At 61.9% G+C, this 111,712-nt stretch carries 113 protein-coding genes (1 of these 113 running past the window's edge); 56 read left to right on the forward strand and 57 right to left on the reverse strand.

The annotated features are described in order from the left end of the window. Nucleotides 1-42: 42 nt before the first annotated feature. Nucleotides 43-321, forward strand: a complete 279-nt coding sequence (gene catC, locus P9250_RS15810) for a muconolactone Delta-isomerase (protein WP_250467599.1) — start codon at nucleotides 43-45, stop codon at nucleotides 319-321. Between the two features lie 15 nt (nucleotides 322-336). Here the strand turns inward: catC and P9250_RS15815 are convergent, their stop codons facing one another. After that, nucleotides 337-558 (reverse strand): hypothetical protein, encoded by a 222-nt coding sequence (locus P9250_RS15815; RefSeq protein ID WP_250467598.1) that lies wholly within the window; start codon nucleotides 556-558, stop codon nucleotides 337-339. Nucleotides 559-853: 295 nt separating this feature from the next. Between P9250_RS15815 and P9250_RS15820 the strand changes: the two genes are divergently transcribed. Further along, nucleotides 854-1,138, forward strand: a complete 285-nt coding sequence (locus P9250_RS15820) for a hypothetical protein (RefSeq protein ID WP_244828888.1) — start codon at nucleotides 854-856, stop codon at nucleotides 1,136-1,138. 72 nt (nucleotides 1,139-1,210) lie between these two features. Here P9250_RS15820 and P9250_RS15825 read toward each other — a convergent pair whose 3' ends face one another. From P9250_RS15825 to P9250_RS15845, 5 genes are all read right to left on the reverse strand, one after another. After that, nucleotides 1,211-1,639: a PaaI family thioesterase gene (locus P9250_RS15825; protein ID WP_250467597.1), complete on the reverse strand. Its 429-nt coding sequence runs from the start codon at nucleotides 1,637-1,639 to the stop codon at nucleotides 1,211-1,213. Nucleotides 1,640-1,700: 61 nt separating this feature from the next. Further along, nucleotides 1,701-2,366, reverse strand: a complete 666-nt coding sequence (locus P9250_RS15830; RefSeq protein ID WP_310393968.1) for a DUF4286 family protein — start codon at nucleotides 2,364-2,366, stop codon at nucleotides 1,701-1,703. 54 nt (nucleotides 2,367-2,420) lie between these two features. After that, nucleotides 2,421-3,785 carry an MFS transporter gene (locus tag P9250_RS15835; RefSeq protein WP_244828885.1) on the reverse strand — a complete coding sequence of 455 codons (1,365 nt, stop codon included), beginning with the start codon at nucleotides 3,783-3,785 and terminating at the stop codon, nucleotides 2,421-2,423. Nucleotides 3,786-3,884: 99 nt separating this feature from the next. After that, entirely contained in the window at nucleotides 3,885-4,700 is an 816-nt protein-coding gene (locus P9250_RS15840; protein WP_250510452.1) for an IclR family transcriptional regulator, read from the reverse strand. Nucleotides 4,701-4,824: 124 nt separating this feature from the next. Then, nucleotides 4,825-5,772: a LysR family transcriptional regulator gene (locus P9250_RS15845; RefSeq protein WP_310393971.1), complete on the reverse strand. Its 948-nt coding sequence runs from the start codon at nucleotides 5,770-5,772 to the stop codon at nucleotides 4,825-4,827. A 100-nt stretch (nucleotides 5,773-5,872) separates the two neighbouring features. Between P9250_RS15845 and P9250_RS15850 the strand changes: the two genes are divergently transcribed. Next, complete coding sequence (locus tag P9250_RS15850) at nucleotides 5,873-6,532, forward strand: NAD(P)H-binding protein (protein ID WP_310393973.1); 660 nt, start codon at nucleotides 5,873-5,875, stop codon at nucleotides 6,530-6,532. Nucleotides 6,533-6,611: 79 nt separating this feature from the next. After that, entirely contained in the window at nucleotides 6,612-7,034 is a 423-nt protein-coding gene (locus tag P9250_RS15855) for an H-NS histone family protein (RefSeq protein WP_310393975.1), read from the forward strand. A gap of 70 nt (nucleotides 7,035-7,104) precedes the next feature. On the opposite strand, the gene P9250_RS15860 is transcribed toward P9250_RS15855, so the two are convergent. Further along, nucleotides 7,105-7,863 carry an SDR family oxidoreductase gene (locus P9250_RS15860; RefSeq protein ID WP_310393977.1) on the reverse strand — a complete coding sequence of 253 codons (759 nt, stop codon included), beginning with the start codon at nucleotides 7,861-7,863 and terminating at the stop codon, nucleotides 7,105-7,107. Nucleotides 7,864-7,956: 93 nt separating this feature from the next. Between P9250_RS15860 and P9250_RS15865 the strand changes: the two genes are divergently transcribed. Then, the gene (locus P9250_RS15865; protein WP_250467591.1) at nucleotides 7,957-8,859 is read left to right on the forward strand and encodes a LysR family transcriptional regulator; all 903 of its coding nucleotides are present in this window, start codon (nucleotides 7,957-7,959) and stop codon (nucleotides 8,857-8,859) included. 28 nt (nucleotides 8,860-8,887) lie between these two features. Here P9250_RS15865 and P9250_RS15870 read toward each other — a convergent pair whose 3' ends face one another. Further along, entirely contained in the window at nucleotides 8,888-10,288 is a 1,401-nt protein-coding gene (locus P9250_RS15870; protein ID WP_250467590.1) for a GntP family permease, read from the reverse strand. 296 nt (nucleotides 10,289-10,584) lie between these two features. On the opposite strand from P9250_RS15870, the gene P9250_RS15875 reads away from it, so the two are divergent. The 3 genes from P9250_RS15875 (at nucleotide 10,585) to P9250_RS15885 (ending at nucleotide 13,706) form a co-directional block, all read left to right on the forward strand. Next, nucleotides 10,585-12,015 carry a sigma-54-dependent Fis family transcriptional regulator gene (locus P9250_RS15875; protein WP_244828877.1) on the forward strand — a complete coding sequence of 477 codons (1,431 nt, stop codon included), beginning with the start codon at nucleotides 10,585-10,587 and terminating at the stop codon, nucleotides 12,013-12,015. Nucleotides 12,016-12,149: 134 nt separating this feature from the next. Further along, a complete protein-coding gene (locus P9250_RS15880) occupies nucleotides 12,150-12,404 on the forward strand; it encodes a hypothetical protein (RefSeq protein WP_310393981.1) in 255 nt (84 codons plus the stop codon). A gap of 78 nt (nucleotides 12,405-12,482) precedes the next feature. Continuing rightward, the gene (locus P9250_RS15885) at nucleotides 12,483-13,706 is read left to right on the forward strand and encodes a serine hydrolase domain-containing protein (protein WP_310393982.1); all 1,224 of its coding nucleotides are present in this window, start codon (nucleotides 12,483-12,485) and stop codon (nucleotides 13,704-13,706) included. Between the two features lie 6 nt (nucleotides 13,707-13,712). On the opposite strand, the gene P9250_RS15890 is transcribed toward P9250_RS15885, so the two are convergent. After that, the gene (locus tag P9250_RS15890; RefSeq protein WP_244828874.1) at nucleotides 13,713-14,282 is read right to left on the reverse strand and encodes a lipocalin family protein; all 570 of its coding nucleotides are present in this window, start codon (nucleotides 14,280-14,282) and stop codon (nucleotides 13,713-13,715) included. A 541-nt stretch (nucleotides 14,283-14,823) separates the two neighbouring features. Between P9250_RS15890 and P9250_RS15895 the strand changes: the two genes are divergently transcribed. Next, entirely contained in the window at nucleotides 14,824-15,765 is a 942-nt protein-coding gene (locus P9250_RS15895) for an AEC family transporter (protein ID WP_310394179.1), read from the forward strand. Between the two features lie 125 nt (nucleotides 15,766-15,890). Here the strand turns inward: P9250_RS15895 and P9250_RS15900 are convergent, their stop codons facing one another. Next, a complete protein-coding gene (locus tag P9250_RS15900; protein WP_310393984.1) occupies nucleotides 15,891-16,130 on the reverse strand; it encodes a DUF4148 domain-containing protein in 240 nt (79 codons plus the stop codon). A 725-nt stretch (nucleotides 16,131-16,855) separates the two neighbouring features. Between P9250_RS15900 and P9250_RS15905 the strand changes: the two genes are divergently transcribed. After that, nucleotides 16,856-17,407: an NADPH-dependent FMN reductase gene (locus P9250_RS15905; protein WP_244828871.1), complete on the forward strand. Its 552-nt coding sequence runs from the start codon at nucleotides 16,856-16,858 to the stop codon at nucleotides 17,405-17,407. Between the two features lie 69 nt (nucleotides 17,408-17,476). On the opposite strand, the gene P9250_RS15910 is transcribed toward P9250_RS15905, so the two are convergent. Then, nucleotides 17,477-18,874: a hypothetical protein gene (locus P9250_RS15910; RefSeq protein WP_310393986.1), complete on the reverse strand. Its 1,398-nt coding sequence runs from the start codon at nucleotides 18,872-18,874 to the stop codon at nucleotides 17,477-17,479. 169 nt (nucleotides 18,875-19,043) lie between these two features. Next, entirely contained in the window at nucleotides 19,044-21,287 is a 2,244-nt protein-coding gene (locus P9250_RS15915; protein WP_250492956.1) for a hybrid sensor histidine kinase/response regulator, read from the reverse strand. Between the two features lie 497 nt (nucleotides 21,288-21,784). On the opposite strand from P9250_RS15915, the gene hpnD reads away from it, so the two are divergent. The 5 genes from hpnD to P9250_RS15940 all read left to right on the forward strand — a co-directional run bounded on the left by hpnD (nucleotide 21,785) and on the right by P9250_RS15940 (nucleotide 27,212). Then, nucleotides 21,785-22,633, forward strand: coding sequence for a presqualene diphosphate synthase HpnD (gene hpnD, locus P9250_RS15920; RefSeq protein WP_310393989.1), 849 nt, complete (start codon nucleotides 21,785-21,787; stop codon nucleotides 22,631-22,633). Beyond that, nucleotides 22,633-23,910 (forward strand): hydroxysqualene dehydroxylase HpnE, encoded by a 1,278-nt coding sequence (gene hpnE / locus P9250_RS15925; protein ID WP_310393990.1) that lies wholly within the window; start codon nucleotides 22,633-22,635, stop codon nucleotides 23,908-23,910. The genes hpnD and hpnE overlap by 1 nt, the downstream gene beginning before the upstream one ends. Next, the gene (shc, locus tag P9250_RS15930; protein ID WP_310393993.1) at nucleotides 23,910-25,889 is read left to right on the forward strand and encodes a squalene--hopene cyclase; all 1,980 of its coding nucleotides are present in this window, start codon (nucleotides 23,910-23,912) and stop codon (nucleotides 25,887-25,889) included. Before hpnE ends, shc begins: the two co-directional genes overlap by 1 nt. Before the next feature lie 74 nt (nucleotides 25,890-25,963). Further along, nucleotides 25,964-26,620 carry a phosphorylase gene (locus tag P9250_RS15935; RefSeq protein WP_310394181.1) on the forward strand — a complete coding sequence of 219 codons (657 nt, stop codon included), beginning with the start codon at nucleotides 25,964-25,966 and terminating at the stop codon, nucleotides 26,618-26,620. A 121-nt stretch (nucleotides 26,621-26,741) separates the two neighbouring features. Next, a complete protein-coding gene (locus tag P9250_RS15940) occupies nucleotides 26,742-27,212 on the forward strand; it encodes an acyl-CoA thioesterase (RefSeq protein WP_250510440.1) in 471 nt (156 codons plus the stop codon). 70 nt (nucleotides 27,213-27,282) lie between these two features. On the opposite strand, the gene P9250_RS15945 is transcribed toward P9250_RS15940, so the two are convergent. Together P9250_RS15945 and P9250_RS15950 are read right to left on the reverse strand one after the other, a co-directional pair. After that, nucleotides 27,283-28,233 carry a VacJ family lipoprotein gene (locus P9250_RS15945; protein ID WP_310393995.1) on the reverse strand — a complete coding sequence of 317 codons (951 nt, stop codon included), beginning with the start codon at nucleotides 28,231-28,233 and terminating at the stop codon, nucleotides 27,283-27,285. Continuing rightward, nucleotides 28,230-30,890, reverse strand: coding sequence for an MMPL family transporter (locus tag P9250_RS15950; protein ID WP_310393996.1), 2,661 nt, complete (start codon nucleotides 30,888-30,890; stop codon nucleotides 28,230-28,232). The genes P9250_RS15945 and P9250_RS15950 overlap by 4 nt, the downstream gene beginning before the upstream one ends. A 255-nt stretch (nucleotides 30,891-31,145) precedes the next feature. Here P9250_RS15950 and P9250_RS15955 point away from each other — a divergent pair, with 255 nt between their 5' ends. From P9250_RS15955 to P9250_RS15965, 3 genes are all read left to right on the forward strand, one after another. Then, complete coding sequence (locus tag P9250_RS15955; protein WP_310393998.1) at nucleotides 31,146-31,760, forward strand: ABC transporter substrate-binding protein; 615 nt, start codon at nucleotides 31,146-31,148, stop codon at nucleotides 31,758-31,760. A gap of 168 nt (nucleotides 31,761-31,928) precedes the next feature. Continuing rightward, entirely contained in the window at nucleotides 31,929-32,168 is a 240-nt protein-coding gene (locus tag P9250_RS15960) for a type II toxin-antitoxin system Phd/YefM family antitoxin (protein ID WP_409014904.1), read from the forward strand. After that, complete coding sequence (locus P9250_RS15965; protein ID WP_250467576.1) at nucleotides 32,165-32,560, forward strand: type II toxin-antitoxin system VapC family toxin; 396 nt, start codon at nucleotides 32,165-32,167, stop codon at nucleotides 32,558-32,560. Before P9250_RS15960 ends, P9250_RS15965 begins: the two co-directional genes overlap by 4 nt. Nucleotides 32,561-32,622: 62 nt before the next feature. On the opposite strand, the gene hpnH is transcribed toward P9250_RS15965, so the two are convergent. Together hpnH and ispH are read right to left on the reverse strand one after the other, a co-directional pair. Further along, nucleotides 32,623-33,777, reverse strand: coding sequence for an adenosyl-hopene transferase HpnH (gene hpnH / locus P9250_RS15970; RefSeq protein ID WP_309848336.1), 1,155 nt, complete (start codon nucleotides 33,775-33,777; stop codon nucleotides 32,623-32,625). A 13-nt stretch (nucleotides 33,778-33,790) separates the two neighbouring features. After that, entirely contained in the window at nucleotides 33,791-34,762 is a 972-nt protein-coding gene (gene ispH, locus P9250_RS15975) for a 4-hydroxy-3-methylbut-2-enyl diphosphate reductase (protein ID WP_244828860.1), read from the reverse strand. Nucleotides 34,763-35,225: 463 nt separating this feature from the next. On the opposite strand from ispH, the gene P9250_RS15980 reads away from it, so the two are divergent. Then, nucleotides 35,226-36,428 (forward strand): glycosyltransferase, encoded by a 1,203-nt coding sequence (locus P9250_RS15980; protein WP_310394000.1) that lies wholly within the window; start codon nucleotides 35,226-35,228, stop codon nucleotides 36,426-36,428. Between the two features lie 16 nt (nucleotides 36,429-36,444). On the opposite strand, the gene P9250_RS15985 is transcribed toward P9250_RS15980, so the two are convergent. The 3 genes from P9250_RS15985 to hpnA form a co-directional block, all read right to left on the reverse strand. Then, nucleotides 36,445-36,960 (reverse strand): hypothetical protein, encoded by a 516-nt coding sequence (locus tag P9250_RS15985; protein WP_250492948.1) that lies wholly within the window; start codon nucleotides 36,958-36,960, stop codon nucleotides 36,445-36,447. A 196-nt stretch (nucleotides 36,961-37,156) separates the two neighbouring features. Next, nucleotides 37,157-39,409, reverse strand: a complete 2,253-nt coding sequence (locus P9250_RS15990) for an NADP-dependent isocitrate dehydrogenase (RefSeq protein WP_250467572.1) — start codon at nucleotides 39,407-39,409, stop codon at nucleotides 37,157-37,159. 222 nt (nucleotides 39,410-39,631) lie between these two features. Next, a complete protein-coding gene (gene hpnA / locus P9250_RS15995) occupies nucleotides 39,632-40,642 on the reverse strand; it encodes a hopanoid-associated sugar epimerase (RefSeq protein ID WP_310394005.1) in 1,011 nt (336 codons plus the stop codon). Between the two features lie 173 nt (nucleotides 40,643-40,815). On the opposite strand from hpnA, the gene P9250_RS16000 reads away from it, so the two are divergent. The 5 genes from P9250_RS16000 to P9250_RS16020 all read left to right on the forward strand — a co-directional run bounded on the left by P9250_RS16000 (nucleotide 40,816) and on the right by P9250_RS16020 (nucleotide 47,055). Beyond that, nucleotides 40,816-43,974 (forward strand): response regulator, encoded by a 3,159-nt coding sequence (locus P9250_RS16000; RefSeq protein ID WP_250510435.1) that lies wholly within the window; start codon nucleotides 40,816-40,818, stop codon nucleotides 43,972-43,974. A gap of 30 nt (nucleotides 43,975-44,004) precedes the next feature. After that, nucleotides 44,005-44,841, forward strand: a complete 837-nt coding sequence (locus P9250_RS16005; RefSeq protein WP_244828854.1) for a protein-glutamate O-methyltransferase CheR — start codon at nucleotides 44,005-44,007, stop codon at nucleotides 44,839-44,841. Between the two features lie 2 nt (nucleotides 44,842-44,843). Next, nucleotides 44,844-45,536: a chemotaxis protein CheB gene (locus tag P9250_RS16010; protein WP_244828853.1), complete on the forward strand. Its 693-nt coding sequence runs from the start codon at nucleotides 44,844-44,846 to the stop codon at nucleotides 45,534-45,536. Next, on the forward strand, nucleotides 45,537-46,676 hold the full coding sequence (locus P9250_RS16015) for a hybrid sensor histidine kinase/response regulator (RefSeq protein ID WP_250467569.1): 1,140 nt from the start codon (nucleotides 45,537-45,539) through the stop codon (nucleotides 46,674-46,676). An 82-nt stretch (nucleotides 46,677-46,758) separates the two neighbouring features. Next, entirely contained in the window at nucleotides 46,759-47,055 is a 297-nt protein-coding gene (locus P9250_RS16020) for an acylphosphatase (protein ID WP_244828851.1), read from the forward strand. Between the two features lies 1 nt (nucleotide 47,056). Here the strand turns inward: P9250_RS16020 and egtD are convergent, their stop codons facing one another. After that, nucleotides 47,057-48,025, reverse strand: a complete 969-nt coding sequence (egtD, locus tag P9250_RS16025) for an L-histidine N(alpha)-methyltransferase (RefSeq protein ID WP_310394008.1) — start codon at nucleotides 48,023-48,025, stop codon at nucleotides 47,057-47,059. A 325-nt stretch (nucleotides 48,026-48,350) separates the two neighbouring features. Here egtD and rarD point away from each other — a divergent pair, with 325 nt between their 5' ends. From rarD to P9250_RS16040, 3 genes are all read left to right on the forward strand, one after another. Continuing rightward, nucleotides 48,351-49,337 (forward strand): EamA family transporter RarD, encoded by a 987-nt coding sequence (gene rarD / locus P9250_RS16030; RefSeq protein ID WP_310394010.1) that lies wholly within the window; start codon nucleotides 48,351-48,353, stop codon nucleotides 49,335-49,337. A gap of 554 nt (nucleotides 49,338-49,891) precedes the next feature. Further along, a complete protein-coding gene (locus P9250_RS16035; protein ID WP_250467566.1) occupies nucleotides 49,892-50,218 on the forward strand; it encodes a hypothetical protein in 327 nt (108 codons plus the stop codon). A gap of 125 nt (nucleotides 50,219-50,343) precedes the next feature. Beyond that, a complete protein-coding gene (locus P9250_RS16040; RefSeq protein ID WP_250492940.1) occupies nucleotides 50,344-50,739 on the forward strand; it encodes a hypothetical protein in 396 nt (131 codons plus the stop codon). 112 nt (nucleotides 50,740-50,851) lie between these two features. On the opposite strand, the gene P9250_RS16045 is transcribed toward P9250_RS16040, so the two are convergent. From P9250_RS16045 to P9250_RS16055, 3 genes are all read right to left on the reverse strand, one after another. Next, nucleotides 50,852-51,418, reverse strand: coding sequence for a transglycosylase SLT domain-containing protein (locus P9250_RS16045; RefSeq protein ID WP_250467564.1), 567 nt, complete (start codon nucleotides 51,416-51,418; stop codon nucleotides 50,852-50,854). A gap of 117 nt (nucleotides 51,419-51,535) precedes the next feature. Further along, complete coding sequence (locus P9250_RS16050) at nucleotides 51,536-52,972, reverse strand: DHA2 family efflux MFS transporter permease subunit (protein WP_409014889.1); 1,437 nt, start codon at nucleotides 52,970-52,972, stop codon at nucleotides 51,536-51,538. An 83-nt stretch (nucleotides 52,973-53,055) separates the two neighbouring features. After that, nucleotides 53,056-53,607, reverse strand: a complete 552-nt coding sequence (locus P9250_RS16055; protein ID WP_310394012.1) for a phosphonate degradation HD-domain oxygenase — start codon at nucleotides 53,605-53,607, stop codon at nucleotides 53,056-53,058. 134 nt (nucleotides 53,608-53,741) lie between these two features. On the opposite strand from P9250_RS16055, the gene P9250_RS16060 reads away from it, so the two are divergent. Then, complete coding sequence (locus P9250_RS16060) at nucleotides 53,742-54,287, forward strand: DnaJ domain-containing protein (protein ID WP_244828845.1); 546 nt, start codon at nucleotides 53,742-53,744, stop codon at nucleotides 54,285-54,287. 12 nt (nucleotides 54,288-54,299) lie between these two features. On the opposite strand, the gene P9250_RS16065 is transcribed toward P9250_RS16060, so the two are convergent. The 3 genes from P9250_RS16065 to P9250_RS16075 all read right to left on the reverse strand — a co-directional run bounded on the left by P9250_RS16065 (nucleotide 54,300) and on the right by P9250_RS16075 (nucleotide 55,568). Next, complete coding sequence (locus P9250_RS16065) at nucleotides 54,300-54,548, reverse strand: hypothetical protein (RefSeq protein ID WP_250527041.1); 249 nt, start codon at nucleotides 54,546-54,548, stop codon at nucleotides 54,300-54,302. A gap of 329 nt (nucleotides 54,549-54,877) precedes the next feature. After that, on the reverse strand, nucleotides 54,878-55,252 hold the full coding sequence (locus P9250_RS16070) for a VOC family protein (protein WP_310394016.1): 375 nt from the start codon (nucleotides 55,250-55,252) through the stop codon (nucleotides 54,878-54,880). A gap of 1 nt (nucleotide 55,253) precedes the next feature. Continuing rightward, nucleotides 55,254-55,568 carry a hypothetical protein gene (locus P9250_RS16075; RefSeq protein WP_309959697.1) on the reverse strand — a complete coding sequence of 105 codons (315 nt, stop codon included), beginning with the start codon at nucleotides 55,566-55,568 and terminating at the stop codon, nucleotides 55,254-55,256. 158 nt (nucleotides 55,569-55,726) lie between these two features. Here P9250_RS16075 and P9250_RS16080 point away from each other — a divergent pair, with 158 nt between their 5' ends. From P9250_RS16080 to P9250_RS16095, 4 genes are all read left to right on the forward strand, one after another. After that, a complete protein-coding gene (locus P9250_RS16080; protein ID WP_310394018.1) occupies nucleotides 55,727-56,272 on the forward strand; it encodes a DUF3280 domain-containing protein in 546 nt (181 codons plus the stop codon). 168 nt (nucleotides 56,273-56,440) lie between these two features. Next, nucleotides 56,441-57,505, forward strand: a complete 1,065-nt coding sequence (locus tag P9250_RS16085; protein WP_310394020.1) for a beta-propeller fold lactonase family protein — start codon at nucleotides 56,441-56,443, stop codon at nucleotides 57,503-57,505. A 133-nt stretch (nucleotides 57,506-57,638) separates the two neighbouring features. Then, complete coding sequence (locus P9250_RS16090; protein ID WP_244828839.1) at nucleotides 57,639-58,046, forward strand: hypothetical protein; 408 nt, start codon at nucleotides 57,639-57,641, stop codon at nucleotides 58,044-58,046. 104 nt (nucleotides 58,047-58,150) lie between these two features. Beyond that, the gene (locus P9250_RS16095) at nucleotides 58,151-59,134 is read left to right on the forward strand and encodes a glycosyltransferase family 2 protein (RefSeq protein ID WP_310394023.1); all 984 of its coding nucleotides are present in this window, start codon (nucleotides 58,151-58,153) and stop codon (nucleotides 59,132-59,134) included. Nucleotides 59,135-59,143: 9 nt separating this feature from the next. Here P9250_RS16095 and P9250_RS16100 read toward each other — a convergent pair whose 3' ends face one another. After that, a complete protein-coding gene (locus P9250_RS16100; protein WP_310394025.1) occupies nucleotides 59,144-61,498 on the reverse strand; it encodes a TonB-dependent receptor in 2,355 nt (784 codons plus the stop codon). Nucleotides 61,499-61,725: 227 nt separating this feature from the next. Here P9250_RS16100 and P9250_RS16105 point away from each other — a divergent pair, with 227 nt between their 5' ends. After that, the gene (locus tag P9250_RS16105; RefSeq protein WP_310394028.1) at nucleotides 61,726-62,700 is read left to right on the forward strand and encodes an ATP-binding protein; all 975 of its coding nucleotides are present in this window, start codon (nucleotides 61,726-61,728) and stop codon (nucleotides 62,698-62,700) included. Here the strand turns inward: P9250_RS16105 and P9250_RS16110 are convergent. The 11 genes from P9250_RS16110 to P9250_RS16160 all read right to left on the reverse strand — a co-directional run bounded on the left by P9250_RS16110 (nucleotide 62,628) and on the right by P9250_RS16160 (nucleotide 72,946). Further along, nucleotides 62,628-63,329, reverse strand: coding sequence for a response regulator transcription factor (locus tag P9250_RS16110; protein WP_250467555.1), 702 nt, complete (start codon nucleotides 63,327-63,329; stop codon nucleotides 62,628-62,630). The two genes, P9250_RS16105 and P9250_RS16110, sit on opposite strands and share 73 nt — an antisense overlap. Continuing rightward, on the reverse strand, nucleotides 63,326-64,525 hold the full coding sequence (pqqE, locus tag P9250_RS16115) for a pyrroloquinoline quinone biosynthesis protein PqqE (RefSeq protein WP_250467554.1): 1,200 nt from the start codon (nucleotides 64,523-64,525) through the stop codon (nucleotides 63,326-63,328). Before pqqE ends, P9250_RS16110 begins: the two co-directional genes overlap by 4 nt. 15 nt (nucleotides 64,526-64,540) lie before the next feature. Then, nucleotides 64,541-64,849 carry a pyrroloquinoline quinone biosynthesis peptide chaperone PqqD gene (pqqD, locus tag P9250_RS16120; RefSeq protein ID WP_250467553.1) on the reverse strand — a complete coding sequence of 103 codons (309 nt, stop codon included), beginning with the start codon at nucleotides 64,847-64,849 and terminating at the stop codon, nucleotides 64,541-64,543. Further along, nucleotides 64,846-65,580: a pyrroloquinoline-quinone synthase PqqC gene (gene pqqC, locus P9250_RS16125; RefSeq protein ID WP_250467708.1), complete on the reverse strand. Its 735-nt coding sequence runs from the start codon at nucleotides 65,578-65,580 to the stop codon at nucleotides 64,846-64,848. Before pqqC ends, pqqD begins: the two co-directional genes overlap by 4 nt. A 40-nt stretch (nucleotides 65,581-65,620) precedes the next feature. Next, on the reverse strand, nucleotides 65,621-66,550 hold the full coding sequence (gene pqqB / locus P9250_RS16130) for a pyrroloquinoline quinone biosynthesis protein PqqB (RefSeq protein ID WP_309848349.1): 930 nt from the start codon (nucleotides 66,548-66,550) through the stop codon (nucleotides 65,621-65,623). 25 nt (nucleotides 66,551-66,575) lie between these two features. Beyond that, complete coding sequence (locus P9250_RS16135; RefSeq protein WP_244828831.1) at nucleotides 66,576-67,145, reverse strand: cytochrome b; 570 nt, start codon at nucleotides 67,143-67,145, stop codon at nucleotides 66,576-66,578. 69 nt (nucleotides 67,146-67,214) lie between these two features. After that, on the reverse strand, nucleotides 67,215-68,033 hold the full coding sequence (locus P9250_RS16140) for a formylmethanofuran dehydrogenase subunit C (RefSeq protein WP_310394031.1): 819 nt from the start codon (nucleotides 68,031-68,033) through the stop codon (nucleotides 67,215-67,217). Continuing rightward, nucleotides 68,030-68,980 carry a formylmethanofuran--tetrahydromethanopterin N-formyltransferase gene (gene fhcD, locus P9250_RS16145; protein WP_310394033.1) on the reverse strand — a complete coding sequence of 317 codons (951 nt, stop codon included), beginning with the start codon at nucleotides 68,978-68,980 and terminating at the stop codon, nucleotides 68,030-68,032. The genes P9250_RS16140 and fhcD overlap by 4 nt, the downstream gene beginning before the upstream one ends. Then, on the reverse strand, nucleotides 68,981-70,684 hold the full coding sequence (locus P9250_RS16150) for a formylmethanofuran dehydrogenase subunit A (protein ID WP_310394035.1): 1,704 nt from the start codon (nucleotides 70,682-70,684) through the stop codon (nucleotides 68,981-68,983). Continuing rightward, nucleotides 70,681-71,982 (reverse strand): formylmethanofuran dehydrogenase, encoded by a 1,302-nt coding sequence (locus P9250_RS16155; protein ID WP_310394185.1) that lies wholly within the window; start codon nucleotides 71,980-71,982, stop codon nucleotides 70,681-70,683. The genes P9250_RS16150 and P9250_RS16155 overlap by 4 nt, the downstream gene beginning before the upstream one ends. 235 nt (nucleotides 71,983-72,217) lie before the next feature. Continuing rightward, on the reverse strand, nucleotides 72,218-72,946 hold the full coding sequence (locus P9250_RS16160) for a HisA/HisF-related TIM barrel protein (RefSeq protein WP_309848354.1): 729 nt from the start codon (nucleotides 72,944-72,946) through the stop codon (nucleotides 72,218-72,220). Nucleotides 72,947-72,959: 13 nt separating this feature from the next. Between P9250_RS16160 and P9250_RS16165 the strand changes: the two genes are divergently transcribed. From P9250_RS16165 to P9250_RS16175, 3 genes are all read left to right on the forward strand, one after another. Then, nucleotides 72,960-73,991, forward strand: a complete 1,032-nt coding sequence (locus tag P9250_RS16165; protein ID WP_310394037.1) for an ATP-grasp domain-containing protein — start codon at nucleotides 72,960-72,962, stop codon at nucleotides 73,989-73,991. Further along, nucleotides 73,991-75,091: a hydantoinase/oxoprolinase family protein gene (locus P9250_RS16170; protein WP_250510417.1), complete on the forward strand. Its 1,101-nt coding sequence runs from the start codon at nucleotides 73,991-73,993 to the stop codon at nucleotides 75,089-75,091. The genes P9250_RS16165 and P9250_RS16170 overlap by 1 nt, the downstream gene beginning before the upstream one ends. Before the next feature lie 90 nt (nucleotides 75,092-75,181). Next, nucleotides 75,182-75,769, forward strand: coding sequence for an aspartate kinase (locus P9250_RS16175; RefSeq protein ID WP_244828824.1), 588 nt, complete (start codon nucleotides 75,182-75,184; stop codon nucleotides 75,767-75,769). Between the two features lie 48 nt (nucleotides 75,770-75,817). On the opposite strand, the gene P9250_RS16180 is transcribed toward P9250_RS16175, so the two are convergent. From P9250_RS16180 to pqqA, 3 genes are all read right to left on the reverse strand, one after another. After that, entirely contained in the window at nucleotides 75,818-76,519 is a 702-nt protein-coding gene (locus P9250_RS16180) for a (5-formylfuran-3-yl)methyl phosphate synthase (protein WP_310394041.1), read from the reverse strand. Nucleotides 76,520-76,552: 33 nt separating this feature from the next. Beyond that, complete coding sequence (locus P9250_RS16185; RefSeq protein WP_310394187.1) at nucleotides 76,553-77,137, reverse strand: DUF447 domain-containing protein; 585 nt, start codon at nucleotides 77,135-77,137, stop codon at nucleotides 76,553-76,555. A 96-nt stretch (nucleotides 77,138-77,233) separates the two neighbouring features. Further along, nucleotides 77,234-77,308 (reverse strand): pyrroloquinoline quinone precursor peptide PqqA, encoded by a 75-nt coding sequence (pqqA, locus tag P9250_RS16190; protein ID WP_008354335.1) that lies wholly within the window; start codon nucleotides 77,306-77,308, stop codon nucleotides 77,234-77,236. 381 nt (nucleotides 77,309-77,689) lie between these two features. Between pqqA and P9250_RS16195 the strand changes: the two genes are divergently transcribed. The 7 genes from P9250_RS16195 (at nucleotide 77,690) to fba (ending at nucleotide 85,810) form a co-directional block, all read left to right on the forward strand. After that, nucleotides 77,690-79,180, forward strand: a complete 1,491-nt coding sequence (locus P9250_RS16195) for a form I ribulose bisphosphate carboxylase large subunit (RefSeq protein ID WP_244828822.1) — start codon at nucleotides 77,690-77,692, stop codon at nucleotides 79,178-79,180. A gap of 28 nt (nucleotides 79,181-79,208) precedes the next feature. Further along, entirely contained in the window at nucleotides 79,209-79,625 is a 417-nt protein-coding gene (locus P9250_RS16200; RefSeq protein ID WP_244828821.1) for a ribulose bisphosphate carboxylase small subunit, read from the forward strand. Nucleotides 79,626-79,642: 17 nt separating this feature from the next. Beyond that, the gene (cbbX, locus tag P9250_RS16205; protein ID WP_310394044.1) at nucleotides 79,643-80,578 is read left to right on the forward strand and encodes a CbbX protein; all 936 of its coding nucleotides are present in this window, start codon (nucleotides 79,643-79,645) and stop codon (nucleotides 80,576-80,578) included. 12 nt (nucleotides 80,579-80,590) lie between these two features. Continuing rightward, a complete protein-coding gene (locus tag P9250_RS16210; RefSeq protein WP_310394046.1) occupies nucleotides 80,591-81,685 on the forward strand; it encodes a class 1 fructose-bisphosphatase in 1,095 nt (364 codons plus the stop codon). 99 nt (nucleotides 81,686-81,784) lie between these two features. Next, entirely contained in the window at nucleotides 81,785-82,657 is an 873-nt protein-coding gene (locus P9250_RS16215) for a phosphoribulokinase (protein ID WP_244828818.1), read from the forward strand. 34 nt (nucleotides 82,658-82,691) lie between these two features. Next, complete coding sequence (tkt, locus tag P9250_RS16220) at nucleotides 82,692-84,743, forward strand: transketolase (RefSeq protein ID WP_310394048.1); 2,052 nt, start codon at nucleotides 82,692-82,694, stop codon at nucleotides 84,741-84,743. Nucleotides 84,744-84,772: 29 nt separating this feature from the next. Continuing rightward, nucleotides 84,773-85,810 (forward strand): class II fructose-bisphosphate aldolase, encoded by a 1,038-nt coding sequence (gene fba, locus P9250_RS16225; RefSeq protein WP_310394051.1) that lies wholly within the window; start codon nucleotides 84,773-84,775, stop codon nucleotides 85,808-85,810. 59 nt (nucleotides 85,811-85,869) lie between these two features. Here fba and P9250_RS16230 read toward each other — a convergent pair whose 3' ends face one another. Next, on the reverse strand, nucleotides 85,870-86,247 hold the full coding sequence (locus P9250_RS16230) for a type II toxin-antitoxin system VapC family toxin (RefSeq protein WP_250467541.1): 378 nt from the start codon (nucleotides 86,245-86,247) through the stop codon (nucleotides 85,870-85,872). Continuing rightward, nucleotides 86,247-86,501, reverse strand: a complete 255-nt coding sequence (locus P9250_RS16235) for a type II toxin-antitoxin system Phd/YefM family antitoxin (protein WP_250493750.1) — start codon at nucleotides 86,499-86,501, stop codon at nucleotides 86,247-86,249. The genes P9250_RS16230 and P9250_RS16235 overlap by 1 nt, the downstream gene beginning before the upstream one ends. A 93-nt stretch (nucleotides 86,502-86,594) precedes the next feature. Here P9250_RS16235 and P9250_RS16240 point away from each other — a divergent pair, with 93 nt between their 5' ends. Further along, nucleotides 86,595-87,146, forward strand: a complete 552-nt coding sequence (locus tag P9250_RS16240; protein WP_244828813.1) for a thioredoxin family protein — start codon at nucleotides 86,595-86,597, stop codon at nucleotides 87,144-87,146. Between the two features lies 1 nt (nucleotide 87,147). Here P9250_RS16240 and P9250_RS16245 read toward each other — a convergent pair whose 3' ends face one another. The 3 genes from P9250_RS16245 to P9250_RS16255 are packed head-to-tail and all read right to left on the reverse strand — an operon-like array spanning nucleotide 87,148 to nucleotide 91,237. Further along, nucleotides 87,148-88,548, reverse strand: a complete 1,401-nt coding sequence (locus tag P9250_RS16245) for a DUF6513 domain-containing protein (protein ID WP_310394055.1) — start codon at nucleotides 88,546-88,548, stop codon at nucleotides 87,148-87,150. After that, the gene (locus tag P9250_RS16250; protein WP_250493747.1) at nucleotides 88,527-89,138 is read right to left on the reverse strand and encodes a flavoprotein; all 612 of its coding nucleotides are present in this window, start codon (nucleotides 89,136-89,138) and stop codon (nucleotides 88,527-88,529) included. Before P9250_RS16250 ends, P9250_RS16245 begins: the two co-directional genes overlap by 22 nt. Further along, nucleotides 89,135-91,237: a sigma-54-dependent Fis family transcriptional regulator gene (locus tag P9250_RS16255; protein ID WP_244828810.1), complete on the reverse strand. Its 2,103-nt coding sequence runs from the start codon at nucleotides 91,235-91,237 to the stop codon at nucleotides 89,135-89,137. The genes P9250_RS16250 and P9250_RS16255 overlap by 4 nt, the downstream gene beginning before the upstream one ends. Nucleotides 91,238-91,560: 323 nt before the next feature. Here P9250_RS16255 and P9250_RS16260 point away from each other — a divergent pair, with 323 nt between their 5' ends. After that, a complete protein-coding gene (locus P9250_RS16260; RefSeq protein ID WP_310394056.1) occupies nucleotides 91,561-92,046 on the forward strand; it encodes a dihydroneopterin aldolase in 486 nt (161 codons plus the stop codon). Nucleotides 92,047-92,111: 65 nt separating this feature from the next. Here the strand turns inward: P9250_RS16260 and P9250_RS16265 are convergent, their stop codons facing one another. From P9250_RS16265 to P9250_RS16305, 9 genes are all read right to left on the reverse strand, one after another. After that, complete coding sequence (locus tag P9250_RS16265; RefSeq protein ID WP_244828808.1) at nucleotides 92,112-92,513, reverse strand: hypothetical protein; 402 nt, start codon at nucleotides 92,511-92,513, stop codon at nucleotides 92,112-92,114. An 88-nt stretch (nucleotides 92,514-92,601) separates the two neighbouring features. After that, entirely contained in the window at nucleotides 92,602-93,111 is a 510-nt protein-coding gene (fae, locus tag P9250_RS16270; RefSeq protein ID WP_244828807.1) for a formaldehyde-activating enzyme, read from the reverse strand. Between the two features lie 168 nt (nucleotides 93,112-93,279). Continuing rightward, nucleotides 93,280-94,116: a triphosphoribosyl-dephospho-CoA synthase gene (locus P9250_RS16275; RefSeq protein WP_310394058.1), complete on the reverse strand. Its 837-nt coding sequence runs from the start codon at nucleotides 94,114-94,116 to the stop codon at nucleotides 93,280-93,282. Continuing rightward, nucleotides 94,109-95,056 carry a RimK family alpha-L-glutamate ligase gene (locus tag P9250_RS16280; protein WP_250527089.1) on the reverse strand — a complete coding sequence of 316 codons (948 nt, stop codon included), beginning with the start codon at nucleotides 95,054-95,056 and terminating at the stop codon, nucleotides 94,109-94,111. The genes P9250_RS16275 and P9250_RS16280 overlap by 8 nt, the downstream gene beginning before the upstream one ends. Before the next feature lie 2 nt (nucleotides 95,057-95,058). Continuing rightward, the gene (gene mch / locus P9250_RS16285) at nucleotides 95,059-96,057 is read right to left on the reverse strand and encodes a methenyltetrahydromethanopterin cyclohydrolase (protein WP_310394061.1); all 999 of its coding nucleotides are present in this window, start codon (nucleotides 96,055-96,057) and stop codon (nucleotides 95,059-95,061) included. Beyond that, nucleotides 96,054-97,226 (reverse strand): ATP-grasp domain-containing protein, encoded by a 1,173-nt coding sequence (locus P9250_RS16290; protein ID WP_310394063.1) that lies wholly within the window; start codon nucleotides 97,224-97,226, stop codon nucleotides 96,054-96,056. The genes mch and P9250_RS16290 overlap by 4 nt, the downstream gene beginning before the upstream one ends. Then, complete coding sequence (locus P9250_RS16295; protein ID WP_250493742.1) at nucleotides 97,223-98,152, reverse strand: NAD(P)-dependent methylenetetrahydromethanopterin dehydrogenase; 930 nt, start codon at nucleotides 98,150-98,152, stop codon at nucleotides 97,223-97,225. The genes P9250_RS16290 and P9250_RS16295 overlap by 4 nt, the downstream gene beginning before the upstream one ends. 42 nt (nucleotides 98,153-98,194) lie before the next feature. After that, nucleotides 98,195-99,244 carry a beta-ribofuranosylaminobenzene 5'-phosphate synthase family protein gene (locus tag P9250_RS16300; RefSeq protein WP_310394065.1) on the reverse strand — a complete coding sequence of 350 codons (1,050 nt, stop codon included), beginning with the start codon at nucleotides 99,242-99,244 and terminating at the stop codon, nucleotides 98,195-98,197. A gap of 83 nt (nucleotides 99,245-99,327) precedes the next feature. After that, the gene (locus tag P9250_RS16305) at nucleotides 99,328-99,702 is read right to left on the reverse strand and encodes a 4a-hydroxytetrahydrobiopterin dehydratase (RefSeq protein ID WP_244828801.1); all 375 of its coding nucleotides are present in this window, start codon (nucleotides 99,700-99,702) and stop codon (nucleotides 99,328-99,330) included. Between the two features lie 346 nt (nucleotides 99,703-100,048). On the opposite strand from P9250_RS16305, the gene P9250_RS16310 reads away from it, so the two are divergent. The 11 genes from P9250_RS16310 to P9250_RS16360 all read left to right on the forward strand — a co-directional run bounded on the left by P9250_RS16310 (nucleotide 100,049) and on the right by P9250_RS16360 (nucleotide 110,289). Then, nucleotides 100,049-101,866 carry a methanol/ethanol family PQQ-dependent dehydrogenase gene (locus tag P9250_RS16310; protein ID WP_244828800.1) on the forward strand — a complete coding sequence of 606 codons (1,818 nt, stop codon included), beginning with the start codon at nucleotides 100,049-100,051 and terminating at the stop codon, nucleotides 101,864-101,866. 122 nt (nucleotides 101,867-101,988) lie between these two features. After that, nucleotides 101,989-102,402: a c-type cytochrome gene (locus P9250_RS16315; protein WP_244828799.1), complete on the forward strand. Its 414-nt coding sequence runs from the start codon at nucleotides 101,989-101,991 to the stop codon at nucleotides 102,400-102,402. Between the two features lie 57 nt (nucleotides 102,403-102,459). Next, nucleotides 102,460-103,389, forward strand: coding sequence for a substrate-binding domain-containing protein (locus tag P9250_RS16320; protein ID WP_250467531.1), 930 nt, complete (start codon nucleotides 102,460-102,462; stop codon nucleotides 103,387-103,389). Further along, nucleotides 103,386-104,138 carry a hypothetical protein gene (locus tag P9250_RS16325; RefSeq protein WP_409014890.1) on the forward strand — a complete coding sequence of 251 codons (753 nt, stop codon included), beginning with the start codon at nucleotides 103,386-103,388 and terminating at the stop codon, nucleotides 104,136-104,138. Before P9250_RS16320 ends, P9250_RS16325 begins: the two co-directional genes overlap by 4 nt. 66 nt (nucleotides 104,139-104,204) lie before the next feature. Then, a complete protein-coding gene (locus P9250_RS16330) occupies nucleotides 104,205-105,179 on the forward strand; it encodes a LysR family transcriptional regulator (RefSeq protein ID WP_250510403.1) in 975 nt (324 codons plus the stop codon). Then, entirely contained in the window at nucleotides 105,176-106,102 is a 927-nt protein-coding gene (locus tag P9250_RS16335) for a quinoprotein relay system zinc metallohydrolase 2 (RefSeq protein ID WP_310394068.1), read from the forward strand. The genes P9250_RS16330 and P9250_RS16335 overlap by 4 nt, the downstream gene beginning before the upstream one ends. A gap of 34 nt (nucleotides 106,103-106,136) precedes the next feature. Further along, the gene (locus P9250_RS16340) at nucleotides 106,137-107,000 is read left to right on the forward strand and encodes a quinoprotein dehydrogenase-associated SoxYZ-like carrier (protein WP_310394070.1); all 864 of its coding nucleotides are present in this window, start codon (nucleotides 106,137-106,139) and stop codon (nucleotides 106,998-107,000) included. An 11-nt stretch (nucleotides 107,001-107,011) separates the two neighbouring features. Continuing rightward, nucleotides 107,012-107,929 carry an MBL fold metallo-hydrolase gene (locus P9250_RS16345; RefSeq protein WP_310394072.1) on the forward strand — a complete coding sequence of 306 codons (918 nt, stop codon included), beginning with the start codon at nucleotides 107,012-107,014 and terminating at the stop codon, nucleotides 107,927-107,929. 39 nt (nucleotides 107,930-107,968) lie between these two features. After that, entirely contained in the window at nucleotides 107,969-108,277 is a 309-nt protein-coding gene (locus tag P9250_RS16350) for an EthD family reductase (protein WP_244828793.1), read from the forward strand. Between the two features lie 154 nt (nucleotides 108,278-108,431). Next, nucleotides 108,432-109,046, forward strand: a complete 615-nt coding sequence (locus P9250_RS16355) for a TetR/AcrR family transcriptional regulator (RefSeq protein ID WP_310394073.1) — start codon at nucleotides 108,432-108,434, stop codon at nucleotides 109,044-109,046. A 37-nt stretch (nucleotides 109,047-109,083) separates the two neighbouring features. Further along, the gene (locus P9250_RS16360; protein ID WP_310394075.1) at nucleotides 109,084-110,289 is read left to right on the forward strand and encodes a YbfB/YjiJ family MFS transporter; all 1,206 of its coding nucleotides are present in this window, start codon (nucleotides 109,084-109,086) and stop codon (nucleotides 110,287-110,289) included. Here the strand turns inward: P9250_RS16360 and P9250_RS16365 are convergent. Together P9250_RS16365 and P9250_RS16370 are read right to left on the reverse strand one after the other, a co-directional pair. Further along, nucleotides 110,286-111,038: a Pr6Pr family membrane protein gene (locus tag P9250_RS16365; protein ID WP_250467525.1), complete on the reverse strand. Its 753-nt coding sequence runs from the start codon at nucleotides 111,036-111,038 to the stop codon at nucleotides 110,286-110,288. The two genes, P9250_RS16360 and P9250_RS16365, sit on opposite strands and share 4 nt — an antisense overlap. A 103-nt stretch (nucleotides 111,039-111,141) precedes the next feature. Continuing rightward, nucleotides 111,142-111,712, reverse strand: the end of a protein-coding gene (locus P9250_RS16370; RefSeq protein ID WP_310394077.1) for an MFS transporter. Its footprint extends 734 nt past the window's final position; the window shows 571 of its 1,305 coding nt (coding positions 735-1,305); its start codon lies off the right edge, out of view; its stop codon occupies nucleotides 111,142-111,144.

Consider the following 111,712-nt stretch of genomic DNA (forward strand, 5'->3'; position numbering starts at 1 on the left):
TGTGTCCGCATGCGGAATCAGCGTCGCCGCTTAGGAGGAAATATGCTGTATCTCGTAAGAATGGACGTGCATCTGCCGCACGACATGCCGCAAGCGCAAGCTGAAGACATCAAGGCTCGCGAGAAGGCGTATTCGCAGCAATTGCAGCGTGAAGGGAAGTGGCAGCAGTTGCATCGCGTGGTTGGTGAGTACGCGAATTTCAGCGTATTCGACGTGGACTCGCATGACGAGCTTCATACAATCTTGTCCGCGTTGCCTTTGTTTCCGTTTATGACGATGCAGGTGACTGCGCTGGCGCATCATCCTTCTTCTATTCGCTAGCCGCGACTCACGCGATTAGTGATCTTTAGCCCCCTGACGCAAGCGCCTAAGCTGCGTGAACGCGTAGATTGCATAATCCTGAGCCGCGGCCGCCGGGTCCCAGTTGATTGCGCGGCCGATGTCGGGCCACGCCGCTCCGCCTTCCAGCATGCACTCGATAGTCGAAATGTGGCCTTGCGTGACGAGGCCAATTCGCACTTGCGAGTTCTCAGAGAGGTATTTGTTGGTCGTAGGCATGGCTCTGGCTGCTTTTCTAACTGTTGCTTCAATGGCATTACGTTGTCGGGACGTCACGGCTCCGCTTGCATCCTCGGACGCCTGGGCCATGCTTCTCGTGTACCAAAGTAACGTCACAGGGCTGCGGTTTCTATTCGCTACACCACACATCGGCGCGGCCGTCGAAAGGCTACTTACGGGAATGGCGACGGGCGTTTGAAGTCGCACGCTCCGACGCAATGTCTCGACTCATCTTCCGACAAAGAAGGACGTTTGCGCGATGTGCGGTAAGCTAGAGGGCTTTGGGAGACACTTTATGACGCGTTACGTACAGGAAGAGCTCACCGACTTTTGGGGACGCCTGACACCTTACCTCGCGTTGCTCGAATCATCGCAAGAGGGCGATGCGGAACCCGTCAAGGGTCCGATTGGACGCGTAACTGTCGATACGCACGACCGCCAGGCCTTTGCGCTTCACACCACGGATGCAGTGCAGGCCGACGATGCCTCGGACACGCCGACAGGCCAAAGCGCAACGTACACGCGCACCAAGGCGATGGGCGGTGAGTGGGGACCGTGGCAGCGCGAAGCCTACGTTTAAAGCTTTAATTGAACGATGACACATTGCCAGTGGTTCCTGATCTCACCAGGGCCGCCGGCTTTCAACGGTGCTTCATGCCTTCGAGGAAACCGTAGCGATGGTTGCCTGCATCACCGCTATCAACTTCGGCGCCGATTGAGCATCGCCAATAGCGAACACCTCGCCGGTACAAACAGTCAGAAGCCTGCCCGCGTTGACGACCTTGCCCACGGCTAGAAACGACGCTCCTATTGCGGGCCGCAGAAAATTCACCTTGAATTCCGCCGTCACCACGTCGTGCCCTTCCGGTGCCTTGGTTAAAGCGGCATAGCCACAAGCATTGTCCACGATGCTCGTAATCACACCGGCATGAGCGAAGCCTTGCTGCTGCGATAAAGCCGCTGAAAAGGGCAGACTGATTCGGACTTCGCCTTCGGATACCGACATCAATGTGGCGCCAAGCGTTTTCATCAAGCCTTGAGCAAAGAAGCTCGATGAAATTCTCGATTCGATATCGTTCATGTCGCGCGTTATGGATAGGCCGGGGATGCCTTTAGTCTAACGGCACTTAGGCTCGTGCGCCTCAAGGCTTATGGCAACTGAAGATGGCGTCGAACAACTCGAATTTTCCTTCGGTCGTCGGAAGCACGCGAGTTGCGTGAGTAATGGCGTTATCGAGCGATGCATGATCGAGCGCCTCTATCACGAGCAGCCCGCAGAAAGCGCCTTCCTGACCACGCCGCATCGACTTTTCTCGTGTGGCAATGGACGTTCCGTCGGTTTGTACCGTCATCGCCTGAACGGTGACGACCCAGTCGAGCCGGGCCAAAGCGTCGATCAGTTCTTGCCCTGTCGAACCGGTCAACTCGTCCGGCATGATGTCTTCAAAGCGTGCGATGGCGATATGACTTCCATACCCGCCGACATGACCCCCCTTCAGCACCACTGAACCCCCGCCACGCCGGAAGCGCATCAGGTTCGGCATGATTCGTTGCGTCCATTCGCTCGGGTCGTTGAGACGCGAAAGATAGCCGGTACTCGACATCACGTTCGCAGTGTCGAGCTCGTAGAGCATGAGGTATTCCGAAGGCTTGCTTGCGCGACGCTTGAATACGCGGCCCGAACGAAATCCCGGCACGCCTACCCGCTCGAAGACATGTTCACGCGTGAGCCAGTGCAAGTAATCGGTTTCGTTGTGTGCTTCGATCGTGCTCCAAATGGCGAGCAAACCTGTGTGTCGATCGGTCATGTGTTTTCTCGCGGTATCGATTGAATGGTGGATGGAGGCGTGATTCCACGCGTCTCAGTAAGTAGCCTGATGTGCGCTCGAATTCTGTTTGCCGATGACGTCGTCGGTGGAATCGAGCCGATTCATGTCGATGCCTTTCGTCTCCGGTCCGATCGCGATCATGCAAAAGGACAGCGCATTCAACGACGCCACGAGTGCGACCAATGTCCACGGCGAGCCGTGACTGAGATTCAAAAGCCACGTGGCGACAACCGGAATCGGGCCGCCTGCGAAGAGGCTTGCGCCGGTGAACGCGAGTGCCGATGCCGAGTATCGGACGTTCGTCGGGAAGGCTTCCGCAAACGCGACCGGCTGAATGCCCGTCTGAACCTGAACGAAGCCCATGAAGAGGCCCATGGCGATCGCCATCGTCGCAAAGTTCTTCGTGGCGAGCAGCGGGAAGTAGAACATCATGATGACGAACGTCGCTGCGGATGCGATGAGCAACGCGCGCTTTCGGCCGATGCGGTCGCTCAACAATCCGCCGAGAATGGAACCGGCGATTGCGCATGCGTTGCCGATCATTAGCAGCGTGAACCCAGTCTGCTTCGGCACGCCGAGCGAGTTCGTTAGATAACCGAGCGTGAACACGACCGCAAGATAGAACAGTGCCGTGGGGCCGCAGAAGAAGAGCATCATGCGAATGATGGTCTTGTAGTGAAGACGAAACGCGTCCTTGAGCGGGCTGCTTACGTTGGCTACCGCAGACTGCTTCATCTGCACGAATGCGGGCGTTTCCGACACGCGCAGACGAATGTAGATGCCGACGATCACGAGCAGGAAACTCATGACGAAGGGAATGCGCCAGCCGTAACTCGTGAAGGCATCGGCGCTCATTGTTGCGGATAGAATCAACAGAACGGCATTCGCGAGGATCTGACTCAGCGGCGCACACATGCCGATCAAGCCGGAATATTTTCCGCGCCGGTCCGCGGGCGCGTGTTCGAGCGCCATCAGTTGTCCGCCGGTGGATTCGCCACCGAGCGCGAATCCCTGGATGATGCGCAAGACGACGAGCAGAATGGGCGCGAGCATGCCGATCTGCAGATAAGTCGGAAGCAGGCCCATCAACACGGAGGTAATGCCCATCACCGAGACTGTGCCGAGCATGAGGTTGCGCCGTCCGATCTTGTCGCCGAAATGGCCGCAAATGATGGCGCCAAGCGGCCGTGCCGCGAGACCCACGCTGAAGGTCGCGAGCGACGCCAGCAGCGCGGAGTTTGGCTCCATGCTCGGGAAGAAGAGTTTGGGAAGCACCGTGGCCGCGACCGAACCGTAAAGCGTGAAGTCGAACCATTCGAGCGCCGTTCCGAGCGTGGCGGCGCTTACCGCGCGATTCGCCATGGAGCGTTGCGAGCCGTCCGCGTTTTCCATTCCCATTTGTGTCTCCTCCTGATGTGTCAGAACCGATCTTCGGGTTATATATTTAGTTATACGATTTAATGAGGACGCGTTTTCAACGCTTTGTTTCGCCGCGCATCAACTAGCGATGCTGACCGCGAAGTTAGGGCCTTTCATCGCCTGACGAAGCATGGGCGACACTCCGCTTGCTTCAGACAGCTCTTTCGACGTCGACATCAATGACGGCACGAGCTCTTTCATCTTTGCGTCGGTCAATCGCGACATGGGTCCCGCGATGATGAGAATAGCGCGAACCTCGCCGTTCTCGGCATGCACGGTTGTCGCCATCGAGCTCATCGCAGGCAAGAACATGTCGTGCGTGGTTGCGTAACCGTTGGCGCGGGCGGCATCGATATGCGGAATCAGTGCCTTGAACGTCGTGGGCGCGTTCGGGCCGAAATCCGACGGCACGCCGAATCCCTGTTTCGATACAAGCCGCATGACTTCTTCGTCGCTCTTGCCCGCGAGCCAAATCATTCCCGCCGCGCTGCAGGACAACGTAACGGGGCGTCCCATCTCCGGGTCGTAGCGAATGCCTTGCCGCGCGCCTTGCGCCTTCGCGACATAGATCAGTTGTTCGCCATCGACGATTGCAAGCCGCACCAATTCTCCCGATGTCGATGCGAGACGCTCCAGAATGGGCTGCGCAATATCGACGACGCCGCCCGCGCTCAAGAAACGCAGTCCAAGCGACGGCATCTTCATGGTCAGCGTGAATTCCCCGCGCCGTTCGTCTTTGCGAACGTAGTCCTGCTCCATGAGGTCGGCGAGCAAGCGGTGCGTCGCGGTAATGGGCAGGTCGAGACTCGTCGACAACTCGGAGAGCGTCTTGCCCTCTGGCGAGTTGGCAAGCTCTTCCAGCACACGAAGAATGCGTTCAGCGACGGCGCTCATGGTCGGGGCATTGGACAGTTGTTGTTCGTCGGATCGGGTATGCGTGCCATTCTAGTGAAAAGTCTTTGCAAATTGCAAACTCTTTTCACTTTTATGTTTTGGATGTTTTTGGGGCGCGGGGTGTTCACCTATCCCGAGTCGACGGAAGACGGGTGAAGTAAGCCTTCAACGCTTCGACCGCTGCGCGAACCTTCGCAGGCTCGGTGCTCTTCTTCGGCGATACCAACGTCACCGGTAGCACAGGAAGCCGCCAGTCTGGAAGCACATGAACGAGCGTCCGACGCTTGATCGAGCTTTGCGCGTCGATATATGCCAAGCGCGCAATGCCTAAACCTTGTTCGCAGATCTGTTGAACCGTGGGTTGTGTAGTGCTTGCAATGCGCACTGGCGCGCGCACCGTCTCTTTCACGCGCTTGTCTCCTTGCAAATCGAGGACGAGCGAAGGTGCGTCATCGTCGGGCGTGCTGGCGTTCTGGCCGGATTCGTCCAGTTCGCGTTCCAGCGATATCCAATGATGCGTCGTCAGTTCTTGCGGACTTTGCGGCGTGCCGTGACGCTGCAAGTACGCCGGCGAGGCGCAGAGAATCGTTTCGAGTTCGCAGAGTGGACGGCCGACCCAACCGGAATCCGCGAGCTTGCCAACGCGAATGGCGATATCGACGCGCGCATCGATGAGATCGACCATCTCGTCGCTGACCAAAAGGCGCAGTCGCAACTTTGGCCACGTGGAAAGGACCGGAGCCAGCGCGGGCGCGATATACGACCCGAAGCCAATCGGCGCGGCGACGCGCAATTCGCCGGTTGGCGCGTCCCGTGCCTGAGCGAGCGATTCGGACGCTGCTTTCCCCGCCTCGATCAACCTCAGGCAATGGGCGTAACAGCGCTCGCCGTCCTCGGTCAGCGTCAATTTGCGCGTCGACCGATGAAGCAAGGTCACACCGGATTCCCGTTCAAGCGCCTTGATTGCCTGACTCACCGCCGATGCACTCATCCCTAGACGCGCGGCGGCAGCGCTCATGGAACCGTGGGAGACGGTCTCCGCGAAGATCACGAACGGCCGAAGGTCATTCATTTTGAAGTGTGGCTTAAATTTGATTGTCGATTTTCGCGGATTATAAATCGCTGCTTGAGAAGCTAGCATCCTCGTATCGCTATTTTTTAGAGGATGTCACGTGAAAGTCGCTCTCATTGGTTCGACCGGTTTTGTTGGAACGCATCTCAAGAAAGAACTTCTTCAACAAGGCCACGAGGTCACGGTATTGCTTCGCAACGCCGCAAGCGCGGCGTCGTCCGAGCGTCTCAAAGTCGTTGTCGGCGACGCGTATTCGTGGGAGTCGGTTGCGAACGCGGTGCGCGGTCACGATGCCGTGGTGTCCGCGTTCAACCCCGGATGGAACGACCCCGAACTGTTCGAGAACTTCACTCGCGGCAATTCGGCAATCGTTCGCGGCGTCGAGGCAAGCGGCGTTCGGCGCTATGTGGTCATTGGCGGCGCCGCGAGCCTGTTCGTCGCGCCTGGCGTGCAACTCATCGATACCGACGAGTTCAGTTCGCATGTGCCGGCGAACATCATTCCGGGCGCAACCGCCGCCCGCGACGCGCTCAATGCAATTCGCGGCAACACGGTCCTGGATTGGACTTTCGTAAGCCCGCCCGCTTTTCTCGAAGAAGGTGAGCGCACGGGTTCTTATCGACTTGGCTCGGAGAACCTTTTAATGGATGGCGACAAGCCGGCCGGCATCTCCGTCGCCGATTTAGCGGTCGCAGTGGTCGATGAACTGGAGAATCCAAAACACGTTAGAGCCAGATTCACGGTTGCGCGCGAACTTTGAGCATTCGAAGCCGCTGCGAGATTCCATGCGTGGACGTAAGAGGCTAAACGGACGAGCAGACTCGTTTCGAGTCCATGGCTTGCGCGAGAAGTCTTATAATGCTTCTACTCCACGCATCGATGGCGATACGGCTCTTCGAACAAATACTACGCACATGGCTTATCAAAACCCTGAAATTACCCGCCTCGTCGCGCAGCAGCAAGCGCTGGAGCGGCAGTTGAACGAAGCAAAAGAACAAGAGACGCAGCTCGTACTGAAGGAAATCGTTCAGAAGATGCGTCAGTACGGTATTTCGCTTAACGAATTGTTTGGCCCGAAGTCGGGCGCCCAGCGCGCCGACGCCCCGGCGAAATATCGCGACCCGGTGAGCGGCGCGACCTGGAGCGGCCGCGGCCGCGCGCCGCAATGGATTGCCGGGAAAGACCGCGACGAGTTTCTCGTCGACAAGGGCGAAAATGTCCGCGCGATGGTTCAAGCCGCGCTATTCCCCGAAAAGCATTAAGTCGAAAGAAAGCTCGCCCGCGCCCGCTTCGAACCACGGGCGCAGCGATCTATTCTCCTATGCGTAGGCGTTAAATCGCCATGCCGCCCGACACTTCAATACGCTGAGCGTTGATCCACCGATTATCTTCGGAGAGCAGCGACGCGATCATCGGGCCAATGTCGTCGGGCAATCCGGCACGGCCCAGCGCCGTCATGTCGGCAATGCGCTTATTCAACTCGGCATTATCCCGAACGATTCCGCCGCTGAAATCGGTCTGAATAGCACCGGGCGCGACCACGTTTACTGCGATCCGGCGCGGCGCGAGTTCCTTCGCCATGTATTTCGTCAATACTTCGACCGCGCCCTTAAGCGAGCCGTAAGCGCCGCTTTCCGGTACGATGATTCGCGTCAGCCCGGAAGACAAGTTGACGATCTTCCCGCCGTCGCGAATAAGCGGCAGCAGTTTCTGCGTCAAAAAGAACACGCCTTTGAAGTGCACGTTATATAGGCCATCCAATTCTTCCTCGGTCGTTTTCTCGATGCTGTTGTGATGTGACGTACCCGCATTGTTGATGAGGAAATCGAAGCGTTCTGCTTTCCATTCGGCTAGCGTTTCGCGGACCTTGCCGATAAAGCTATCGAAGGCGCCGACATTTCCGGTGTCTAGCTGAAGCGCCACTGCTTTTCGACCGAGATCGGACACGGATCGGACGACGTTTTCAGCTTCTTCGCGATTCCGGTGATAAGTAAAGATAATATCGACGCCTCGCTTGGCGAGATTCAGCACTGTGTTTCGGCCTAAGCCCCGGCTGCCGCCGGTGACAATCGCAATCTTTTCTGCGGACATGTTTGCTCTCCTGTGACAGGAGACAGAATAGCCAACCGAGCCTCGAAAGATAACGTGCTCGAGTCTGCACAGGGTGTACTGAAAGAGCGAACAATGGGACCCAACCTCAAGGAACTGGAAGCATTCGTGGCCGTCGTCGAAGCGGGCGGTTTTCGCGATGCCGCGCGCGCCATCGGCAGCAGCCCTTCCGGCGTAAGCGAAGCGGTGCGCCGTCTCGAAGCCCGCACCGGCGTGCGTTTGCTTCATCGCACGACACGCAGCGTCACGACGACCGAAGCGGGCGCGCGGCTCTTGGCTCGACTCAAGCCCGCGCTCGATGGCCTCGACGCAGCGCTCGACGTGGTGAACGGCTTTCGGGACAAGCCAGTTGGCAAGTTGAAGCTGAATGTGCCGGTGGTCGCGGCCAAACTCATCCTGCCGCGCCTGGTGCCGGCGTTTCTCGCGGCTTACCCGGATATCGAACTGGAGGTGATTGCCGACGATGGCTTCATCGACCTGATGGCGGAAGGATGCGACGCAGGCATCCGCTACGGCGAACGTCTGGAGCAGGACATGATCGCCGTTCCTATCGGTCCGCGCGAGCAACGAATGGCGCTCGGCGCGTCACCCGCTTATCTGGAGCGTCGCGGTCGTCCTCAGCATCCGAGCGAACTCTTGCAGCATGCGTGTGTGCGCTATCGCTTCGCGAGCGGCGCGATGACCACATGGGAATTCGAGCGCGACGGCGAGCACATTCGCGTCGAGCCGAGCGGCCCGCTCATCGTTCGAGCGGGCGCCGCAACCGATCTTGGAATAGATGCCGCGCTGGCGGGTTGCGGCATCGTGCAACTCTTCGACGACTGGATGAAGCCGTTCTTCGAGAACGGCTCGCTCGAGCCTGTGCTCGAACCTTGGTGGCAGCGGTTTCCGGGGCCGTTTTTGTACTATTCCGGTCACCGCTACGTGCCGACGCCGCTGCGTGCGTTTCTGGATTTCATCCGCTCGGCGTCGTTCTGAAGCGCGACGCGAACAGCACTTCCAACGCTCAAACCAGCCCCGTCATGTAATACACCGCGATCACGAAGAACACCGCGAGCGTCTTGATGACCGTCACCGCAAAGATGTCGCGATACGACTCCCGATGCGTCAGACCCGTCACCGCGAGCAGCGTGATGACGGCGCCGTTGTGCGGCAAGGTGTCCATGCCGCCGCTTGCCATGGCCACGACGCGGTGCAGAACTTCCAGCGGAATATGTGCGGCTTCGGCGCCCTTGATGAAGGTATCGGACATGGCGGCCAGCGCGATACTCATGCCACCCGACGCCGACCCCGTGATGCCCGCGAGCGAACTCACCGATACCGCCGCATTGACGAGCGGATTCGGAATGCTCTTCAGCGCATCGGAGACGACGAGAAAACCCGGCAACGCGGCGATCACGCCACCGAAGCCATATTCCGACGCCGTGTTCATCGCCGCGAGCAAAGCGCCCGCGACGGCTACGCGCGTGCCCGTGGCGAAGCGATCTTTCACGCGCGAGAAAGCCGTCAGCAACACGAGCACGATGCCGAGCAGCAGCGCGCCTTCGACTGCCCAGATCGCGACGACCGTCTTGACGGCCGTGGTCACGGGCGCATGCACGCCGGGCAGCACTTCCGGCGCGATGGTATAGCTCGCGCCGTACCACGTCGGAATCCACTTCGTGAGCGCGAAGTTGGCGACGCCCACGAGAATCAGCGGCGCAATCGCCAGCGCCGGATTCGGCAGATTGGTCGACTCGACGCGCTCAGGCTCGTTCACGAGCGAGGTGCCGTAGCCTTCGCCCGTGGCCATCGCGCGGCGGCGGCGCCATTCGAGAAACGTCAGTCCCACCACGATGATGAACACCGAGCCGATCACGCCGAGCCACGGCGCGGCCCAGCCGGTCGTCTTGAAGAACGTCGTCGGGATGATGTTTTGAATCTGCGGCGTGCCCGGCAGCGAATCCATCGTGAACGAGAACGCGCCGAGTGCAATCGCGCCCGGCATGAGGCGCTTGGGAATATTGCTCTGCCTGTACATCTCCGCCGCGAACGGATACACGGCGAACACGACCACGAACAGTGATACGCCGCCGTACGTGAGCAGCGCGCACACCGCGACGATCACCGCATTGACGCGCGACTTGCCGATATAGCGAATCGCGGCGGCAACGATCGACTCCGAGAATCCCGACAGTTCGATGACCTTGCCGAACACCGCGCCAAGCAGGAACACCGGGAAGTACAACTTGACGAAGCCAACCATCTTCTCCATGAAGATGCCCGAAAACACGGGCGCGACGGCTGCCGGGTCGGTCAGCAGAACAGCCGCGAGAGCGGCGATCGGCGCGAAAAGAATGACGCTGTAACCGCGATAAGCGGCCAGCATCAGGAACGCCAGGGCGGCGAGCACGATGATGAACGACATGGAGTCTCCATTGATGTTTTGTTATCACGGGTCTCTCTTGAAGACCCTCGACGCGACTGATCGCGCGCCGCGCGGGCAAATGCAGCTTCCGTGCCATCCGCGTAGTCACCGGGCTTTACGCTCGTTTGACCATGCATGAAGGCCGCAAATGCATTCGGAATGTCTCTGTGCCGAGACAAACTCCCGCGCGTCACGGTCGGGCACGCGCCTCGAAGCCTAGCAGATTGCCCCAATGCAGGCAGTCTCCCGTTTGAGATATCCTGTCTCGATAAAGAGATATCGGAGACAAAAGCAGCATGCTCAACGACTGGATCAACGTTCCCCTGGACTATAGCGACGTCATGCGCCGCGCGATGGAATCGCTTTTCAAGACCTTCGAAAATTTGAGCGAAGGCACCTTCATCGTCGATGCGGACGCCCGCGTCGTCTGGATCAACAAGCGCTACGCGGCGCGCTTCGGTTTCCCCGATCCCACCGACGTGATCGGCCTCGATTGCGAAGCGGTCATTCCCAATAGCCTGATGCGCGAAGTCGTCGCGACCGGCAAGCCGATTCTGCTCGACGTGCTGGAGACCGACCGCGAACCGCTCGTCGTCACGCGTTTGCCGCTGAAGGACGAGCAGGGCGCGACCGTTGGCGCCATCGGCTTCGCGCTCTTCGACGAGATGAAAGCGCTCACGCCGCTTTTCGCGCATTACTCGCGCGTGCAGCAGGAACTCATCGCGACGCGCCAGTCGCTCGCGCAGGCGCGGCGCGCCAAGTACACCTTCGCGAGCTTCGTCGGCACGAGTGCGGTGAGTCTCGAAGTGAAGCGGCAAGCGCGGCGCGCGGCGCTCGTCGACTCGCCGGTCTTGCTGCTCGGCGAAACCGGCACCGGCAAGGAGCTGCTTGCACACGCGATCCACGGTGCCTCGACACGCGCCGCAAAGCCGCTGGTCACCGTCAACGTGGCCGCGATTCCCGATACCTTGCTCGAAGTCGAGTTCTTCGGCGCGGCGCCTGGCGCGTACACCGGGGTGGAGCGCAAGGGACGCGTCGGCAAATTCGAACTCGCCGATGGCGGCACGCTGTTCCTCGACGAAATCGGCGACATGCCGCTGCCGTTGCAGGGCAAGCTCTTGCGCGTGCTGCAGGACAAGGAATTCGAGCCGCTCGGGTCGAACCGCATCGTGCGGGCGGATGTTCGCATCATCGCCGCGACTTCCGCCGATCTGCCCGCGCTCGTCGCGGCGGGGCGCTTTCGCGCGGACCTGTTTTATCGCCTGAACGTGCTGACCATTCACGCGCCGCCTTTGCGCGAGCGTCCGGGCGATATCGAAGCGCTCGCCTATGCCATTCTCGAAGACCTGTCGGGCGAGGCGCGCACGGGCCGCATCCGCCAGTTCGTGCTGCATGAAAACGCGCTGCGGCTGCTAGCCGGTTACGCCTGGCCGGGCAACGTGCGCGAGCTTCGCAACACGCTCGAACGCGCACTCATGCTTTCCGATAGCGAACATATCGATGCCCGCGCGCTCGCAGGCTTCATCGATTCGACACCGGCCGCGCCCGCGCCGCCAGTCGAAAGCGCGTCCATGCCCTATGCCGCCGCGATGACCGACTTCGAACGGCGCTTTCTGTCCGACGCCCTGCGCGCGAACAATGGCCGCGTGGCGGAAACGGCGGAACGCATCGGTATCGGGCGGGCGACGCTTTACAAGAAGATCGCCGCGTTGGGCATCGACGTATAGGACATGTAAAGGCATGTGAGATTGTGTCAAACGTGAGCGCGCGCACATTTGCGGCAATCGTCGCGAAAGGCCGGCGTGGCATACTCGCGAAGGCATCGACATCGAAAATAACGACTGAAAACAAGGGGTAAGGGATGAAACTCGGCACTGCGATCGGCTTTTCCGTGATGCTCGCCGCGAGTGCATGGGCACTCGCCGGATGCAGCAGCGCGCCGCCTCTTTTCTCAGCCGATGGCCGTCCCACTCAGCTCGTGCAATGCCCGGCCTACGGCGGCTGGCGTCTTTGCACCGACAACGCGAAGGTCGCCTGCCCGAGCGGCTACGACGTGCTCGAACAATCCAGCGCCGACAACCAGAACGGCTTGTTGATCGCCTGCAAGACAAACTAGCTGGAACCCGTCGCGCGCTTCCTCATCGAAGCGTGATGCCGCATGCGGCGTCTTTCTCTGTTCTTCGAAGGAGCACCGATGTCCAACGCCGGTTTCGATTCCGCGCGCCTTGCCGAAATGCGCGCCGCCATGCAACGCTTCGTCGATTCCGGTGAGGTCGCGGGCATCGTCACGCTCACCTGGCGGCGCGGCGAGATTGCACAAGTGGATGCGCTCGGCTGGCGCGACACCGGCACGCGCACCCCGATGACACGCGACACACTGTTTCGCATTGCGTCGATGACCAAGCCGGTGACGAGCGTCGCCGCGCTCATGCTGGTCGAGGAAGGCCGTCTTGCGCTCGAAGCGCCGGTGGCGAAGTGGTTGCCCGAACTGGCGAACGCCCAGGTGATGCTCGACCCCGAAGGCCCGCTCTCACAGACCGAGCCGGCGCGCACGCAAATCACGCTGCTCGACTTGCTCACGCATCGCGCGGGCTTCGCATATCACTTCACCGCGACGGGCGAACTCGCCGCCGCGTACGAGAGCGTATTCAACGGCTTCGATGCGATGGTCGATCCCGCGAGTTGGCTGGAACACGTCGCCAGAATTCCGTTGATGTTTCATCCCGGCGAGCGCTGGCAGTACGGCGTGTCCACGGATGTACTCGGCGCGCTGGTGCAACGCGTGTCCGGCATGCCGCTCGGCGAGTTCTTCCGCACGCGCATCTTCGAGCCGCTTGGCATGCACGACACGGCTTTTGCCGTGACGCCCGAACAGGCTTCGCGGCTTGCGACGTCCTATGTCGTCGATTCCCCGGGCGCGCAACTAGTGGTGGAGGATCACCCTTCGTCGAGCCGTTGGATCGACGCCGCGCGTTATCAAAGCGGTGGTGGCGGGCTCGTGTCCACCGCCGACGACTATCTGCGTTTCGCGCGCGTGTTGCTTGGACGCGGCCGTCTGCAAGGCGATGCTAAAGAGCGCGCAGCAGGTCCGCGGCTTCTGTCGCACAAGTCCGTCGACTTGATGCGCTCTAACTTTCTTACGCCTGCGCAGCGCGAGATCCCGGCGTTCGGCTATCCATTGTGGCGCGCGCAGGGTTTCGGCCTCGGGCTGTCGGTTGTCGACAATCCGGCGTTTCAATTGCCCGCGGGATATCGTTCGACGGGTTCGTTCAGTTGGCCGGGCGCGCTCGGAACAAGCTGGTTTGCCGATCCCGTCGAGGACATGATCGGCATCATGCTCATTCAGCGGCGTGCGCTCGAACCGTTCCCGCTCGCGCGCGAGTACGAGCGGCTCGTGTATGCGGCTATCGACGACTGACCGTTGTCAGCTTTGCTGCGTCTCCCGCAGCATCGTCACGTCGTAGCCGAGTGCGCGCGTGCGTTCGATCAGCGAGCGCCGCATATCGGGCGATGGCCGCGCGTCGCGCGTGAGAATCCACAGATAGCGGCCGGTCGGTTCGCCGACGATGGACCAGCTGTAGTCGTCGGCGTGATCGAGAATCCAATAGTCGCCGACATAGAACGGCCCGAAAAACGACACCTTCAGCTTCGTTCCGTTCGATCCCGGAACGATCTTCGCGCGTCCTTCCGATGTTTTATATGGCCCGCTCAAGCCGCCTTCGTGGCATGCGTTGATGACCGAGACGAGCCCGTCTTCGCGACGCGCATAGTTCGCGGTCACGCCTTCGCAGCCGCGTTCGAAGCGGTTTTCGTAGCGGGCGAACTCATGCCAGTGGCCCAGGTATCGATCGAGATCGACAGCCTTCGAAGGCTCGGGCACGTTCTCGTTGCCGCTCTTGCGTGCGCCGTTCGTGGCGCATGCCGCAAGCGCCGCAACGCCGCCAAGCGTGATGAGCGCAGCGGCGCCGTAGATCCATGGACTTCTGATTTTCATGTTGCGCGTCTGCTTTTGATTGCGAAGACCTAGCATTGAGCAAACTTCATTCCGATGTTTTTGCACTCCCGGAAAGCCTCACCTTTCGAGCGTCGGAAAAGGCTTTTGCATGTCTCCCGAGGTTGCGGCATAGAAGGCAACTCCTTGTCCCATATCGTTTTTCGTTCGTCGAAATCTAAGCCGAGGTCGATTCGACTAGTCGTTTTGACGCGCTCCTGTATTCGCTCACCTCAGGCAAACGGCTGTACAGACGGAGCGCATCAGCGGTCTTCCAGTGTCGAATCGGCGTGCTGGTTGGCATTTTTCGACGTCAAGATGAAAACGTTACAGAACAATGGCTTGCCGAAAGAACTTAGAGCACATTAAAACGTTTCGCGGTACGGATAAACTTTGAGGCGTGAGCCTTGGGCGGCTCTCGCGGCTCACCATCACGCCGCTCCCGAAATGCCTCACCTTTTTGACAGCGGTTATTCTCTCGGCTCCTTTCTGTTGAAGCCTTGTCATGCCATCGCCGGATCATCTGCATTTCGCTTTCTCTTCGATGTCTTCGCTTCTCACGCCGCTTTTCACCATCATCCTGCCGGTCTTCGGACTCATCCTCGCGGGCTACGCGTGCCGCAAGCTCAACAAGCTCGGTCCCGCCGCCGCATCGGAACTGAACCGCTTCGTCGTCTATCTCGCGTTGCCCGCGTTGCTCTTCGACACGATGTCCAGGACGCCGTGGAGCATGCTCGATCAACCGGCGTTCATCGCGGTGTTCGGCATCGGGTCAGCCGTGGTGTTCGTGCTTACGCTTATCGCGCGGCTCATGCGTGCGCGTCCGCTCGCCGATGCCAGCATCGACGGACTCAACGCTGCTTATGCGAATACCGGTTTCGTCGGCTTGCCGCTTTGTTTGCTGGCGTTCGGCAAGGAAAGTCTCGCGCCCGCCGTCATCGCGACGATCATCACTGTGTGCGTGCTGTTCGCGGTGGCGATCGTGCTGATCGAACTCGGCTTGCAACGCGAAAAGCACATCTTCTGGACGCTATGGCGCGTGGCGACGTCGCTTGGCAAGAACCCTCTTTTGATCGCGCCGCTTGCGGGCACGTTGCTGAGCGGTTCGGGCGCGCACGTGCCGGATGGCGCCGAAGCGTTTCTAAAACTGCTGGGCGGCGCGGCGAGTCCTTGTGCGCTGGTTGCGCTCGGACTCTTTCTCGGCGCGAAAGGCGAGGCGCGCAGTCTTCGAACGACGGGCGCACTCGTTACGCTCAAATTGATCGCGCAGCCCTTGCTGACTTACTGGCTGGCGTTTCATGTCTTCAGCATGCCGCCGCTATGGTCGAAGACCGCCGTGATTTTGAGCGCGCTGCCAACCGGCACCGGTCCGTTCATGCTCGCGGAGTTTTATCGACGCGATGGCGGTGTCACTTCGAGCGCCATTCTGTTTTCCACGGTGCTCTCGCTCGTCACCGTGACGTTTTGTCTGACCGTGCTGCTTTGAACCGGCTTCGCCCGCATTCGACCCGTCGCTCGCCCGCGATAAAAAATGCCCGGCGCGCGTGCGTCGGGCAAAGCCACCTTCTGTTCGATGGTGGAGGAGGGCCGGTTTGTTCTGCCTGTCCTTAATTACTGTGCGCTGCTATCGCTGCGAGTGTTGGCTCGCACTTGCGCATGACGTTCCTGATACGGCCGCAGTTGCGGATAGCTCAATGCGTTGACCGCTTCGAGATCGCCCGCGCGACGGGCGCTCGCCAGTTCTGCTTTCACTTCCGCACGCGATTTTGCGCTGTAAGCCGATTGAGCGAAGGCCGGAGCCGTTGCAAAAAGCGCCGAGATGAGCAGGCCGCCGATAAGTGTGTCTTTCATGAAGAACTCCTGGATTCGCTTGCGTCCGGTTGACGCTTGAAAAAAGTCTAGGAGTTTTCCTATTGGACAAAAATACCCATTGAGCCAACACATTGTTGTCGGGAATGGTTGAATGCTGGCGCACGAATCGCAGGTTGGCGGGTGTTACCTAGCGCGATTCTTACCATGCTGGTAAGAATAAATTGAGCTTTGTGGGCTTTTTATGCGGATGCTTCATAGATAGAGTCACGGCATCGATCGAACACGGTCGGCCAAACACTCATTCTGGAGATGTCAAATGAAGCGCATTCTTTCTGCTGTCCTCGCGTCGCTGGCCCTTTTTTCGGCAGTCGGTGCAGCGCAAGCCGCCGATTCGAATCCGACATCGTGCCAAGGTCCCGCATCGCAATGCAGCGTGTTTTTCGGCCACTGATCTGCCGAGGCGCAGCGGGTCGAACGCACTGAAATCATGCTCTTATCGCGGGAATGTTTCGTCAAAGTAACATTTTCGAACCATCTTTTCGGCAAACACCGAGTTATCCACAGTTTCTGTGGATAACAGTGGGGATAATCGGCCACAAACCTCGCAACAATGCGGGGGGAACTGGGTTGCTCAAATCATCGCAAAAATAGGCAGTCTGTTTGGTTTGTGACGGCGGTCAGACGGCTCGCCTATGATGTTGACTCGAAGCCGCGTCGTGTTTTCGCACGCGGATTTGTTGGCATCCTTCATGGAGCAAAACCTCATGGCCTACAAGATTGCGGTGGTCGTCGGAAGTCTGCGACGGGAGTCGTTCAACCGGCGGCTTGCGCACGCAGTCGAATCGCTCGCACCGGAAGATTTCTCGTTCGAGCATCTCGATATCGCCAGCCTGCCGTTGTACAGCCAGGACTACGACAGCGACTATCCCGAAGTCGCGGTGAAATTCAAGCAGAAGATCTCGGAAGCAGACGCGCTCCTTTTCGTCACGCCGGAATACAACCGCTCGATTCCGGGCGTGCTCAAGAATGCGATCGATTGGGGTTCGCGGCCGTGGGGCCAAAGCGCCTGGGGCGGCAAGCCGGGCGCGGTGATCGGCACCTCGGTGGGCGCGATCGGTACGGCTATCGCGCAGTCGCATCTGCGTGGCGTGTGCGCGTATCTCGACATTGCGATGCTCGGTCAGCCCGAGATGTACATCAAGCACGATGACTCGCGCATCGATGCGAACGGCGCAATCGTCAGTGACGACACGCGCAAGTATCTGCAAACCTTCGTCGATAAATACGTCGCGTGGGTCAAAAAAATCGCCGGATAAGAAGGCGTGTTCCAAAACGAATCGGCCCGCGCGTGCGGGCCGATTCGTCATTGCCTAAGCGTCCTGCAATTAAACGTGATGATGTCCCGTCACGCGATCCCAACCATGACGCACGGCAGCCTTGAAGCGCTCCCAGGTTCCGTCTTCCGGATGGCGCGTCTCCCACTCACGGCGCATCTCATATTCCATCTGATCGTCCCACGCGCGGCTGCGGAAGCGGTCGTCGTTGCCGAGCGTGGCGCCGTACCGATACGCGCCTTGATAATCCTCGTACGGCTCGCCGGTTGCAGCGTAGCGGGTGTCGTAGTCGGCGCGGAAGTCTTCCTCATATTCCATGTACTCGTTCGGCACAGCAGCCGTTCCAGCCGATGAACCCATCGCGCCCATCGATTGCGACTGGCTTTGACTCAGCGTGCCGCTTCGAATCTGCGCGGGTTCATCGAGCGGGCTCAGCGGTTCGACCGGACGCCAGTCGGCGGCGCTATCGGTACGTACGCCGGGCAGAGGATCGCCCATGTTGCCCGAACGCAGCGGATCGCGACCGGCAAGAGCGTCGCGCTCCGAAAGCGATTCGCCCGAGAGTTCGTCACGGGCGGCAAGCGGGTCGGCCGGCGTGCCGGTCAACGGGTCGCGGGCAGCGAGCGGGTCCATGCCAGTGGTGGCGAGCGGATCGCGGCCAGTGACGGGATCGCGTCCCGACAGCGGATCGGCGGCGGTGCGCGTCTCGACTTGCGTGTACTGCGTCGTCTCGTGACGCGTCGTGCCGGCATGCGGCATCAGCGAATCGTCTGCCGGGTCGCTCACGAAGTCGCGTGCACCCAGTGCGGCGGCATCGCGGCGCGTCAACGGGTCGCCGAGCGGATCGGCAAGCGGGTCGAGCAGCGGATCGGCGGCGGCGCCTGTGGCCGGGCTTGCTGCGTCGGTGCGCGGATAAGCGCGGGCGCGCGTTGCGTCCATGCGCGCATCGTTCACCGGCTCGCGGCCCGGCACTGCACTGCCGCGTCCGAGTCCCAGTTCGTCGAGTATCGAATGATCGCGGTCATCCACGCCGGCTTGCGGCATCGCGGTGCCGTGTTCGAGCGTGGACCAGCTTGCGGCGCGCTCATCGATATCGATCGCGCCTTGATCCGCAAGCGTCGCGCGGGCGACATCGGCTTGCTCTTCGCTCGGGGTATCGACGGCTACGAGCACTGCGCCACGACGCACGGCTTCCGAATAATGCGCGACTTCTGGCGGGTGATCGCGCCCGCCGAAAAGCATGCTGAAGAAGCGCTCGATGTTCGCCAGCACGCCTGGTTCGGCGTGCGTTTGGGCATCGGGCATGACGGACGGCTCGGCGGCATCGTCGCGTTTTGGATTCGCTTGCAACTCGATATCAGCGCGCGGGAAGCCCGCTGTAACGAGGGCCGAGCGTGCGTCCTCGGCCTGCGCGTAGGTGTCGAAAACTCCGATGACGGTGTGTCGCATATACGCCTCCTGCGGATGGGCGGAACTTCGAAATCGGCAACGTTGCGAAGTTGCCGTGCATGTTTGCCCATCACGCAACGAGCGTGCCGGATGCGCCGTGGCGCGTCTGGAAAGGCTCGCAGCGATGGATCACGCAAGGCGCTTTTACAAAACTGGTACAAAAAGCAGATCAGCGGCCGATTGCCCGAGCTTCGTTGAGACGTTCGCGAATCTCGTGCAGCAAGGCGTCGAGCAGCGCGATATCGAATGGTTTAGACAGCACGCGTGCATCGACGTGACGGGCGCGGTCCAGTTCTTCCGCGTAACCCGTGACGAGAATCACGGGGATGCGCGGCTCGAAGCGTTGCAGCATTTCCGCGAGGTCGATGCCGCTCATCTTGCCCGGCATGTGGATGTCGGAGAGCACCACATCGAAGGGAAATTCGGACGCTTCGCGCGCGCCTTCGAGCACGGTGACGGCGGTATCGGCGTTGAATACATAGCTCACGTGATGACCCATCATGGCGAGCAGCGCCTCCGTGCCGGCGGCCACTTCCTCGTTGTCCTCGACGAGTAACACGCGCAAGCCTTCGGTCTCCTTGACCACGGCGGGTTCGTCTTTTACCGCCGCGTTGGCCTCGGCCTCAGCGGCCGCGCGCGGCAGATAAAGACGCACCGCCGTTCCCGCGCCGATTGCGCTGTCGATAGTCGCGAGTCCGCCCGCGCGCTCGCAAAACGCAAACACCTGCGGCAAGCCGAGACCGGTGCCCATGCCTTTCGGCTTGGTCGTGAAAAGCGGCTCGAATGCGCGGCCCAAAACTTCGGAACTCATGCCGAAGCCCGTGTCTTCCAGCGTGACCTGAACGAAATCGCCGGTGATCGGAAAGCCGTCTTCGTGACGGAAGCGCACGTTGTCGGCGCGCACGGTGAACGTGCCGCCGCTTGGCATCGCGTCGCGCGCGTTGACCGCGACGTTGATGAGCGCAAGCTCCAGTTCGGCGGGGTCGACGCGCACGGGCCAGACATCCGCGGTCACTTCGACGTGGAGCGCGACCTTCGCGCCAAGCGACGCGCGCAGCAGTTCGCGCCCCGCCGGCACCCATTTGCCGATGGCAATGGTTTCGCTGCGCAATGGCTGCTTGCGCGCCACGCCGAGCAATTGCCGCGTGAGCGACTGTCCGCTCTTGAGCGCGCGTTCCATCGCGGAGAGTTCACGTTCAAGACCGGGCGCGCCGCGCCGTCGCGCGATCTGCACGTTGGTCGAGACGATCATCAGCAGATTGTTGAAGTCGTGCGCCACGCTGCCGACGAGATTGCCGAGCGCTTCCATCTTGCGCGCCTGCCGGTAGGCAGATTCGATCGAGCGCCGCATCGACGCTTCGGCTTGCCAGCGTTCCCACGCTTCTTCCTCGATGGCGAGACGCCGCAGCGATTGCCCGATGACGCCCCACAGCACGATGCAAGGCGCGAAAATCGACAACGCGAGCACGCTCAAATGCCGATACCACTCGGCCCATAACGTGGAGATCGGATAGCCGCTCGACACATAGACCGGATAGCCGCCGACCCTGCGGAACGCGACGATCTTCAGCTCGTTGTCGAGCCCGGACATCATCTCCACGACGCCGCTGCGCCGTCCCGCGCGATATGCCTCGCGCAAGGGCGAACTGGCCGCGAGCGCCATGCGGTCGGGCGGCCGTTGCGGATACCACGCGAGCACTTCGCCATCGCTGCGTGCAAGGCCGAGCGAAACGGTCGGACTGTCGCCGAGGAGTTCGCGATAGAACGCGTTGAAATAAGCAGGACGCAGCGCAATTGACACGATGCCGTTGAACTTGCCCTTGTCGGTGCGTCGCACGACCGCCGTGTTGAAGACCTGTTCGCCCGCCACGCGCCCGAGCATCACGCGCGAAATCTGTTCGATGCTGCGGTCGTCGCGCATGCCACCGAAGTCCTCGCGCGTCGCGACGGACACATCGGGCGTCGGCCAGGTGCGGCTCGTCACGAGCAGCTTGCCGTCGGCGCCGAACACCGAAACGGCAGCGACTTGCTGATAGTTGTTGCTCATCATCTTGAGACGGTCGTGGATGAGACGACTGTCGCGGCGGATCGGTTCGTCGTCGAGTCCATCGAGCAGATCGACGATGCGTTCGTTCAGCGTGACATTGAGATCGAAGACCTTGAGCGCGTGCTCTTCGGCGACGCGTGCATTGCGGGCGACGGTTTCGGCGGCGAGCGCCTCGCGGTCGTGGTAGTCGGTGTATGCGGTGACTGCCACGTAAATGCAGGGCAGCAGAATGGCGGCGACGAGCAACGCATAAAGCGTCAGGCGCTGTGCGGCGAAGTTGCGCTCGGGAACCACCGGGAATGGCGGTTCATCCTGCCTCTGTTCGGCGGCAGGATCGGCGTCGGACTCCTCACGTTGCAGCGTCATATTTGGCAGCGAAGTGGAAAACTTTACGCGCGCGCGTGTCGTTCGAAGCGTTGAACGCTTCGTTCACAGTATTCCAAAGCACTTGAACGGATAGGGCTGTGGAGTAACCGGTTCGGGCAAGCACGAAGAATGCCGATTTGGGTTTAGAACGTGCGTGCGCGCAGGACTAGCGACATTACCAGAGAGGAGGGAATGCAGGTAAATACGATGCCGCCGCATGCAAGCGCTCGAGTCACGCGTGCAAGTAACGCCGCTGAAAGCCACGCCGCTGAAAGCCACGCCGCTGAAAGCCACGTCGGTCAAGGCGCAGGCTCGATCGCCAAAGAATTGTTATACTCTTTGCCGCTTCCGGCGTACTTGCCACCGGCCCGCCGGCATTCATCGACTCGATCCACTCAGCGCCAAGCCGTTCCGCGCGCACCCGGAATCGTCGAGGCTGGCGTCATCCAACAATTCGCCCTCGGGGCGCGATAGCGAAAGAACTCGCGGAGTCCGTCTTGGCCGTTTCCCACACCATCGCTGACGAATCTGCTCCCGATGCCGCGAAGGCGTCATCCGGCAGCTCGTTTTATCTCGCGATGCGCATCCTGCCCGCCGACCAGCGGGACGCGATGTATCAGATCTACGCTTTTTGCCGCGCGGTCGACGATATCGCCGACGAAGGCAACTTGCCGCGCCGCGAACGCGCAATCGCGCTCGACCGCTGGCGCGAAGACATCGACGCGTGCTATGCCGGCGCGCCGCGAAAATCGCTCGAACCGCTCACGCGTCACATCCAGGCTTTCCAGCTTTCCCGCGACGACTTCCACGCTGTCATCGACGGCATGGCCATGGACGCCGCATGCGACATCGTCGCGCCCGACGAAGCCACGCTCGACCTCTATTGCGACCGCGTGGCAAGCGCGGTGGGCCGGCTATCGGTGAGAATCTTCGGGATGCATGAGGACGCCGGGCGACGGCTTGCACACCATCTTGGCCGCGCGCTGCAGTTGACGAACATCCTGCGCGATATCGACGAAGACGCGGGCATCGGCCGCGTCTACCTGCCGCGCGAACTGCTCGCGCGCGAAGGCATCTCGACGAGCGACGCGGCGAGTATCGTCGCCGATGCGCGCCTGCCGCGCGTGTGCGCCGTCATCGCCGAACGCGCCAAAGGGCATTACGCGCAGTCGGACACGATCATGGCCGCTACGCCGCGCCACGAAGTGCGCGCGCCGCGCATCATGTCGGCGGCGTATCACGCCGTGCTCGACGCCAATCTGAAACGCGGCTTCGACCTGCCGCGCACGCGCGTGCGCACGCCGCGTGCGCGGCTGCTGTGGATCGTCGCGCGCAATCTTCTCTGATGTCACGGCTGGTACACGTCGTCGGCGCGGGCCTAGCGGGCCTTGCCGCAGCAGTTCAGGCGCAACGGCGCGGCGCGCGCGTCGTGCTTCACGAGGCGGCGGCGCATGCGGGCGGACGCTGCCGTTCCTATTTCGACGTGAGACTCGGCGCGACCATCGACAACGGCAATCATCTGCTGCTGTCCGGCAACCATGCGGCGTTGGGCTTTTTGCGTGCGATCGGTTCCGCCGATACGCTCATCGGCCCGAGCCAGCCCGACTACCCTTTCTTCGATTTTGCCAATGGCGCGGCGTGGACCATTCGCATGTCACCGGGACGCCTGCCGCGCTGGATTTTCGACGCCAACGCCCGCACGCCAGACACGCAGCCCGCCGACTACTTCGCGCTGCTGCCGCTCTTCTTTGCGAAGCCGGGCCGCACCGTCGGGGAATCGATGCGCGCCAAGGGCCCCGTGTGGGACGCGCTCGTGCGCCCGCTCTTGCACGCCATGCTCAACACCGAGCCCGACGAAGCCAGCGCGGCGCTTGCCGCCAATCTGTTGCGCGAGACGGTCGCGGCGGGCGGACAGGCATGCCGGCCGCTCATCGCGCGTAACGGGCTTGCGCATGCTTTCGTCGAACCCGCGCTGCGGCTTTTGCAGTACGGCGGCGCGGACATCCGGCTGGGCGCGCGCGCGGCAGGTATCGCCTTTTCGGGCACGGATTCGCAGGAACGGGTAAGCTCCATCGCTTTCGAAGATCGCGCCGAGCCGGTCGTGCTCGCACCGGGCGATGGTCTCGTGCTTGCCACGCCGTCCGAAACCGCGCGTCGCCTCGTGCCGGATCTCGTCGCGCCGGACGAGTTTCGCGCCATCGTCACCGTGCATTTCGCGGTCGATGCGCCGTCCGATCTCGGGCCGATCACCTGTCTCGTCAACGGCACGGCTAATTGGCTATTCGCCAACGACGGCAGACTGAGCGCGACAATCGCTGCCGCGGATCACTTGCTCGCGACGCCGCACGACGAACTCGCGCACACGGTCTGGCAGGAAGTGGCGCGCGCGGTGCGGATGTCCGCCGTGCCCATGCCGCCCTGGCAGGTCGTGGCCGACCCGCACGCAACATTTGCCGCTGTGCCGTCGCAGGAAGGTTTGCGGGCCGCGACGCGCACGCGCTGGAACAACTTCACGCTCGCGGGCGACTGGACGGCGACCGGTCTGCCCGCGACGATCGAGGGCGCGATCCGCTCCGGCCAGAAGGCGGCGGACGTGCTGATGAACCCATCGATGGAACGCTGATGAACGATTTATCCCTGTCGGCCGTGGGCGCGCCGGTATCGAAAGCCGCGCTGGACCATGCCGTCGCCGAAGCCACCGATGCGCTACTCGCGGCGCAACATCCCGAAGGCTACTGGCTGTACGAACTCGAAGCCGACGCAACCATCCCGGCTGAATACGTGCTGCTCGTCCACTATCTCGGCGAGGATGCGAATCCGACGCTCGAAGCGAAGATCGGCCGCTATCTGCGCCGTATCCAGCGTGCAGACGGCGGCTGGCCGCTCTTCACCGACGGCGCGATGGACGTCAGCGCCACCGTCAAGGCGTATTTCGCGCTGAAGATGATCGGCGATTCGCCCGACGCGGAGCATATGCAGCGCGCCCGGAGCGCGATTCTCGCCGCGGGCGGCGCGGAAAAGGTCAACGTGTTCACGCGCATTTTGCTGGCGCTTTTCGGCGTCGTGTCGTGGCGCGCGGTGCCGATGATGCCCGTCGAAATAATGCGTCTGCCGATGTGGTTCCCGTTCCATCTGTCGAAGGTCTCGTATTGGGCGCGCACGGTCATCGTGCCGCTGCTCGTGTTGAATGCGAAGCGGCCGGTGGCGAAGAATCCGCGTGGCGTGCGTATCGACGAGCTGTTCTTGGATGCGCCGGTCAATACCGGCATGCCGAGCCGCGCACCGCATCAGAGCCGCGGCTGGTTCGGCTTTTTCCGCGTGGTCGATACCGTTTTGCGCGCAACCGACAACGCGTTCCCGAAAGCGGGCCGTCAGCGCGCAATCGAGGAAGCCGTGCGTTTCGTCGATGAACGCCTGAACGGCGAAGACGGCCTGGGCGCCATTTTCCCGGCGATGGCCAATTCCGTGATGATGTACGACGTGCTCGGGTATCCGCCGGAGCATCCGCATCGCGCGATCGCACGCAAGTCGCTCGACAAGTTGCTCGTCATCGAAGAAGCCGAGGACGGCGAGGCGTACTGCCAACCGTGTTTATCGCCCGTCTGGGATACGTCGCTCGTGGCGCATGCGCTGCTCGAAACCGGCATGCCGAAGGCGCGCGCGGCGGTCGGGCGCGGTCTCGAATGGCTCTTGCCGCTGCAGATTCTCGACACGCGCGGCGACTGGGTTTCACGCCGGCCGAACGTGCGGCCCGGCGGCTGGGCGTTCCAGTTCGCCAACCCGCATTACCCCGATGTCGACGACACCGCCGTCGTCGCAATGGCCATGGAACGCGCCGACCGCGAAAACGGCTCGGCGATCTACGCCGAAGCGATCTCGCGCGGACGCGAATGGGTCGTCGGCATGCAAAGCAGCGACGGCGGTTGGGGCGCGTTCGAACCGGAAAACACGCAGTTCTATCTGAATAACATCCCGTTTTCGGACCACGGCGCGTTGCTCGATCCACCTACCGTCGATGTCTCCGCGCGCTGCCTTTCCATGCTCGCGCAACTCGGCGAAACGCCCGCCAACAGCGAACCGGCGCGGCGCGCGTACGACTACATCGTGAGGGACCAGGAGCGCGACGGAAGCTGGTACGGCCGCTGGGGCATGAACTACATCTACGGCACCTGGTCGGCGTTGTGCGCGCTGAACGCGGCCGGCGCGGCGCCTACCGACTCGCGCGTTAAGCGCGGCGCGGAATGGCTCATTCGCATTCAGAACGCGGACGGCGGCTGGGGCGAGGGCGGCGAAAGCTACAAGCTCGACTATCGCGGATACGAACAGGCGCCGAGTACGGCATCGCAAACGGCGTGGGCCGTGCTCGGGCTGATGGCCGCGGGCCAGATCGAGCACCCGGCGGTGGCGCGCGGTATCGACTATCTCGTTCGCACGCAGCAAAGCCACGGTTTGTGGGACGAGACGCGCTTCACCGCGACGGGTTTTCCGCGCGTGTTTTATCTGCGCTACCACGGCTATCGCAAGTTCTTTCCGCTGTGGGCGCTCGCGCGATATCGCAACATGACGCGTGAAGGCCTGACGCGCGTGACGGCGGCCGTGTGAACGCGCCCGACGCGCGCTCGCTCCACGCATTGCGCCACGCGGCGGGCGGCTTGCCTGTCATTGCCGTGACCGGCATGGCGTTCGAGGCGAAGATCGTGCGCGGACGCGGCGTGGAAGTCGTGTCCGCGGCGCGCTCGGACTGGCTGGAGCGCGCGTTGTCGGACGCCATTTCGCGCGGCTGCACGGGTGTCATCAGCTTCGGAACAGCGGGCGGACTCGCGCCCGATCTGGAGCCGGGCGCGCTCGTCGTGGCCAGCAGCGTGTGCGGACCTTTCGGCGAATTGCGTACCGACGACGCCTGGTCCGCGCGTATCGTCGATGCCTTCGCGGGCACGCCGCTACAGCGCCTCACGCGGCGCGGCGTCATGGCCGGCGTCGCCGCGCCGGTCAAGAGCGAAGCGGAGAAACGCTCGTTGCATTCGTCGACGGGCGCGCTCGCGGTGGATATGGAATCGCATATCGCCGGGGCGATTGCCCTCGCGCGCGGTCTGCCGTTCGCCGTGTGCCGCGCGATTGTCGATCCGGCATGGCGCACGCTGCCGCCCGCGGCCACGGCTGGTTTGCGCGATGACGGCACCACTGCCATCGGTCCGATACTGCGAGAACTCGCGCGTCAGCCCGCGCAACTCGGCGCCATGCTGCGTCTCGCCGCCGATGCCCGCGCCGCGCGAACATCGCTCGTACAAGCGCGTCACGCGCTTGAAACCGCGCATGCACTAGCGTTCGATTGACCGCGTAACGTGCCGCTTGCTTTCTGCGGGTTAACCCGCATCTGCGTATAATCAGGGAAAACCCTAACAAAACTGCGTGCGATCAGTCACGTGCGCAGGGTCAGCAGAAAAGGAAGCGCAAATGAATTTTCACACTCGCAAATGGGTCAAGCCCGAAGACCTGAATCCGAACGGCACCTTGTTCGGCGGCAGCCTGCTGCGCTGGATCGACGAGGAAGCCGCGATCTATGCCATCTCGCAACTGGGCAATCAGCGCGTCGTGACCAAGTTCATGTCGGAGATCAATTTTCTGGCGTCGGCGCGGCAGGGCGACATCATCGAACTGGGAATCACGGCGACGCATTTCGGCCGCACCTCGATCACGCTGCGCGCCGAAGTGCGCAACAAGATCACGCGCAAGAGCATTCTCACGGTCGAGAAAATGGTGTTCGTGAACCTCGACGCGCAAGGCGACCCGGCGCCGCATGGCCGCACGGCGATTCGCTATGCGGACGAGTTGTTCGAAGCCTATCGACGCGACCAGCGCGTGGTGGAAGCGCCGAAGGCATCGAGCGATGACTACATGCAGGAAGCCGCGGAAGAAACGCACTGAGGCAATTGAAACGGGCGCTGCAAAGCGCCCGTTTCATTTTGAAGCTGAGAAAAGCCTTGGCAACACAGGCTTACTTCGCGCCCGGATCTTCGTACTGCGGCACGTCTTGATCCTTGCTCGAACTCGACGGCGTGGTTTCCGCCGGCGCTGGCGACTTGCCGCCCATTCCGCCCGCTGGCGCGGCGGCCGCGCCCGGATCAGCGTAATTCGGCAGACCTTGCGCCGCGCTGCCGCCGCCCGTCGCGCCAGTAACGCCCGGCGCGCTCGCGGCATCGGGAGCGGATGCGCCTTCATCGCCATAATCGGGCAACGTCGCCGTACCGCCGCCCGTCAACAAGTACTGCCGGCGCTGCGTGTAGGCATCGCGCACGAAGGCGTATTTGTCGAGCGCGGCCTGCGAGAGAAGATCCGTCGCGCCGATCAGATCGGCCCGCGCGCTCACGAAATTGATGCCGTACAGCGGCCAGCGGATTTCGTTATCCGCGTAGCTGATCGGGTTCACGCGCCAGTCGACGAGCCACGTCGTCGAGTCCCGGAACGAACTCGGGCCGAGCAGCGGAATCACGAGATACGGGCCGGACGGCACGCCGTAGTGTCCGAGTGTCAAACCGAAGTCCTGATGATGCTTGGGCAAACCGGCCGGCGATGCAATGTCGATCAAACCGCCAAGACCGAACACCGAGTTGATGGCGATCCGCATCAAATCCTGCGTGGCGTCCGTGATCTTCAGTTGCAGCAGGTTGTTGGCGAAGTTGCTGAAGTCGCCGATATTTGAAAAGAAGTTGCTGACAGCCGTGCGGAACGGGCTCGGCGTGTAGTCCACATAGAACTGCGCAACCGGCTTCGCGACGTAGGTATCGAGCGTGTCGTTGAATTTGAAGATCGTGCGGTTCATCGGTTCGAGCGGATCGCGCGGATTGCGGTCCGGTCCGGTCGCGCATCCCGCGACCAAAAGCGCGCTCGCAATCACCACACTCGTGGCCAGCTTGCGATGCGCACCAGCGGCTAAAGCCGTTCTCATTCTTCGATTCCTCTTAGGTTGTCGTGCCGCTGGCTCGCGCGCAGCTTCGCCCGATCGGCTGCGCGTACACGGCGGGGCTTGCCCATCAATACCGGCTGAAATACCACGGCGCCGATCAGCGTGCACAAAAGCGACAGCGCGAGCAGCCGCCCCATGCTGGATGTGCCGGGGTGATGCGAAAACCACAGACTGCCGAACGCGGTTGCGGTCGTTGCCGCGCTGAACATCACGGCATGCGTGAGACTCGATTGCAGCAAGCGCGTCTGGCCGGAGCGCCACGCCATCACGAAATAGATCTTGAACGCCACGCCGACGCCCAGCATGAGCGGCAACGCGATGATGTTCGCAAAGTTGAGCGGCATCCTGAAGACGACGCACAGTTCCAGCGTGACGATCGCGGAGACGAGCAACGGTACCAAAGTTCGTAAAACATCGCCCAAACGGCGCAAGGCGATCCACAACAGCACGGTGATCGCGATCAGCGAGTAGATCGCCGCCTGCTGGAACGCCTTGATGATCGTTTCGGCCGAATGGCGCACGGAGATCGGACCGCCTGTGGCGTTCGGCTCGGCGTGGCGCACGGCATCGGCGAAACGGGCGAGCAGGGTGTCGTCGTTCGGATCGGCGCCCGGCGGCACTTTCGGCGAGACATCGACGAGCGCCTGACCACTCGGCGTAACCCACGTCTCGACCATTTGCGGCGGCAAGGTGGCGCGCGTGATCTCGACCGGCTGCAACAGCGCGCGCAACTGGCCGAGCGCGAGGCGCAATGGCTCGGCCATCGCGTGGTCGGCGCGATCGCGCGTGGCGGCATCGGCGGCGGCGAGCTTCTTGAGCGTGGCGGAGAGATGCTGCGCTTCGGCCGCGCCCGCGCCGGGGTGATCGTCGGCCGCGAGCGACAGCGCACCCGCGACACGCTTGAGCGTGGCGACGCGCACTTCATCCGTCACGGGCGATGCCACCGGCTGGTTCAGCGCCGGCAGCAACTGATCGGCGGCAGCCTTGATGAGCGCGAGCTTTGCCGGCTGATCGGCCGGAATCAGCGACGACAACGTGGTCGCGCGATCCACTTCCGGCAGCTTCTGGAGCTTCGCCGCGATGCGATCCGCTTCCGCTAGCGAAGGCGCGAGCACCGCGACATCGTTGACCGCGCCCTCGGGTGAATCCTTGAGCGAGGCGAGCGTCGCCATCGACTCCGTATGCGGATCTTTCAGATGCAGCGGGTTGAAGTCGAAGTGCAGATGGAACAGGAGCGGCAACGCGCCGATCACGACGACGAGCGTGCCGATCAGCACTGGCTTGCGATGCCGGTCGAGAAATTCATCGACGGGGGCGAGCACCGGAAAGCCCGGCGCGCTTGCTTCGCCCGGCGGCGCAAACACCTTGATGAGCGCGGGCAGCAAGGTCATGTTGGTGATATACGCGACGAACATGCCGACGCCCGCGATCAACCCGAGTTCCGACACGCCGCGATACGCGGTCGGCAGAAAGGAGAAGAAGCTCGCGGCAGTCGCGGTGGCGGCGAGCGTCAGCGGCACGGCCACATGCCGCGCGGTTTCGGCGAGCGCCACGTCGAGCCGCTTGTGCTTGTGCCGTTCCTCGCGGTATTTCACGCCGAACTGAATGCCGAAGTCCACGCCCAGACCCACGAACAGCACCATGAACGCGACCGAGATCATGTTGAGCGCGTGGACCATCATGAGGCCGAGCGCGGCCGTGATCGCGAGCCCGACGAAGAGCGTGATGAACACCGCGAGAATCATGCGCTTGGAGCGCAACGCAACCCACAGAATGACCAGTACGACCAGGAACGTGAGGATGCCGTTGAGCTCGGCGCCATCGGCCACGGAGGCAAATTCTTCGTCGGCGAGGGGTTGCGCGCCGGTCAGAAGCAGCGTCGCGCCGTACTTCTTGTCGAGGTTCAGCCTGGCCGCCACGGCGCGAATTTCGTCCGATGAGCCCGCCGCCGCCTTGAGCGCGTTGAAATCGAGTTCCGGCAACACGGTGACGAACGCGCGCGCCGGTCCGGTGCTCTTTGCGGAATCCGCCACGTCGCGCCAAGAGAAGGCAACCGGCTGATTGGCCAGCACGCCGTCGAGCACGGTCGCGCTCTTGCCGAGCAAGCTGGCCATCTGGCCGAGATTGATCTGGCCTGTCAGCAGCGGCACATTGAGCGTGGTATTCAGCGTCTGCGCGAGGCCGGTGAGTGTCGGGTCGTGCGCGAGCGTGTTGATGAGCGGACGCGCCTGCACGAGCTGCTTCGTGACTTCGTCGACCTTGGCGGTGGGTAAGTACAAAAGGCCGTTGTGCTCGAAGAAATCGCCACCTGAAGGTTGCGACACCGACTTGAAGCGCGCCGGCTCCTGCTTGAGCGCGGCGGCGAGTTCGTTCGCGGCGGCATCGGCAAATTCGGGGGCCGCGGCTTCGACGACGATCAGTAGCGTGGCGCCGCGCTGCGGAAACGCGGCGTCGATTGCCTTGCTGCGCGCGGCCCACTCCGGCTCGTTCTCGATGAGTTGGCTGACATCGGTGCTGATCTTGAAGTGATGGACGACATAAATCGTGCTCAGCACGCCGAGCAGCAGCGAAATGGCGATAATCCACGCCGGACGGCGTATGGCGATGGTGACGAAGCGAGTAATGTTGGACGTCAGCATGAAGACGCTACCTGGTGTGTCCTGTTATTTTTGCGGGCCGCGTGCTGCCGGCGAGATGATGCGCGCCGGCGTCCGGCGATGCCGCGCAAGTATACCGGTCGATGCCGGGCACGAACGCGCCATGCGTCTTGAACTGTCGATGCCCCCGCGTGTCGATATACTGGCTCGACGCGTGCCGGCTGCATCGGCGTTACCGGGTATTGCGCCGTCCCCATACCAATTCCAACCTCAGAACTCATTCAGAGAACGGGTGCCATGAAACGCTATCTGTCCATTTGCTTCGCATTTCTTTTTGCCCTCGGCCTGTCCGGCGAGGCTTTCGCGCAAACTAGCCCCGACGCCGTCGTCAAGGCCGCTGTCGAAGGCACCGTCGACGCGATGAAGGCCGACCCGCAAGCGCGCGGCGGCGACATGGCGAAGATCACACAACTCGTGCAAACGCGCTTTTTGCCCGCCACCGACTTCCAGCGCACGACGCGCATAGCGGTGGGCAAGGCATGGGCCAGCGCCACGCCCGAGCAGCAGAAACAGCTTTACGACCAGTTCCAGACGTTGCTTGTGCGGACCTACGCGGCTTCGTTGTCGCAATTACGCGATCAGGACGTCAAGTTTAGCTTCGAGTCGCCCAAGGCCGATGCAAACGCGCGCGACGTCGTGGTCGAATCGCACGTCGTTTCGACTGGCGGCGACAATCCGGTGCGTTACAGATTGGGTAAGACGGCGCAAGGCTGGAAAATCTACGACATCGACATGATGGGCGCGTGGCTCATCCAGGTCTATCAGCAACAATTCGCGGGGCAACTGCAGAAAGACGGTGTCGATGGGCTGATCAAGTATCTGTCGGAGCACAATTCGCGCTCGGCGGGGTGACATCGAGGCGCAATAGCGCCCGCGACGCCACCTGCACCAGCCAGACTCATGTAAGAAACGCGACGGTGATGAGCCGTCGCGTTTTTTTTGTTTATGACGCGCCTGTCCTGTTTTCCTATACCATTTGGCCGAGTCTAAAATGACTATCGTTACGTGACCAGGGGCATTATCATGGCTGTCAAGCGAGTTTCGAAATCCGAGTTCAAGGCGAAAGCGTTGGAGTACTTTCGTCTCGTGGAATCGACAGGGGAACATATGATCGTGACAGACCATGGCAAGCCCGTGCTCGAAGTGCGGCGCTACGACAACTCATCCCTCACGCCGCTGGAGGAATTGCGCGGAAGCGTGTTGCGCTATGACGACCCCATGGAGCCCGTTGGCGAGGACGACTGGGAGGCGCTGGAATGATCGTGCTGGACACGCACACGTTGCTGTGGTGGGTGAGCGGAGCGGCGCTCGGCAAGCTAGCTCGGGCAGCGATCGAGCAAGAATTGGAGGAAGGCGGGGAGATTGTGATCTCGACCATGACCGCATGGGAAATCGCGATGTTGGTGAAGCGAGGTCGGGTTGTCCTCTCCGCGGACGTTGGCGACTGGCTCGACAAAGTGAGTCGAATAGAAGGCGTGCGCTTCGTCCCCGTGGACCGAAACATCGCAGTCAAATCCGCCGATTTGCCGGGCGAGTTCCACAAAGATCCGGCAGACCGCATGATCGTGGCGACGGCGCGTTCGCTTTCTGCACCTCTGGTCACGAAGGACCGGAGAATTCGCGACTATCAACACGTCAAGACCATTTGGTAACCCGAAAACAAAAAGGGCGGACAACCAGAGTCATCCGCCCTTCCATCAATCACCCTCGGCCACTAATGCGCCGCGGCGGGTGCCTTCGATCCCTTGCCCTTCGACATCCGCCCGATCTCTTCCAGCTTGATCTCGACGTGCTTCGAGAACACGTACTCGGCCGGACGCTGCTTGTCGATCGGCAGATCCTTCGCGTACGCGCCTTCCGTACGCGGGCCGCGCATTGACACACCAAGCGCCTTTAGCGGATGCGCCACGGTATCCATCACGGCGGTGGCTTCGAAGCCGCTATGCACCATGCAGTCAGCACACTTCTCGTAGTTGCCCGTGCCGTACTTTTCCCACTCGGTGGTTTCCATCAGTTCCTTGAAGGTCTTCGCGTAACCTTCACCGAGCAGATAACACGGACGCTGCCAGCCAAATACCGTGCGCGCCGGGTTGCCCCACGGCGTGCACTGATACGTCTGGTTGCCCGCGAGGAAGTCCAGGAACATGGCCGACTGGCTGAACGACCAATTCTTGCCGTTGTTGCCGCGCTTGAAAATCTCGCGGAACAACGTCTTGGTCTTGTCGCGGTTCAGGAAGTGCTGCTGATCCGGCGCGCGTTCATAAGCATAGCCGGGCGACACCGTGATGCCGTCCACGCCCATCGGACCGAGCGTATCGAAGAACTTGGCGACGCGATCGGGATCGGCGTCGTTGAACAGCGTGCAATTGATGTTCACGCGGAAACCGCGCCGCTTTGCTTCCTTGATCGCCTTCACGGCCTTGTCGTAGACGCCGTCTTGCGATACCGAGTGATCGTGCGCCTGCTGGTCGCCATCGAGGTGAACGGACCAGACGAAGTACGGGCTCGGCTCGTAATCGTCCATCTTCTTTTCCATCAACAGCGCGTTCGTACAGAGATACACGAACTTCTTGCGCGCGATGATGCCCTTCACGACCTGCGGCATCTCCTTGTGCAAGAGCGGCTCGCCGCCCGCGATGGAAACGACCGGCGCGTTGCACTCGTCGACCGCGCCCAGGCACTCTTCCAGCGACAGACGTTGGTTGAGAATGGGATCCGGATAGTCGATCTTGCCGCAGCCGTTACACGCCAGATTGCAGCGGAACAGCGGTTCGAGCATCAGTGCAAGCGGGTAGCGCTTGTTGCGCGAAAAATGCTGGCGAAAGATATAGGCGCCAACGCGGACTTTCTGAAGCAGCGGAATAGACAATTGCTTGCTCTCCTTATTCTTCGCGGGTGGCCGTCGCTGCCGTGGTCGCCAGGGCGGCGAGCGGTTGCAACAGCTTCGCGGGGAGTTTGAATTCGACCTTTTCCTCGCGGCCTTCCATCGTCGTGACTTCGACGTGGCCGAACGCGCGCAGGGCATCGATCACATGTTTGACCATTTCCTCGGGCGCCGAAGCACCCGCGGTGATGCCGACAGTCTGCGCCTTTGCAAACCATTCGGCCTTGACTTCCGAACCATCGGCGACGAGATAACTCGGCACGCCGGTTTCCGCGCCGATCTCACGCAGCCGGTTCGAATTGGAACTGTTCGTGGCGCCTACTACGAGCAAGACATCGACCTGAGTGCTCAACTCGCGCACGGCGGCCTGGCGATTCTGCGTGGCATAACAAATGTCGCGCGTGTCCGGACCCACGATATCGGTGAAACGGCGCTGCAAGGCGTCGATGATGCCGCGTGTGTCATCCACCGAAAGCGTGGTCTGCGTGACATAGGCGACCGGGGCATCGACGGGCAAAGCGAGCGTGTCCACTTCCGCCTCGCTTTGCACCAGCACGACCTCGCCCGGAATCTGCCCGATGGTGCCTTCCACTTCCGGATGCCCCGCGTGGCCGATCAGAATGAGTGTACGGCCTTGCGAGACATACTGCCGGCCCTGCACGTGAACTTTGGTGACGAGCGGGCAAGTGGCGTCCAGCACGTCGAGCCCGCGTGACAGCGCGTCTTTCTCCACCTTCTTCGCGACGCCGTGCGCGCTGAAAATGGCGACCGCGCCGTGCGGCACCTCGTCGAGCTCCTCGACGAAACGTGCGCCCTTGCCGCGCAGATTGTCTACGACATGACGGTTGTGAACGATCTCGTGACGCACATACACCGGTGCGCCATGCCGTTCCAGCGCCCGATCGACGATTTCGATCGCGCGAACCACGCCCGCACAAAAGCCGCGGGGTTGAGCAAGGATGATACGCATATTCGAACGAACTCCGACTGGCGCGGGTTTCGGATCAGGCGGCGCGATGCTCGCGCGTTCCATGGGACCACATTATCGTGCCGGCCATGCCGCAAACGGGCGGCGTGGCGAGCCCGGAATGCAGACCGGAAAAAACGACGTGCCGGGTTCGGTCTGCATGCCGAAGATGACCGCGTATTCTAACTCGTTCCCTTTATGGGTGCTTGTCGCATACGTTCCGGCTGAGCCTTGCGGCACGCGGCAATACGGCGACCGGCATATCCCATTAAACTGTCGGGTGCTCCGGGCGGGGCGCTCGCTCGCCACGGTGCGATTGCGTCGTTTGCGCCTTGTTTGCGTGCCCCGCGCGTTATTCCTTCGTGTATTTTTGGCGCAACGCCCCGGCCCGCTGCAATCCCTGATCCGACCTGATTCAACGCAAGCGCACTCGGTCGTCCGAGCTGCCGCCTTCGACTTTCATCTCATGCTACTGATCGCCTGGCTGTCATTTCTGATCTGGATCGTGTTGCTGTTCGCCCGTGGCGGCTTCTGGCGCGCCCAGCCCGCACCCGCGCTTTCCGCGACGACCGTGCACGCGGTCGGCAAAGCCGAAATCGCCCGGCGCGGCGCGTGGCCGGCGCTCGTGGCCGTGGTGCCCGCGCGTAACGAGGCCGACGTGATCGGCCGCGCGGTCGGCTCGCTGCTCAGGCAAGACTACGCGGGCGCGTTCCACGTGATCGTCGTGGACGATCACAGCACCGACGGCACCGCCGCCGCCGCACTCGCCGCCGCCCGCGATCTCGGGCTCGATGACCGTCTGACCGTGCTCACCGCGCAACCGTTGCCGCCTGGCTGGTCGGGCAAGGTATGGGCGCAGTCGCAGGGCATCGGTGCCATCGATTCGCTCGGTCTGCCCGCCGAATTCCTTCTGCTTACCGATGCAGACATCTACCATCCGGCCGATGCCGCCACGCAACTCGTCGCGCGCACGATTTTAGAAGACCGCGATCTCGTCTCGCTGATGGTGCGGCTGCGCTGCGACTCGCCGTGGGAGAAGGCGCTGATTCCAGCGTTCGTGTTCTTCTTCGCGAAGCTGTATCCGTTCGCGTGGATCAACGACGTGCGGAAAACGACCTCGGGTGCGGCCGGCGGCTGCATGCTGGTGCGCCGTTCGGCGCTGGTGGAGGCGGGCGGTATCGAGTCGATCCGGCAGGAACTCATCGACGATTGCAGTCTTGCCGCGCGCATCAAGCATCGCGCGGGGCGCAACGGCGCGCGGCCCATTCGGCTCGATCTGGCCGAATCGAGCGAGTCGCTGCGTCCGTACGATCACTGGCGCGAAATCTGGAACATGATCGCGCGCACCGCGTTCACGCAGTTGCGCTACTCGCCGCTTCTGCTTGCGGGTACGGTGCTGGGCATGGTGGTGATCTATCTCGCGCCGCCGTTGTTGGCGCTTACAATGGGCGCGCGTGCCTGGCCCGCCTGCGCGGCGTGGGCGCTCATGTGCATTGCGTATGGGCCGATGCTGCGCTACTACCGGCGTTTGCTGCTGTGGGCGCCGTTCCTGCCGCTGGTGGCGCTGTTCTACGTGAGCGCGACGATCGGCTCGGCCGTGCGTTACTGGAGCGGCAAGGGCGGTCAGTGGAAGGCGCGCGTGCAGGCGCCGACGCAGGAAGGCTCCTGACCGACTTGAACGCGCGTTACTTCTTCGTCAGAAGGGCATACATCTCGACGACGGCGTGCGGCGAAAACGTGAACGGCACCCAGCCGTGTCCGCCGTGACGCATGATGAGCAGTCGATCCCCGTTTGCGTGCTTCTGCACGGCCATCAGCGGGTTTTTCGTTGCCGCGAAACGCCAGCCGGGCGCGATGCCGACAGGCTGATCCGGCGTCATCGATGCACGCACGTTCGCCAATTCCTCGATCAGCTCCGACACGCCTTCGGGACTCAGTAGCACCGATTGGCCGGCGATCGTCATTTCGATTGCATCGCGGTCGGGGCGCGAGACGGTCAGCGTAGGCTTTTCCGCAGGTCTTGCGGCTTGTTCGCGCTCGGCTTCGGCGCCGAGCGGCGCGGGTTCCGCAGCGGGCGCGACGGGCTCGGCGCTCGTCACGCGCATGGGCAGCGGAGCGGGTTGGTCGTCTGGAGAAGTAGCGGACTGGAGGAGCGTGTCGAGGCTCGACTCCAGCGCGCCGAGCTGGTCATGTAGATTCATGCGAAGGTATCTGTGTCTTTCGATGCTGGCAGCGAGACCGTGATTTTACCTTCTCCGTCAGGAGTCACCGGGCACACGTTGTAACGAAATGCTTGGAAACGGCTGCCGATGAAGCGCTTCGCCGCTCCCCGCCGCAAAGAAAAAGGCGTCTTCCGGATTGCTCCGGGAGACGCCTTTCGAGACGGCGCCGACTACTTTACTTCGCGCGTGCCTGTGCTTCGGTCAGTGCTGCGTTGAGCGTCTTGCTCGGACGCATCACCGTTTCGAGCTTGGCCGGGTCCGGCTGATAGTACCCGCCGATATCCGCCGCATTGCCCTGCACGGCGTTGAGTTCGTCGATGATCTTCTGCTCGTTGTCGCCTAGTTGCTTCGCGAGCGGCGCGAACAGTTCGGCGAGTGCGCGGTCTTCCGACTGGTTCGCGAGTTCCTGCGCCCAGTACATGGCCAGATAGAACTGGCTGCCGCGATTGTCAAGCTGACCGGTCTTCGGCGACGGGCTCTTGTTGTTGTCGAGCAGCTTGCCGGTGGCGGCATCCAGCGCCTTCGCGACGAGTTTCGCGCGCGCGTTGTCGTTCTTGATGCCGAGTTCTTCCAGCGATACCGCCAGCGCCAGAAACTCGCCGAGCGAATCCCAGCGCAAATGGTTTTCTTCGACCAGTTGCTTGACATGCTTCGGCGCCGAGCCGCCCGCGCCGGTTTCGTACAGGCCGCCGCCCGCCATCAGCGGAACGATGGAGAGCATCTTCGCGCTGGTGCCGAGTTCCATGATCGGGAACAGGTCGGTCAGGTAGTCGCGCAGGATATTGCCCGTCACCGAGATCGTGTCCATGCCGCGGATCACGCGTTCGAGCGTGTAACGCATGGCGCGCACCTGCGACATGATCTGGATGTCGAGGCCCGTGGTGTCATGGTCCTTGAGATACGTCTCGACCTTCTTGATGAGCTCGTTTTCGTGCGGACGGTACGGGTCGAGCCAGAACACGGCCGGTGTGCCCGAGTTCTTCACGCGCGTGACGGCGAGCTTGACCCAGTCGCGGATGGGCGCGTCTTTCACGAGACACATGCGCCAGATGTCGCCTTGCTCGACTTCCTGCGTGAGCGAATCGAGCACTTCGTTGGTCGCGTTATCGACGATACGCGCCGTGCCGGCTTCGCTGATCTCGAAAGTCTTGTCGTGCGAGCCGTATTCTTCGGCCTTCTGCGCCATCAGGCCGACGTTCGGCACCGTGCCCATGGTGCGCGGATCGAACGCGCCATTGGTCTTGCAGAAGTTGATGATTTCCTGATAGATGCGCGCGAACGTGCTTTCCGGGATCAGACACTTGGTGTCTTGCGGACGGCCGTCGGCGCCCCACATCTTGCCGCCCGCGCGGATCATGGCGGGCATGGACGCGTCGACGATCACGTCGTTCGGTGCGTGCAGGTTCGAGATGCCTTTAGCGGAATCGACCATGGCGAGCGCCGGGCGATGTTCATGACAGGCGTGCAGGTCGCGGATGACTTCATCGCGCTGCGATTCCGGCAGCGTGTCGATTTTCGAGTAGAGATCGACCAAGCCGTTGTTCACGTTGACGCCGAGTTCCTCGAAGAGCTTCGCGTGCTTGGCGAACGCGTCTTTATAGAACACCTTGACCGCATGACCGAACACGATGGGGTGCGAGACCTTCATCATGGTCGCCTTCACGTGCAGCGAAAGCATGACGCCCGTCTTGTGCGCGTCTTCCATCTGGTCTTCGTAGAACGCCACGAGCGCGTTCTTGCTCATGAACATGCTGTCGACGATCTCGCCTTCCTGCAGCTTGACCTTCGGCTTCAACACGATGGTTTCGCCGCGCTTCGTGACGAGTTCCATGCGCACTTCACGAGCCTGGTCGTTGGTGATGGACTTTTCGCCGTGATAGAAGTCGCCATGCTTCATGTGCGCGACGTGCGTACGCGACGCCATGCTCCATTCGCCCATGCTGTGCGGATGCTTCTTCGCAAAGTTCTTGACCGCGAGCGGCGCGCGGCGGTCCGAGTTGCCTTCGCGCAGCACCGGGTTCACGGCCGAGCCGAGGCACTTGGAGTAGCGCTGACGAATGGCCTTCTCTTCGTCGTTCTTCGGCTCTTCGGGATAGTCGGGCAGCTTGTAGCCCTTCGACTGCAATTCCTTGATCGCGCTGATCAGCTGATGCAGCGACGCGCTGATGTTCGGCAGCTTGATGATGTTGGTGTCTTCGAACTGCGTGAGCTTGCCGAGTTCGGCGAGGTTGTCCGGCACGCGCTGTTCTTCGCTCAGGAACTCGGGAAACTCGCCGAGGATACGCGCGGCGACCGAGATGTCGCTCGTTTCGACATTGACGCCGGCCGGCGCGATGAAAGTGCGGACGATCGGCAGAAAGGCGCTGGTTGCGAGCAGCGGAGCTTCGTCGGTCAGGGTGTAGATGATAGTGGGTTGCTGATTACTCATCGCTTGTCTCGACTTCGCAGAACAGGTTGGAAAAAAGCGCCGGCTGCATTCACCCTTCCGGCCGTGAATCCGCTATTTTGCATGATTTTGAGGGGCGCGCGTGTGAAAGCTGGTCGCCGCGCGGGCGTAAAACAAAGCATTTTTATTTCAAATCAATAACTTGGAAATTTTTAGGTCTTATAGAAGAGTTGAGCCAGTCTCGCAATGCGGAACGTTGCGCCCTCAACTGCCCAGATAGCCGTTCGCACGGAACCAGTCGAGCGCGTCTTTGAGCCCTTCGCGATACGGCCGCGCGCTGTAGCCTAGTTCCCGCTCCGCCTTTGCCGACGTGAAATACATCTTGTTCTTCGACATGCGCAGCGCGTCCACCGTCACGAACGGCTCCTTGCCGCTGAACTTGGCGAACATCTCCGCGCCCACGGCGAGCGGATAAAGCGGCCCGCGCGGCAGCTTGATGGTCGGTGGCTTCCTCCCGACGAATCCGGCGATGTCCGCGAGCATCTGCTGCAATGGCAGATTCTCGCCCCCCAAAATATAACGTTCACCGATCTTGCCGCGTTCGAGCGCAAGAAAGTGGCCGTTGGCGACATCATCGACATGGACGAGATTCAGGCCCGTGTCGACGAAAGCGGGAATCTTCCCTGTCGCCGCTTCGACGATGATGCGCCCGGTAGGCGTCGGCCGCACGTCGCGCGGACCGATGGGCGTCGAAGGATTCACGATCACCGCCGGTAACGCGTCATTCGCGACCATGCGCTCGACGGCGCGCTCCGCCATCACCTTGCTGCGCTTGTACGCGCCAATGGTGCTCGCCGTGTCCGACGGCTTCGTCTCATCCGAGATTGCGCCCGAACTCGTGACCTTGAGCGTCGCCACGCTGCTCGTGTAGACGATGCGCTCCACGCCTTCGGCCAGCGCCGCGCGCATTGTCGCCTCGGTGCCCTGCAGGTTCGCGCGCTCGATTTCGCCCGGGTCCGGCGCCCAGATCCGGTAGTCGGCGGCCACATGGAACAGATAGCGCACGCCCTTCATTGCGGCGCGCATTGAGGCTTCGTCGCGCATGTCTCCGACGACGATCTCGGCATCGAGCGCTTCGACGTTCTTGCGCGGACTCGTGGCGCGGACCAGCACGCGCACCTTGAAACCGCGCTCGATCGCGAGCCGCGCAACCGCCGAACCCACGAAACCGGAGGCTCCCGTGACAAGCACGCGTGAGCCGGAAAATTCAGTCATTCTTACCTCGCCCTTACATTTGCGCGGCGGTTTTTTCGTAACAAGTGCCGCGCGACAATGGATGCGTCAAGAACCCGCAAAGCCAGATATGACAAGGGCTTGCGGGTCGTGCTATGGTCCGGACCTGCCTGCTTTGTAGGCGCTTTTGCAAAACATGAACATCCTGGTCAACGATGCCCCAAGACACTCGAAGCCACGCCTCGTGGATTTACCTTGCCATTGCGATCGCGCTTGCCGTCGTGTTCGCCATCGACTTGCTCACGCCCACGCGTCTCGCGATCTGGGTGTTTTACGTGCTGCCGGTCGTGCTGTGCATGTGGCTCGACAAGCCGCCTGCGCCGATTATCGTCGCGGGTGCGTCTTCGGTGCTGATGATCGGCGGCTACGTCTTCTCCAACGCTGAACCCACCGCAAACCACGAAGTCCTGCAACTCAATCGCGCGATGGGCATTTTCGTGTTGCTCGTGGTGTCGGCGGTGGCGCACCTGTATATCAAATCGCGGCTCGCGGTACAACGGACCACGTGGCTGCAGCAGGGCATCATGCAGATGAGCCTGCAATTGCGCGGCGAACAGTCTCCGGCTTCGATCGGCGTCAGCATGCTTCGTTCGCTCGTTCCGTATGTCAACGCAAAAGTCGGCGTGGTTTATACGTTCGAAGCCGATACGCTCACGCGCGTCGCCGGCTGGGCGCTTCCCGACGAAGACAGCGCGCCGCGCCGCATTGCGCGCGGCGTCGGGCTCGCGGGTCAGGCGGTCGAGGACAAGCGCATCCTGCAAATGCGCGATGCGTCCGCGCACTATCTGAAAGCCGGCTCCGCGCTGGGCACGGTTGCGGCGTCGAGCGTAGTAGTCGCGCCCGTCATGGCCGATGGCGAAGTGATGGGCGTGGTCGAGCTCGGCTTTGTCGGCGACGAAGGACGCTTCAACGACAGCCGCGAGCTGCTCGAAATGGCATCGGAAGCGATGGGCATGGCGTTGCGCTCGGCGCGGTATCGCGTGAGGCTCGTCGAACTGCTCGAAGAGACACAGCGTCAGAGCGAGGAATTGCAGGTGCAGCAGGAAGAACTGCGCGTCTCGAACGAAGAACTCGAAGAACGCGGCCGCGCCTTGCAGGACTCGCAGGCGCGGCTAGAACAGCAGCAGGCCGAACTCGAACAGACCAATGTGCAGCTCGAAGAGCATTCGCAAAACCTTGAACGGCAGAAGGCCGAACTGCTTCAGGCGCAGCAGGAACTGACCGCGAACGCGTTGCAGATGGAGCGCGCGAGCCAGTACAAGTCGGAGTTCCTGGCGAACATGTCGCATGAATTGCGCACGCCGCTCAATAGTTCGCTGATCCTCGCCAAGCTCCTGCAGGACAACAAGCAAGGCAATCTCTCCGACGAGCAGGTGCGCTACGCGGCGACCATCCACTCGTCGAACAGCGATCTGCTTTCGCTCATCAACGACATTCTCGATCTCTCGAAGGTCGAGGCGGGCCAGATGGATGTGCAGTTCGCGCCCGCTTCCGTCGATTCGATTCTGCAAGCGCTCAAGCAATCCTTCGCGCCGGTCGCGGCCAGCAAGGGGCTCGAGTTCTTCACCGTGCATGGCGAGAACGTGCCGGAGTATTTCGTCACCGACAACCAGCGGCTCTTGCAGGTGCTGCGCAATCTGCTGTCCAACGCGTTCAAGTTCACCGAGCGCGGCAGCGTGACCATCGCGGTGGAGCGCGCGAACGAACAGGCGCTACGGTTCGAGGTTCGCGACACGGGCATCGGCATTGCGCGCGACAAGCAAGACCTGATCTTCCAGGCGTTCCAGCAGGCGGACGGCACCACGAGCCGTCGATACGGCGGCAGCGGACTCGGCCTTTCGATCTCGCGCGAATTCTCGCGTTTGCTCGGCGGCTCGGTCGGCGTATCGAGCGAAGTCGGCAAAGGCAGCGTGTTCTCGGTGACGCTGCCGATCGCCACGCGCGAAGGCACCGTCACCGCGAAGCTCGACACCATCGGACATATGCGCGAGCCCGAGCCCGCCGCCGTGCGCGATCCTGCCTTGGTGCCGGTCGCGCCTTCGCCGGCTCCGCAAGAACGCCCGGCGCCGCAACCTCCGCAGGCGTCGATGCCCGAGCCAAAAGGTATCGCCGACGACCGCGCGGACCGCAAGCGGCCGGGGCGCGTGATTCTCGTCATCGAGGACGATCAGCCTTTCGCGCATATCCTCTACGATCTCGCGCACGAACTCGACTTCGATTGCGTGCATGCGGCAAGCGCCACGCAAGGCGTGGAACTGGCGCGTTCGCTGCAACCCAACGGCATCCTGCTCGACATCGGCTTGCCGGACCAGTCGGGCCTCACCGTGCTCGAATGGCTGAAACACGATCCGCTCACCCGTCATATCCCGATCCACATCGTCTCCGCGACGGATCACGCCGATGTCGCGCTGCATCTCGGCGCAATCGGCTACACGCTCAAACCGAGCGCACGCGACGATCTCGCGCAGGCCATCCTCAAGCTCGAAGCGCGCTCGTCGCAAGGCATGCGGCGCGTGCTCGTGGTCGAGGACGATCCGGCCTTACGTCAGAGCATTCATGCGTTGCTCGCGAGCGAAACCGTGGGAATCGTGGAAGCGGGCTCCATCGCCGAAGCACTCGACGAGATGAAAAGCGCCGCGTTCGATTGCGTCGTGATGGACCTGGCGCTGCCCGACGGTTCCGGCTACGAACTGCTAGAACGCGTTTCGACGAGCAGCGGACATGGCTCGCCGCCAGTGATCGTCTACACGGGCCGCATGCTCTCGCAAGAGGAAGAGCAGCGCCTGCGCCGTTATTCGAAATCGATCATCATCAAGGGTGCGAAGTCGCCGGAGCGTCTGCTCGATGAAGTGACGCTCTTTTTGCATAGCGTGGAAAGCGCGTTGCCGCCCGAGCAGCAACGCATGCTGCGCGCGGCGCGTCAGCGCGACGACGTGTTCGAAGGCCGCACGATCCTGCTCGCCGAAGACGACGTGCGCAACATCTTCGCGCTGTCGCGCGTGATCGAGCCGCTCGGCGCCACGCTGGAGATCGCGCGCAACGGCCGCGAGGCGCTCGAAGCGCTCGCGCGTCCCAACGAGATCGACCTCGTTCTGATGGACGTGATGATGCCCGAGATGGACGGCCTCACCGCCATGACCGAGATTCGCAAGCAGCATGAGCACGCGCGCCTGCCGATCATCGCGCTGACGGCGAAGGCCATGCAGAGCGATCGCCAGAAATGTCTCGAGGCGGGTGCGGACGACTACATATCCAAACCCATCGATGTCGATAAGCTCGTATCGCTGTGCCGCGTCTGGTTGCGGCAGCGTTGACGTGAGATGTCAGATCAGACGGCCCACTTGATGAACGAAAGCATGCACGACGAAGAAGCCACGTTCGATATCGAACTGAAGCTGATTCTGGAGGCCATCTACCTCAAGTATCAGCACGACTTCCGGCACTATTCGGTGAGTTCGCTGCGGCGCAGGCTCGGCCAGGCAGTGCGCGATCTCGAATGCGCGACGCTCTCGCAATTGCAGGAGCGCATTCTGCGCGACCCGTCGCTCTTCGGCAGGCTATTCCAGTACCTCACCGTGCAGGTGAGCGAGATGTTCCGGGACCCGCAGTATTTTCGTGCGATTCGCGAGACGATCGTGCCGATTCTGCAGACTTATCCTTCGATCAAGGTATGGGTCGCGGGATGCAGCAGCGGCGAGGAACTGTGGTCGCTAGCGGTGCTGTTCGCCGAGGAACGGCTCGCCGAGCGCACCGTGTTCTACGCGACCGACATCAACGCGGAAGCCTTGCGTATAGCGGAAAACGGCATCTATTCGCTGGATCGCATGGCGGGGTTCAGCCAGAACTACCTCGCGGCGGGTGGCAAGCGTTCGCTCTCCGACTACTATCACGCGGCCTATGGCGCGGCGAAATTCTCGCAGACGCTCAAGTCGCGTGTGGTGTTCGCGGATCACAGCCTCGCCACGGACAGCGTGTTTCTAGAAGCGCATCTGGTCTCGTGCCGCAACGTGCTGATCTATTTCGACCGCGCGTTGCAGGACCGCGCGCTCGGCCTTTTCAGCGAGTCGCTCGTGCGGCGCGGCTTTCTCGGACTCGGCAGCAAGGAGAGCCTGCGTTTTTCGAAACATGCGGACCAGTTCGCCGACTTCAATCCGCGCGAGCGGCTTTATCAGAAGGTGTAGCGATGAGCACACAGATGCAGCGCCCGCTCGTCTTCGATGCCGTCGTGATCGGCGCGTCGGCGGGCGGCGTCGAGGCGCTGAATCTGCTGTTGCCGGCGCTGCCGAAAGCGTTCGCGCCGTCGGTTCTCGTCGTGGTGCATGTGCGGCAGGGTCAGCCGAGCCTGTTGCCCGACCTGTTCGCGCAACGCTGTGCAATCGCTGTGCGCGAACCCTTCGACAAGGACGAGATCGCGCCGGGCACGGTGTATTTCGCGCCGCCGGGGTATCACATGCTGGTCGAGGCGGAAGATGGCGCGGCGCCTTCCATCGCGCTGTCGGTCGATCCGCCCGTGCGCTTTTCGCGGCCATCGGTGGATGTGTTGTTCGAATCGGCGGCGCACGCGTATCGCGAGCGGCTGCTCGGCATCGTGCTGTCGGGCGCCAACGACGATGGCGCGCGCGGCGCGCTGGCGATTCGCGATGCGGGCGGCGCGTGTTGGGCGCAGGACCCGCGCACGGCTTCCTCGTCCGCGATGCCGCTTGCGGCTATCGAAAACGGCGCGGTCCGAGAGGTCCTGACGCTGGAGCAAATGGTGACGCGTCTTTCCACGCGCATCGGGTACTTATCAGAGAATAAGTTAGGCAATGAGGCAGGCAATGAAGCTGGAAGCGACGCAGGAAGCAAAACAGGCAATGCAGGCAAGGGGAGCCGCTAAATGACGCAACCCATTTATGTGCTGATCGTCGATGACATCCGCAACAACATCACCGCACTCGAGGCGTCGCTGGCGCGGCCGGATCTCTCGGTGCTGAAGGCGGAATCGGGACCGGCCGCGCTCGAACTGCTGCTCAAGCACGACGTCGCGCTCGCCATTCTCGATGTCAACATGCCCGGCATGGACGGCTTCGAACTTGCCGAACTCATGCGCGGCAGTCCGCGTACGGCGCATGTGCCGATCATCTTTCTGACCGCGACCGCGCAGGACGGCAACCGCACGTTTCGCGGCTACGAAGCGGGCGCGGTGGACTTTCTCTACAAGCCGTTCGATTCGCGCATCCTCAATTCGAAGGTAGATGTCTTCATTCAGATGGAGCGTCAAAAGCAGCAACTCGCGACGCAGCTCGCAACCGTGCAGCAACTGCTCGATGCAAACGAGATGCTCATGGCCGTGCTCGGTCACGACCTGCGCACGCCGCTGTCGGCCGTGATCGCTTCGGCGGAATATCTCGCGCGCTTCGTGCCGGACGAGAATGTCGCGAATATCGGCAACCGCATCAAGTCGAGCGGCATGCGCATGGTTCGCATGGTCGATCAGTTGCTGAACCTCGCGCGTCTGCGCGGCGGCCGCGTGACCTTGCAGCCGCGTTCCGTGGAACTCGCGACGCTCGCGAAGAATATCGTCGAGGAATACGAGGCGCGTGTCGGCAAGGGGCGCATCTTCGTGCTGCGCCACGGCGATACGCTTTTGCAAGGCGACGGCGATCTGCTTTCGCAAGTGTTTTCGAATCTCATCGGCAACGCGTTGCAGCACGGGCTCGAAGGCTCGGCCATTCAAGTGCGTCTCGAAGGCGGCAAGGACGACGTGACCATCGTCGTGCAGAACGCGGGCGAGATTCCGCCTGAAGTGGTGCCGACCATCTTTGCGCCGTATCGCTCGGGGCGGCGTCAGAGCGAGTCCAGCGGCCTCGGGCTCGGCCTCTACATCACGCGCGAAATCACCGAAATGCATGGCGGCGACGTGACGGTGCAATCGTCCGCGCAGGCGGGCACGGTGTTCGAAGTGCATCTGCCGCGCACGCCGCGTCCGCGTCCTGGCGAACGCACGGATTCCGCGCAGCCGTTCCGTCTCAGCTGAAGCGCGAAATCGAGCTGATCCTGAAGCGTTTCGATACGCCGTCTACAATGCGGCCTATCAACGCTTACGAGGGGAATGTGCGATGCCTGGCCCGGATCTGGATACGAGAATCGAAACCTATTACGTGCACGTGAAGGGCGTCGTGCAGGGCGTGGGCTTTCGACATCACACCGTGAGGCGCGCGCATGCGCTCGGCGTGCGCGGCTGGGTCGCGAATCTCGAAGACGGCTCGGTGGAGGCGATCGTACAAGGCGCGGCCAATCAAGTCGACTTGATGCTCGAATGGCTGCGACGCGGGCCGCCGCATGCCCGCGTCACCGAGTTCTTCAGCGAAGAACGCTACGTCGAAAAGCGCTACGAGCGCTTCGAGCAGCACTGAATCAACGCGCCACCAACAAACTCTCCGCGAACTGCCATTCCTCGTCGCGCCACTGATGCGAGCATTCGAAGCCCGCGTCGGCGGCCATCGGCGCAACTTCATCGGCGGCGTACTTGTGGCTGCTTTCCGTCCAGATCGTCTCGCCTTCGCGGAACTCGACACGTAGATCCGCACTTGGCACATGCGCCGTCAGCGCACGCTTGGCTCGCAGATGCATTTCGATACTGCGTGCTTCGGAATTGAAGCGCGCGACGTGCTCGAAGGCATCGAGCGGAAAATCGCCACCCAGTTCGCGGTTGATGCGCGCCAGCAAGTTCAGGTTGAATGCAGCCGTCACGCCGATGGGATCGTCGTACGCGGCGATCAACGTCGGCAGCGGTTTGAGAAGGTCGGTGCCGAGCAAAAGGGCATCGCCGGGAGCGAGCATGCTGCGTATCGACTGTAGAAACTTGGTCGCCGCGAGCCGCGAAAAATTACCGATGGTGCTGCCGAGAAACAGCACGAGCAGCCTTTCGCCTTCCTTCCGTTTGGCGCTGACTTCCGACAAGCCGGCCAGATAATCGCGCTCATAACCGACGATCGAAATGCGCTCGATATCGCCCAGTTCCCGGCGGCACAACTGCAAAGCGGTGCGCGATATTTCAATCGGGTAATAGGCGGTGGGCTGCTTTTTACAAAGCGCCTCCAATATGCGGCGCGTCTTGCGGCCGCTGCCGCTGCCGAGTTCGGCGACCTTCACGTTGCCCGGCATTACCGCGACGATATCGGCGGCATGTTCCGTGAGCACGCGCTCTTCGGCGCGCGTCACACCGTATTCGGGCAGGGCAGTGATGACTTCGAAAAGGGCCGAGCCCACTTCGTCATACAGATACATCGACGGCAATTCTTTTTGCGGCTCTTTCGACAACCCGGCGCGGACGGCCTCGGCAAAGGCGCTGTCGACGCGGGTGGATAGGGCGGGTTGAATCATGACGTCTCCATCTATGCGGCGTTTTATTCGTGTGCCGTCCTTCGTTGCAACGGCGCGGCGCTTGGATGCTGCTGATGCAATGACGTGAGCGGCTTCGCTCGAATCAGGCAGGTGAAACCGTTGAGTTAGATATGAAGAGTCGCCCATCGGCATGACGGGTTGAAGACAACGTCGCGCTCGGTGAAGTTCATCCGGCGCGAAAAGCGAACTAGCGAAGCAAAAAACGCGCACGACCCAAGGCGAAGTTTGAAGCACGCTCTGAATAGCGTCGATGCACAGCGTTTAGAATGCGCAGTTCCCGCTTCGCTCGAGCTTTCACTCATTGATGAATCAGCACGTTCTCGGGCGCGGCATCGCGCTTTCCGTTGTCGCATCGGCGCTCTTCGCGCTCATGTCGGGCTACACCAAATGGCTCGCGCCGCTCGATGGCCTCGACATCTTCGCCTGGCGCATCGTGTGGACCATGCCCGGCGCGCTGCTGCTCGTCGCCTTGCGTAATCGCTGGCCGCAATTGTGCGCGCTCATTGGAAAGCTTGCTCGAACCCCGAGTCTGCTTTTGGCGTTCGCCACGGTCGCCGCCTTGCTTGGCCTGCAATTATGGATTTTTCTTTGGGCGCCGTTGCATGGACGCGCGCTCGAAGTGTCGCTTGGCTACTTTTTGTTGCCCCTCGGGATGGTCCTGCTGGGTCGCTTTTACTATCACGAAGCGCTCGATCGTCTGCAATGGGCGGGCGTCATTGCGGCGGCGCTTGGCGTGGCGCATGAGCTTGTCGTGTCGCATGCGTTCGCTTGGCCGACGCTCGTCGTCGTGCTCGGCTATCCACCGTATTTCATCTTGCGGCGACGCCTGAACGCGGACCCCCTCGTTTCCTTCGCGATAGAGATGATGTTGCTCGCGCCGGTCGCAATCGTCATGTTGTTCGCACGGAATTCGTTTTCTATGGCTGCAAGCGACGCGCGCTTGTGGCTGCTGTTGCTTCCCGGACTCGGCGCGTTGAGCACGGTTGCGCTCGCGTCTTATCTGCGCGCGAGCCGTTATTTGCCGCTCGCGCTCTTCGGCATTCTGGGCTATGTCGAACCGGTCTTGCTGGTCGGCGTGGCAGTGCTCGTACTCGGCGAGCCGTTCTCAGCGACGCAACTCGGAACCTATGTGCCCATCTGGATTGCCGTGGCGCTGACCGCCGTGCACAGCGCGCGGCTGCTACGGCGTGAACGCATGTCGGCGGCGAGTTTGCCGGTCAGCGAACATCACGCGAGTATCGAGCATGAGATTGGCGCGGAACACAGCGAGCGCGTGGAGCCGACGCAATAAAAAAGGCGAGCCCGTGAGCTCGCCTTGCCTGAACGCATCGATGCAACCGATGCGCGATGCGCCTACGCGCAGCCTCCCTGACTGCCTGCTGCGTCTACTGTTTGCATCGGCGGCCGTTTTTTGCGTCGCTGGATTTCGCGACTTGTTACTTGTCGGCCTTCGTTTTGGCTCCCCACCGGCACCTTCGCTGCGCCCCGTTAAACCTTGATGCGCTGTTTTTTTCGTCGCGATGCAGATGAAACGCCGCGCTTCAGTGGCGCGTTGACGTCCGTCTGGTGACAAAGGGTAACGAGTCGCGAGCAAATGAAACGGCGCGTTAAAACGCCGAGCGTCGTGGAAAGTCTTTACCGATTCAACATGCCAAGTGTTACGGCCAAACACATATGTCGGCATTTATAGCAGTGCCGTGGAAATACTTCGACATCCGAACGAATGCCTGCCGCAGGACCAACTTGTAAGCGTTGAAATGTACGGTTACCAACTGCATCAGTTATTTCTTCATCGCCTGCTTAAGATGACTCTACGAACCCGGCTCACGGGAATTGGAGAGTCTCATGAAACGCGCAGCACTTGTCTTGTTGATGATCGGAAGTCTGTCGGTGGCAGGACAGGCGTCGGCCCACGGGCGCGGCGGCGGCTACGGCGGCCACGGTGGTGGCGGCAATGGCGGCGCGATTGTCGGCGCGTTGATCGGCGGCGCTGTGCTGGGTGCCATCGTGAGCTCGGTGGCGAATGCGCAGCCTGTCTACGCACAGCCGGCTTATGCGCAACCGGCCTATGCGCAGCCCGTGTATGCACAACCTGCGGTTCCTCCTGGCTATTGCTACGACGGCTATCGCCGCGCCTACGTGCCCTGCGCGCCCGCTGGCTACGGATATTGATTGCCCGACCATCGCCGCCACGCGGCACGACGTTTGCGCTAACAAGTCCACGTGCGTTGCAGCGTCTCTGCGGCCTGGACGGACGATGGATGGACACGTGAAACGCAAACTTTTGGAGACTTGCTATGAACGCGACTAAGAAGCTGGTGATCTCGGCACTGGTGTTGGGTCTTTCGGGCGGTGTCTACGCGCAGGCCGGAGGCGGAGGCGGCGCAGGTGGTGGTGCGGGCGGCGGCGCAGGCGGTGGCGGTGGCGCGGGCATGGGGTCGGCAGGTGCGGGCGGCAATGGCGCCGCGGGCGCTGGCGCTGGCATGGGCGCGTCGGGCAAGGGTGGTGGCGTCGGCATGAGCGGCGCAACAGGCACGGGTGTCGGCGGCTCGTCGGATGGCACGAGCGGGACCGGCACAGGCGCGAAGAGTGGCATGAACAACGGGGTAAACAACAACATGAACCCGGGAACCATGCAGCGCAGCACGCCGGACAGTACCGGCAACGCTAACGGTGCACAAAAGAGCTACTGATGTCGTGGTACGTGTACGCTAGCGCGCATGCAGGTGCGATCGCCGGGGCAGGTTGCGGCATCCGCTATGCAGCGGCGCGCGAAGAACGAAAGATTGAATCGGGAATAACGTTTTACTGCTCGGTCGCGGACGCTGCACTTGCCGCCGCTGCCGGCTCGAATGTCTTGACGCGCAAACTGACCTTCTCGGCATAAGCGCGTGAACCGCCGTAGCTCTTCAGCGCGGCGTCGATATCGCCCTGTGCGGACTTCAGATAGCCGTGCAGGATAGCCGAACCGACTTCGATATTGGTTTCCGGCTCTGTCAAATCCACATCGCGAACCAACTTCTTGTGAGCGGAAGGCACGACCTGCATGAGACCGGTTGCGTCGTTCGGGCCGTGGGCCGTTTCCTTGAAGCGCGATTCTATGGAAATGATCGCAAGCAACAATGCCGGCGGAAGCGAGTATTTCGATGAGGACGCCATTACCGCCGATGCGATGGTCTGCGCCTTCTCGCGTGCGACGCCGAACTTGCGAACGATCAATTCCGAAATCTTGTGACTGACTTGCTCTGTTTTTACGTCGTTGCCCGAGGGCGCCTGCGTGTCGTTTTGGCCGCCGGGCCGCACGGCTTCTTGCGCGCTTGCAGCTTGTGCGAGGCTGATCAGTAGAAGGATTGAGAGAATATTTCGACGCATCGGACTGGGTAATCTTGAGGAAAGCGCATTATAGCTTCATAAAAAAGTCTTGCGGATCATGGGCTTGTCTTAAATATGATGAATATTTTTGCAATTCGGTATTGCTTACCCGGTAAATCAGGTGCGCTCTGCGCGCTTCGCCGTGGGCGCTGAGATGCCAGCGCCGGCTTCATCGGAGAGACGTGCGAACATTGGAAGAGACATTAGGACGACTGCCGCTGTCGCCAAAAAGGCGCTCGCTAGTTGCCAGCGTTCGGTCTGAACGCTGCCGGAAATCAGCATCGTGGCTTGAATCGTCCCGGCCGCGACGGTTACACCAAGCGCCTTCATCAACTGCTGCGCGGTGCCCTGAAACGAAGTCGCGGCGGCGAGGCGCGGCTTCGGAACATCGGCGAAAGCGAGCGCGCCCATCGTCGCGAAACTGAGCGAGCGGCCTAGTCCGCCGACGAGGAGCAGCACGAAAATGGCTGCTGCGGGCCAAGCCTGCGACATCGTCGAGCACACGACCAGAACCAGCGCAAAGATCACGCTGCCTGCGCACAGAACCGCGCGTACGGAGAATCGCCGGAGTGCGAGCGCGGTCATCGGACGCATGCAAAAAGAGCCGAGCGCGCTTGCAAAAGTCACCAGTCCGCTAGCGGACGCGCTGTAACCGAAGCCGGTCTGTAAGGTGAGCGGCACGAGAAAAGGCAGCGCACCGGCGCCCGCGCGGAAGAGGCTGCCCGCGACCGTGGCCGCGTGAAATGTCGGAATGGCAAGCAGCGAGAAGTCGATGGCAGGATTCTCCACGCGCCGGCAGTGAACGACGGTTGCCCAGAACAGTAGGAGGCCGACCGCGACGCATGCCCAGGGCAGCCCTTCGGGCATCACGCCGCGTCCCGCGCTTTCGATTCCGATCATGAACAGACTCAGCGATGTCCCTGAAAGCAGCATGCCGCGCAAATCCGGTGGCGTGCGGCTTTCAGGCGGCGAGGGCGGCAAGAGCTTCCACGTGAGGACGAGACCGATCGCGCCCACCGGGACGTTGACCCAGAAGATGCTGCGCCAGGAGAGCGCATCGGTGAGAAAGCCGCCGAGCGGCGGCCCAAGCAAGGGGCCGACAAGCGCGGGCATGGTGAGCCACGTGGTCGCTTGCAGCAGCTCTTCGCGCTTCACGCCGCGAAAGAGGATCAGGCGGCCGACGGGCACCATCATCGCGCCACCCAGACCTTGCACGATGCGCGCGCCGATGAGTTGCGGAAGATTCGCCGCCGCCGCGCAAGCGATCGACGCGAGCGTGAACGTGGCGATTGCCCACATGAAAACGCGCCGCGCGCCGAAGCGGTCGGCCACCCAGCCGCTCGCCGGAATGAAGACCGTGAGCGCAATTAGATAAGCGGTAATGGCGCTGCTCAGATGGACGGGATCGATATGCAGGTCGCGCGCCATCGTGGGAATGGCGGTCGCGACGATGGTGCCGTCCATGTTCTGCATGAAGAGCGCCGAGGCCACGACGGCAGCGGTGATGCGAAAGTTGCCGTCGTTCACGATGCAGTGTGTGCTCGCACGCTGCATGGGCGCTGCAAGGCATTTCGAGTGGATGACGAGTGCATGCCCGCCAGTCTACGCGAAGCCCGCGGAGGCGCGCGGGTCGCCTCTCAATTCCGCAGTGCGATGTCTTCGGCGTATTCCAGATAGTGAGCAAGCGGCGGCGTGCCACGTGCGGCGTCCTTCGCTTCGTCATCCCAGCGGCGCAACGCCAAGGCATCTTCGGCGAACGGGCGCGCCAGAAAATCGCGCGCTTCGTCGGCATCGAATACGCCGCCTTGCAGCTGCAAACTGCGCACCGAATCGGGCGAAAGAAGCGCGTGATATGAGGCATCGATCGCGCAGAGGCAGCGCTTGGCATCCACGTGAAGGCGGATCGGTTCGAGCACGGCATCCGCGAACAGCGGGCGTAAGAACGGCAGCGCGTAATACTGGTGGAGATCGTCGATACCGCGTGTAGTCGGCGTATCGCCCTGCAAGTTCAACAGATGCCCGAGGTCGTGCAGCAATGCCGCGACGATCAACTCGCGGTGCGCGCCCGCCTGCTCCGCGAGATACGCTGTCTGCAGCGCGTGTTCGAGTTGCGTGACGGGCTCGCCGCTATAGGCAAGCGCCCCGTAGGTGTCGAAGAGATGCCGGATGTCGTTGAGGGAGAGCGCCATCTTCCAGTGCAGTGCGAGGAGAAACGGTGATTGTCGCGAGTCTTCATGACGTGCCGATGGCATCGCGCACCTGCATAAAACCGCTGTTTTTAGCGTGTTACGATGCCCTTCGATCCGTCAATCATTCAATGCAGATGGCAACGTTATACGAAACGCTTGGAGTAGGCGAGCACGCAACCGAGGAAGAGATCAAGCGCGCTTATCGCAAGGCCGCGATGCGCTCGCATCCGGATCGCAACGCGGGTAACGAAGACGCCGCACGCGCGACGTTTCAAGAGATCAAGGAAGCCTACGCCATACTTTCCGATCCCGCGCAACGCGAAGTCTACGATCGCATTTTCGCGGAGGAGGTCGCGCGTCTGCATAAGGCGCAAACGGAGCGCGAAGCGAAGGAGCGTGAAGTACGCGAGGCGCTCTATGCGGAATATGTATCGCTCGCCATGCGGTTCGCATCACAAGGGCATAACCGCGATGTCGTCTTCGGCGCGCTGCTTGGACAGCAATGCGAGGAAGTGCAAGCGCGGCAAATCGCGGATAGCGCGATAGCGCTGCATGATTCGCGACAGACGGCTGACGCCGAGCCAGCCGAAGAACCCGTCGTTGAAAAGAAACTGGCGGGTCCCACGATCAATCCGCTTGGTTCCATGTGGTTCCAGTTTCTCAACAACCTGAAGCTTTAAATCGATGCCGTGCTACGCGGCCAGTCTTTCGCCACGCATGTTACGGTGACGCGGCGCGGGCGGATACACACACCAGTGGCCGTCGTCGTGACGGAAGAAAAACAGCGCGCGCGATGCAGCGCCCTGCAGCGTTTCCACACAAACGAAGCGGCGCCGGTCTGTGCGCGTGCGGCTGAATTGCCTGACATGGACCGGCGTGCTTCCGGGCGCCAGCCATTTTTCGACCTGATAGCGAAGGGATTGCTCTTTCGTGCATTTCATTCCGAGTCTCCAACACGCGGCATTCATGTTCGGGCTAACGGCCAGATGCGCTCAAGGCTTTACGCCCCGCCACTGAAATAACTATGCCGCAATGCATCACGTACCTGACAAAGCACTTTAACTCTACGCCTGAAAACCAGGCGCCTGCTCCAAGTTTGCGAAATAGCAACACGCTCACTTTGAACTGGCGGAGTACGGCTTCGAGTCGATTGAATGGTCATTCAACGCGATGGACGGGTATGTACGCGAACGGTCATATCAATGATCCGATGCGTGCGCTATCCGTCATTTGTGTAAGAGCCAGTTCCGTGCCGCGGCGCGGCATTTTTTTAGAGCGGCCGTGCGAAACTCAGTTCGTGGCCGTCGGGATCAGTGAGATGGAAGTAGCGCTCGTTCCAGGGCGCATCGCGCGGCGCGAAGTGCGGCTTCATTCCGCAGGCAAGCGCACGGCGATAAAACGCATCCACGTTGGAGACATGAATGATGAAGCGGCCCCACCATTGAACGGGACCATGTGTTTCGGTCGTGATGTTGAGAAAGGACGCACCTAGCGCAAAAGAAGTGAATGCCTCGCTTGCGCCGCCATGCACGATACGAAAACCGAGCGCTTCGTAAAAGGCGACGGCACGGGGCATATCGTGCGTGGCGAGCGTAACGGCGCTGAGACTTTCAATGCGCGGTTCGTCTTGATTCGAATCGGTCATGTCATCCAGTGTGATGATGATGCGACACGAGCGGCAGCACGTTCAAATCCGGATGCGTACCATCGACGATACTTCGGCCGACATGCCGCGCGTCGTCGGCTGCGTCGTCGGGAGTCTTGAACGCGTCGTCGCCATCGGAATGGAAATGCACGGCGTCGCCAGGTCTTTGCGCATGCGTGCCGGGTCTGCATACATAGGCAATATAAACGTAGCTGTTAGACGCGGATTCAGGCGCTGCCTTGATTTGCGGCAGTGCATGAATCTCGAAGCCTTCGTATTCGAAAACGTGCCACTTCGGCGTGGGGTCGTCGGGCATGATCGCCTCCTTTCCATCTTCGCGCGGGCTATTCAACGTTACTCCTGTTGGCGCGATGAATCCATGTTTAAGCGCGTTGAAACGAACGATACGCTTGCTCCGCAGCGCGTTGGACGTTATGTTGAGCCACGGGCCTTTCGCCCGACGAGACTTGAACCATGACCGTCATCCGTCGCGTAGTGCGTGCGCTGTTTCTCGTGGTTATCGCAAGCTTAGGTCTTGCTACAGGCAACGCCGGTGCGCAGAACGAGAAGCCGTCGCTTGCACTCATCGACTGCACGCTTATCGACGATAACGCCGCGTATAACGATGCCGACATCAACCGCATCCAGAGCCAGCGCCTCGCGATGATCGGCACCGCGCTGCGCGACGACATGCGTGAGCGTGGCCTGTTCCGCATTGCCGATAACGCGCCCGCCAAGGACCTCATCGCGTCGCTTCAAGGGGCGCAAGACATGAGCGCCTGCAACGGCTGCGAACTGCGCGTTGCGCGCCAACTTGGCGTGGAGCGCGTGGGCATTTGCTGGGTGCAGAAGATCAGTAATCTAATCCTCAACATGAACCTTCGTGTGGAAGATGCCAAGAGCGGCGCCACGCTCTTTCAGCGTTCCGTCGATATACGCGGCAACACGGATCTCTCGTGGCAGCGTGGCGCCAAGGCGCTCGTCGTCCTGCTCGCCGACGATCCTTCGATGAAGCCCTGACGCGGCGATTGAACCCACGGCAACGAATTCGGGAGTTTCTCCCGCCTTCCGGCGTTGCCAGAGCGGCGCATGTTGGGCTAAGTTCCATTCGGGCACGCCCGTTCGACGCGGTCGCGGTGCCTGTCAAAACGAATTCGAATCGAACACGAATCAAAGCCGGAGACGACCATGCAAGCCAGATACAGGGCGGCGCGCTTTGCCTGCGCGTCGGTACTCGCGCCGACGCTCGCGCTTGCCGCAAGCTCCACGCACGCGGCCACGCCCACCGCCTACGTGACGACCGAGTCCGCCGGTGTCGGCGTCATCGATCTGGGCGATCTCTCGCTCAAGCAAACTTTCGATGTGGGCAAAGACGGTCCGCGCGGCCTGAGTCTCAACAAGGAAGGAACACGCCTTTACGTCGCGAACAAGGAGACAGCGGACCTTTCGGAGATCGATACATCGACGGGTAAGGTCGTGCGGCGCGTGAAGATCGGCAAGAATCCGGAGTTCGTGCGCGTGCGTGGCGGCTTCGCTTACGTGACCTACGAGCCGGGCGAATCCGGCGGTCCTCCGAAGCCCGGTCAACCCGAAAAGGACGATGACAATCCCAATGCGCCGCCCGCCGAGATCGCCATCGTCGATCTCAAGACGCTTAAGGTTCTGCGCTCGGTCAAGAGCGGACACGAAACGGAAGGCGTGGAATTCTCGGCCGATGGCAAGTCCATTCTCGTGACCAATGAAGGTGACGACACGGTGTCGGTGTATCGCGTGGGCAGCGGCAAGTTCGTTCGCACGGTCACGTTGCCGAAAGGTTCGCGCCCACGCGGCATCAAGGTATCGCCGGATGGCAAGCAGTATGTCGTGACGCTCGAGAACACGAACAAGTTCACCGTGCTCGATGCGGCCGATCTCAAGATCGTCAAGACCGTCGACACGAAGACGGGCCCGTATGGCGTATCGTTCGATCCTTCGGGCAAGCGTCTTCTCGTTGCCGCTTCGCGCGACAAGACCTTGCAAGTCTTCGATGGCAAAAGCTTCGAGCACTTAAGCGATGTACCGATTGGTCAACGTTGCTGGCACTTCAGCTTCACGCCCGATGGCTCGAAGATTCTCTTTGCATGTGGACGGTCCAACGCCGTGTATGTGCTCGATGCATCGAACTATCAGACGGTCAAGCAGATCGGTGATCTACCGCTCGCATGGGGCATCGTGACGTATCCGCCGAGCGCGGGATCGATCGAAGGGCGTTGAGCTTGATGCATGAAACGCGATGGCCGCCATGCGCGGCCATTTCGGTTTGTGCCTTGCATCGTTTCGTAAAGGAATCCGCGCCGCTCAAGAGAGCGCTGGTAGTATCGGGACAGGCTCGACGGCGAGGTGCACCATGTTCACATTGGCCGAGGCTTTCCAGGAGCTCCTGGATTCGCCCTCACGTAAGCGTCTGTTGATCGCAGCTCAAGGCGGCACTGCCAATTGTCATTGGCTACCCGCATACGTCGGCAAGCATGGCGAGTTTCGTTGCGACCCGCGCGCTGCTAACATCGAAATAGACGACGATGCCGCCGAAGCAATCCGCCTCTTCTCCGCTGGTTCGCTTTCTTCATGCGCGCTCGTCGTGCATCTGGGTGAGCTTGGCGTCGGCGCACTCGTCATGGGTCCCGAATCGCCAAGCGACGCCATGCGCATGCTCGAACAACTCAAGGCCAACGCGCTTGGCCGCTTTGTCGAAAACTATCTGGCGGAATTGCAGCAGCGCAGGCCAGCTAAGGTTTATCCCTTCAAGCCGCGTTGAAAAATAATTCGGATGGCTGATAAAACCATCTTTGACAATTCGAAGCAAGAAGGCGCGGATAATGTCGAGCCGAACCCGACCGCGGAAAAGCCGCTGCGCTCAACATGCCAAAGATATCCGTCGTCATCCCGACTTACAACGCAGAGCGCTTCATCGTCGAAACGCTGCAATCGTTGCTGAATCAGGACGCCGATTTCGAAGTCCTGATTCTCGATGACGCGAGCCATGACGACACGCTTGCAGGCGTGCGCAGCCTGAACGACGCGCGCATTCGCATCTTTTCCCTCGAGCATAATCAGGGGCGCGCGAGCAACGCAAACCGTGGCTTTAATCTATGCCGTGGCGAATACATTGCGCGCATCGATCACGATGACATTGCCGAGTCGGGCAGACTTCGCAAGCAAGCGGAATATCTCGATGCGCATCCGCATGTCACCGTGCTCGGCACGCAAATCCGCCACTTCGGTGAAGATTCCACCGTCAGCAATTTTCCGCTCGAAGACGGCGAGATAAAGGCGCGTTTCATGATCGGCGCGGCTTACCTCGCCAATCCGAGCGTGATGTTCCGGCGCGCGTTCATCCAGCGCTTCGAGATTCGCTACGATCCGAATCTGCACATTGTGGATGATCTCGGCTTCTGGTTCGACTGCATGCTGCATGGCGCGCGCTTCGCCAACCTTGCAGAGCCTTTGACGGCATACCGGATTCATCGAGAGATGACGTCGTTGAATCTCGATGTCGTAAAGCTCTACGAAGCCAAGAAGCGCCTTTTCATGCGTATCTTTCCCACGTTCTTTCCGCGTCTCACCGGACATGACGTGCAACGCCTGTGTACGTTGCACGATTGGCCACTCAAGCCGGAAGCCGAACTCGATACATTGATCGACGCGTATCGCGCGGGCGGCGTCGCCCTTTCGCAGATCGACACGCGCTATGGTGTAAGCGCACTCGAACTCGAGTATCGAATGGTCGATATGCTCGATCGCAAATGGCGGGCGTCAGCACAGACCTATCCTCGTAGCGAAGAGGACAAGTTCCGCTGTCATCGCGCGATTGCGGAAGCAATGAGTCAACTCAAGCATGCTTGAGCGGCATACTCACTTCCACGCATACCGCATCCCCACCCACACGCCACGCGGCGCGCCAACACCCAGAAATTGCTCGTTGGTGGTATCCGCGCCGTTGAACGTGTGATTCGGTCCGTTGAAGAAGTTCTCGCCAAGAATGGCGAAGTTCGCGTAGCGCTTGTTCAACAGATTCTTTACGGTCGCATAGACCTGAAACTGCTTGGTCACGTTGTAGGTCGTATCGAGATCGATCAGAAAGTAGCCGGCAATGCTGCCATTCGTGTCCTGATTGTTCTCGTCGCCGCGCGCGAAGATGCTGCTGCGATACGTGAGGTTGCTGCCGATATTCCATTGCGGCAGCGCGTTGTAGTCGAGTCGCACCTTGACCGTATTCGCCGGAATGCCCGGAATGCGATCGCCGGAGTGAACGGTGATATTGCCGCCGTCATCCGCGCTCGAATTGCTGGCGCTGCTCTCGGTCCATGTCGAACGATAAGTCGCGTTCACGTAGCTATAGCTCGCGGCCATGCCGACCGGTCCCCATTGCGTGCGGCCCGCGAGTTCGAAGCCTTGCCTGCGCGTCTTGCCCACGTTCTGAAAGTAACCGAGCGTGCTTGCCGCGCCCTGGCTGCTGACGAACTGGATATCGTCGGAAAGGGTCGTGCTGTAGGCCGCCGCGCTCCATGTCGTCGCGTTGCCAAGGCGTCCACGCGCGCCCACTTCGAAGGTGCGCGAAATCACCGGCTTGAGGTCGGGGTCGGCGATGAAATCGTTCGGCAGCGAGCACGGTGCGGCCGGGTCGGCGCAAGCGAGTTCGATAGCCGTCGGCGAACGCATGCCTTCGTTATACGTGGCATAGGCGGTGAAGGAGCGCGTCGGATTCCAGTTGAAACCGATAGCCGGATTGAAGCGCGAGAACGTGTGATTGCCATCGAGTAATGGCTGCACGCCGCTCTCGTCACCGATCACCGCCTTCGACCAGTTATAGCGCCCGGCGAGCGTCATGGACCATTGCTGCGTGAAAGAGAAGGTGTTCTCGAAGTAGATGCCCCAGTTCTGATTGCGCGTCTTGGCGTCCGTCTGCGGAACGAACGGACCCATGCCGATGGTCGCGCGGCTATCCGTGAACTCGGCATCCTGCGACGATTGCGAAAAATGCGAGTTGGCGAAGTCGCCCGCCGCACCGATCACCAACTGGTTGTCCTTGCCGAAGAGCTTGTTGAGCAAGGTGAGTTGCAGGCTTGCGCCATAGCTGTCCGTGACGATCACCGACTGGTCGTTGGTGGCCTGCGTGAGATCGATATCGTCGTCATCGTCGCCCTCCACGGTGCCGAAGTCGTCGTTGACGTTGCTGCTCACGTTCTTGTTGCGATAGTGACGGTAGTACAGATTGCCGCTCAACTGGATGTTCGGCGTGATGTAACGATCCGCCGACAGCGTGATATAGCCGACCTGATTCTCGTTGGTATCTGGGAACGTATAGGCTTGCTTGAAGTTGTTGAGGAACGAGCGCGGGATCGTCTGCGAGCCGTTTAGCGTGTTGTCCGCACCGCCCATCGAAAGGGAGATGGTCGTATCGGCGTCGGTGTAGCGCAGCTTGCCGAAGGCCTGGCGCAAGCGGCTCGAATTCTGCGCCGCCCAGCCGTTATCGTTCGTGATGTTGGCCGTGAAGTAGTAGTCGAGATGATCGCCGATCAACCCGCCTTGTTCGAACTGCGCCACCTTGCGGCCGAACGAACCGAAGCTCACATCCACCGCGCCGCCAGGGTTGTCCCGGCCGTTCTTCGTCGTCACCGCGATTGCGCCACCCAGCGTGTTCAAGCCGAACGTCGGGTTCGAGCCGGGAATGATCTGCATCGTGCTGATGGCGGCCTGCGGAATCAGGTCCCAGTTCACGACATCGCCGAACGGCTCGTTGATGCGTACGCCATCCAGAAACACCGAAAGGCCCTGCGGCGTGCCGAGCAGCGGCGAAGCCGTGAAGCCGCGATAGAGAATGTCCGTCTGCGATGGGTTGCCTTGCGCGTCGTTGATATCGACGCTGCCAACGTTCTTCTGCAAATAATCGGTGATGGTCTGGGAATGCTGCGCGTCGATCTGGCTGCCCTTGATGGTCTGCACGTTCGCGGGCACCTTTTCGAGCGGCGTGCCGACGCCGATGAGCGGTGTCGTGCCCACCACGACTACCGTGGGCAAGCCGGTATTCGGCGGCGGACTCGCTTCGACGACCGGTGCCACAACGGCGGGAGGCACCTCTGGAGCGCTTGCCGCCTGCGCCCATGCGCCGACGGTGATGCTGGCGAACGCACCGCCGAACACGAGCCGCAATCCGGCTCGGGGTTTGAACCGATGCGCTGACTTGCGCTCGCGCGGCATGCTTCTCATCGTCGTCTCCTCTTGTTATTGCAATGTCGGCTTGAGGTAAGTTCCTTTCATTGAAAGCGTCGCATAAGAACCCGCGCGCGCACCGGGAGCTTTTCCCGATTCAGCAGGGAAGCGTTCCCAATCGCACAAACGGTGTCGCGCCCGAGGATGAAGCCGTGCGTAGAATGCATTCCGTGATACCAAACGAATCTCTTCCCTCGCTCTCCGAACGCCCGCCCGCGCGTTCCATGCGCTCGACCGTATGGAGCGATCTCGCCTGCGTCGTTCTTATCACGGTGCTGGCGGGCATGCTGTTCGCGGCGTTCGACTTCAACGAGTTCACCTACCGATGGACGCGCAGCGCCGAGCGTTTCCAGCTCGATGAATTGCCCGCCACGCTCGTCGTGCTCGCAATCGGCTTCGCGTGGTTCGCGTGGCGGCGCTACCGTCAGGCGCAGCGTGAAGTTCGGCGGCGCCGGGCGCTGGAGGAAGAGGCGGAGCATCTGCTCGCGGAAAACCGCAGGCTCGCGAGTCAGGCCATTGCCGCGCAGGAAACCGAGCGCCGGCATCTCGCGCGCGAACTGCATGACGAACTTGGTCAGTACCTCAATGCCATTTCGCTCGATGCAGGGCGCATCCGCGATTTATCGCTCGAACGCGAGCCTGAAGTGCATCGTCTTTCGCTTGCGCTCATGCAAAGCGCGACGCATGTGTACCGCGAAATCGGCGGAATGATCCGCAAGCTGCGTCCGATCGGTCTCGATGAATTCGGCTTGCCGACCGCACTCGAACATTGCGTGGACGGCTGGCGCGAGCGCTTGCCCGATGCGGTGTTTACGCTAGCCGTCGATGGCGACTTCAACAATCTCAACGATGCGCTCAACATCACGCTCTACCGTCTCGTGCAGGAAGGCCTGACCAACGTGTCGAAATTCGCGCGCGATGCACGCGTCGAGATTTATCTGGCGCGTGCGCCGGCAGGCGAGATCGTGGTGACGATGACCGACGATGGACCGGGCGTCGATCTCGCAAAGCCGCGCATGGGATTGGGTCTCATCGGCATGCGCGAACGCGTGGAAGCGCTCGGCGGCGAATTTCATATCGCCAGTCAACCCGGTGCGGGCTTCCTGTTTTGCGCGCGCGTTCCGGCTCAGGCGGGACTGCCGTTGCCTAGCGAACTGAACGAAGGAGCGAACGGCGCGTCGGTGAAATCGGCGAAATGAAGGCCTAGCCGGTTTGCTATTTGCGCGAGTTGCACGCCGTTATCGGCGCCGAATTTCTGCCGGATCACGGATTGATGGTTCGCCACTGTCTTCTGACTCAAGCCGAGTTTTTCCGCGATACTCGGCAATGTATAGCCTTGGACCAAGAGCCGCAGCACCTCGAATTCGCGTGCCGAAAGCTGACGTCCGGGCGGTCCTTCCTGAATGGTTGCGCGCAACGCCAGCGCCTGTGATATGTCCGGGCTTAAGTAACACACGCGCCGCGCGACGGAGCGTACCGCTTCGACCAGGACATCGGGTGCGCTCGCTTTCGTGACGTAGCCACGCGCGCCCGCATCGAGCGCGCGGCGCACGAAGATGGCTTCCTCGTGCACGCTGAAGATCAGGACATGCGCATGCGGCTCGCGCGCGAGCATGCGGCGCATGGCTTCTATTCCACTCGCGCCGGGCAGCGCAAGGTCCATCACCACGACATCCGGCTGCAAGGCGCAGAACTTCTGATACGCCTCCGCCGCGTTGCCCGCCTCGCCCGCGACGCTCACGTCGGGACTCAATTCGAGCAAGCGCTTGTAGCCTTCGCGCACTACGGCATGATCGTCCACCAGCAGCACGGCGATGTCGGCAGTCATGGTTGTCTCTCTCCGTTCTTGTTCGAATTGTTCTCGCGCGATTCGGCGGCAATGCGCCGCGAATTCGCATCGTTGCGAAACATGATCGGTTTTTCTTCCGGCTCCTGACGCATCGTGGCGGCCCGCACCACTTCGATCACGCGCTCGTGATGCGGGGACTTGTCGCAGACCGGGTCCGCGTTCGCGGGATCTTGCGTCAGCAGATACGCTTGACAGCGGCAGCCGCCGAGATCGATCGCTTTCTCGTCGCAACTGCGGCAGGGTTCTTTCATCCAGCCGAAGCCGCGAAATCGATTGAACGCATCGCTCTCGTACCAGATGTCCTTGAGCGGCGTCTCCGTGACGTTGGGGAACGTAAGGCCAGGCAACGAGCGCGCCGTATGACAAGGCAAGGCGGCGCCATCGGGCGCAATGCCGAGAAACACCGAGCCCCAGCCGTTCATGCAGCGCTTCGGACGACGCTCGTAGTAATCGGGCACGACGAAGTAGATCTTGCACCGGTCGCCAATCTCTTTGCGATAACGCTCGACCACCGCTTCGGCTTCCTGCAGTTGCTCGGCCGTCGGCATGAGCTGCGCGCGGTTCGCGTGCGCCCAGCCGTAATACTGCGTGTTCGCGAGTTCGAGATACTCCGCGCCCATGTCGAGCGCCATGTCGATAATGCGTCCGATATGCGGCAGGTTATAGCGATGCAGCACGCAATTGAGCACCATCGGAAAGTCATGCGCCTTGATCATGCCGGCCACGCGCTTCTTGAGGTCGAACGTCTTCGTGCTGGAAAGGAAGTCGTTGAGTTCCTGCGACGAGTCCTGAAACGAGAGTTGAATGTGATCGAGCCCCGCGTCCTTGAGCGCGGTAAGACGCTTGTCGGTGAGACCGATGCCCGACGTGATGAGGTTCGTATAAAAGCCGAGCTTGCGCGCTTCGCCGACCAGTGTTTCGAGGTCGTCGCGCAAGAGCGGCTCGCCGCCGGAAAAGCCCAGTTGCGCCGCACCCAGCGCACGCGCCTGACGCAACACGTCGAGCCATTGATCGGTGTTGAGTTCGCGCGTGTGATCCGCATAGTTCACCGGGTTGTAGCAGAAGACGCAATGCAACGGGCATCGATACGTCAGTTCCGCAAGCAACCACAACGGCGGCGGAATGACCGCTGCTTCGGGGTCCGGCTTGGCAATCGGTTCGGACAAGTCAGTCATGCTTCACTCCAGCACTTACGCAAGCCAGCCGCGCGCGCGCGCTCCGGCAATGAAAGCCCGCACGTCGTCACCGAGATTGCTCGCGCCGAACGCTTCTTCGAGATCGGCGACGAGCTTCGGGATATCGCGCGTGCCGTCGCAGCGCAAAAGAATCTGCGCCGCGCTCTGATTGAGCTTCACCATGCCTTCCGGATAAAGCAGCACATGCGCGTCCTGCGCCGGTTCCCATTGCAGACGAAACAGGCGCTTGAGTTGCGGGCGCAACGCGTCGTCCGGCGCTTCGACCGCTTCCGTGATTCGTTGAGGAGGATTGGCGTCGCTCATTGCGGGAAGGCCTTTTCGATCGAATCGAGCATGGTCCAGAGGATGTCGAGCTTGAACTGCAGGATGTCGAGCGCGCGTTGTTGCTGCTCGCGCGTGTTGAAATGCGCGAGCGTGACTTCGAGCCCGTGTTCGACATCGCGCTGTGCAAGCGACACGCGTGAACGAAAATACGCAAGCCCGTCCGGCTCGATCCACTTGTAGTGCTCGGGCCACGTCGCAAGCCGGTCCTTGTGAATCTGCGGCGCGAACATCTCCGTGAGCGACGAACACACCGACTCTTGCCACGGCGCACGACGCGCGAAATTCACGTAGGCATCGACGGCGAAGCGCACACCCGGCGTCACGAACTTGAGCGACCAGAGATCGTCGCGCGAGAGGCCGACGGCATCGCCCAGACGCGCCCACGCCTCGATGCCGCCAGGCTGATCTTCGTAACCGTCGTGATCCAGAATGCGCAGCACCCAGCGGCGGCGCGTCTTGCGATCGGGACAATTCGCCATGACGGCCGCATCTTTCAGCGGGATGTTGATCTGATAGTAGAAGCGGTTCGCCACCCAGCCGCGAATCTGTTCCGGCGAACAGCCGCCGCTATTCATCTTCACGTTGAAGGGATGGTGGATGTGATACGCCGTGCCTTTCGCGCGCAGTTGCTCTTCGAACTGTTCGCGCGTCCAGGCGGGGCCGGCTTCCTTCAACGCGGTGAAGATCGGCCCGGTCGTGGGATTGAGCATCGGCGTGGCGGGAAAATCGGACATCCAGTTTCTCCGGAATTCAAAGCTCGAACGTCATGCCGTCATGCGCGACTTCTATGCCGTGCTCGGACAGTATGCGCCGCTCGGGTCCATCCTCGATGAGGATCGGATTGGTGTTGTTGATGTGAATGAGCACTTTGCGCACCTTGCGCGTGTTTGCGCGGTCGATCGAATCCAGCACCTCGATCATGCCGCCCGCGCCGCTTTGCGCGAGGTGGCCCATGTCCGCGCCAGTTTTCTTCGTGAGGCCGAGGCGGATCATCTCGTCGTCGGTCCAGACGGTGCCATCGACGAGCAACAGGTCGGCTTCGCGCATGGCATCGAGCACATGCGGTTCGAGTGTCCCTAAACCCGGCGCATAGAAAGCACGCTTGCCCGTGGCCGTATTCGTGAACATGAGGCCGATGTTGTCGCCCCGCTCGGGCGCCTCCCGATGCGGCGAATAAGGCGGCGCCTTGCTCGATAGCGGCAGCGCATCGACGGCAATACGCGGCAGCTCGGGCACCGTGAGCGAAGTGCCATCGAGCGCGATACGCCGCTGCTCCACGCCGCAGTAATGCGAAAGAATCGACGTGATGGGAAAGCCGGTGGAAAGGTCTTGCCACACCGCGTCGGTCGTATAGAGCGGCAGCGGTGCGCCGCGCTCGCGCAACATCAAGAGTCCGGTGACGTGATCGATCTGCGCGTCCATGGTGATCACCGCGGCGATTCCGGTGTCACGCACGCGCCGCGCGGGCTGCAGTTCAGGATTCGCCGCAATCTGCGCGAGAATATCCGGCGATGCGTTCACGAGCAGCCAGTCTTCGCCGTTGTCGCTGACCGCAATCGACGACTGCGTGCGTGCCCGGGCAGCAATGGTCCCGCGCCGCACGCCATCGCAATTGCGGCAATTACAGTTCCATTGCGGAAATCCGCCACCCGCCGATGAACCCAGCACGCGGATCTTCATAACGCCTCGCTCAAAACTAGTGCCGTCATGGCCACATCCTTCTCAAGAGACCATCGCGGTCGATCAACTGATGCTTCAACGCACCAAGAAAATGCAAGACGACCAGCGCGGCCATGATCCACGCCAGATAGCCGTGGATGCCGAAGAACAGGCCGCGCAACGCCTTGTCGTCCCAGCCCCATTGTGGCAGAAGCACACCCCAGAAGCGCGTGCCGAACTTGTTGAACGACGAACCGAGGTATCCGGTGAGCGGCATTGCCACCATGCCAACGTATAAAAGAGCCTGCGTGATGCTCGCGGCGGCGCGTTGCCACGTCTGCATCGGCGGTAGAGGCGGCCGGCCGTAGACCAGTCGCACTACGATTCGAAGCAGCACCAGCAGGAAAACGGTCAGGCCCAGCGACTTATGGAAGTTGATGAGCGACGACTTGAAGGCCAGCCCGCGCGGCAGGCCGACCATATAGAAGCCGATGCACAGCATCGCGATGATGGCGATGGCGATCAGCCAGTGCAGCGCGATCAGCGGACGGGCGAAATGCTCGTCCGACGCCTTCACGCCGGGGCGTATGGCAGCGGGCGTTTTCGCTGCGCTCATGGCGTCTCTCCGTTGGAAGGGGTTCGGTCTCTTGGTAACAGGTCCACCGGGTCCATTCTTATCGTCTGCTCAACGCTTGGCGATCAGCAATTCCCCGCGTCCGTCGACAGCGAGATCGCCCGCGTAGCGTCGAGGCAACGCGCGCGAGTCGAGTGTCGCAAAAGGCGCCATCTCGCGGGCCAGCATGCGCGTGAAGAGCGCCCAGAAGACATCGAAGCCGTGACCGCCTTCGGTGAACGTCGGCGCTATGCGCGGCTCATGAAATAGCACGAGCGTGCCGCGCCGCATGCCGTAGGCTGCATGCGCGCCGGTCTTGCCTGCAATACATACGCTGCCCGCTACCATGCGCGACGCCGCGAAGTCGCCTGCATTGCCGGCGACGAGCACGGTGCCTCGTCGCATACGGTCTGCAAGACGCGCGCCCGCGTTGCCGTGAATCACGAGCGTGCCGCCGCTCATGCCGTCCATGTCGCCAGCTAAAGCGCCTGCCGCGAAATCGCCCGTATTGCCGCGCACTTCGAGGCGACCGCCTTGCATCTCGCATGCAGTGAATGCGCCCGCGTTGCCATGAACGTGCAACGCACCGCCTGTCATGCCCATGCCCGCGTGATCGCCGGCATCGCCATGCACTTCGATCGTGCCTTCGGCGAGCTTCGCGCCGATGCGATCGAGCCAGCGCGCATCGCCTTCGACGAGCAGGGACGGCGTGTTTGCATCGGCTCTAGCGATGTCGAACAGTTCGCCAAGCGCGCAACGTTCACCCGCGCCCTGCAATTCCAGATGCGTCAATTCATCGGTGGATAAGGAAGCAAGCGCCGACGGTAGTAATGTCGATGCATCCACGCGAAAGCCGGGTGCACCTTTCACGCGCAATGTAATGGCGTTCATGCGCGGCTCCCGTCGATGCCCGCCGCCAATTCATGCAGCTTGAAGTGATACGGTCCGAGCTTGCCGCCATAGTTGCCTGCTGAAATGCGCAGCACGCCGCCCGCGCGGCCGATCGATGTTGCGGCTGCCATGCCCGCCGTCATCGCGGCGCCCACGTCTGCATCGGTCAATCCGTCGATGACTATCTCCAGCACGCAAGCCACGTCGCTCGTCAACTCGCTCTTCTTCGACAAGCCGACGAGCGTCGGGCAAAACGCATCGTTGGTCGATGCCGACGCGCCCGCGTACTTCGAGCCGATCTTCGAACCCGAGCGCACCACGCCGCCCGGAAACGGCGTGATGATGTTGGGCAAGCGATGCATCGCCGCGACCGCTGCCTCGGCCGCGGCAAGCGCGCTATTCAGGTCGCGCGCGAGCAACAGCAGATTGCCGCCGCCGACAGCCTTCACCGTCGCCGTGGATTCCTCGCAAACGAATTCGCCATCCATGACGGGCACGCGCCAGTAACGCGTGCCGTCGAGCATCTTCGAGATCTGATAGCCGTCGCCGAAAAAGCGCAAGCCTGCGCCGAGTGGCGCGTTGTCGGAGAGCGGCGCGCGGCTCGTCGCGGGATCGATGCCGCCATAAACCGCCGTCGTAGGACAGGTGAGCACGCACTGACCGACGCGCCGTGCAATCTGCTTGGCGAGTTCCTTCGACGATATCGCGAACATCAACACCGCGACGCCGGGCCTGCCGTCGGGCGTTTCATCGCCGTTCATGTCGCGTTCGATGCCCGCCTCGCAGCCGCAATCGATCACGGAGGTCGCAAAGCCGGTCAACGAATTCGCCGCGTGGCGCGCCCACGTCGGCGTGTGCGCGGTGATGACAAGACGCGTTGCCTTCATCGGAAAGGCTTCGGCGAAGGTGTCGTCTATCTGTGTGTCGTTGATGCGAAGCGCGGTCATTCATCGACCCCCGCTTGCGTCGAAGCACGCGACCGGCAAGAGCCGTCCGCCATTGCAGCACGCGCAGATTTCGTCGTCGCCAATGGCTAGCTTCTCGAACTTGCTCGCGAGATTCGCTTCGGCGAATTCGCGCACGCGCTTTTCGATGGCGCGGTCGTACTCGGGCTGCACGTAATGAATGCCGCCCGTGGGCGTGGCGAGCAATGTGCCGTCGCGCGCGATCAGTTCGCCGTCCTTGAACACGAAGGCGGGTGACGTGAACATGCGTTCGCGGTCCGCGTCTTCACGATACACCGCGATATCCGCCGCCGCGCCTTCGCCGAGATGTCCGCGGTCCGTGAGCCCGAGCAGACGCGCGGGGCCGGCGCGCGTGATGATCGCGATGTCGTAGAGCGAGAACTCGCGCTCGATGTCTCCAAGCGCGCTGGCGGTTTTCGCATCGGCGTGAAGCTTGGCGAGTTGTTCGTCGCGAAATGACTTGTCCATCAACAAGCGAATCAGATGCGGATAGCTCGTAAAAGGCGCGCCATTCGGATGATCGGTGGTCATCGACACTTGCCACGGATCGTCGACGAGCAAGAAGATTTCGAGGCCGATGATCCATTGCAGCGCATTCACGAAGCTCTCTTCGCGATAACGAAACGGCACGACGCCGCAGCCCGCATCGCATTCGATATCGCCCAGCACCCACTTGCGCGGATGCGCGAGCGGCGCGTTCTTGAACTGCATCATCGTGTCGCCGGAAGCGGTGACGGTCTGGCCGAACATGATCTGCCCGACGTCGATGGTCACGTTGGACCGTGCGTTGACCGCTTCGGCAATCGCGCGCGCGCCCGATGAAAACTTGCGCGGACCTTCCGTGCCGTAGCTATGAAATTGGATATGCGTGAGATGGATTGGCAGGCCTTCGGCGGCATCCATCGTCTTGATGGTCGATTCGAGATTGCCCGGCACGCCGAGATTGCTCGCATGCACATGCAAGGGATGCGGCACCCGCAACTCGGTCAGCGCGCGCGTGAGCGTGCGCAGCACATCGCGTGGCGTGATGCCGTAATGCACGTGCTTTTCATCGACATCGAGCGAGCGCTGATTGAACTTGAACGCCGAGATGCCGCCCGGATTCACCACCTTCACGCCGAGCGCCTTGCTCGCGTTGACGGTCCAGCCCACGTAATCGCGCAGACGTTCGAACTCTTCCCGCGCGGCGAGCATCTGCAGGAACAGTTCGTCGTTGCCCATCATCACGTAGGCGCCGTGATCGATGATCGGTGTATCGCCCATTTCCAGATGCGCGTGGCGCGCGTTGGAGGCGATCATCGCGGGTTCGAACGCGGCCGTGTAGCCCATTTCCGCATAACGGTAGCCGGTGGCGAGCGTGCCGGGCGTGCATGTGCCGCATGAAGGCAGGCGCAGATAACGGCCTTCGTCGTCGTTGCGTCGCGTTGCGAGCGGATCGTTGCGATGATCCTCGGGCAATAGCAGCCGCGACAGATTCGTCTTGCCGCCGCCGATATGCGAATGCAGATCGATGCCGCCCGCCATCACCACCATGCCGCCCGCGTCGAAGTCGCGTTCGGGCGCGATGGATTCGCCCGCTGCATCCGCGACGATGCGGCCATCGCGGATATAGATGTCGCGCTTGTGCCCATCGACTTTGTTGACGGGGTCGAAGACCACGCCGCCGCGCAGACGCGTGAGGCTCATGACGGCCTCCCGGCTTGCGTCAGTTCGCGTACGATGGCCGCAACGGTGGGATAAGCGGCATCGCGCGCGGCAACAAGCGGCGCGACCACGGAACCGTCCACGCGAAACAAGTGCCCGCCACTGTCGATGCCCGGCGTGGCCACGGGGATAAACACGGTAGGCGCGCGACGCGTGCCGACAACCGTCGCACGATGGCCGAGGACGATGGCAGGCACATCATCGTCAAGCGATGCAGGTAGCGCTTCGGGCGCGAAGCTCGACACCCATAACAGCGCATCGATCTCGCCGCGGCTCGCAAGCGTCTCGGTGCGATAGCGCCATGAACCGTGATCGAGCGGCAAGCCGTAGGCCACGCGCGTGCGCAGCGGAAAACCCGAGAGCCATGTGACGGCCTGATTCACCGTAAGTGCGCCATCGTCGCCGCCAAGGGCGAGCGCGCCGGCACGCGTCGTCTTGTTGAGCGCCTTGACGATACGGCTCAACGCTTCGATGGCCAACGCCGCGTGCGGGCCCGGCAGCGCCGCCGGCTCATGGATGATGGCCGTGTACTTCGCGGCCAGAATGCGTTCGGTAAGCGCGGCGAGTTCGCTGGCGGCGCCCGTGTCGTCGTTCAGCGCCGCGGGCTTTCGGCCTTCTACCAGCGCGGACCATATGGCGAGCATGTCGAACGGTTCGGCGTTTTCCAGTCGCGCTTCGAGACGCGCGCCCGCTGCGGGATCGACGCCGCACCCGACGAACACGATATCCACGCCGCGATCTTTGGCCGCAATGCGCTCGTAGAAACGCGGATAGCGCCGCGCCGGTTCGCACGCGACAACCACGATGAGGTCGGCACGCGAACGCACTTCCGAGAGCGTCGTGAAGAACGCGCCACGGTCCTGCAACGCGAGGTTCGCGGCGGCGAGGGTATCGCCGTGCAAGTGATCGAGTATCGCGCCGCTCTGGGCGGCGAGTTCATAGAGCGCGCGTGCGCCGGCTACGTCGGTTGCCAGTCCGCCAAAGAGCGGCCGTTTCGCCACGGACAGGATTTGCGCGGCACGCTGGAGCGCCGACGCGAGATCGGTGGCTTGCCCGTCTACCGTCGGCGGGCAGGGCACGCCGGGCGCGTCGAGCGCTGCAAGGGACGAGGCAAGCCGAGGGCAATCGGTGTTTGTCGCCGCGAGTTGTTGATCGCCGGTGCGCTTCAGCGAGATGTCGTCGCATAGCAATGGGCAGAACGGGCAGGTCCAGTTCCGTTGCCCTCTTTCCTCGGGCGACGACTGCGAAGCCGCGTTCGATGTTGTGGGAGATGCGTGCATGGGGCTGCAAAAGAGCAAGGTCCATGCCGATTTCACGCGGTGCTCCATGCGTGGTCGACAGGTCGCGCTGCCGATACTGCATTACCCACATCTGCAACGGCATTGTTCCGCAATGAAACACACTGTCACCCATGCGCGCCCGGTTGCAACAGTGGCATCCCGCACGCTTACAAAGCTCTGGCGTCGTGTTTGATGAGACATAACGGCGCGTGCCGCGCTTGGCATGGATATTGAGTCAACCTTCCGACGAACGGTGCTGGCCGGCTAGCAAGGCCGCATCATGAAGCGCCGAAGCAACGAGCCAGCCCGCGGCGCCGCTGTGCTCGGCAACCACGAGATCATCACGATGACGAATGCCGCCCGCGCCAATGAGTTCGCGCGAACCCGCGAGCGCCTTTACTGCGGCGAACGTGGTCAAGTCCGGTCCCGCGAGCGCGCCGACCTGATCGAGCGTCATGACGATGACGCGCGACGGCCACCAGTCGCTGCCCGAAGGCGTCGACCCGAGCGCGCGGCCTGCGTGATAGTCGAGCGAGAGGATCGGGTCATGGTTTGCGGCAAGGGCTTCTTCGAGGGCGTTCGGATCGAGCAGGCTTTCGGTGCCGAACACAGGGACGACACGAGAACGGGAGGACGAGCGCCTGAATGAAGCGATGCGCTCGAACAAGGCCTGCATCGGCATGAAGCCGGTATAGCCTGCATCGAGCCAGATGGAAACGCCGTCGCCCAAAGCATCGCAAATGGCGGCTAGCACAGGCGCGTGATCGCCGCGCTCGAGGATCGCGCCGAGGTCCGCGATGTAGAGCGTGCGTGAGCCGGTCGCGTGGATCAGCGCGGTGGCGACATCGACGGGTGCGCTCGTCGTGCACAACGAGGACCGGATGGGCCGATAGCCTGAGCGTTCGCCGCGCACCGCGCGCACCGCGTGGCCGTCGAGCAGATCGAGAACGGGTATCACCTGCATGGATGGCTTTCCTTTGACCAAGATCTTTGTGTTCGAGTATCTCACTGGCGGCGGCATCGATCCCGATGTCGCGGGCGCGGGCAGTCTTGCGGACCTGAGTGCGCTGATCGTCGAGGGCCGCGTGATGCGCGACGCCATCGCAGCCGATCTGCGCGCGTTGCCGGGCATCGACGTGACCATCGCGAGTTCGCGCTTCGAGCATGTCGATGCCGCCTACGCGCACTGCAAGGCCGAGCCGGGCGAATCCGTCACGCGCTTCGTCGCCCGCATGGCGCGCGCCAACGACTACGCGTGCATCATCGCGCCCGAATGCGATGGTTTGCTGCTGCGTCTTTTCGATGCCGTGGGCGCCGCGCGCTGGCTTGGCTGCGCGAAGGAAACGATTCGCGCGGCATCGAGCAAGAGCGCGACGGCCGCTTGTCTCGCGGCGCGCGGCATCGCGGTCACGCCCGCACTCGATCCCGACGATGCATCGCCTGACGACGCATGCCGCTGGGTCGTCAAGCCAGATGACGGCGCAGGCGGCCTCGATACCTACGTCTACGGCGAACTCGACGCCGCCCGCGCCGAATACCAAGCGCGCGCGGAAGCAGGCCGCAATCCCGTGCTTCAGGCGTGGGTCGACGGTGAACCGCTCAGCGTCTCGCTGATTTGCGACGACGAAGGCGCGCGCGTGGTCTCGATCAACCGCCAGAACATCGGGCTTTCGCATGCGGCCGGTAAGCACATCGTCCAGTTCGATGGCGTCGATGTAAACCGTATCGATCGGCATGGGCCGCAAGGGCGCGCGCTCGAACGGCTCGCGCTACGTGTGGCGGAAGCGTTTCCGGGGCTGCGTGGCTTCGCGGGCATCGACGTTGTCTGGAACCCGGCGTGCGGGCCCGTGGTCATCGAAGTCAACCCGCGTTTGACGGTTGCTTACGCAGGTTTGAGCCACGCGCTCTCGCGCAATCTCGCGGCGGAACTGCTCGCGGCGCATCACGTCGCGGGTTTTGCGGATGAACGCGATTCGGGTCCGTTGCGCGCCTGTCAGGGAGCGTCCTGATGACGCATCGGCAAGCGCCGGTTTTCGGCTGGGACGTAGGTGGCGCGCACGTCAAGGTGTCGATGACGACCCGCGAGAGCGGACTCGCCGATGTCGCGCAATGGGCGTGTCCGTTGTGGCAGGGCATGACGCATCTCGAACGCGCCATCGATCACGTGTTCGAACGCTGGCCCGATGCCGCGCATGCTTCGGCGCGTCACGCGGTCACGATGACAGGCGAAATGGTCGATCTCTTCAGCGACCGCGCCGAGGGCGTGCGCACGCTCACGCGCACCCTTGCGCAGCGGCTCGGCCCGCGCACGCTGTTCTACGCGGGCGAAGCAGGCTGGCTCGCGCGCTCTGCCTGCGCGGATGGCTGGCGCAAGGTGGCATCGGCGAACTGGCTTGCGACCGCGCAATGGGTCGCGTCGTGCGTGCCGAATGCGGTGCTCGTCGATATCGGCAGCACGACCACGGACATCATTCCCATCGTGGCGGGACGCGTGGTTGCGCGCGGCTCGAACGACGCCGAGCGGCTCGTGAGCGGCGAGCTCGTTTATCAGGGTGTCGTGCGCACGCCCTTGTGCGGCGTTGCGCAACGTATCGCATTTCGTGGCGAGACCACCGGCGTGATGAACGAATGGTTCGCGACTTCCGCCGATGTGTATCGCCTGACCGGCGAACTGTGGCCGCAACACGATCAGCATGCAAGCGCCGACAACGGTCCGAAGACCGAGGCCGCGAGCCGCACGCGCATTGCGCGGATGATCGGCCGCGATGCAGCCGACGCGAGCGATGCCGAATGGCGCCGCTTCGCGCACGCGTGGCGCCACGAACAGTTGCGCACGCTCGAAACGAACCTTGCGCGCGTGAGTGCGCAGCATGAAGCGCTGGCTCGTGCACCGATCGTCGGTGCGGGCTGTGGGCGCTTCCTCGCCACGGCACTGGCGCGTCAGGAGGCGCGCGGTTATATCGATTTTGCGCGGCTGGCTGGTGTGGATGACAACGACACCGAGCGTGCCGAATGGGTTTCGACGTGCGCGCCGAGCGTGGCCGTGGGCTTGCTCGCGGCATCGGCGACGGAGCGTGCGACGGCGGGCAGCGTCATGGCATCGACGTGATGGACAGGCGACAAAGAAGAGCGGCGACGAACCGGGTGCGTGGCCCGGCGGCGGCATGAAAGCGGTCAATCTCGAACGAGGAGAACGGCCATGTGGGTGGTGAAGATCGGGGGTAGCCTGAGTCACGACCCTGCGCTGCGCGAGTGGCTGACGCAGCTATGGGAAGTGGGTGGCGGGCGGGTCGTGATCGTTCCGGGCGGCGGCGATTTTGCCGATGCCGTGCGGCAGTATCAAAGCGAATGGCATTTCGATGACCTGGCGGCACACAACATGTGTCTGCTCGCCATGGCGCAGTACGCCATTCTCATGCAAGGCGTGGCGCCTGAGCTCGTGCTGGCGTCGAACGAGGAACGCATCCGGCGCGCATTGCGCGATGGCCGCGTGGCGGTGTGGGTGCCAACCGATCTCATGCGCTCCACGCCCGACTCGATGACCAACTGGGACACGACTTCCGACAGTCTCGCCGCATGGCTTTCAGCACGACTCAATGCGGAGCGGCTGATGATCGTGAAGTCATGCGATGTCGAAGCGAACGCGCCCTTGGAGACGCTCGCAAACGAGGGCATCGTGGACAAGCGCTTTCCGGCCTATGTGCGCGATGCCAACTACGTCGTGGAGATTTTCAGCAAGGGCGATGTGAACGTCATGCGCGACAGGCTCTTGAATCTCGCTGTCTGATGCCTCGAATGCCCGGCGCTTTTATTCCAGGCGCCGGGAATGCATGCGTCAAAGCGTGAGCGCGCGTTCGCCGTGCAGCGCATTGACCCATCGCGTCACGCGCAGCGGATCGAGTCGTCCCGCGCGGCCGGCGTTCTCATCGCATAACGCGCCGCGAACGCCCGCGATATCGGGCCTCAACGAACGGATGCGTTCGAGATCGTTCCATCCGAGCGAACCCGCGAGCGCGGTCATGCCGCCGCGTCTGCGCATGATGGCCATGCACTCCGCGAGCACGGTGACATCGACACAATCGAACAGCGTGCGTCCGTCCTTGTGAGCGGTATCGAAGACGATACCCACGAAGCCGAGTTGCACGGCGAGCGCCGCGAGCGAACGGTCCACGCCTTCGTCGGAGAGCAGCACGGGCACCACGGCCGCTGGCAAGCCCGCCAGATGACGCAAACATTCGGCCGCACCGGGCCCGGCGTTCACGCCGACCTTCACGTAATCGACGCCCGCCGCGGCGACGTCGAGCACACGCGTGGTGATCTCATCGAGTGCGTCGTTGGGCAAGTCGCCGATAGTGGCGCTGATCGGCCGTACCGCGTAACGCGCGCGCAACGCGCCAACGATGCGCGCGATTTCATCGACATTCACACCGCCCAGCGCGCCCGCGTCCGGTTCCTTCAAATCGATCAGTTCCGCGCCTGCCTGCGCGGCATCGAATGCTTCATCGGCCGAGCGGACGCTCGCGAGCAATGCGGTCATGGTCAGACTCCAAGGGGGTGCTTCAGAGAGTAATCAGGAACCAAGGGCCGACGTGCTGAGCGCCCTGGCGCGATATTCATCGATAGCCTGCAAGAGCCAGTTCCATGCCGTGCGTTCCGCATCGCCCGCGGTCTTGTCGATGGCAATGCGCAGATAAGCGATCTCGCTATCCACCTTCTCCGGCGGCAACATGAAAAGCCGGCTCACGAGCACCGCGCCTTCGACGACTGCCGCTTGAGCGCGATTGAAACCCGCGAACGGCGCATGCGTTTCGCGATAGACGCATTCCATGCGCAGCACGGGACGCGTCTCGTCCTCGCTCATATCGGCGAGTCGCAGTTCGGTATGCGCAAGCGTGTCGGCGAGCCGCACGCTCGGCACCGCATTGGCCGGAACCGTGGGCCAGTCGCGCGCGATGCCGGTAACACAGCCAGAAAACACGCGCACGTCCGTCGTGAAGTTGATGACGGCGCTGCGTGTGGCGATGACATTGTCGAGTGTGGTGGACGGCCTGAAAGGCGCAAGGATCGCGAGGCCGTCTTCGAAACGCACGCCCATGGGCGCGATGTGCGGCCGGCCATCGCTATTCGCTGTCGTGACGATGGTCTCGTAGATCATGGCGGCGCGCGTCGTTCGGTTGTTCATAACCGCACGGGCGAGCCGCATCGTTCTTCGAACTTCGAGCGATGCAGCGCCGTGCGGGTTCATCCGCCTTTAGCGGGTGGCGATATACATCGTGATTTCAAAACCAAAACGCATATCGGTGAAGCTGGGCGTGGTCCATTGCATAGTCGATCCTCCAGTAATGACGGTGGTTGCCTCGCTTGCACGTCTGACGGATGCATTCGTCACACAGCCGGGAGACGCCGGCGCGAATGGTTCACGCAAGCGTCATGCCATGCGTGCCGTGACGCCGGCAAATAGCACGGCCGGGCGGCAAAAGGCATTGCAAGCCGGCACTGTGACAAAAACGCAGCAAAGTGTTCCATCGGCGTGGCGAGGCTTCGCGAACGGGACAGTAGATAAGGGATTGCTTAGCCTCGTGCAAGTTAATCGTGAATTCCTTTCTGAAAGCCGCGAGCCTACTCTGCATTCACAGCAGGCGAACACAACAGCGCGGCGGGCGCCATCGAGCGAACGTCCTCTCATCTCCACTGTCGAGGAAACGGAATGAACGACTTCAACAAGGCTGCTGTAGAGGCAGCGCGCAATCCGTCCGATCCGCGCTCGCGTTATGCGGCCGGCGTCATGAAGTATCGCGAGATGGGTTACTGGCAGCCCGATTACGTGCCGAAGGATACGGATGTCATCGCGCTCTTTCGCATCACACCGCAAGCGGGTGTCGATCCTGAAGAAGCCGCGGCAGCCGTTGCGGGCGAATCGTCGACGGCGACGTGGACGGTGGTCTGGACCGACCGTCTCACCGCTTGCGACATGTACCGCGCAAAGGCGTATCGCGTGGAACCCGTGCCCAATGCACGCGCCGACGATCCGCAATACTTCGCGTATATCGCTTACGACCTCGATCTGTTCGAGGAGGGGTCCGTGGCGAATCTCACGGCATCGATCATCGGCAACGTCTTCGGCTTCAAGCCTTTAAAGGCGCTGCGGCTCGAAGACATGCGCATTCCGGTTGCGTATCTGAAGACGTTTCAAGGGCCGCCGACGGGCATCGTCGTCGAGCGTGAACGGCTCGACAAATACGGACGCCCGTTGCTCGGCGCGACCGTCAAGCCCAAGCTCGGCCTCTCGGGCAAGAACTATGGACGCGTGGTCTATGAAGGTCTGAAGGGCGGCCTGGACTTCCTGAAAGACGACGAGAACATCAACTCGCAAGCCTTCATGCACTGGCGCGACCGCTACCTCTTCGCAATGGAAGCCGTGGCGCGCGCACAAGCCGAGACCGGCGAAGTGAAGGGCCACTATCTCAACGTCACCGCGGGCACGATGGAAGACATGTACGAACGCGCGGAGTTCGCCAAGGAACTCGGCTCGTGCATCGTGATGATCGATCTCGTGATCGGCTGGACCGCCATTCAGTCGATGTCGAAATGGGCGCGCAGAAACGACATGATTCTGCATCTGCATCGCGCGGGGCATGGCACTTATACGCGGCAACGCAATCACGGCATCTCGTTTCGCGTGATCGCGAAATGGTTGCGCATGGCGGGCGTCGATCATGCGCATGCGGGCACGGCGGTAGGCAAGCTCGAAGGCGATCCGCTCTCCGTGCAGGGCTATTACAACGTGCTGCGCGAGTCGCGTAACGAAGTGGACTTGTCGCGCGGCATCTTCTTCGATCAACCGTGGGCCGGTTTGCGCAAGGTCATGCCGGTGGCGTCGGGCGGCATTCATGCGGGACAGATGCATCAGCTGCTCGACCTCTTCGGCGACGACGCCATTCTGCAGTTCGGCGGCGGGACCATCGGGCATCCGCAAGGCATACAGGCGGGCGCCGTGGCGAATCGCGTGGCGCTCGAAGCGATGGTCAAGGCGCGCAATGAAGGGCGCGACATCGTCAACGAGGGCATGGACATTCTCGAAGCCGCCGCGCGCTGGTGCACGCCGCTCAAGGCCGCGCTCGATACGTGGCGCGACGTGACCTTCAACTATGCATCCACCGATACGCCCGACTACGCGGTGTCGGCGACGCCTGCCTGACGCATCTCATCTTCAAGGGAATCAGACCATGAAACTGACTCAGGGAACGTTCTCGTTTCTTCCTCCGCTGACCGATGAAGAAATCTCCTCGCAGATCAACTACGCGCTCGATCAGGGCTGGGCTTGTTCGGTGGAGTACACCGACGACCCGCATCCGCGCAATACGTACTGGGAGATGTGGGGCTTGCCCATGTTCGACCTGCACGATGCAGCAGGCGTGATGATGGAAGTCAACGCCTGCAGGAAGACGTATCCGCAGCAGTACATCAAGGTCAATGCGTTCGATTCGGTGCGCGGCTTCGAGACCATGCGGCTTTCGTTCATCGTCAACCGGCCATCCGACGAGAAGGGCTTCCGGCTCGAACGTCAGGACGTGCATGGCCGCGTGCAGCGCTATTCGATCCGCACTTATGCCACCGACAGACCCGCGGGCGATCGCTATTGAGCGAGGAGGCAGTCACCATGAGCGCAGAAGCCACGCTCGAAGAACGGTTGAACCTCGAAGCGCAGCCGCAGCCCGGCGCCGACCTCATGGCGCTGTATCGCGAATCGCGCATCGGCGAAGTGCTGGCGGAGCTGGATCGCGACCTCATTGGCCTCGCGCCCGTGAAGACGCGCATCCGCGAGATCGCGGCGCATCTGCTGGTGGAGCGTGCGCGCGAAACGTTAGGCATCGCGTCCGGTGCGCCCACGCTGCATATGTGCTTCTCGGGTAACCCCGGCACGGGGAAGACGACCGTTGCCATGCGCATGGCGCAGGTCTTGCACAGACTCGGTTATATCCGCCGCAATCACCTGGTTTCGGTGACGCGCGACGATCTGGTCGGTCAATACATAGGACATACCGCGCCGAAGACGCGTGAAGTGCTCAAGCGCGCGATGGGTGGCGTGCTGTTCATCGATGAAGCGTATTACCTTTATCGCCCGGAGAACGAGCGCGATTACGGGCAGGAAGCGATCGAGATTCTGCTGCAGACCATGGAGAACCAGCGTGACGATCTCGTCGTGATTCTCGCGGGTTACGAAGGACGCATGGAGACGTTCTTTCAAAGCAATCCCGGCTTTCGTTCGCGCATTGCGCATCACATTGCGTTTCCCGACTATGCGCCCGACGAGCTCTTGCAGATCGCCGAGCACATGCTTTCGTCGATGCATTACCGCTTCGACGGCGACGCGCGCCGCGCCTTCGAAGACTATCTTTCGCGCCGGATCGCGCTGCCGAATTTCGCCAACGCGCGTTCGGTACGCAATGCGCTCGACCGCGCGCGTCTGCGTCAGGCGAATCGCTTGTTTGCCGCGGCCGAACGCGGCAGCGGTCCCGCCGACGCTAACGCATTGATGCAGCTCGACGCGAGCGATATCCGCGCGAGCCGCGTGTTTGCCGAATCCCAACCCTAGAAGGAGAGCGCGATGCAGGACGGACGCACGACCTTATCGAAGTTTCTGATCGACACGCTCGACCGCAAGCCTGGCCCCGATGCCGCAAGCGGGCTCTCGGCCTTGCTGATCGACGTCGCTGCATCCATCAAGACGATCGCGGCAGCGCTCACGCGCGGGGCGCTCGGCGGGCAGCACGGATCGGCGTCGAGCATCAACCTGCATGGCGAAGAGCAGAAGAAGCTCGACCTCGTGACCAACGACATCTTCCTGCAGCATTGCGAATGGGACGGTCTGCTCGCGGGTATGGTGTCGGAGGAAATGGACGGTGTCTATGCAATTCCCGAAACGTATCCGCGCGGCGAATATCTGCTGGCCTTCGATCCGCTCGATGGCTCGTCGAACATCGATATCAATGGCGTGGTCGGTTCCATCTTCTCCGTGTTGAGAAAGAACAGCGCCGACAACGTCATCACCGATGAAGCCGCGTTCCTGCAACCCGGCCGCGAGCAAGTTGCGGCAGGCTACGCGATCTACGGTCCGGCGACCATGCTCGTGATCTCCGTCGGCAATGGCACGCACGGCTTTACGCTCGAGCGCGACGTCGGCAACTTCGTGCTCACGCATTCCGAGATCCGCATTCCCGAGGATTCATGCGAGTTCGCGATCAACGCATCGAACGAACGCTTCTGGGAGCCGCCGGTGCGCCGTTACGTGCAGGAATGCAAGGACGGCAGAACGGGCTGTCGCGGCCAGGACTTCAACATGCGCTGGATTGCGTCGATGGTCGCGGAGGTGCATCGCATTCTCATGCGCGGCGGCGTGTTCATGTATCCGCGCGATTTCAAGACGCCTGCAATGGAAGGCCGTTTGCGTCTGCTCTATGAAGCGAACCCGATGAGTTTCTTGATCGAAAAGGCGGGTGGACTATCGACCACGGGTCGCGAGCGCATTCTCGATCTCACGCCGCGCGCGCTGCATCAACGCGTGCCGGTCATTCTGGGATCGCGCAATGAAGTCGCGCGCATTCATCGCTACCACGGCGAGCACGACCGGGGCGAAGACAAGCCGTTTTCGTCACCACTTTTCAACGAGCGCTCGCTGTTCCTGCCGGAGACGCCCGCTTAAAAACGGTTGCAAGCGCACAGAACACATGGATGGCTCGGCTATACATAAGACCGGAGCAGGCGCTTCGATGTGCGCTTCGGTCAACAGGGAGGCAAGCGCATGTCAACCAAACATCCGATCGTCGCCGTGACCGGTTCGAGCGGCGCCGGCACGACCACTGTCATGAAGAGTTTCACGCATATCTTCAGACGCGAGCGCATCAACGCGCAGATCGTCGAGGGCGATGCGTTTCATCGTTACGATCGCCTCGGCATGCGCGAAGCCTTGAAGCAAAGCGAGCGCGACGGTCTGCAGAACTTCAGTCATTTCGGACCCGAAGCCAACCTGCTCGAAGAACTGCAGCAGTTGTTCGCGACCTATGGTGAAACGGGCGGCGGCAAGTTTCGCCGCTACATCCACGACGACGCCGAAGCCGCGCGCTTCAAACAGGACGCGGGCACCTTCACGCCCTGGGAAGACGTCACGGCGGATACCGATCTGATGTTCTACGAAGGGCTGCATGGCGGCGTGGTGACCGACAAGGTGGATGTCGCGCGTCACGCCGATCTTCTCGTGGGCGTGGTGCCCATCATCAATCTCGAATGGATTCAGAAGCTGCATCGCGATCAGAACCTGCGTGGCTATTCGCACGAAGCCGTGGTCGACACGATCCTGCGCCGCATGCCCGATTACGTGAACTACATTTGTCCGCAGTTTTCGCATACGCACGTGAACTTCCAGCGCGTGCCGACCGTGGATACATCGAATCCGTTCACGGCACGCGAGATTCCGCAGGCCGACGAAAGCTTCGTCGTGATTCGCTTCGCGCGGCCCAAGGGCATCGACTTCCCTTATCTGCTGACCATGCTGCACGACTCTTTCATGTCGCGGCCCAACGTGATCGTCGTGCCGGGAGGCAAGATGGGACTCGCCATGCAACTCATCTTCACGCCGATGATTCTGCAGCTGCGCGACCGACGCGCGCGCGCTTAAAGATTTCCCACCATTGCATCGAAGGAGGCCGCTCATGAGCGCCGTCGCTGAAGCTTTGCCCAAAGCGCGTCACACACCCGACATTCGACAGATGGCCAACGCGCTGCGCATGCTCGCGGTCGATGCGGTCCAGCAAGCGAACTCGGGACATCCCGGCATGCCGATGGGCATGGCGGAGATTGCCGTCGCGCTGTGGGGCCGTCATCTGAAGCACAATCCCGCGGACCCCGACTGGCCGGATCGCGACCGCTTCGTTTTATCGAACGGTCATGGTTCCATGCTGCTCTATGCGCTCCTGCATCTCACCGGCTACGACTTGCCGATAGAAGAACTGAAACGCTTCCGGCAGATGGGCAGCAAGACGCCGGGACATCCGGAAGTGGGCGTGACGCCCGGTGTCGAAACCACGACGGGACCACTCGGGCAAGGACTCGCGAATGCGGTCGGCATGGCGCTCGCCGAGGCTTTGCTTGCGCGCGAGTTCAATCGGCCGGGGCATGAGATCGTCGATCATCGCACGTATGTTTTCGCGGGCGATGGCTGTCTAATGGAAGGCATTTCGCACGAAGCGGCATCGCTTGCGGGCACATTGGGTCTGAACAAGCTCGTCGTGCTGTACGACGACAACGGCATCTCCATCGACGGTCATGTGCAGGGCTGGTTCACCGACGACACCCCGCAACGCTTCGCCGCTTACGGATGGAACGTGCTGCGCGCAGTCGATGGCCACGACGCCGATGCGGTCTCGCATGCGCTGCAACAGGCGCGCGTATCGACGAAGCCGACGCTCATCTGTTGCAAGACCGTGATCGGCAAGGGCTCCCCGGCGATGTCCGGCACGCACGATGTCCACGGCGCGCCGCTCGGCACGCTAGAAGTCGAAGCGACGCGGCGCGCGCTCGACTGGCCGCATGCGCCATTCGAAATTCCCGCTTCGATACGCGAACGCTGGAATGCACGCGAAGCGGGCGCGGCGGCGCAAGAGAATTGGAACGCGCGTCTGCAGGCTTATCGCCGCGTGTATCCGGATGAAGCGGCGGAGTTTGAACGCCGTGCGCGCGGCGCGTTGCCCGCGAATTGGCGCGATTCGGCGCATGCACTCGTACGCGATGCCGACCGCGCCGGTCAGACGGTCGCGACGCGCAAGGCATCGCAGATAGCCATCGAAGGACTCGCGCGCGCGCTGCCTGAGCTGCTCGGCGGATCGGCGGATCTGACGGGCTCCAATCTCACGCGATGGAAGGACGCGAAAGACGTCGTATCGAACGGTGAAGATGGCATTGCGGGCAACTATATCCATTTCGGGGTGCGCGAATTCGGCATGAGCGCGGTGCTGAACGGCGTGGCGCTGCATAAAGGCTATCTGCCGTTCGGCGGCACGTTCCTCACGTTCTCCGACTACTCGCGTAACGCCTTGCGCATGGCCGCGTTGATGAAGACGCGCGCGGTGTTCGTCTTTACGCACGATTCGATCGGCCTTGGCGAGGACGGCCCGACGCATCAGCCTATCGAGCACGCCGCCACGTTGCGCATGATTCCCGGTCTCGATGTCTGGCGCCCGTGCGATACGGTCGAGACGGCGCAAGCGTGGATCAGCGCGGTCGAGCGCGACCGGCCTTCGTGTCTCTTGCTGTCGCGGCAGAACCTGCCTTTCGTGCCGCGCGATGAAGCGCAGATCGATGGTATAGAGCGCGGCGGTTATGTGCTCGTTGACTGGCCACCGACGAGCGAACGCGATGCGCGCCGCGTCGTGTTGATGGCGACCGGTTCGGAGGTGTCGCTGGCGCTCGCGGCGGTCGAGCCGCTGAAGGCGCAAGGCATCTTGGCGCGTGTGGTGTCGATGCCGTCCACCACCGTGTTCGACCGGCAGTGTCAGGTGTGGCGCGAGCGCGTGCTGCCCGAGGGCGTGCCGCGCGTGGCAATAGAAGCGGGCGTGACCGGATTCTGGCGGCAGTACGTCGGTTTGCAGGGCGGTGTGATCGGCATCGACCGGTTCGGCGAGTCCGCACCTGCGAGCGAACTGTTCGCGCATTTCGGTGTGACGACGGAAGCGCTAGTCGATGAAGCGAAGCGCGTCGCTGCCTGATTTCTATTCCCGCCAACGGAGACATGACGATGGCTTTTATCGCATTGAGACAATTGCTCGACCACGCGGCCGAGCACGATTACGGCGTGCCTGCGTTCAACGTCAACAACATGGAGCAGGTGCACGCGATCATGCAGGCCGCCGAGGCGACGCAAAGCCCGGTGATCCTGCAGGCGTCGGCGGGCGCGCGCAAGTATGCGGGCGAGACGTATCTGCGGCATCTGGTGCTGGCGGCCATCGAGGCGCATCCGGAGCTTCCGGTGGTGCTGCACCAGGATCACGGCGCGAGCCCTTCGGTGTGTCAGCAGGCGATCCGTTCCGGCTTCACGTCCGTGATGATGGACGGCTCGCTCATGCCGGACCAGAAGACGCCTGCGGACTACGACTACAACGTCGAGGTCAGCCGGCGCGTGGTGGATGCGGCGCATTCGGTCGGCGTATCGGTGGAAGGAGAACTGGGCTGCCTGGGTTCGCTCGAAACGGGCCTTGCGGGCGAAGAGGACGGCGTGGGCGCAAAGGGCGCGCTCAGTCACGACCGCTTGCTCACCGATCCCGATGAAGCGCGCGCCTTCGTCGAAGCGACGGGCATCGATGCGCTGGCGATTGCCATTGGCACGTCGCACGGCGCTTACAAGTTCAGCCGTCAGCCGACGGGCGATATTCTCGCGATAGACCGCGTCGCCGAGATACACGCGCGCATTCCGGATACGCATCTCGTGATGCATGGCTCGTCTTCGGTGCCGCAGGAGTGGCTGACGGTGATACGCGAGCACGGCGGCGAGATTGGTTCGACGTTCGGCGTGCCAGTCGAGGAGATACGGCGCGGGATTGCGAATGGCGTGCGCAAGGTCAATATCGACACGGACATTCGCCTTGCGATGACGGGCGCGATGCGTCGTGCGATGGCATCGGCGCGCTCGGAGTTCGATCCGCGTCACGCTTTGAAGGCGGCGACGGCGGCGGCGAGGGACTTATGTATCGAACGGTTCGAGGCGTTCGGGTGCGCGGGGCAGGCGGCGAGGATCAAGCCGATGGCGTTGGAGGCTATGGCGAGGCGGTATCACTGAGGGGCTGGTCAGTTGCGTGAATAGTCTCTGCTTTGGCTCTCAACCAAAGCAGAGACCGATCAAACGACGGTGACGCAGTCGTGGTACGGCGAGAGAAGTCGATCGGAGGTAATCAATCGCAGAAGCTCGCTCGCGGCTTGCGCGACCAGCAGACGATCAAAGGGATCGTAGTGAAAAAGCGGTAGGTCACGTACTGCAAGCGCATGCATATGACTCACGGTAAGTTCGGCATAAGCAAGGTCATCCACTCCGTTGAGGATTTGCTGCACACGCGGTTCAAGCTTGCCGCGAGCGGCTTTGATAGCCAGTTCCCAGATGCTTGCGGAACTGACGTAGATTTCAGTTGCATCTTCGATCAGACTGCGTGCCTTCTTTGGAAGCCGTCGGTCTTCGGTCACGGACCAGACATAGATGTGCGTATCGAGCAACAGTCGCATTACCGGCCCTCGAACGCGGCGAGTATGTCGTCGGGCAGCGGCGCAAGCAACGCTTCGGTTATCGCATCGACCTCTTCTTGCGAGATGAGTCCCTTCGCGATGCCAATCCTCCTGCCCTTGACTCGACGAATGCAGCTGAGCGTAAAGGACGGGCCCGAGTCGTCTTGTATTTCAACCCTTTCCCCCTTTAGCGCCAGCTCAATAAGTTGCGAAAAGTTAGCTTTAGCATATTCAATGCTGACGGTGTGCATCATGTTGTGCTCCGGATAACTAAGTTAGCGTTTCAACATGCTAGACGGTTTGAAACGCCTCGTCGATATGCCGAACAGCCAATTGGGAGCAACCTCATGCCGACCGAATCTCCGCCGGGCGAACCGGGCGCGGATGCCGCGACTTTCGCGCTCATCGCTACCGACGGCACGACCCGCACGCTCGACAGTCTCAAGGGCGAGCGCGGCCTCGTCATCGTGTTCATGTGCAATCACTGCCCGTATGTGAAAGCTGCGTTGCCAGGCCTCATCCGCGACGCCATCCAGCTACGTGAAACAGGCGTGAACGTCGTCGGCATCAACTCGAACGATGCAAGCGTCTACACCGACGACGATTTCGACGCCATGGTGCGCCTCGCCGAAGATCAACGCCTGCCGTTCCCGTATCTCTTCGATGAAACGCAGCAAGTCGCGCATGCATACGGCGCCGTCTGCACGCCGGAATGCTTCGGTTTCGACCATGAGCTGAAGCTGCGCTATCGCGGCAGAATCGATGCATCGCGCAAGGAACCGTTGCCCGATGCGCGCCGCGATCTCTACGAAGCCATGCGCGACATCGCGGTCCATGGCACCACACAGGCTCTGCAACTCCCCGCGCTCGGCTGCTCGATCAAATGGAAAGCGTCGTGACTCAGCGTTTTCTGGTGGGCCCGGGCGCATGCCACGCGCTCAAGTCCTCTTCGGGCCGATCTACCTCGCATCCCCAATCGAGCGGCTGATCCTGATCGAAGCGCTTGCCGAGTTGCCACGCGATCTCGGCCCGCGCGAGTTGCACGCCCATGTAGAACGCGTGTCCGCCATCGGCTTCGAGTTTGAGATCGGGATAAAGCGCGAACGGATCGATTGCAAGGCGATGCCCGTCGCGGTTGTAGACGTGAATGCCATCGGCGGAAACCTGCACGCGAAAGTTGGGGTCGCGCACCGCCGCCGCGAGCGCGCCGATCTCCTCGGCGTTATAAGGAAACGGCCGCTTCGAATGCAGCGCCGACAAGTCGCTCGATATGCCCTTCGGCAAGGTCTGTGTCTCACGCGCCGCATGCATCACGCGCCGCGCGACATCGGCTTCACGCACGGCGCGGCGGGCATGCAGACTCACGGAAGTGGTCAGCACGGCCGCGACGCGCAACTCCGCCGCCATGCCGAACAGCACGGCGTTGATGCCGCTCGTGTCCGCCTCGGTCAACTCGGTCACGTTGCCGACGCCCATCATGATCGGCACATCGGCGTAGCGTTCTCGCAGGCCTACATAGCGCGCAATGGATGCCGCGAGCCCGAACGGGATCGGATCGAGAATCGGATCGGCAAGAAACGGACGGCCGCGTTGCTGCATGACGTCGATGGCCGCATCGAGCGATGCCACGTCGAGCGGTTCGCGCGGCACGAGTATCGGCGTCGATGCCACTTCGTCGGCGACCCACAACGTATCCACATTCAGGCTCATCACGTAATCGGCGCCCGCGTGTCCGCCGCGCACGAGTTCATCGGTGAGCATGGAATCGACACTTACGCGAAAACCGCGTTCCTTGAGCATCGTTACCGCATCTTCCAGATGCGGAAACGGCGTCGCGGGCAGGCAACCGATATCGATTACATTCGCGCCCTGAGCCTGATAGTCAAGCGCGCGTGCCGCGATGCCATCGAGATCGAGACGCGGCGCATCGACGATCTCCGCGAAAATTTCCGTCTCGTAACGCGAGAGATCCACCTTTCGCGCCTCGCGGCCGAAGAACTGCGGCAAGTCCTTGACTTCCTCGGGACCGCGCTCGACCTTCACGCCGAAATGCGCGGAGAGCATGTCGAGGTCGCCACGGCATCGGCCGGGCACGATCACGCGGTGCGTGCCTTCGGTGAGCGGCGGCACCACGCGCCGGCGGATCATGTCGGCCGTCATCAGCCCCGCGACCTGCAAGCCGATTTCGCGCACTTCCCACGAAAATGGCGAGTCCTGATTCGAAGTCGGTGCGATGCCTTCCAGCACTTGATGAAGACTGCGTTCGGCGAGCCGCCCGGTCAGGAAGACGATGTGTTCCATGCGAGCTTCAGTTCGGATAGCCGTTGATCGAGAGCGTGGCGCAAGTCGTCGAGCGTGCGCGCGACCGTCGTGAGTTCGAAGCGCGCAAGCCGTTCGACGTTGTCGAATTCGATGGCGCGCGGCCGCAGTTCGACCCATTGACGCGGCGCATGCGTGATGACGCTCGGTTCCGTATCGCATGCATACACGATGCCCGGCACACACTGCTTACCGGCCTGCGCGAAGAGATTGGTCGGGAGCGTATCGGAGATGCCGAACGCGCACTTGGCGACGGTGTTGCTCGTTGCGGGCGCGATCACGACGGTGTGATAGTCGCCCTGATATAGCATGCCGACGGGCACGCTGCTCGCGCTGTTATCGCGAAACACGCGAAAGCGTTCGCGCAGTTTCGCGAGGGTCCAGCCGTAGAGGGGCAGCACTTCCTCGCCCGCGGACGACAAGAACATGTCGACGCCCGGCAAGCGCAGCGCAAGCTCGATGGATTCCTCGAGCATATGGCCGGAGCCCGTGACGCACCACGCAAAGCGCGCGTCGGCTTTGAATTCGTCGAGCCGGCGCGCGGGCGTGGGTTCGCTGGACCGTTCCGTCATGCGTCGGCTTGATCCGCTGCGTTGGGCGAGTCGTGCGACAACCTGATATGCAGACGATGCATCTTCCGGTACAACGTGTTGCGGCTGATGCCGAGCACCTTCGCCACGTTGCTCACGTTCCAGCGATGTTCGTCGAGCAATTGCAGCACGGTCTCGCGCTCACGCAACTGAATGGCGTTGAGCGTGGACGTATCGGCGTCTTCGGTGAGATGCGCGAACGTAGCGGCGACATTCGGCGTGCGCGGCGCGCTTTGCGTCGCGGTCTGCGCCGACACACCGTTGACGATTTCCGGCGGCAGATGCGCGCAGCGAATCTCGGGACCGTCGCACAACGCAATCGCCATTTGCAGCACATGCCGCAACTGCCGGATGTTGCCGGGCCACGCATAAGACAGCAGCGCCTGCCGCGCTTCGACGCTCAATGAAGGCGGCTCGGACGTTTCCGTTTCGAGGATATGGCAGATGAGCGCGAGCGCATCGGCCCGTTCGCGCAACGGCGGCAGATTGATCTCGATCCCGTTCAGCCGATAGTACAAGTCCTCGCGAAAGAGGCCGGTCTGCACGAGTTCGATCAGGTTTCTATGGCTCGCGCTGATGAGCTGAAAGTCCACCTTCACGGTGGTTTCAGCACCGAGCGGCGTCACCTCGTGCTCTTCCAGTACGCGTAAGAGACGCGCTTGCAGAGCGAGCGGCATGTCGCCGATTTCATCCAGAAACAGCGTGCCGCCATTGGCCTGCACGATCTTGCCGCGCCGGCCTTCGCGCTGCGCGCCGGTGAAAGCGCCCGCGCGATACCCGAACAACTCGCTCTCGATGAGATTCTCCGGCAACGATGCACAGTTCACCGCGACGAACGCACCCGACCCGTTCGGGCTGATGCTGTGCAGCGCATTGGCGAACACTTCCTTGCCGGTGCCGGTCTGGCCGCGCAGGATGATCGGAATCTTGCGCTGGATCACGCGCGCCGCAAGCTGAATCTGCGAAGCCATGCGCGGATCGCCGAATTCCAGATGCGAGAGTTTGTCGAGGCGGCCCGCGCCGGTGCTCGCGCCATCACGAACGTCGCGGACGTCCTGGGCATCGCGTTTCGGCGCTCTTACGCGCGATCCCGGCGCGGAAGAATCGCGCGTGACGGGATCGTTCAGGAGAATGCGGCTCGTGTCGCGCATGCCTTCGCGCGGCGTCTGCGCGGTCAGGAAAAAGCGCGTGTTGGCCTTCGCGCTGTACACGGTCACCGGATGAAACGAGCCGCGAATGCTGCGCGCGATCATGTCTTCGAGCGATGCGTTGAACGCTTCCTCGATGCGCTTGCCGTACAACTCCGCGGGCGAACGCAGGTCGAGCTGAAAGAGCGCGCTGCGGCTCGCGGCGAGCACCACGCCGTCGTCGCTGACAGCGAGCTTGCCCGCGTGCAGCGTGCCGACGAATTCCGGCCGGCTATGAAAATGAATCATGTTCGCGTGACGGTAGCGCGCATCGATCAAACGATTTTCGATCATCTGCCGCGACATGCCGACGAGCACCAGCGAATGCTGTTGCAGGAGCTTCGAGCGGCTCGTGACATCGAGCACGCCGACCACCGTGCCGCGATCGTCGAAGATCGGCGCGGCCGAACACGTGAGCGACGTATAGCGCGGATAGAAATGCTCGTGCTGGCACACGGCAATGCAGTCGCGTTCGATCAGGCACGTACCCATGCCGTTGGTGCCGGCTTCGCGCTCGCTCCACACGGCGCCCACGCGCAGGCCATCGGCGGCGACGGCCTCGCCGAACGGCACCGAGGACACCTGATGAACGATCACGCCGTCCGCATCGACGAGTACGACAGCGAGTTCGGGATCGGCCAGTTGCTGATAAAGCGTCGTCATCTCCAGCTTCGAGCACGCGATGAGGTCGCTCGCGGCCTCGCGGCGCTCGGTGAGTTCGCGCTGCGTGAGCACGGGTGGCATGACGAAATGGCCGGGGTCGAGCCTGAACTCCGTCAGGCAGCGCGTCCACGATTGCGCGACCGAAGCGCTGGTGCGGCGTGACGCCAGCGGATTGTTCACGATATTCAGCACTTCCCTGACATGCGTATCTACGTCTGCTAGCAACGACATGGGGCCGTGTCTCCGTGACGTCCGTTGCGGCTGCGCTCGTACGTGTTTACGCGTACGGCACAGCCGTCGAAAGTCGAATCTGTTGTGTTTTCCGCTGGCGCTGCGGGTCTCGCTACTCTATTGGTACTTGTATTTGCCGATCACCGCATGCGCGCGCCTCGTGGCCGTAGTGCCCGATCACCTTCAGTCGGCCAGCACGGTTCTCAAAAACTTTACATGCTCTGACGCATTGGTTCAATAAGTAGTCGCATTGGTTTAAGCGTTCTTGCCCGCTTCTTGCTTGGAGCTTACGGATTTTTTAATGCCGTTCCGGAGACGACGATATGGGCAGATTCGAACCGATTCGCGACGCCAGTCAGGCGGACGCCGATGCATTCCGTGGGGCTCACATGGATATCGTCTATATCGAGGGACTCACGGGCCAGACGGTGATCGGCATCGACAAGAGCGAGCTGCACGACCCGCAGCCGGTGCGCATGAATCTCGCGATCGGCGTGCCCTCGCTGCGCGCGTGCGTCACGGATCGTATCGAAGATACCGTCAATTATGCTGCGGTGCGGGAGGCGATTCTCGGGCTCCTGGCAGCGCACCATGTGCAGTTGCTCGAAGCGCTCGCCGAACAGATCGCGCAGCGCGTGATCGCGGAGTTCGGCGCGCATTGGGTGAGGGTATCGCTCGAAAAGCCGGCCAAGTTCGAGGATGTCGAAGCGGTGGGCGTCGTCATCGAAAGGCGGCGGAGCGCGGCGACGGCATCGCCGCGTGGCGGCGTGAGTCTCGCGTGGATCGGACGCGGCTATATGCCGGAATGAGCGTCGAGTCTTGCCGGTGCGTCACTGGCGACACCGGAGCATCTGCATGAAACGGCTGAACCGGCTTATCGAGCCGCCGCCTTCTGCACGATTCCGCAAGCCTTGAATGCGTCCTTCTGAAGCTCGCGGTACTTCTTCGTCTGTGCCTTGGCGCGATCCACGCGAAACTCGCCGCCGCCTTCGCCACCGAGCGAGGCGTACTTGGAGAACGTCATCTGCTCGACGAAATCGTCGTAGGTGAGGCTCTGGGAGATCTTGTCGATGGCGCAGGAGCACTTGTAGACGTTGGCGAAGTCGTGGCCGTTGTCGTCCATGCAGCCGAGCACGTATTCGACGCGTCCCTCGGTCGGATAATCATGTCGCGAAGCGGAAGCGCCGTCCTTGGCCGCAGCCGTCGCGCCGAACGAAAGCGGCGAAGCGAGCGAGAGGCAAGTGAGCACCGTCAACGCGCAGCAACGTGGGGTCATGCGATAAGCCTCGTATTCATCCGTGATTCATGTTTGATTCGAAAGCAGCCGGCGCGGATGTAAGCCCCGCGCCGGCCACGACAGACGATCAGTTCGCTGCGAACGGATGCGCCGCCGATCCCTTCTTCGAAACGACTTCCGAAGCCTTGGGCTCGCCCGCCACCGCACGCTGGAGAGCTTCCTTGGTTGCCTTGTAGTTGTACTCCTGAATCTTCTTGTCGTCATCCGCTTCCCAGTGGATGAAAACCCCGACGCAGATGAAAAGGTCGTCGGCTTCGTCGGCGGGAATGGTGCCGTCCTCCACGCTGTCGGCGACCGCGAGCGCCACCGCATGCTGCGCCGGGCCGAACATCTGCACGGCTTGCTTCGCGCCCTTGATCGTGACCTTGTTGAAGAGAATGGTGTTCGGCTTGGTCAGCAGATTCGGTGCGACCACGGCGAGTAGCGATGTGAAGCCGTCCTTGTTGTTGGTCAGCGCGTTGCAGAACGCGGTCTCGGCAGCGGAACCTCGCGGTCCGATGATCAAGTCGATGTGAGCGACTTCGTTGCCATCGCCGACGAGCGACTCTCCTACCAGAACGCGGTTGATCTTGGCCATGCTCTTCCTCCAATGGATTTGTTTCTAGGGACGTCTGACTCGCTCCCGAAGCACGATCCTCAAACCCGTCTCAAGGCGTTCGCACCGCGCAAAGCGGACTGCATAAACGCGAAGTTCCTAACATGTTCCGTGCCAATTTTTGTCCGCACCCGGCGCGCTTCGTGCAAATCATTCGGCAAACGCGCCCATCGCGAGCGCCACGAACAAGGTTGCAACCGCGAGGTCCGCGCTCGTGCCGGGGTTGATGCCGCGCGCCTTCAGTTCGGCGTCCCACGAGTCGAATTCGGGGCAGTCGTGAAAACTTCCTTCGGCGCGCCATCGGTCGTGATGTAAAGCTGCATCGCGCGTGACACTTTGCGCCATCGCCGCGCCGAGCTTGCGCACTATGTGCGAATCGGGCCATGAACGCAGGAAGATGAGGAATGCGTCGAGCATGGCTTCCTGTGCCGTCGATGCATCGATCAGTCGGACGGTATCGAAGATATCGGCGAAGCCATTGGCGTATTGCCGCGCGATGCTGTCGCGGTCGGCGGCAAGCGTCATCGCCGCGAGCAGGTCGATAGTTGGCGCGGCGTGGACGGTTTGTTCCGGCGCGTCGCCGAGGCCGCCCGGATTGGCCAGCGCAATCGCGCGGTAAGCGAGGCGCGCGTCTTCCATGTCGAGCGCATGCAGCGCGCTTTGCGTTGCAGTGCGCCAAGCGGCGATATCGCGTGGAGCGGCTTCTTCGAAAGCCACGCACAGCGGCGCGCACAAGAGCACGATGCCGAGGTTCGTATTGCAGCCTGCAACGTCGAAACTGCGGCGCACCGCTTCGAGAATGCGCGTGCCGACGCTTGCATTCGGCTCGAACAAGCCGATTGCAGCCGCTTGAGCGCTTTCGACGAACTGGCTCGCGATCATTCCGTGTCCGGCGCTCGCCGTGCTCACGTTGCCCGGTTTGCGCGTTTCCACATCGAGCCGGCATGCGCGCAGAAAAGCCGCTTTGATGTGATGAAGCTCAGGCATCGCCGCTCGCCCGCGCGAGGTTTCCTTTCGATGCCGCGAGCTTGCGGTCGAGCAGATCGTCGACGAGCAGCGCGGCGATATCGAGCGATGTCACCGATTGCAGCCCGCGCCACGCCGCCACGCCGTTCACTTCGAGCACGAGCGGCCGGCCGCCTTCCGGCGCGATGAGATCGACGCCCGCGTAATCGAGGCCGAGCGCAGCGGTTGCGCGCACCGCCGTTTCCGCGAGCGCGGGCGTGAGTTCGGCGGGCTCGCAGCGTGCACCGCGCGCGAAGTTATGAATCCAGTCCTCGCCGCCCACGCGCTTCATCGCGGCCACGGCCTGTGTGCCGATCACGAGCACGCGCCAGTCGAAACCGGGCTCGCCGGTATCGACATAACGCTGAAGATATGCGACCTGACTAAAAGGCTTGAGCGATGGCAACGGCGCGCACGCCTGCCCGCGCGAGCGCGCGCCGAGCCGCTTCAAGCCCTTGCCTTGCGATCCGAACAACGGCTTGATGACGACCTGCCGCCCCGCAGCCGCCTCGCGCATCAACACGCGTTGCGCATGCGCCGTGGATTCGCCGGCCCATGTGGCCGGGGTCGGCACGCCGTAGCGGTTGAGCAGAAAGCTCGTCATCGACTTATCCACGCTGCGCTCGATCGCGCGGGCGTCGTTATAGACCGGCACGCCGCATTCGCGCAGCGCATGCAGAATGCCGAGCCGCAACGTGACCTGCTCGAAGGTTCCGCCCGCGATGCCGCGCACGAATACCGCATCGGGCAGGGCGTGGCCGAAGCCGGGAATCGCGAGGCCGAAGGGTGGCCAGGTGGTGTCGATACGGCAATCCGCGAGATCGACGCAACGCGCCTCCACGCCGCGCGCGCGGAACGCCTTCTTCAGCCGGCCCGTGTGCCAGCCGGTTTCGTCGGTCATGATGGCGACGCGCGATACCATCGTCATGGCGCGTCCTTCTTGCCGCGCCATTGCGCATCGAGCAGCGCCTGATCGAGCTTGCCGCCGCGATAGGTCGCGCCGCTTTCTAGGCTCGATACCCACGCTTCAGCGGGCGCGAAGAGCGCGCCATCGATCTGATAAAAGTCGTAGTTGAACGACGTGAAGATTTCCGCGAAGGGACGCCCGTAATCGCGCGCATTCGCCGAAGGCAACTCGGCGGCAAGGCGCTTCGCCACGGCATCGCTCCTGACGGTGAGATGTACGCGGCCTCCGTAGAGAATGGCGTCGTTGGTGCGGCCCATCGCCTGAATGGCGTCGGGCGAGGGCGGCGGCAAGGGCGCGGTGCCGCTGCCTTCCACGATCTCGCTCAGGTCCACGCCCAGCACATGCGTCTTATGGAGCGCCACTTCCACCACGCGTGCAACGACTTGCACCGTGCCCGCCACAGACTGCGTCGGCGTGACCGCGATGGTGAGCTTGTCCGCCGCGAGCCCGCAATCCGCGAGTACTTTGTCGATAACGATCTGCGGTGGCAAGCGGTCCACTTCCATGACGAGCGCGCCGCGTTCGTGATGGTCGCGATACGCGAGTTCGTCGAAGAGCGGCTCCTTGCCTGCAAGCGCGCGCGCTGGCCCCGAGCCGAGCGAGAAGAATTTCTTGCCGCCCGTTTGTTCCTTCGTCGCCGAAAGACTCCAGCCCGCGTACTGACTGCCGAGACACGCGAGCACGGGGTTCGAGGTCTGCACTTCGATATAGCTCGGCCAGGAAGGCGCGGCATCGAAAGCGCTGCGCAACTCGACACGCCCGAGCCCGCCCATGCAGATACGCGCGATCAAGAGGCCCGCTTCGGCGCTGCCTGCGGCGTTCACGCCAGCATCGACGATTACGGTGCCAGCCGGCGTGCGCGTGACTTCCACCCGCAAACGCGCGGCGTCGTCGATCATGCGATCCACGAGCCTCGCGCTCGATGCGTTGACGCTGAGTTGATTCGATGAAGTCATGGGCAGTATGAGTCGATGCGTTGCAGAAGCCGCGCGCTTTCATTTGTCAGTGCATTGCGCAAGGCGTCGAGCGTGGGCGCGGCCGCGGTGACCGTGCAGACCGGCATGCCCGCTTCGATGCGCGCGCCGGTGAGCGGCACGTCGTGACACGCGGGGTCTTCGAAACACGCATCGCTGAAGAGGCGCGACACGGTGAACGACGCGGGCGCAAAGACCACGCGCTGGCCCGCTATCGACGCCGGCGTTCGCGACGATGCAAGCGTCGAACGCGGCAACGCGCCGTGCAGGCATGCGTCGAGATGCGCGCCGATCAATCCGCGCGGCCATTCATCGGGCCATGCGGCTTCGTAGAGCGCCATCGTCGAGGAGGGGCGTGTGTTCACTTCGAGGACTTGAAACGTGTCGTCATCGAGCAGAAAGTCGATGCTGTTGAGTCCCGTCAAGCCGGTCTTCCACACGATGTTTTCGATGGCGGCAACGATGCGCTTGGTTGTCCCTGGCGGCAATGCGATCGGCCCGAGCGAACCCGCGTGCACGAAAGGCAGACGCCCTGTTTCGATACTCAACTGTTCCGCGAAGCCAATGATCGCCGCTTCGCGACGCGCCGCGACGAACAGCGCGGACATCGAACGGCCTTGCGCGAGACGCTGAAAATAGGCATCGGCGGGAGCGTTGTCAGCGTGTTCCGCCCATTCGATATGCGTGCCGCCGCAGCCATCCGAACGCTTCATGAGCCAGCCGCGCGCATCGGCGGGCCTGTCGAAGCGCACTCCCGGATGCGCGATCTGCGCGTCGTCGAGCAGCGCGAAGAAGCGGCGCGGGTCGCGCACCGCGGCGGCTTCCACGCCATTGCCGATGAAGCGCGGCATATGCGGCATGCGGCTCAGTTCACTCGCGAGCGGTTCGAGCCCGCTCGTCACGATGAGCCCCAGCATGCGCGGCAGACGCGCGGCGCATTCGAGCGCATCGAAAAGACGGGTGCGGTCTATCGACAAGCCATCCCCTCCGATATCGAACCACATGCCCGAGTTTTCGCGCGTGTCACGGTCGCCGAAGATATCGAGCGCCACGACGTTGAGCCCGGCACGCGCGGCGGATTGCGCGAGCAGCCGGGCTGAAAGCCCCGCCACGGCGACGCGTGGCGCACGCGCTGCAATGGAATGGATCATGAGCCGAGCCCCGCGACGACCGCGCGCGCTTCGTCGAATGCTTCGGGATAGCCGAGATACACAGGCTTGCCGCCGGTACGCATGCGCAAGAAGAGCCGATGCTCCGCCTGATACTTCACATTGCCAATGGCGAGCGCGCCGATGCCGATGGCGTCCGCGCGTGCCGCGCCCGCGAGCGGCTTGCCGTTGTCCATCACGTTGACGCCCGCGATGCCTTCGGGCGGCACCGCGTTGACGTCCGCCGCGATCAGCAGGTTCTTGGCATGCGCGAGATCGGCGGCGCTCATCACCTGCACGCCTGCAACTGCGGTGGCGAAGACGACTTCCGCACGCGCCAGTTCGCGATGCAATTGCTCGGGCGTGCCGGTCGCAACGCCGGACGTGGCAATGTCGAAGCGCCGGTTGATTTCGTCGCTCACCTGGGTCGCGCGTGACTGGCTCGAATGGCTCGCGACGACGACATCCGCACCGAGCGATGCGGCCATCGCGGCCGCGACGCGTCCCACCGCGCCCGTGCCGCCGAGTATCAAGACGCGCTTGCCGCCGAGATCGACGCCATGCACGGCCTTCAGATGTTTTTCCGCGAGCGCGACGAGCGCGGCGGCCGTGGTGTAGGCGCCCGATGGGTCGGTAAAGACAGAGACCTCGAAGGGCGGGACCATCGCCTGACGCGCCTTTTCGAGCATGTCGGCGGCGAGCATGACATCGCGTCCGCCTATGAAGATGCCCGTGCGCGATACGCCCTTCGGTCCGCGTGAAAAGATCGCATCCTGCGTGAGTTGCACGACGATATCTTCATCGACATTGCAGTAAGGCACGACGATCTGATAGCCGGCATCGGCCGCCATGTTGACATCGAACGGACTCATCTGCGGCGTGCTCGTGAACATGTGGAGCACATAAGGTCTTTCGAAAGCTTCGGACATGTCGATGGACTCGTGGTCGATTTGGAATTGATGAACGCAGGTTCAGGCAGCATCCGCGCCTTGCTCGCGGCGGTTGGCGGCACGCCATGTCGCGCCGCGATTGCGGCCGGTAGCGATGGAAAAGGTGAGGGGTGCGCGAAGCGTCACGCGTTGCGCGGTCGCGAGTGCGCGTTCGGCGTCCTGCGCGCTTGCGACGAACGCGAAGCCGACCGGTCCCCAAGACGTCTGCCCGATGCCGGCCTTCTGCTCGGCGGCGACGGCTTCGAGCGCGCGCGCCACGGCGGGGCTTGCGAACACGCCGCCTTGCACGGGCGCGAAGTATTCGCCGATGGTCTGCTGCAAGTCGCTGATGGCGTCGGCGAAGGTGTCGAAGTCGCTTTCGGCGGCGGCGGGCAGGATGCGCATCAGCGCGAGATGACTGAGATGCGCGGCGAGTGTTTCAGGGAAGGGATCGAGTGCGGCAAGTCCGCGCCTTTCTTCGTCACCGTGCAGACCTTCGCGCGAGGTGTCGTCGATAAGAAGCACGCGCCAGTCATCGGGGAAGGCCTGGCGCGAGATCAGCGGCGGCAACGTATTCGCGGATGCGTGGCGCATGTCGCGGCCGCCGTCGAGAATGAGGCCGCCGTGATCGAAGCCATGAATGCCGATGCCGGAGCGCGCGCCCCGTTTGAGTATGCGCGCGATGTCCGTGGTGTTTGTTCCGTTGTGACCGGTTGCTCGTGCGAAGGCGGTGCCGAGCGTCAGGGCGAGCTGCGTGCCAGAGCCGAGGCCCGTATGCGCGCGCGGTGCTTCGTGTACGTCAATATCGACGGCACGCGGTTCATTGAGCGCCGCCTGCAATTGCTGAAGATAATGAGCGATACGCTCTTTCTGCGCTTCCGTGACATGGCCTTCTATCTGCGCCGTCTGCTGCCGCGTGCCATGAGCGATGCGCGCGGTGAGACGCGTGCCGTGTCCTTCTATCGCGAGCCCGAGGCTGCCGAAGGCGCGGCCTGAGGAGCCGTTCGGATCGAGGAAGCCGAGATGCAGGCGCGCGGGTGCTTCGACCGTGATCGCCGGTGAAGGCGATAAGCGTCGGGGTGAGGTTGGCATCGCGGCTCGTGTTCCTTCAGGGGGTTTTGGGCTTCCCTGTTAGGCAAAAGTTATACCAAGACTGCACGCGCCGCGTGGCCGGGCTAGTCGTACTTGATATAGCGGAAGCGTTGATCGTCGGATGGCGTGCCGTCGAGCGGACCGTCTTCCTTGCCTGGCTGCCACTGCACCACGTCTTCGATGCGCGTGGCGAGCGCGAAGTCCTTGTCGGTAATGCCCTTGGCCGAATGCGTCTTGAGCTTGACCACGACGAACGCATAAGAGACGGTCAGGTCGGGATGATGCCAGGCCGCTTCGGCAAGATGCCCGACCGTATTGACGACCATGAGCGTGCCCTTCCAGCTCTCGGTCTTGAACTTGCGCCTGAGCCATCCGTCCTCGAGATACCAATGCGCGAGCGGACCCGTAAGCCGTTCCCGCACCTCTTCATCCGAGTAGACCTTCTCTGCTTGAGCCATGACGTTGCCTCCTTATGGAAAACACCGAGTATGCGCCGCGTGCGTTGATCGTGAAGCGGCGCTGCGCAATGCTGCGACGCGTCATGTGACACCTGAGCAAGCGTTGCTGTTCCATCACATGAAGCCTTTCGCGTATTTGACACAGTATGTGTCGCACGCCGCCATTCGCACGCCACAAAACAAGCGTTCGCAAACCGGCATGGAATATGCAAATGCCCGGTCACGCAAGATCCCGGAATGTACCGGGGCACAAGCGAATCTCGTTACCTGCATTCAGAAGGCGCGCACGATGCAAACGGTAGCGTGGTCATTCCCGGGTCGGAGGCATCATCATTCTGGAGGAGACATGAACTTACGCACCCTGGTTCTTGGACTGGCGGTGGTCGCAACGGCAGGCCTCAATTCGTACGTGGCGCAGGCTGATTCGCAACTCGACACCGCAATCAAGAATCCTTCGAACTGGGCGGCGCAAGCGGGCGATTATTCCAATCACCGCTATAGCACGCTCAAGCAAATCAACGAGAACAACGTCGGCAAGCTACAGGTTGCCTGGACCATGTCCACCGGTGTGCTGCGAGGCCATGAAGGCTCGCCGCTCGTCATCGGCGACACGATGTATATCCATTCGCCGTTTCCCAACAAGGTTATCGCCATCAGTCTGAAGGACCAGACGTTCATCTGGCAATACCAGCCGAAGCAGGACAATCAGGTCATCTCGGTGATGTGCTGCGATACGGTCAACCGTGGTCTCGCATATGGCGACGGCAAGATCTTCCTGCAGCAAGCCGACACGAAGCTCGTCGCGCTCGACGCCAAGACCGGCGACGTCGTGTGGACCGCGCAAAACGGCGATGCGAAGAAAGGCGAAACCAACACCAACGCGCCGCACGTCTTCGGCGACAAGGTGTTGACGGGCATCTCCGGCGGCGAGTTCGGTGTTCGCGGCCGGCTCATTGCCTACAACATCAAGGACGGCAAGGAAGTCTGGAAGGCCTACAGCACCGGGCCCGACAATGAAATGCTGATGGACCCGCAGCAAACGATGACCTGGACCGACGGCAAGATGGCGCCCATCGGTGCGGACTCGTCGCTCAAGAGCTGGCAGGGCGATCAGTGGAAGTATGGCGGCGGGACCACATGGGGCTGGTATGCATGGGACCCGAAGCTCAACCTTGTCTACTACGGTACAGGCAACCCCGGCACGTGGAACCCGACGCAACGACCCGGCGACAACAAATGGTCGATGTCGATCTTCGCGCGCGACCTGAATACCGGCAAGGCGAAGTGGGTCTATCAGATGACGCCTCACGACGAGTGGGACTATGACGGCGTCAACGAAATGATCCTGTCGGACCTGAACATCAACGGCAAGAAGACCCCGGCGATCGTTCACTTCGACCGTAACGGTTTCGGCTATACGCTCAATCGCGAAAGCGGCGAACTGCTCGTGGCGCAGAAGTACGACCCGGCGGTGAACTGGGCCAATAGCGTCGATCTGAAGAGCGGCCTGCCGATTCGTAACGCCAGCTACTCCACGCAGGCAGCCGGTCCCGATCACAACGTCAAGGGCATCTGCCCGGCGGCGTTGGGCTCGAAAGACCAGCAACCCGCTGCATTCGATCCGAATTCGAGCCTGTTCCTCGTGCCGACGAACCACGTCTGCATGGACTACGAGCCGTTCCAGGTCGACTACGTGTCGGGTCAGCCGTTCGTCGGCGCCACGCTCTCGATGTTCCCCGGTCCGAACGAGAACGGCGCGATGGGTAACTTCATCGCGTGGGATGCGTCGAAGGGCAAGATCGCATGGTCCAAGACGGAGAAGTTCTCGGTGTGGTCCGGCGCGCTCGCAACCGCAGGCGGCGTGGCGTTCTACGGCACGCTCGAAGGCTACATCAAGGCCGTGCGTATCAAGGACGGCAAGGAACTGTGGAAGTTCAAGACGCCGTCCGGGATCATCGGCAACGTGTTCACCTATCAGTACCAAGGCAAGCAGTTCATCGGCGTGTATTCGGGCATCGGCGGCTGGGCCGGCATCGGCATGGCAGCGGGACTCGAAAAGTCGGCGGAAGGCCTGGGCGCGGTGGGCGGCTATCGTGAGCTTGCAAAGTACACGGCACTCGGCGGCACGCTCTTCGTGTTTGCCATTCCGGGCAGCGCGGGCTGATTACGTATCAGCCGTTTCGCTAGCCTGCAACTAGTTCGATTCGAAGCGTAATGACGCGCGGCGGTCAGGGAGTCCGCCGCGCGTGAACACCCCATATACGAGATATTCAAGGAGACAAGCGAATGAAAGGCCGATCACTCTTGCTGCTGTCGATTGCGCTCGCGGCGTCCAGCGCTTCGTTTGCCCAGACGAGTCCGGGACAAATGAAGCCCGTGGCGTACAAGGTCGTCGATGGCAACAAGGTCGATGCCGATACGCTGCAAGGATGGCGTACCTGGCGCGCGCTCGCGTGCGAACGTTGTCACGGGGCGAAGCAGGAGGGTCTCGTCGGCCCGTCGCTCGTCGATGCTTTCAAGACGTTGGACAAGAACGAGTTTCATCGCACCGTGTTTGGCGGACGCGTGGATAAGGGTATGCCCGATTTCAGCGCGAGCCAGATGATGCAGAAAAACTGGGAGAATCTCTTTGCGTATCTGAAGGGACGCTCAGACGGCAAGATCAATCCGGGCGATTTACAAGCGCTCGATGCGAAGTGATTGCGTTCGTTGCTTGTCCGATGTTGCATGAAGTTGCATTTGAACCCGGAGGTATCGATGTCAGATCGTAATGGAAGCCGCGCCGCTTCGTTCCGATTCCCGGCCGTATCGAACACGGTATGCGCGGCGTTGCTCGCGTTCACGGCGCAAACGGTCTTCGCGCAGGGCGCGGGTACACCGCCGCCGAACTTGCCTAACAACGACGGCGCGGACGGCGTGCTGCGCGTGTGCGCGGATCCGAACAACATGCCTTTGTCGAATCAGAAGGGCGAAGGCTTCGAGAACAAGATCGCAAGCCAGATGGCAAGCGACTTCGGCTACAAGCTCGAATACACGTTTTATCCTCAACGCATGGGATTCGTGCGCAATACGCTGCGCGACAAGGCACCGAGCACGGATCAGTTCAAGTGCGATCTGATTATCGGCGTGCCCAAAGGTTATGAACTCACCGCGACCACGCGCCCTTATCTGCACTCGACCTATGCCATGGTGTTCCCGAACCGGCCGGAGTACGCGAGCATCAAGTCGCCGGCCGATCTCATGAATCTGCCGCCGGATCAGTTGAAGAAGATGAAGCTCGGCATCTTCGTGAAGAGTCCCGCGACTGACTGGCTGTTGCAACACAATCTGATCGAACAGGCGGTGTCGTATCAGGGGCAAAGCGGCGATCCCGATGCCTTCCCCGGCGAGATGATCGAGCATGATCTGTCGCAAGGCAATGTCGATGCCGCCTTCGTCTGGGGCCCGATTGCAGGCTATTTCGTGAAGCTCTCGGATAACAAGGCGCGCCTCGTGCCGTTCGCACCGCAACCCGGCATTCGCTTCGATTATGAAATTTCGATGGGCGTGCGTTACGGCGAAAAAGCATGGCGCGACAAGGTGGATAACTGGATTGCGTCGAACCAGCCGAAGATCGATCAGATACTGACGAGCTATCAGGTTCCGTTGCTGCCGCTGCAGCCGCTGCAGCCGGCCTCCACGCAATGAGGTTCGCCATTCGAGGTATTGCCCTGGCCTGCGCGCTTGGCGGCTTCATCTCTCTGATGCCGCCGGCCTCGTTCGCGGCGGATACACCGCCTGCTTCCGCGCCTGCCACCGAGATTGCGCCAGCCGAACGCTTGCTGTTCATGGAGCCGCATCTGGATGGCGTGGATCAGCAAACCGAGCTCGACTATGCGGTGGATTTTTCCGGGCCGCCAACGAAGGTCAAGGACACGGTCCGCGTGCTCGTGGTAAGCAAGGGCAACACGAAGAACGATGCGCGCGTGTCCGATCGCACGGGCAATGTGGACGTGCCAGGGGGGCTGCCGTGCAATCCGGTGATCATCTATTTCCTGGAGCATGACATCACGGAGATGCAGGAGTTGACGGGCGGGCAGCGTCGCTACTTTCAGCAGCGCGTGAGACTGGCGCTTGCGGCAAACCCGGCAATTACGCCTGTTTCCGGCGAGGCGCTCGGGCTGGCCAGGAATGTGAAAGCGAAGCAGATCGTCATTCAGCCCTTCCTCAACGATCCCAATGCGGAACGTCTGCAGCAATACACGAACAAGCGCTACACCTTCGTCGTTGCCGATGATGTTCCCGGACACGTCGTCTTGATTCGCACCGAAGTGCCGGGCGCGGGGAACGACTTCGCGCATCCGCTGCAGAAGGAAACGGTCGCTTATTCGGGCGCGCTCAAGAACATGGCCACGCCGGGAGGAAAGGTCGGCAACGCGCCACGGGCCAGTCGTTGAGGTGGATTGCACGAGCGCCGAGGCAAGCCGCTAAATGGTTCAGGAACGCCTCACGGATACGCCGCTGTGAACTTCATCCGCTCTCTCACCTTGCGCCAGTTGCAGATCTTCGTGATAGCGACGCGCTGTCCGAGCTTCGCACGTGCAGCGGAGGAACTGCATCTGACGCAGCCCGCGGTATCCATGCAGATCAGGCAACTGGAAGAGGCGGTCGGCTTGCCGCTTTTCGAACGCGTGGCGCGGCGTCTCTCGCTGACGGAAGCGGGCGAACGCCTCTCGCATCATGCAAGCAGAATTCTCGGTGAGATCAAGGACGCCGAAGACGCGATGATGTCACTCACGCAAGCCGACAGCGGATCGATTGCGGTGAGTATCGTGAGTTCCGCGACTTACTTCGCGCCCAAGTTGCTCGCACTGTATTCGCAGCAGTTTCCCAAGGTCGATGTGCGTTTTTCAGTCGGTAATCGCGAGACCTTGTTGAGGCTCCTGCAGGACAACGCGACCGACCTTGCCATCATGGGCCGCCCGCCGCCCGAACTCGGCACGACTGCAGAGCCGCTTGCTTACCATCCGCATGTGATCATCGCGCCGCTTTCGCATCCGCTGAGAACTGCGCGACGCTTCGATCTGCAGGAGCTTGCCAACGATACTTTCCTCCTGCGCGAACCTGGTTCCGGCACACGTGCCGTCGCCGAGCATGTGTTTAGGCAGAACCTCTTCACGCCATCGCGCAGCGTCACGCTCGGCAGCAACGAGACCATCAAGCAGGCCGTGATGGCGGGCATGGGTGTGAGCCTCATTTCGTTGCATACCTTGGGGCTCGAATTGCGCACGGGTGAGATCGCCGTGCTCGACGTGAACGGCACGCCCGTCGAACGTACGTGGCAACTCGTGCATTCGCGTTCGAAGCAACTCTCGCCGACGTGCCTTGCGTTTCGGCGCTTTCTTCTCGAACACGCCGAGCCTTTCCTCGAGCGCGAGTACGAACAGTTCGGCCTGCGCCGAACAAAACGTCTCGCCGATGCGGACAAGGTCCGATGAGCGCTGCTTTACGCTTCGCCGCGTTCCTGGTGCTGTGCGCGGCATCGGCACATGCGTTTGCAGAGGCCTCGTTTACGGTGAAGGAACTCGCGCCGGGGAACTACGTGCATCGCGGACACGACGAGCTTGCCACGCCTGCGAACGGCGGCGATATTGCGAACGTCGGCTTCATCGTCGGCGAGCGTTGTGTGGCTGTGGTCGATACCGGCGGCACGCTCGCGGAAGGGCGCGCATTGCGCGCGGCGGTGCGCAGGGTGACGCCCTTGCCCGTCTGCTACGTGATCAATACTCACATGCACCCGGATCATATCTTCGGGAATGCGGCCTTCAAGGACGACCATCCGCAATACGTGGGCAGCGCCAAGCTTGCGCAGGCGGAGGCATCGCGCGCGGAGAACTACCTGCGTGCGCTGAAACGCGAACTGGGCGATGAAGCGAGCGGCAGCGAAATCATTGCACCGACGATGACGATAGACGGCACGTCCACGCTCGATCTCGGCGGGCGCACGCTCACGCTGCAAACTTGGAAAACAGCGCACACCAACAACGACATGACGGTATACGATGAGAAGAGCGGCACGCTGTGGCTAGGCGACCTGCTTTTCGTGCATTGCGTTCCCGTGGTGGATGGCAGCGTGACCGGTTGGCTCGACGATATCGCCCGCATTAAGCAGATGAATCCGCGGCATGTCGTACCCGGTCATGGCGACCTGGACGCGCCGTATCCGCGCTCGCTCGACGACGAGCAACAGTACCTCGCGAATTTGGCGCGCGATGTGCGTGCGGCCATCAAGCGCGGCGAAACGATTCAGCAGGCCGTGGATACCATCGGTCTCGGCGAGCGCGACAAGTGGCAGCTCTACGATGCCTATCACGCGCGCAACGTCACCGCTGTCTATGCTGAACTGGAGTGGGAGCAGTAGCGGCGCACGCCGCGTTGCAGCAAAGGAGGACACCATGAAGACGATCAGGCTTGGCGCACGCGCAGGCTCAGGGTTTGTCGCGGCGCTCGCATTGCTTGCGCCTTACGCTTCGCATGCGGCGCAACCCGACGACGATCCAGACAAGGTGGCGCGCTGGCTCGACTTCAAGGAAGGCGCGTTCAAAGGGCGGCCGATCGACACGAAAGGCGATGCCGTCATCAAATTCGATGCACCCAAACGCGCCGCCGATGCCGCCGTCGTACCCATTGCGATCAGCGCGCAGTTTCCGCAGACGAGCACGCATTACATCAAGAAGATTTATCTCTTCATCGACGAAAATCCCGAGCCCTACGCCGGTTCTTTCGAGTTCACGCCAGACTCCGGACTTGCCAGCATCGAGACACGGGTGCGGGTAGAGGATTACACGTTCATGCGTGCCATCGCCGAAACGAACGACGGACATCTGTATAGCGCGGTGCGTTTCATCAAGGCATCGGGTGGTTGCTCCGCGCCTGCGGGCAAGGACGAAGACGCGGCCGAACGCGCGGCGGGTCAGGTACGTTTGCAGGCGGAAGGCGCCCCTATTGCGGGCAAGCCCGAACTCGCGCAATTGATGGTGCGCCACCCTAATCGCACCGGCATGGCGATGGATCAGGTCACGCGCAACTATGCGACCGCGTACTTCGTGCGCAAGGTTGCGGTGACTTATGGCGGCAAGCCCGTGATGACCGCCAATGTGAATTTCTCGATCAGCGAGAACCCCAACTTCCGCTTCTATTTTCTGCCGAGGGAAAACGGAGAATTGAAGGTCGCTATTGAAGACACGAAGAACAAGCGGTTCGACGGCGAGGTTGCGATCACGACGCAATCGGGCACGCAAACCTCGGCCATGAAATGATGGGGCGCGGCTTGCGTGCGCTCACCGGTGCGTTGTTCCTCGCATTTTGCGCCGTCGTTCATGCGGCGATGAGCGGCATGCCCGCGCCCGTCGCAGTGGCGCCGGGAGTGTATGCGTTTATCGGTGACGGCGATGCTGTCGCGCCCGCGAATCACGGCATGGTCGCGAACAACGGCTTTATCGTGGGGCCGAGCGGCGTGACGGTAATCGATACGGGAGCTTCATACCGCTACGGACGCGCGATGATCGAAGCCATTCGCAAAGTCACGCCGCTACCCGTCACGCTCGTGATCATCACGCATCAAGGACCGGAGTTCGTTTTTGGCGCGGCGGCGTTCCGCGATCAGGGCGTGCCGATTCTCGCGCATTACCGCACGGCTCAGTTGATCCGGGAACGTTGCCCAATCTGTCTCGCGAACCTGCGAAAGACCCTCGGTGAAGACGAGATGGCAGGCTCGCGCGTCACGGTTCCCGACCGAACGGTGGAAGGCACCACGGAAGTCGTGAATGGCGATCGCAAGCTGCAATTGCTGCACTTCGGACCGGCAAGCACGCCAGGCGATCTGGCCGTGCTCGATACGCAAAGCGGCGTGTTGTTCGCGGGTAGTCTGATCTCGAACGGGCGCATCCCCGAACTGCGCAACGAGGATATTCATGGCTGGCTCGCGGCGCTGGAGAATCTGCGCGGACTCGAATCGAAGACTATCGTTCCGGCGTTCGGGCCGCCGTTGAGCAACGACGACATCATGCAGACAGGGCTTTATCTGCGCGAACTCGACAGCGCGGTCAGACGCGAATATCGGAGCGGCATGGGACTGACCGAGGCCATGCGTACCGTCGACTTGCCCGCCTTTCGCGGCTACAAGCTCTATGGCATAGCGCAGCCGCAGAACGTGCAACGTATCTATCTACAGTTGGAGAAGCAGTAACGCATTGTTGTTCATGACAAACACTCAGGAGACAAGACGATGGCCCAGCTCGTTGCGCTTTACAAGAATCCGTCCGATACGAAGGCATTCGACGACTACTACGCCTCCACGCACGCGCCGCTGGCGAAGACGTTGCCGGGGCTAAAGAGTTACCAGATCAGCACGGGGCCGGTTGCTACCGCGCAAGGCGAGTCGCCGTATTACCTCGTCGCGCTGCTCGAATTCGAATCGCTCGAAGCGATCGAGTCCGCGCTCGGGTCGCCTGAAGGCCAGAAGACCGCCGGCGACTTGGCGAATTTCGCGCAGGCGGGCGTCGAGCTGCTGATGTTCGACACGAAAGACGCCTGACAGCACGGTTGTTTTTCCGCATACGAAAGAGCCGGCGCTTCGCCGGCTTTTTCGTTGGACGACGGTTCAAGCAGGTTTTGTATTCATCGATATATAATTCGTTCTGTGGCGTCCGATATAAAACGTGACGCAACCATGGAATGGAGCCTGCATCATGGCGCGACCGCGCAATTTCGACGAAGACGATGTGCTGAACACCATAGCCGAAGCGTTCTGGACGCACGGCTATGAGGGTACGTCCACACGTGACCTCGTGCAACTGACGGGTCTCACGCAACCGAGCCTTTACAACGCGTTCGGCGACAAGCGCGCGCTCTTTTTGCGCGCGCTCGATCACTATCTCGAACATACGTTGCGCGAGCGTATCGAGCGTCTCGAAGCCACTTGCACGCCTGCGCACGCCGTTGCGGGCTTCTTTCGCGAGATCGTCGAGCGCTCGGTATCGGATGAACACCGGCGCGGCTGCATGCTGGTCAATGCCGCGCTCGCGGCGCCGCTCGAGGACGAGGCGTTTCACGAACTCATCGCGAAGGAAGTCGAGTTGTTACGCGGCTTCTTCGAGCGCTGTCTTTCCGCCGCGTTCAAAAGCGGCGAGATCGAACGCATGATGTCCGCAACCGATGCCGCCACGAGTCTGCTCGCCGTGCTTCTCGGCGTGCGCGTGCTGGCGCGTATCGATCCTCAGCCGAAGCTGCTCGTGGCGGCTGTCGCTCCCACGCTCATGCTGCTGAAACTTCCGCCAATGCGTGCGAAGTTCACCACGCGTTAGAACACACGTCACGCCATTCGCTCCGGGAGTCAACATCATGCAGGATCAAGCGTCGGCCTTACGCGCCGGTCAATCGGATTCACTCGACATGCGTTCCATCTACGCCATGCTCGCGGGCTTCTGCGCGAGTCTCGTCGCAATAGGTCTCGCGCGCTTCGCTTATACGCCGCTCATTCCACCGCTTATCGAAGCGCATTGGTTCACGTCGTCGCAAGCGGTGACGTTGGGCGCAGCCAATTTCGCGGGCTATCTCGCGGGCGCGTTGTTCGGCAGGTCCATGGCATCGACGCTCGGCAACCGGCTCGCGTTGCGCCTCTTGATGGCCATTGCCACGGCCGCGTTTTTCGCATGCGCGTTTCCGTTGTCGATTGCCTGGTTCTTCGGCTGGCGCTTTCTTTCGGGACTTTCGGGCGGCGCAATCATGGTGCTCGTCGCAACCACGATCCTTCCGCATATCGCGCCCGCACGGCGCGGCTTTGCAAGCGGCATGATCTTCTTCGGGCTGGGCTTCGGCATCGCGGCATCGGGCACGCTCATTCCGCGGCTGCTGCATTACGGCTTGCAGGCGACGTGGATCGGACTCGGCGTGTTCTCGCTTGTGTTGACGGTTGTCGCTTGGTTCGGCTGGCCATCGACGAATCCTCCCGTGCCTGCCGTGACCAGGGAGGCGCATGGCGCGCGTCATGACGGCACGCGTCTGCGCCTGCTTTACGCGCAATACGCGGCGAACGCACTGGGTCTCGTGCCCGCGATGATTCTGCTCGTCGACTATATCGCGCGAGGGATCGGACGCGGCGCCGGCGTCGGTGCGAGCTATTGGGTGCTGTATGGCGTGGCGGCTATCTTCGGGCCGCTCATCTGCGGAAATCTGGGCGACCGAATCGGCTTTGGCCGCGCGTACCGCTACGCGTTGATCGTGCAGGCGGCTGCAGCCGCGCTGCTCGCGATGTCGGGCCATGCCTATGTGATCGGCCTTGCGACCGTGATTCTCGGGCTCTTCACGCCCGGTATCGTGCCGCTTGCACTGGGTCGCGTGCATGAATTGCTGCCGCACGATCACGCGGAGCAGCGCGCCTCATGGAGTCGCGCGACTTCGGCGTTCGCGCTCTTTCAGGCGGTCGGCGGCTATGGCTACTCGTTTCTTTTCTCGCATACGCATAACAACTACGCGCTGATCTTCGCATGCGGCGCGCTGGCATTGACTGCCGCATTCGTCGCCGATCTGTTCGTGAATCGTGACTAACGCGATGGACCCGTGTCGTCCGATTCCATGTCGGGGTCGGATATGCGCAAGTCCTGGCGTCTGTGATTGATGACGATGAATACGCTCATCAGAATCAGAAAGCTGGCGACTAGCATGGCCGAGTTGAAGAACACGCGCTCGTAACCGAGTTCCGCCACGTTGATGAACCAGTAGGGATAGAAGTCGGATGCACTGCCGCGCCATAACGTAATGAAGAGATAGCAGAGCGGATAGACGAGCCATAAGGCGCAGCGCCGCAATGACAGATGAAAGCGCGGCACGAAGAGCACCCAGTAAAGCGCAGCGAGCGCGGGCACGACCGTATGCAGCGATTCATTGACGAGCGCACGATAACCCGATGGCGTCCATAGCCATCGCAACAACGCGTTATAGGCAATGCCCACGAACACGATATACACGACCACCGCCGTTACCACCGTCGGTTGACGAAAGAAGCGCGCAATGGGCGCGTTCGCGCGTATGGCCACGCAGGTGAAGCATAACGCCGTCAAGAACACCGTGAGGTTGGTGAGATAACTGGTGGTACGCGCAATGCCGTCGATCACGGTAAAGCCGCGTCCGACCATGCGCGCGATGGTGATATCCGTCTGCGCCGCGAGCGCGAGCCACGCAATCATGGCGATGGCGGCCGCCACGCCGAGCGATGCGGTGCTGGGCGTGTGCAGCGGCAAGTCGTGTTCGGGTGCGCGCGACGGCGTGCTCGAGGATTGTGAAGACGAGTCGGTCATGCACCCATTTTATCGACGCGCGTCGGCCCTTGCAGCGTTGCAAAAAGCACGGCCGCCTGCCATGTTCGTTGAAAACGGCAGGCGGCTCGTTCGTCGCTCGATTTCAATGATCCGCTAGCTTGCCGGAAATCGAACGCACCGCGAATGCGCCGATCACCATGAACACTGCAACCGCATAAAGTCCGATGCTGTTGTTATGCGTCGTGACATTGAGCCACCCGACCATATACGGCGACACGAAACCCGCGAGATTGCCTACGCAATTGATTCCTGCAATGCCCGCCGCCGCCGAGGTTCCCGCAAGAAACGCAGCCGGAATGCCCCAGAACAGCGACAGCGCGGACAAGATTCCAGCGGCCGCCACACTCAACGCAATGACCGCAAGCACGGGTTGCTGTCCCACGTATCCGCTTGCCGCAAAGCCTATTGCACCGATCACGAGCGCAATGGAGAAGTGCATGCGCCGGGAGCGGAACTTGTCGGCGCTGATGCCCGTGAGAATGATCGCGGGAATCGCGACCATATACGGAATCGCCGAGAGCCAGCCGATCACTTCGACGTTCTTGAGCCCCGTGTCCTTGATGATCGACGGCAGCCAGAAGCTGATGCCATAGAGACCGATGATCTGGCAGAAGTACACGCCGGCAAGCTTCCAGATGTTGCGGTCGGAAAGG

This window comes from Caballeronia sp. LP006 (genome assembly GCF_031450995.1).
Taxonomy (GTDB): domain Bacteria; phylum Pseudomonadota; class Gammaproteobacteria; order Burkholderiales; family Burkholderiaceae; genus Caballeronia.

Bases quoted from the DNA above. Each gene is read 5' to 3' on its own strand.
- catC (WP_250467599.1), top strand. From the start codon at position 43: ATGCTGTATCTCGTAAGAATGGACGTGCATCTGCCGCACGACATGCCG.
- P9250_RS15815 (WP_250467598.1), bottom strand. From the start codon at position 558: ATGCCTACGACCAACAAATACCTCTCTGAGAACTCGCAAGTGCGAATT.
- P9250_RS15820 (WP_244828888.1), top strand. From the start codon at position 854: ATGACGCGTTACGTACAGGAAGAGCTCACCGACTTTTGGGGACGCCTG.
- P9250_RS15825 (WP_250467597.1), bottom strand. From the start codon at position 1,639: ATGAACGATATCGAATCGAGAATTTCATCGAGCTTCTTTGCTCAAGGC.
- P9250_RS15830 (WP_310393968.1), bottom strand. From the start codon at position 2,366: ATGACCGATCGACACACAGGTTTGCTCGCCATTTGGAGCACGATCGAA.
- P9250_RS15835 (WP_244828885.1), bottom strand. From the start codon at position 3,785: ATGGGAATGGAAAACGCGGACGGCTCGCAACGCTCCATGGCGAATCGC.
- P9250_RS15840 (WP_250510452.1), bottom strand. From the start codon at position 4,700: ATGAGCGCCGTCGCTGAACGCATTCTTCGTGTGCTGGAAGAGCTTGCC.
- P9250_RS15845 (WP_310393971.1), bottom strand. From the start codon at position 5,772: ATGAATGACCTTCGGCCGTTCGTGATCTTCGCGGAGACCGTCTCCCAC.
- P9250_RS15860 (WP_310393977.1), bottom strand. From the start codon at position 7,863: ATGTCCGCAGAAAAGATTGCGATTGTCACCGGCGGCAGCCGGGGCTTA.
- P9250_RS15865 (WP_250467591.1), top strand. From the start codon at position 7,957: ATGGGACCCAACCTCAAGGAACTGGAAGCATTCGTGGCCGTCGTCGAA.
- P9250_RS15870 (WP_250467590.1), bottom strand. From the start codon at position 10,288: ATGTCGTTCATCATCGTGCTCGCCGCCCTGGCGTTCCTGATGCTGGCC.
- P9250_RS15875 (WP_244828877.1), top strand. From the start codon at position 10,585: ATGCTCAACGACTGGATCAACGTTCCCCTGGACTATAGCGACGTCATG.
- P9250_RS15880 (WP_310393981.1), top strand. From the start codon at position 12,150: ATGAAACTCGGCACTGCGATCGGCTTTTCCGTGATGCTCGCCGCGAGT.
- P9250_RS15885 (WP_310393982.1), top strand. From the start codon at position 12,483: ATGTCCAACGCCGGTTTCGATTCCGCGCGCCTTGCCGAAATGCGCGCC.
- P9250_RS15890 (WP_244828874.1), bottom strand. From the start codon at position 14,282: ATGAAAATCAGAAGTCCATGGATCTACGGCGCCGCTGCGCTCATCACG.
- P9250_RS15895 (WP_310394179.1), top strand. From the start codon at position 14,824: ATGTCTTCGCTTCTCACGCCGCTTTTCACCATCATCCTGCCGGTCTTC.
- P9250_RS15900 (WP_310393984.1), bottom strand. From the start codon at position 16,130: ATGAAAGACACACTTATCGGCGGCCTGCTCATCTCGGCGCTTTTTGCA.
- P9250_RS15905 (WP_244828871.1), top strand. From the start codon at position 16,856: ATGGCCTACAAGATTGCGGTGGTCGTCGGAAGTCTGCGACGGGAGTCG.
- P9250_RS15910 (WP_310393986.1), bottom strand. From the start codon at position 18,874: ATGCGACACACCGTCATCGGAGTTTTCGACACCTACGCGCAGGCCGAG.
- P9250_RS15915 (WP_250492956.1), bottom strand. From the start codon at position 21,287: ATGACGCTGCAACGTGAGGAGTCCGACGCCGATCCTGCCGCCGAACAG.
- hpnE (WP_310393990.1), top strand. From the start codon at position 22,633: ATGTCACGGCTGGTACACGTCGTCGGCGCGGGCCTAGCGGGCCTTGCC.
- shc (WP_310393993.1), top strand. From the start codon at position 23,910: ATGAACGATTTATCCCTGTCGGCCGTGGGCGCGCCGGTATCGAAAGCC.
- P9250_RS15935 (WP_310394181.1), top strand. From the start codon at position 25,964: ATGGCGTTCGAGGCGAAGATCGTGCGCGGACGCGGCGTGGAAGTCGTG.
- P9250_RS15940 (WP_250510440.1), top strand. From the start codon at position 26,742: ATGAATTTTCACACTCGCAAATGGGTCAAGCCCGAAGACCTGAATCCG.
- P9250_RS15945 (WP_310393995.1), bottom strand. From the start codon at position 28,233: ATGAGAACGGCTTTAGCCGCTGGTGCGCATCGCAAGCTGGCCACGAGT.
- P9250_RS15950 (WP_310393996.1), bottom strand. From the start codon at position 30,890: ATGCTGACGTCCAACATTACTCGCTTCGTCACCATCGCCATACGCCGT.
- P9250_RS15955 (WP_310393998.1), top strand. From the start codon at position 31,146: ATGAAACGCTATCTGTCCATTTGCTTCGCATTTCTTTTTGCCCTCGGC.
- P9250_RS15965 (WP_250467576.1), top strand. From the start codon at position 32,165: ATGATCGTGCTGGACACGCACACGTTGCTGTGGTGGGTGAGCGGAGCG.
- ispH (WP_244828860.1), bottom strand. From the start codon at position 34,762: ATGCGTATCATCCTTGCTCAACCCCGCGGCTTTTGTGCGGGCGTGGTT.
- P9250_RS15980 (WP_310394000.1), top strand. From the start codon at position 35,226: ATGCTACTGATCGCCTGGCTGTCATTTCTGATCTGGATCGTGTTGCTG.
- P9250_RS15985 (WP_250492948.1), bottom strand. From the start codon at position 36,960: ATGAATCTACATGACCAGCTCGGCGCGCTGGAGTCGAGCCTCGACACG.
- P9250_RS15990 (WP_250467572.1), bottom strand. From the start codon at position 39,409: ATGAGTAATCAGCAACCCACTATCATCTACACCCTGACCGACGAAGCT.
- hpnA (WP_310394005.1), bottom strand. From the start codon at position 40,642: ATGACTGAATTTTCCGGCTCACGCGTGCTTGTCACGGGAGCCTCCGGT.
- P9250_RS16000 (WP_250510435.1), top strand. From the start codon at position 40,816: ATGCCCCAAGACACTCGAAGCCACGCCTCGTGGATTTACCTTGCCATT.
- P9250_RS16005 (WP_244828854.1), top strand. From the start codon at position 44,005: ATGAACGAAAGCATGCACGACGAAGAAGCCACGTTCGATATCGAACTG.
- P9250_RS16010 (WP_244828853.1), top strand. From the start codon at position 44,844: ATGAGCACACAGATGCAGCGCCCGCTCGTCTTCGATGCCGTCGTGATC.
- P9250_RS16015 (WP_250467569.1), top strand. From the start codon at position 45,537: ATGACGCAACCCATTTATGTGCTGATCGTCGATGACATCCGCAACAAC.
- P9250_RS16020 (WP_244828851.1), top strand. From the start codon at position 46,759: ATGCCTGGCCCGGATCTGGATACGAGAATCGAAACCTATTACGTGCAC.
- egtD (WP_310394008.1), bottom strand. From the start codon at position 48,025: ATGATTCAACCCGCCCTATCCACCCGCGTCGACAGCGCCTTTGCCGAG.
- rarD (WP_310394010.1), top strand. From the start codon at position 48,351: ATGAATCAGCACGTTCTCGGGCGCGGCATCGCGCTTTCCGTTGTCGCA.
- P9250_RS16035 (WP_250467566.1), top strand. From the start codon at position 49,892: ATGAAACGCGCAGCACTTGTCTTGTTGATGATCGGAAGTCTGTCGGTG.
- P9250_RS16040 (WP_250492940.1), top strand. From the start codon at position 50,344: ATGAACGCGACTAAGAAGCTGGTGATCTCGGCACTGGTGTTGGGTCTT.
- P9250_RS16045 (WP_250467564.1), bottom strand. From the start codon at position 51,418: ATGCGTCGAAATATTCTCTCAATCCTTCTACTGATCAGCCTCGCACAA.
- P9250_RS16050 (WP_409014889.1), bottom strand. From the start codon at position 52,972: ATGCAGCGTGCGAGCACACACTGCATCGTGAACGACGGCAACTTTCGC.
- P9250_RS16055 (WP_310394012.1), bottom strand. From the start codon at position 53,607: ATGGCGCTCTCCCTCAACGACATCCGGCATCTCTTCGACACCTACGGG.
- P9250_RS16060 (WP_244828845.1), top strand. From the start codon at position 53,742: ATGGCAACGTTATACGAAACGCTTGGAGTAGGCGAGCACGCAACCGAG.
- P9250_RS16065 (WP_250527041.1), bottom strand. From the start codon at position 54,548: ATGAAATGCACGAAAGAGCAATCCCTTCGCTATCAGGTCGAAAAATGG.
- P9250_RS16070 (WP_310394016.1), bottom strand. From the start codon at position 55,252: ATGACCGATTCGAATCAAGACGAACCGCGCATTGAAAGTCTCAGCGCC.
- P9250_RS16075 (WP_309959697.1), bottom strand. From the start codon at position 55,568: ATGCCCGACGACCCCACGCCGAAGTGGCACGTTTTCGAATACGAAGGC.
- P9250_RS16080 (WP_310394018.1), top strand. From the start codon at position 55,727: ATGACCGTCATCCGTCGCGTAGTGCGTGCGCTGTTTCTCGTGGTTATC.
- P9250_RS16085 (WP_310394020.1), top strand. From the start codon at position 56,441: ATGCAAGCCAGATACAGGGCGGCGCGCTTTGCCTGCGCGTCGGTACTC.
- P9250_RS16090 (WP_244828839.1), top strand. From the start codon at position 57,639: ATGTTCACATTGGCCGAGGCTTTCCAGGAGCTCCTGGATTCGCCCTCA.
- P9250_RS16095 (WP_310394023.1), top strand. From the start codon at position 58,151: ATGCCAAAGATATCCGTCGTCATCCCGACTTACAACGCAGAGCGCTTC.
- P9250_RS16100 (WP_310394025.1), bottom strand. From the start codon at position 61,498: ATGAGAAGCATGCCGCGCGAGCGCAAGTCAGCGCATCGGTTCAAACCC.
- P9250_RS16105 (WP_310394028.1), top strand. From the start codon at position 61,726: ATGCGCTCGACCGTATGGAGCGATCTCGCCTGCGTCGTTCTTATCACG.
- P9250_RS16110 (WP_250467555.1), bottom strand. From the start codon at position 63,329: ATGACTGCCGACATCGCCGTGCTGCTGGTGGACGATCATGCCGTAGTG.
- pqqE (WP_250467554.1), bottom strand. From the start codon at position 64,525: ATGACTGACTTGTCCGAACCGATTGCCAAGCCGGACCCCGAAGCAGCG.
- pqqD (WP_250467553.1), bottom strand. From the start codon at position 64,849: ATGAGCGACGCCAATCCTCCTCAACGAATCACGGAAGCGGTCGAAGCG.
- pqqC (WP_250467708.1), bottom strand. From the start codon at position 65,580: ATGCTCAATCCCACGACCGGGCCGATCTTCACCGCGTTGAAGGAAGCC.
- pqqB (WP_309848349.1), bottom strand. From the start codon at position 66,550: ATGAAGATCCGCGTGCTGGGTTCATCGGCGGGTGGCGGATTTCCGCAA.
- P9250_RS16135 (WP_244828831.1), bottom strand. From the start codon at position 67,145: ATGAGCGCAGCGAAAACGCCCGCTGCCATACGCCCCGGCGTGAAGGCG.
- P9250_RS16140 (WP_310394031.1), bottom strand. From the start codon at position 68,033: ATGAACGCCATTACATTGCGCGTGAAAGGTGCACCCGGCTTTCGCGTG.
- fhcD (WP_310394033.1), bottom strand. From the start codon at position 68,980: ATGACCGCGCTTCGCATCAACGACACACAGATAGACGACACCTTCGCC.
- P9250_RS16150 (WP_310394035.1), bottom strand. From the start codon at position 70,684: ATGAGCCTCACGCGTCTGCGCGGCGGCGTGGTCTTCGACCCCGTCAAC.
- P9250_RS16155 (WP_310394185.1), bottom strand. From the start codon at position 71,982: ATGCACGCATCTCCCACAACATCGAACGCGGCTTCGCAGTCGTCGCCC.
- P9250_RS16160 (WP_309848354.1), bottom strand. From the start codon at position 72,946: ATGCAGGTGATACCCGTTCTCGATCTGCTCGACGGCCACGCGGTGCGC.
- P9250_RS16170 (WP_250510417.1), top strand. From the start codon at position 73,991: ATGACGCATCGGCAAGCGCCGGTTTTCGGCTGGGACGTAGGTGGCGCG.
- P9250_RS16175 (WP_244828824.1), top strand. From the start codon at position 75,182: ATGTGGGTGGTGAAGATCGGGGGTAGCCTGAGTCACGACCCTGCGCTG.
- P9250_RS16180 (WP_310394041.1), bottom strand. From the start codon at position 76,519: ATGACCGCATTGCTCGCGAGCGTCCGCTCGGCCGATGAAGCATTCGAT.
- P9250_RS16185 (WP_310394187.1), bottom strand. From the start codon at position 77,137: ATGATCTACGAGACCATCGTCACGACAGCGAATAGCGATGGCCGGCCG.
- P9250_RS16195 (WP_244828822.1), top strand. From the start codon at position 77,690: ATGAACGACTTCAACAAGGCTGCTGTAGAGGCAGCGCGCAATCCGTCC.
- P9250_RS16200 (WP_244828821.1), top strand. From the start codon at position 79,209: ATGAAACTGACTCAGGGAACGTTCTCGTTTCTTCCTCCGCTGACCGAT.
- cbbX (WP_310394044.1), top strand. From the start codon at position 79,643: ATGAGCGCAGAAGCCACGCTCGAAGAACGGTTGAACCTCGAAGCGCAG.
- P9250_RS16210 (WP_310394046.1), top strand. From the start codon at position 80,591: ATGCAGGACGGACGCACGACCTTATCGAAGTTTCTGATCGACACGCTC.
- P9250_RS16215 (WP_244828818.1), top strand. From the start codon at position 81,785: ATGTCAACCAAACATCCGATCGTCGCCGTGACCGGTTCGAGCGGCGCC.
- tkt (WP_310394048.1), top strand. From the start codon at position 82,692: ATGAGCGCCGTCGCTGAAGCTTTGCCCAAAGCGCGTCACACACCCGAC.
- fba (WP_310394051.1), top strand. From the start codon at position 84,773: ATGGCTTTTATCGCATTGAGACAATTGCTCGACCACGCGGCCGAGCAC.
- P9250_RS16230 (WP_250467541.1), bottom strand. From the start codon at position 86,247: ATGCGACTGTTGCTCGATACGCACATCTATGTCTGGTCCGTGACCGAA.
- P9250_RS16235 (WP_250493750.1), bottom strand. From the start codon at position 86,501: ATGATGCACACCGTCAGCATTGAATATGCTAAAGCTAACTTTTCGCAA.
- P9250_RS16240 (WP_244828813.1), top strand. From the start codon at position 86,595: ATGCCGACCGAATCTCCGCCGGGCGAACCGGGCGCGGATGCCGCGACT.
- P9250_RS16245 (WP_310394055.1), bottom strand. From the start codon at position 88,548: ATGGAACACATCGTCTTCCTGACCGGGCGGCTCGCCGAACGCAGTCTT.
- P9250_RS16250 (WP_250493747.1), bottom strand. From the start codon at position 89,138: ATGACGGAACGGTCCAGCGAACCCACGCCCGCGCGCCGGCTCGACGAA.
- P9250_RS16255 (WP_244828810.1), bottom strand. From the start codon at position 91,237: ATGTCGTTGCTAGCAGACGTAGATACGCATGTCAGGGAAGTGCTGAAT.
- P9250_RS16260 (WP_310394056.1), top strand. From the start codon at position 91,561: ATGGGCAGATTCGAACCGATTCGCGACGCCAGTCAGGCGGACGCCGAT.
- P9250_RS16265 (WP_244828808.1), bottom strand. From the start codon at position 92,513: ATGACCCCACGTTGCTGCGCGTTGACGGTGCTCACTTGCCTCTCGCTC.
- fae (WP_244828807.1), bottom strand. From the start codon at position 93,111: ATGGCCAAGATCAACCGCGTTCTGGTAGGAGAGTCGCTCGTCGGCGAT.
- P9250_RS16275 (WP_310394058.1), bottom strand. From the start codon at position 94,116: ATGCCTGAGCTTCATCACATCAAAGCGGCTTTTCTGCGCGCATGCCGG.
- P9250_RS16280 (WP_250527089.1), bottom strand. From the start codon at position 95,056: ATGGTATCGCGCGTCGCCATCATGACCGACGAAACCGGCTGGCACACG.
- mch (WP_310394061.1), bottom strand. From the start codon at position 96,057: ATGACTTCATCGAATCAACTCAGCGTCAACGCATCGAGCGCGAGGCTC.
- P9250_RS16290 (WP_310394063.1), bottom strand. From the start codon at position 97,226: ATGATCCATTCCATTGCAGCGCGTGCGCCACGCGTCGCCGTGGCGGGG.
- P9250_RS16295 (WP_250493742.1), bottom strand. From the start codon at position 98,152: ATGTCCGAAGCTTTCGAAAGACCTTATGTGCTCCACATGTTCACGAGC.
- P9250_RS16300 (WP_310394065.1), bottom strand. From the start codon at position 99,244: ATGCCAACCTCACCCCGACGCTTATCGCCTTCACCGGCGATCACGGTC.
- P9250_RS16305 (WP_244828801.1), bottom strand. From the start codon at position 99,702: ATGGCTCAAGCAGAGAAGGTCTACTCGGATGAAGAGGTGCGGGAACGG.
- P9250_RS16310 (WP_244828800.1), top strand. From the start codon at position 100,049: ATGAACTTACGCACCCTGGTTCTTGGACTGGCGGTGGTCGCAACGGCA.
- P9250_RS16315 (WP_244828799.1), top strand. From the start codon at position 101,989: ATGAAAGGCCGATCACTCTTGCTGCTGTCGATTGCGCTCGCGGCGTCC.
- P9250_RS16320 (WP_250467531.1), top strand. From the start codon at position 102,460: ATGTCAGATCGTAATGGAAGCCGCGCCGCTTCGTTCCGATTCCCGGCC.
- P9250_RS16325 (WP_409014890.1), top strand. From the start codon at position 103,386: ATGAGGTTCGCCATTCGAGGTATTGCCCTGGCCTGCGCGCTTGGCGGC.
- P9250_RS16335 (WP_310394068.1), top strand. From the start codon at position 105,176: ATGAGCGCTGCTTTACGCTTCGCCGCGTTCCTGGTGCTGTGCGCGGCA.
- P9250_RS16340 (WP_310394070.1), top strand. From the start codon at position 106,137: ATGAAGACGATCAGGCTTGGCGCACGCGCAGGCTCAGGGTTTGTCGCG.
- P9250_RS16350 (WP_244828793.1), top strand. From the start codon at position 107,969: ATGGCCCAGCTCGTTGCGCTTTACAAGAATCCGTCCGATACGAAGGCA.
- P9250_RS16355 (WP_310394073.1), top strand. From the start codon at position 108,432: ATGGCGCGACCGCGCAATTTCGACGAAGACGATGTGCTGAACACCATA.
- P9250_RS16360 (WP_310394075.1), top strand. From the start codon at position 109,084: ATGCAGGATCAAGCGTCGGCCTTACGCGCCGGTCAATCGGATTCACTC.
- P9250_RS16365 (WP_250467525.1), bottom strand. From the start codon at position 111,038: ATGACCGACTCGTCTTCACAATCCTCGAGCACGCCGTCGCGCGCACCC.